Genomic DNA, 112,256 nt, shown 5'->3' on the forward strand with positions numbered 1-112,256 from the left:
CCATAGGGATATAGCCCGAGGTCAGGCCTTTGGCGATGGTCATCATGTCTGGCTTGAGGTCGTAGAAGTCGCTACCAAACCACTCACCGGTACGGCCAAAACCGCAGATCACTTCGTCGGCCACGAACAGGATGTCGTACTTGGCGAGGATTTCCTTGATGCGCGGCCAGTAGGTGGCGGGCGGGACGATCACACCACCGGCACCCTGGATCGGTTCGGCAATAAAGGCACCGACGGTGTCCACGCCCAGTTCGAGGATCTTCTCTTCCAGCTGGTTGGCGGCCCAGATCCCGAATTCCTCAGGGCTCATGTCGCCGCCTTCGCCAAACCAGTACGGCTGGGCGATGTGGGTGATGCCCGGGATCGGCAAGTCGCCCTGTTCGTGCATATACGTCATGCCGCCAAGGCTGGCGCCAGCCACGGTTGAGCCGTGGTAGCCATTCTTGCGGCTGATGATGGTTTTCTTGTTCGGCTGGCCCTTGATCGCCCAGTAATGGCGGACCATGCGCAACATGGTGTCGTTGCCTTCGGAGCCGGACCCGGTGAAGAACACGTGGTTCATGCCGGCAGGCGCGATGTCGGAAATGGCCTTGGCCAGCTCCAGCACCGGCGGGTGAGCAGTCTGGAAGAACAGGTTGTAGTACGGCAGTTCTTTCATTTGTTTGGCGGCGGCGTCGGCCAGTTCATCGCGACCGTAACCGATCGCCACGCACCACAGGCCGGCCATGCCGTCGAGGATCTTGTTGCCTTCGCTGTCCCACAAATACACGCCGTGGGCTTTGGTGATGATCCGTGGGCCTTTCTCTTTCAATTGCTTGAAGTCGCTGAACGGCGCCAGGTGGTGATCGTTGCTCAAGGCTTGCCATTCACGGGTTTGCGGGTTGTTGCTGGACATACCAATCTCCTGAAATTTCAGTGAAGGGCGCACGGCGCGAGCCGCGCGCCCGGCGCATCAGACGGCGAAGAGCAGGAATTCCCGCTCCCACGAACTGATCACGCGCTTGAAGTTTTCATGCTCGGCCCGCTTGACCGCGACGTAGCCTGTGATGAATTTCTGACCCAGGTATTTCTCGATGGTCTTGCTGTTTTCCATGCGTTCCAGGGCGTCTTCAATGGTCAACGGCAAACGCAGGTTGCGCCGCTCGTAACCACGACCCACCACCGGCGCGCTCGGGTTATGGCCTTCAACCATGCCGATGTAGCCGCACAGCAGACTGGCGGCAATCGCCAGGTACGGGTTGGCGTCGGCGCCCGGCAGGCGGTTTTCCACACGACGGTTCTGCGGGCCGGCATCCGGTACGCGCAAGCCGACGGTGCGGTTTTCTTCGCCCCACTCCACGTTGACCGGCGCCGAGGTGTCGGGCAGGAAGCGGCGGAACGAGTTCACGTTAGGGGCAAACAGTGGCAGCAATTCGGGGATGAATTTCTGCAGGCCGCCAATGTGGTTGAGGAACAGCTGGCTCATGCTCCCGTCTTCATTGGAGAAGACGTTCTTGCCGGTGGCGATGTCGATGATGCTCTGGTGCAGGTGCATCGCGCTGCCGGGCTCGCCGGTCATCGGCTTGGCCATGAAGGTGGCCGCCACGTTGTGCTTGAGCGCGGCTTCGCGCATGGTGCGCTTGAACACCAGGATCTGGTCGGCCAGGGACAGCGCGTCGCCGTGACGGAAGTTGATTTCCATCTGCGCGGTGCCGTCTTCGTGGATCAGGGTGTCGAGGTCCAGCTCCTGCAGTTCGCACCAGTCGTAGACGTCTTCGAACAGTGGATCGAATTCGTTGGCCGCTTCTATAGAGAAGGATTGGCGACCGGTCTCGGGGCGCCCGGAACGACCGATCGGCGGTTGCAACGGGAAGTCCGGGTCTTCGCAGCGTTTGGTCAGGTAGAACTCCATCTCCGGCGCCACGATGGGCTGCCAGCCTTTGTCGGCGTAGAGCTGGAGGACTTTCTTGAGCACGTTGCGCGGCGACAGCTCGATCGGGTTGCCTTGCTTGTCGTAGGTGTCGTGGATCACCTGGGCGGTCGGCTCGATGGCCCACGGCACCAGGAACACCGCGTTCTGGTCGGGGCGGCAGATCATGTCGATATCGGCCGGGTCGAGCAATTCGTAATAGATGTCGTCTTCGACATAGTCGCCGGTCACGGTCTGCAACAGAACGCTCTCGGGCAGGCGCATGCCTTTTTCGGCGATGAACTTGTTGGTCGGCGAGATCTTGCCCCGGGTGATGCCGGTGAGGTCGCCAATCATGCATTCGACTTCTGTGATCTTGTGGTCTTTCAACCAATCGGTGAGCTGGTCGAGGTTGTTACTCATAAATGCCTCTGGGCTGGGTTTCCTGGCATCCATTAAAGGCCAGGCGTTGGTTGACGCAGCATCCGCGTCGTTTGTTCATTCAGGGTAGGAGCTTACCTGCCATTTGCTGCAGCGTTGCATTCCTCACGCCAAAGTCGTGCACAATCTTGATCGGTTCCTTGAAAAGGCGCCGGTCAGGGGCAGTTGAGGGGGCAAAGAAAAGGTCGGACGGGCCGTCAAGAATATTGGCCGGTGCCGGGGCATTCACGCGGGGCGAACGGACTGCGGACAACGCCTGGCAGAAGCAGGCATAGACGCCGAGTGGCGGCAGGTGAAACATGAAGCACCCCGGTATTATTGCTGTTATGGGTTTGAATCGAGCTTAGCCTTGTTCATTTTTTTACACAACACCCCCGTAAAAAATACAACACGGCCCGCTCAAGCCTGCGATTCCCAAGCCGGTCAAATGCAAAAAACCGCCCCAAAAAGCCCCAAAAAAGGCTTCGCGGCGCTTTTTTAGGGCAAAAAAGGCCTCGCTTGACTTCGGCATGCCGTTCGGGTTGACTGAAACCAGAAAAGATCAATGATTGATATTTTTAACAACAAAGGTGTTGCATCATGTCGGTACCCCCGCGTGCCGTTCAGCTTAACGAAGCGAACGCGTTCCTTAAGGATCATCCTGAGGTTCTGTACGTAGACCTTCTAATTGCGGATATGAATGGTGTGGTGCGCGGCAAGCGCATCGAACGCACCAGCCTCCACAAGGTTTACGAGAAGGGCATTAACCTGCCTGCCTCTTTATTTGCCCTGGATATCAATGGCTCGACGGTGGAAAGCACCGGCCTGGGTCTGGACATCGGTGATGCTGACCGAATCTGTTATCCAATCCCCGATACCCTGTGCAATGAGCCTTGGCAAAAGCGCCCTACCGCGCAACTGCTGATGACCATGCACGAACTTGAAGGTGAACCTTTCTTCGCCGATCCCCGCGAAGTGCTCCGCCAGGTTGTAAGCAAATTTGACGACCTCGGTCTGACCATCTGCGCTGCCTTCGAGCTTGAGTTCTACCTGATCGACCAGGAGAACGTGAACGGCCGCCCACAACCGCCCCGCTCGCCGATCTCCGGCAAACGCCCGCACTCGACACAGGTCTACCTGATCGACGACCTCGACGAATACGTCGACTGCCTCCAGGACATTCTGGAAGGTGCCAAAGAGCAAGGCATCCCGGCCGACGCCATCGTCAAGGAAAGTGCCCCGGCGCAGTTCGAAGTGAACCTGCACCATGTCGCCGACCCGATCAAAGCGTGCGATTACGCGGTACTGCTCAAGCGCCTGATCAAGAACATCGCCTACGACCATGAGATGGACACCACCTTCATGGCCAAGCCTTACCCAGGCCAGGCAGGCAACGGGCTGCACGTTCACATTTCGATCCTGGACAAAGACGGCAAGAACATCTTTGCCAGCGAGGATCCCGAGCAGAACGCCGCATTGCGTCATGCGATCGGCGGTGTGCTGGAGACCCTGCCCGCCCAAATGGCGTTCCTGTGCCCCAACGTCAACTCCTACCGTCGTTTCGGCGCACAGTTCTACGTGCCGAACTCGCCGTGCTGGGGCCTGGACAACCGCACCGTGGCGATTCGCGTACCGACCGGCTCGTCCGACGCCGTACGTATCGAACACCGTGTGGCCGGCGCCGACGCCAACCCTTACCTGCTGATGGCTTCGGTCCTGGCAGGCGTGCACCACGGTCTGACCAACAAGATCGAGCCTGGCGCACCCGTGGAAGGCAACAGCTACGAGCAGAACGAGCAAAGCCTGCCGAACAACCTGCGTGATGCCCTGCGCGAGTTGGACGACAGCGAGGTGATGGCCAAGTACATCGATCCTAAATACATCGATATCTTCGTCGCCTGTAAGGAAAGTGAGCTGGAAGAGTTTGAACACTCCATCTCCGACCTAGAGTACAACTGGTATCTGCATACCGTGTAAGCGGTTGTTGCATTAAAAAAACGCCACAGGCCTTTGGTCTGTGGCGTTTTTTTATGGGTTTGTTCCGGGGGACCGAGTCGGCCTTATCGGGGGCAAGCCCCCTCCCACACTTTGAGTGTGTTCACAGATCAAAATGTGGGAGGGGGCTTGCCCCCGATGGCGGTCTGGCAGACAACCCACCTCAGGGCTCATACAATGCCCGCTGCCTTGTAGGAGACTTTCATGACCACCCGCCCCGCCACCCCGCGTAAACCCCGTGCCCGCAGCCAGGCCCGGATCGACGCGATCCTCGACGCCGCCCGCACCCTGCTGGCCGCCGAAGGCGTGGCCAGTTTGTCGATCTACAGCGTGGCCGAACGTGCACAGATTCCGCCGTCGTCGGTGTACCACTTTTTCGCCAGCGTACCGGCGTTGCTGCAAGCGTTGACGGCCGATGTGCACGCGGCGTTCCGGGCAGCCATTGAGGCGCCTATCGAGCATGAGCCGCTCAAGCACTGGCGCGACCTGTCCTCCGTGATCGAGCAGCGCATGCTCACCATCTACAGCAACGACGCCGCCGCTCGGCAGTTGATCCTGGCCCAGCACGGATTGACCGAAGTGACCCAGGCAGATCGCCAGCACGATCTGGAGTTGGGGGATTTGATGTTGGCGGTGTTCAGCCGTCACTTCGAAGTGCCGACCCTGCCCACCGATGTGGATGTGTTCGCGCTGGCGTTGGAATTGAGTGATCGCGTGTATGCGCGCTCGGTGCATCAGCATGGGCTGATTACGCCGCGCATGGCGGAGGAAGGAATGCGTGTGTTTGATGCTTACGTGGGGCTGTATTTGCCGGCGTACCTGCCCAAGCGTTGAGTCTTGTATTGGCCGATCTGGCCTCATCGGGGGCAAGCCCCCTCCCACATTTTGAGTGTGTTCACAGTTCAACATGTGGGAGGGGGCTTGCCCCCGATGGCGGCCTCAAGACCAATCACAACTTCGCGATCGACACCTCAGTCGACTTCACAAACGCAATCACTTCACTGCCGATCACCAGCTCCAACTCTTTGACCGAGCGCGTGGTGATCACTGAAGTGACGATCCCGGAGGCGGTCTGCACGTCGATTTCCGACAGCACGTCGCCGACTACGATTTCCTTGATGGTGCCTTTGAACTGGTTACGCACGTTGATGGCTTTGATAGTCATGGTGTTTTTCCTTCGCGGGACAAGTGAGTTATTGAGCCCAACGCAATTGCGTAGGCAGCGGTGAAACAGGTTCGGGTTCCGGCGGCGTGCCGGGCAACGACAGCACACGGTTGAGCACTTCGGCTTCCAACGCGGCCAGGCGGTGTGAACCACGGGCACGCGGACGTGGCAGGTCGACGATCAAATCGAGGCCGATTTCGCCGTCTTCGATCAGGATCACCCGGTCGGCAATCGCCACGGCTTCGCTGACGTCGTGGGTCACCAGCAACACGGTGAAACCGTGCTTCTGCCAGAGGTTTTCGATCAGTTGCTGCATCTCGATGCGGGTCAGGGCATCCAGCGCCCCCAATGGCTCATCGAGCAGCAGCAGGCGCGGTTGATGGATCAGCGCACGCGCCAGGGCAACACGTTGTTTCTGGCCCCCGGACAGCGCTGCTGGCCACTCATTGGCACGCTCGGCCAGGCCGACCGCTTCCAGTGCTTCGAGCGCTTTGGGGCGCCAGTTGCCAGTGAGACCCAGGCCCACGTTGTCGATGATCTTTTTCCACGGCAGCAAACGTGCTTCCTGGAACATCAACCGCGTGTCTTCAATCGCTTCGCTCAGCGGCGCGGAGCCGGCCAGCAGCTCGCCGCCACTGGCTTTGTCCAAGCCGGCCAGCAGGCGCAGCAAGGTACTTTTGCCGCACCCGCTGCGGCCGACCACAGCCACGAACTGGCCCGCCGGAATGTGCAGGTCAATCTCTTTGAGCACTTCCCGTGCGCCGAACGATTTGCGCAATTTGCGCACCGCCAGGGGTATCCCCTTGAGCAGGCGCGGAGGTTGTTGAGCCGTCATGCCGCACCTCCTTTATTCACTTGATACGCCGGATGCCAGCGCAACCACACCCGCTCCAGACCGCGCGCCGCCAGGTCGGCCAGTTTGCCGAGGATCGCGTACATCACGATGGCCAGCACCACCACGTCGGTTTGCAGGAATTCACGGGCGTTCATTGCCAGGTAGCCGATGCCCGAGCTGGCAGAGATGGTTTCCGCCACGATCAGCGTCAACCACATAAAGCCCAGGGCAAAACGCACACCCACCAAAATCGAAGGCAGCGCGCCCGGCAGGATCACTTGCCAGAACAGGCTGAAACCGGACAAACCGTAACTGCGCGACATTTCCACCAGCGCCGGGTCGACGTTGCGGATGCCGTGATAGGTGTTCAGGTAAATCGGGAACAATGTGCCGAGGGCGACCAGGAAAATCTTCGCGGTCTCGTCAATCCCGAACCACAGGATCACCAGCGGAATCAGCGCCAGGTGCGGCACGTTGCGGATCATCTGCACCGAGCTGTCCAGCAGGCGTTCGCCCCACTTTGACAGGCCGGTGATAAACCCCAGCGCCAGGCCGATGCTGCCGCCGATCACAAAGCCCAGGCCGGCGCGCCAGCCACTGATGGCCAGGTGCGTCCAGATTTCGCCACTGGCAACCAAGTGGACACCGGCTTCAATCACCGCACTGGGCGCCGGCAGAATACGCGTCGACAACCAACCCGCCGACACCGACAACTGCCACACCGCCAGCAATAGAATCGGCAGCACCCAGGGCGCTACGCGATGGCTCAATTTTTCAAGGTTCATAACGCCGCCTCAGCTCTGTGACGCAGCTTTGGGAAGGATGTCGTTGGCGACCATTTCGCCGAACGGGCTCACGTAACCGGCGCTTTTCGGCAGCTCGGGACGTTCGATGTCCAGGTGCGGAAACAGCAGTTCAGCCACGCGATACGACTCTTCCAGGTGTGGGTAGCCGGAGAAGATAAAGGTATCGATGCCCAGCGCGGCGTACTCCTTGACCCGCGCCGCAACCGTTGGGCCATCGCCCACCAAAGCAGTGCCCGCACCACCGCGTACCAGGCCGACACCGGCCCACAGGTTGGGGCTGACTTCGAGGTTGTCGCGGTTGCCGCCATGCAAGGCGGCCATGCGTTGCTGGCCGACCGAATCGAAGCGCGCCAGGGAAGCCTGGGCGCGGGCGATGGTGTCGTCATCCAGATGGGAGATCAGCTTGTCGGCGGCTTTCCAGGCTTCATCGTTGGTTTCGCGCACGATCACATGCAGGCGAATGCCGAAGCGCACGGTGCGCCCGAGTTTCGCGGCCTTGGCGCGTACTTGTTCAATCTTTTCTGCGACGGCGGCCGGGGGCTCGCCCCAGGTCAGCACCATTTCCACCTGTTCGGCGGCGAGGTCCTGGGCGGCTTCGGAAGAACCGCCGAAGTACAGCGGCGGACGCGGTTGCTGGATCGGCGGATAGAGCAATTTGGCGCCTTTGACGCTGATGTGCTCGCCGTCGTAATCCACGGTTTCGCCTTCCAGCACACGGCGCCAGATGCGGGTGAACTCCACCGACGCCTGGTAGCGTTCCTCGTGAGTGAGAAACAAGCCATCGCCGGCCAATTCTTCCGGATCACCACCGGTGACCAGGTTGAACAACGCACGGCCGCCGGACAGGCGATCCAGGGTCGCAGCCTGACGCGCCGCCACCGTCGGGGAAATGATCCCGGGGCGCAGGGCAACAAGGAATTTCAGACGCTGGGTCACCGGGATCAGCGAGGCGGCCACCAGCCACGAGTCTTCGCAGGAGCGTCCGGTGGGGATCAACACCCCGCCGAAGCCCAGGCGATCAGCGGCCTGGGCCACTTGCTGCAAATAACCGTGGTCGACGGCGCGAGCGCCTTCGGCGGTGCCAAGGTAATGGCCGTCGCCGTGGGTAGGCAGGAACCAGAAAATATTGAGGCTCATGGAGTTGTCTCCTGAAGAAGTCGAATTACGGCGCTTTGGCCACAGCGGCGGGTGGCGTCCAGATCACGTCCTTGATGCTCAAGGGCTTGGGGATCAATTTGAGTTGGTAGAAGGTATCGGCGATTTTCTGCTGGGCGGCGACCACCTCAGGGGTCAGAAACAGCGCGCCGTAGCCTTGGCGTTTCACCGAGGTCAGGGTGATGTCCGCCGGCAGGCCAAGCAGGGGCGCAACTTGTTCAGTCACTTCCTGTGGGTTGGCCTTGGACCATTCGCCCACGGCACGCACTTCTTCAATCAGCGCCTTGACCACTTCAGGGTGCTGCTCGGCGTAGGGTTTGGTCGCCAGGTAGAACTGATGGTTGTCGGCGATGCCGCTGCCGTCGCGCAGGGTGCGGGCTTGCAGTTGTTTCTCGGCGGCGGCCTGGTATGGGTCCCAGATCACCCAGGCATCTACGCTGCCACGTTCGAATGCGGCGCGGGCATCGGCGGGCGGCAGGAACACCGTCTGCACGTCGGTGTATTTGAGGCCGGCGTCTTCCAGTGCACGAACCAGCAGGTAGTGCACGTTGGAGCCTTTGTTGAGCACGATTTTCTTGCCCTTGAGCTCAGCCACCGATTTGATCGTCGAGTCTTTCGGCACCAGGATCGCTTCACTGGTCGGCGCTGGCGGCTCGTAGGCCACGTAGAGCAGATCGGCACCTGCCGCCTGGGCGAACACCGGTGGGGTTTCGCCGGTAACGCCGAAGTCGATGGAGCCGACGTTCAGGCCCTCAAGCAATTGCGGGCCGCCCGGAAACTCGGTCCATTGCACCTGCACGCCTTGGGCGGCCAGGCGTTTTTCCAGGGTGCCCTTGGCCTTGAGCAGCACCAGGGTGCCGTACTTCTGATAACCGATCCGCAGGGTCTCGGCGGCTTGAGCTTGAACAATGGCGCCGAAGGACACAGCCGCAGCAAACAGTGCGACCAGACCACGACGCAAGATGACAGTGCGCATGGCGCTCTCTCCAAATATGCGATTAGGGTTTTGGCTGCACCTGCTTGGCCGTTGGCGGCTGAGTAAGGTGAGTGTTTCTTAAAGGGGTAAGGCTCAGATGCTCCAGCGAGCAGTCAACAAACGGTCATTCAACACATGGGGGTCCAGCGGTTTCGGGCGACGGGCCATGGCGCTGTAGAGCTGCTCCAGCGACTCATGCAAACGGTGTTCGAGCACAGGCACCAGTTGCGCCTGAGCGCTGCCTTCGGCGTAGGCGATCTGGCTGTCTTCGGCAAAAATGCCGTGGAGCAATTCCTGGGCTTTCAACGCCGACAGCACCGGTTTGAGCGCGTAGTCCACGGCCAGCATATGGGCGATGCTGCCACCGGTGGCCATCGGCAACACGATCTTGTGGGCCAGGGCGCGTTCAGGCAGCAGGTCGAGCACGGTTTTCAATGCACCCGAGAACGACGCCTTGTACACCGGCGTGGCGATCACCAGGCCATCCGCATTAGCCACCTGTTGCAGCAGGTCGATGACCTTGGGGCTGTCGAAGCGCGCATGCAGCAAGTCTTCGGCCGGGAAGTCCCGTACCTGGTAACTCACCACTTCAACGCCTTTGTCTTGCAACCATTGACGGGTTTTTTCCAGCAAGACCCCGGAGCGGGAACGCTGGCTGGGACTGCCTCCAAGTGTTACGACCAACATGCAGGAATTCCTTGAGCTAGTGCCGGCGGTTCGCTGTGTGGCGATGGCGCCAATATGTGACAGACCTTATCAGCAGATTTATATATCTATAAATCTTATTTTTTCATTTGTTTATTCTTTAAATGCATATGCGAGTTATAAACCGCCAGGCGAAAAAAAAGGCCGTCGAAACGGCCTGAAAACCCCTGCTGTGATTCACTTTCAAAGGTGTTGCATTGACCGACACCATCGGGGGCAAGCCCCCTCCCACAGGAGAACGCGGTCAACTGTGGGAGGGGGCTTGCCCCCGATGGCTATATCCGCTTCAACGATTGGGTTGCGGGGTGAGCCGCAGGTACGGCTTCACAGCGCGATAGCCCTTGGGAAAGCGCTTCTTGATCTCTTCCTCATCCTTGAGCGACGGCACAATCACCACTTCATCACCGTCCTGCCAGTTGGCGGGGGTGGCGACCTTGTGGTTGTCGGTCAGCTGCAGCGAGTCGATGACCCGCAGGATTTCGTGGAAGTTACGCCCGGTGCTGGCCGGGTATGTGATGGTCAGGCGAATCTTTTTGTTCGGGTCGATCACGAACAAGGAGCGCACGGTGAGGGTGTCACTGGCGTTCGGGTGGATCAGGTCGTAGAGGTCCGAGACCTTGCGGTCGGCGTCGGCCAGGATCGGGAAGTTGACGATAGTGTTCTGGGTTTCGTTGATGTCTTCGATCCACTTGTGGTGCGAATCCACCGGGTCGACCGACAGGGCGATGGCCTTGACGCCGCGCTGGGCGAACTCGTCCTTGAGCTTGGCGGTAAAACCCAGCTCGGTGGTGCACACCGGGGTGAAGTCCGCCGGATGGGAAAACAACACACCCCAGCTATCGCCCAACCATTCGTGGAAACGAATCTTGCCGGCGCTGGAATCCTGTTCGAAGTCGGGGGCGATATCGCCCAGTCTTAGGCTCATGGTGTGACTCCTGGTGAGTGCTTATGGAGCCCACTGTGCATGGATTGTGGATGATTTAAAAAGAATAAATATCGATTTATCTAGACGATATAGGAATATTAAAAAAGGGTTCATTGGACGCGGCAAAGAGTGAGGCGCACCATCGGCTCCAAGGTTCGAGAAGGCCTTGAGACGCTGTACAAAGAGGGGTTCAGGAAGGGCTTGCGGGGGTTTAGCCCGACTTGAAAGCAAGACACCTTGCCCGGCGTTGCGCCGGGCAAGGTTTTTACAGTCTTACAACAACTTCACGCTACTAGAACAGTGGCAGCGAGTAGCTGACGATCAGGCGGTTTTCGTCCTGGGAACGGGTGTTCGCCAGGTCGGTGCGCCACATAGCGTTTTTCCAGGCGACGCCCAGGTTTTTCAGCGGGCCTTCCGGGATTACGTAGGCAACAGTGATGTCGCGTTCCCACTCGGACTGGCCGGTAGTTTCGGCACGACCGTTGTTGTTGGCGATAGTGTCGATGTCGCTACCTTTCAGGTAAACAACACCAGCTGTCAGGCCAGGTACGCCAACTTTGGCGAAGTCATAAGCGTAGCGAGCTTGCCAGGTACGCTCGCCGGCGCGGGCGAACTTCTGGATCTGCATGTCGGTAGTCAGGTAAGCCGACGAGCCGTCACCTTGGTTCAACCAAGGGAAGTCGCTGCTGCCGTTGCTGACCTGATAACCACCACCGAAGGTGTGACCGGCAACGGTGTACAGGAACAGACCGCTGTACAGGTTGTTGTCGACTTTACCTTTGCCGGCGTTGAAGCCGTTGTAGTTACCGTTGGTGTAGTAGCTGGAGGTGTTGCCGTTCAGACCGTCATCGGTGCTGTTGAAGTAACGCAGGTCCGACTTCAATACGCCCGGGCCGATCGACCAGTTGTGGGTCAGACCGAGGAAGTGCTGCTTGTAGAAATCTTCCAGGTTGCCGTAGTAGTACTGGGCAGTCAGGTCCTTGGTGAGTTTGTAGTCACCACCCGCATAGTAGAACTTGTTGACGAACTTGCCGGTGCGGTAGTTAGAGCTACCGTTGGCACCACCCAGCGACAAGCCTTCGTTGTTGCTGGAGTTACGGCCCTTGGCATGCTCAATCTGACCGGCAACCAGGGTCAGATCCTTGATGTCGTTGGTGGTGATCTGGCCACCTTGGAAGGTTTGCGGCAGCAGACGGCCATCGTTTGTCACGATAACTGGCAGCTTCGGCTGCAGAGTGCCCAGTTTCAGCTCGGTTTGAGAGACCTTGACCTTGCCGGTCACGCCCAGGCTGGCGTAATCGTTGACAGCCTTATTGCCGTCACTTGGGAACACAGTGCCGCCAGAAGCAGTGCCGCTGTAGTTACCATGGTTAGCACGGCTGGAGTCCAAGCGCACACCGTACAGGCCAATTGCATCAACGCCGAACTGGACAGTGCCCTGGGTGTAACCCGAGATGAAACGCAGATCGAAGCCTTGGCCCCACTCAGCGTTCTTGCTGCGAGTGGTGGTGCCTGGAGCGCCATCACGGTTATCAGTATTGATATAGAAGTTACGCAGCCCCAGTGTGGCCTTGCTGTCTTCGATAAAACCGGCAGCGCCTGCTTGCTGGGCGATCGCGCCCAAAGCTACAGCCAAAGCCAAGGTGGACTTATTCATGTACCGCTCCTCTCATTTCTAATTTTTGTATTTCTTCGGTCTCGGGTCTGACGCCCTCGATCCACAGATGCGCGATTACCACCGGATAGTGACTGACAAGTCAATCGTAACCTTGTGTGTCTACTACCTTCGTCTAATCGCAGTTGATTTGGTCCCTGCAGGGTAATGAGTTTTTCATACACCCAAAAAGAATTATTTCATTCTTTTTCATACGATCCAGGAATAAGCCTTCGCATGACTCGGACAGGTCAGGGTAGACCAACCGCTTCACAAGCTAATTCCTAAAGGGTATTTGTTAGCGCTTTTTTAGATCGATTAGTGTGATCGCTCTGTTGCATACGTCACCCACGATCAAAAAGGCGACGCCATCATGGCCAAACGCATATCCTCCCGTCAATTTGTTACAGTTTTTGTGTCACTAATAATTTCTTGTGCTGTCCAAGCCGCCGATTTGACCATCGGCAACCTCGGTTCCAGCCCGCTGGCAGCAGCTGACTCGCGCAATCTCCCCATCGTCGCGTTCATCGTATCGGCGCAAATCAATATATTCGGCCTTCGTGACCGACAAATTCGCCAAGGAATAAATGCGCTCAAACATGTGGGAGGGGGCTTGCCCCCGATGGCGGTGTATCAGTCGCTCATTAGTTGACTGACACTCCCTCATCGGGGGCAAGCCCCCTCCCACATTTGGATCCTCAGCGCGTTGAAGATCAGGCTTACAGCGCCTTTTCGAAGATCTTCGAGTTACGCTGGTAGTTGTACAGCGACGCCCGCGCCGACGGCAGCCGGTCGACGGTGCTCGGTACAAAACCACGCTCACGGAACCAGTGAGCGGTACGGGTGGTGAGGACGAACAAGGTTTTCAAGCCTTGGGCCCGGGCACGGGTTTCAATGCGTTCGAGCAACTCATCACCACGCCCGCCATGGCGATACTCCGGGTTCACCGCCAGGCACGCCAACTCACCCGCATCCGAATCGGCAATCTGATACAGCGCCGCACAGGCGATGATCATGCCTTCGCGCTCGACCACGCTGAACTGCTCGATCTCACGCTCCAGCACTTCCCGCGAACGGCGTACCAGGATGCCTTGTTCTTCCAGCGGGCTGATCAGGTCGAGCAAACCACCGACGTCTTCAATCGCCGCCTCGCGCACCAGTTCGAATTGCTCCTGGGCCACCAAGGTGCCGCCGCCATCGCGGGTAAACAGCTCGGTGAGCAGCGCGCCATCTTCGGCGTAACTGACGATATGGCTGCGCCCTACCCCGCCCCGGCAAGCCTCGGCCGCCGCGTCAAGCAGCTCGGCCTGGTAGTTGCTGCTACCCAGGCGTTGCAGGTGAGCCGGCACTTGTTGCGGACGCAGTTCGCGCACCAACCGGCCATTTTCATCGATCAGGCCCAGGTCGGCGCCGAACAGCAGCAGTTTGTCGGCACCCAGGTCGATGGCGGCGCGGGTGGCGACGTCTTCGCAGGCCAGGTTGAAGATCTCACCGGTGGGCGAGTAACCCAATGGCGATAGCAGCACGATGGATCGCTCGTCCAGCAAGCGGTTGATGCCCTTGCGGTCGACCCGACGCACTTCGCCGGTGTGGTGGTAATCCACGCCTTCGAGCACGCCGATCGGACGCGCCGTGACGAGGTTGCCGCTGGCCACCCGCAGGCGCGAACCCTGCATCGGCGATGAGGCCATGTCCATCGACAAGCGCGCTTCAATAGCGATACGCAAGTGGCCGACCGCGTCAATCACACACTCCAGCGTCGGCGCGTCGGTGATGCGCATGCCTTCGTGATAAGCCGGGACCAGGCCACGTGCTTCAAGGCGCGCTTCGATTTGTGGGCGCGAGCCATGAACCAGCACCAGCCGCACGCCCAGGCTGTGGAGCAGCACCAGGTCGTGGACGATATTGCCGAAGTTGGGATGGTCCACACCGTCGCCAGGCAGCATGACTACAAAGGTGCAGTCGCGGTGGGCGTTGATGTAGGGCGAAGCGTGACGAAGCCAATTGACGTATTCGGGCATAACACCTGGGCCTGTAATAAAAAGCAGCCAAAAAAGGAAGGATCGTGAAAACGCACAGCGGGCTGATGGTTATCGTCGGAACAGGCTTGGCGACACGCTCGCTCTCCTTCTATGTACGAACAGGCAGGGGTTAATTTATGCAGGTTTCAGGCAGTAATGTTCGATCAGTTCTCGCAATAGACGCACTGTAGGCGTCAAGCGTGACATTTCGAGGTATTCGCCCGGCTGGTGGGCGCAGGCGATATCGCCGGGGCCGAGCACCAGGGTTTCACAACCAAGGCGCTGAAGATAAGGCGCTTCGGTGCCGAACGCCACTGCTTCGGCAAGATGACCGGTCAATCGTTGCGCAACCCGCACCAGCTCGGCATCTTCCGGTTGTTCAAACGGCGGCACTTCGGGGAACAGCGGCGCGTAGTCAATCTTGACCTGATGCCGTTCGGCCAGGGGTTCGAGCTTCTGCCGGATGGCGGCGCGCAACACCTCGGGATCCATACCCGGCAAGGGCCGCAGGTCAAACTCCAGGGAGCACTGGCCGCAAATGCGGTTGGGGTTGTCGCCGCCGTGGATACAACCGAAGTTCATGGTCGGTTGCGGCACGCTGAACTGCGGGTTGCGGTACTCGCGCTGCCAGAGCAGACGCAGGCCACGCAGTTCGCCGATGGCATCGTGCATGGCTTCGAGGGCGCTGTGGCCCAGGCTGGGGTCCGACGAATGGCCACTACGCCCAAGAATGTCGATGCGCTCCATCATCACGCCTTTGTGCAGGCGGATCGGCTTGAGCCCCGTGGGCTCGCCGATCACCGCCGCGCGGCCCAACGGGCGCCCCGCTTCGGCCAGCGCACGGGCGCCGGACATGGAGCTTTCTTCATCGCAGGTGGCGAGGATCAGCAACGGTTGCTTGAAGGGTTGGTCCAGCAGCGGCAACACCGCCTCGATGGCCAGGGCGAAAAAGCCCTTCATGTCACAACTGCCCAATCCTACCCAGCGGCCGTCGACTTCCGTCAGTTTGAGCGGATCGGTTTTCCACAGCGCGGCGTCATAAGGGACCGTGTCGCTATGACCGGCCAGCACCAGCCCACCAGGGCCACTGCCGAAGCTGGCCAGCAAGTTGAACTTGCCGGGGCTGACTTGCTGGATGTCGATGGCGAAACCCAGGTCCCCCAGCCAACTGGCGAGCAAATCGATCACCGGGCGGTTGGTCTGGTCGAGAGACGCTTGGGTGCAACTGACCGAGGGCGCGGCAATCAAGGCGGCGAACTGCTCTTTCATGGACGGTAACGGCATGCGCGGTCTCTCAACTTCCCGGATGAGCCCCACTATAGAGCCATCTGCACGACACAATAAACCGTTGCGGCACGTTGCCGGGCTCAGTCCTGTACACTGCACGACCTTGGCAGCCACACTTTTCCCCGGCTGCGCTCCCGATCCTGGATTTTCCGGCCATGCAGAAAGAAACCGAAATCAAGCTCCGCGTCAGCCGCGAAACACTCGCCGCGCTGCGTGAGCACCCGTTACTGAAAAAACGCAACAAAAGTGGCTGGGAACGCCGTGAGTTGATGAACCAGTACTTTGACACCCCCGAGCGCGACCTGGCCCAGGCCAAAGTCGCCCTGCGCCTGCGCAAGGACGGTGACGAGATCATCCAGACCCTCAAGACCCGTGGCCAGAGCATCGCCGGCTTGTCGGAACGCAACGAGTACAACTGGGACCTGCCCAAAGCCAAGCTCGACGTGAAGAAGCTCGACGGCGAATGCTGGCCCGAGCAACTGGCCGAGCTGGACAAAAAGACCCTCAAGCCGATCTTCACCACCGACTTCGTGCGTGAACGCGCCGAAATCGCCTGGGGTCGGGGCAAGGCCAAAGTTGTGATCGAAGCCGCCCTGGACCTGGGCCACGTGGTGGTCGGCAAGCAGAAAGAAGAAATCTGCGAGCTGGAACTGGAACTGCGCGAAGGCGAACCGGCGGCCCTGCTGGAGCTGGCCGCCGAGCTGGCCGCGACCCTGGCCCTGATGCCCTGCGATATCAGCAAGGCCGAGCGCGGCTACCGTCTTTATGACGCCAGCAGCTACTCCCTGAGCCTGCCGGCGCCGCAGATCCACGCCGAAATGCCGCTGGACGATGCCTTCGCCGCGATCATGTGGCACCTGCTGGGCAGCAGCCAGCGCCTGGCTGAGCAATACCGTTTCAATGGCCACTGGCGCCTGCTGCAAGACTGGGTCGACAACCTCGGCGAACTGCGCGCCCTGATCGGCAGCCTCGGCCAGGCCGCACCGCGTCAATCTACCAGCGAACTGCGCAGCGTACTCGATGCGTTGCTGGAAGACTGGCGCCCGCTGGTCCAGGCCGGTGACGACGATGAAGACATCCGCAAAGCTGCGCCGGAGCAGTTCGTCGAAGAATTGGACGACGTGCGCTGGGGCCTGTTCTCACTGAACCTGTCGCGCTGGCTGCTGGCTCGCACCTGGACTGCCGACCGCAACGTGCGTGGCAACCGCCAGGGCGCCGCGCAGATCACCAACTGGCTGCCGCGCCTGCTGGCCGAGGACGCCGTCGCCCTGCAACTGCCACGCTACCAGCAGCAGCCGGAAGACCTGGCCGAGCAACTGCCGCGTATCGAACGCATCCAGGCGTGGCTGCACCATGCACGCCAGGTGGTGGACATTCCGGAGCTGGACCGCTTGTACGGCGAGCTGAACAAGTTGGCGCAACTGGCCAACCAGCCGATTACCGATGAGTCGCTGGATGCGCGGATGCACCAGGCAATTGCGGTGTATCAGAATCGGGCCTGGAAGACCCTGCTGCGTCTGTAAGATCGCTATCGCGGCAAGCCCGCTCCCACGATGGAGTGCATTCTCCTGTGGGAGCCGGGCTTGCCCGCGATGAGGCCTTCCCTGTCAGCGCAATACTGGCAGGCTGGTGGTGGACTTGATCTCCGACAACGCCACAATCGAGTTGACCTCCTGAATCCCCGGCACCATCGACAACTTCTCAAAGAAAAACCGCTCGTACGCCTCGATGTCCGACGTCACGATGCGCAGCAGAAAATCCACCGCCCCCATCAGCACATAACACTCCAATACTTCTGGAAAGCCGCGAATCGCGTCGGTGAACTCAGTGAAGTTGGATCGGCCGTGGGCGTTGAGTTTGACCTCGGCAAAAATCTGCGTGTTGAGGCCAATCTTCTTGCGATCCAACAGCGTCACCTGGCCGCGGATAACGCCCTCCTCCTTGAGCCGCTGAATACGCCGCCAGCATGGCGATTGGGACAATCCCACCTGTTCGGCGATCTGTGCGCTGGAGAGCGAAGCGTCCTCTTGCAACAGGGCCAGGATGCGACGGTCGTAGACGTCCAACTCGCTGTGCATAAAAATACCTTTCACTTTCGTAATATTGAATTGATCTATTCGATTTCGCGCATATAAAGCCCATCTTAGATAAGAAATCTCCGTTGGCGAATGTAAAAATTCCTCCAGTCGAATCTGGAGAGTCAGCATGCACGCCGTCGAAACCACTCACCCTGCTGCCCGCGTCGATGCGTGGGCTGTCACCAGCGCTCATTGCGAGGCGCATTACCAGATCGTCGCCGAGGCGGAGCCCGATGTGTTGTGCCGGGTACTCAACTACTTTGCGCTGCAATTCCTGACCCCTCGGCACGTCAGCGTGAACCGGGAAGACGACCTGCTGAGCATCGATATCGTGATCGATGGCTTGAGCTGGCATCGGGCCCAGGTCATCGGTGAAAAGATTCGAAACCTGATCAGCGTGTGCGCGCTGGACCTGTGGCCGGCTGATTGCGTGGGGCCTGCGGCGATGGTTGCAGCCGCTCAGTAAAGACCTGCAACACACGCTGGGAGGAGAAAATCCAGGGACTGGCTAGCCTGAAATTTCATCCAAAGCTACCCAGGATTCCCTACATGGCTGTTGATCAGCGATTGGAACTGCATGCGTTGCTGCCGGACTTGGTAGCGAACGGTTTGATAACCCCCGACACCGCGCAGCGGTTATCGGCGATGCCGGCCAGCGACGCCCAGCACCCGTTAGAGTGCATCGCCGCCCATGGGCCGTCCCTGGAAACCCTGACCCAATGGCTGGCCCGGCATGTCGGGCAACCTTACCTGCGTATCGACCCGCTGAAGATCGATGTCGCAACGGTGGTGCCGCTGATGTCCCACGCGTTCGCCCAGCGCCACGCCATTCTGGCCGTGGCTGTGGATACGCACACCGTCACCGTCGCCAGTGCCCAGCCCCACGTCAGCAGTTGGGAGTCCGGGCTGGCGCAAGTGCTCAAGCGGTCGATCAAGCGCGTGGTTGCCAACCCCCAGGACATTCAGCGGTGTATCAGCGAGTTTTACCGGTTGGCGAAGTCCGTCAGCGGTGCGGATCAAAAGGTCGCAGTGCCTGGGAATTTCGAGTTGCTCAACCTGGGCGCCAGCGAACAGGAGCCGGACGCCAATGACGCGCATATCGTCAATATCGTCGACTGGCTGTTGCAATACGCCTTCGCCCAAAGGGCCAGTGATATTCATATCGAGCCTGGCAGTGAGCAGGGCCGGGTGCGTTTTCGCATTGATGGGCTGCTGCACGACGTCTACCAATTTCCACCCCAGGTGACGATGGCAGTGGTCAGCCGCCTGAAAAGCCTGGGCCGGATGAACGTGGCAGAAAAGCGCAAACCCCAGGACGGCCGGGTCAAAACCAAAAGCCCGGCCGGTGCCGAAGTTGAGTTGCGTCTGTCGACGTTGCCGACGGCCTTCGGCGAAAAACTGGTGATGCGGATTTTCGACCCCCAAGTGCTGCTCAAGGATTTTGACCGGCTGGGTTTGTCCACCGAGGACCAGCAGCGCTGGCACGCCATGACGAGCCAGAGCAACGGCATCATCCTGGTCACCGGCCCTACCGGCTCAGGCAAAACCAGCACCCTCTACACCACGCTCAAGCAACTGGCGACACGGGAACTCAACCTGTGCACGGTGGAAGACCCGATCGAGATGGTCGAGCCGGCGTTCAACCAGATGCAGGTGCAGCACAACATCGACCTGACCTTCGCCAGCGGTATCCGCGCCCTGCTGCGCCAGGACCCGGACATCATCATGATCGGCGAGATTCGCGACCAGGAAACCGCAGAAATGGCGATCCAGGCCGCGCTTACCGGGCACTTGGTGCTATCGACGCTGCACACCAACGATGCGCCCAGCGCTATCAGCCGCTTGCAGGAACTGGGTATCGCTCATTATTTGATCAAGGCCACCCTGTTGGGCGTCATGGCGCAGCGCTTGGTGCGAGTGCTGTGTCCTCATTGCAAGCGCTCGACGGGCGATGCCCACGAGGCCATTGGGTGTGGGGAATGCCGCAACAGCGGGTATCGGGGACGCGCAGGGGTCTACGAAGTCATGGTATTGGATGAGTCGATCAAAGCACTGATCACTCCCGGCGCCGACGTGCAGACCCTGCGCCGGGCAGCTGTTGCGCAGGGCATGCGCAGCCTGCGCATGGCCGGAGTGAGCAAGGCGCAAGCGGGGCTGACCACAATGGCCGAAGTGTTGCGAGTAACGCCTGGGGACTCGGTAACAAATCCTTTGATTACAGCTCGCTGAAAGCGTTCTTATCGGTGACAACCCCGTTACAATCGGCCGAACGCCGTTTAACTGACATCATCAGATAGGGAATCGCTATGCAGATCGGAACCGTACTGCTTCTTTTCGTAGGTTTGGCCGCCGCCATATTATTCATGGGCTTCAAGGTGGTACCTCAGGGCTACCAATGGACGGTCGAGCGTTTCGGCCGTTATACCAACACCCTCAAGCCCGGCCTGAACATCATCATCCCGGTCATGGACCGCATCGGTCGCAAGATCAACGTGATGGAAAGCGTGCTGGATATTCCACCCCAGGAAGTCATCACCGCCGACAACGCCACCGTGCAGATCGACGCTGTGTGCTTCTTCCAGGTGGTCAATACCGCCCAGGCCGCCTACGAGGTCAACAACCTCGAACACGCCATCCGCAACCTGCTGCAAACCAATATCCGTACCGTCCTGGGCTCCATGGAGCTGGATGCCATGCTCAGCCAGCGTGACGGCATCAACGAAAAACTGCTGCGAACCGTGGATGAAGCCACTGCTCCGTGGGGCATCAAGATCACCCGTATCGAGATCAAGGACATCAGCCCGCCCGCCGACCTGATGGCTGCCATGTCCGGCCAGATGAAAGCCGAGCGGATCAAACGTGCACAAATCCTTGAGGCCGAGGGCCTGCGGGCGTCGGCGATCCTGACTGCCGAAGGCAAGAAGCAGGCACAGATTCTTGAAGCTGAAGGTGGACGCCAAGCCGCGTTCCTGGAGTCTGAAGCCCGTGAGCGTCAAGCAGAGGCTGAGGCCCGTGCGACACAGGTTGTTTCCGAGGCCATCGCTACCGGTAACGTGCAGGCCATCAACTACTTCGTTGCGCAAAAATACATCGACGCCCTCGGCAAACTGGCCTCGGCCAATAACAGCAAGGTCATCCTGATGCCGCTTGAAGCCAGCCAGGTGATCGGCGCGGTCGGCGGCATCGGCGAGATCGTCAAGGCCACATTCGATAACAAGAAAGGCTGAGGCACTCGCCATGTGGGATTTCCTGCAGCACCTTTCATTCTGGGATTGGCTGGCGCTGGGTACAGTGCTGTTGATTCTTGAGGTATTCGGCGCCGGTGGTTACCTGCTGTGGATGGGTATCGCAGCGGCTGCGGTGGGCGTGATCAAGTTCCTGGTGCCACCACTGGGGCTGGAGTGGCAACTGCTGCTGTTCGCCGTGTTGTCGATATTGACGGCGGTGTACTGGTGGAAACGCCAGCGCAGCAGCGCCAAGGCCAGCGACCAACCAGGGCTCAACGAGCGCGGCTCGGAGCTGGTCGGCCGCGTATTCGTGGTGCATGAGGCGATCGTGGGCGGTCGGGGCAAGGTAAGGATCGGTGATGGTGTATGGATGGTGACCGGGCCTGACAGCCCTGTAGGCGCTCAAGTCCGGGTGGTTGGCCTGGATGGCGTGATTTTGAAGGTAGAAACTGTTTAGTCAGTGATGGAACTCGGTTGGGCTAACTACAATCAAACGGTACAGATCACCCACCCGGAGTCACTCATCATGCGTCTCAAATATGCTGTCGCTACCCTCGCTGTGCTTTCCCTTCCTGTCGGTTCAGCCATGGCCGACAGTTTCTGGCGCAATGTCATCTCGTCGGGCGCCACCACCGGCTCGACGTACCTGACCTTCAAGGACCACAAGCTGGTCGTTGCCGCACAAGACGACGCCGGCAGCTTTGTTGCCAGCGACGGCGGCATCCGCGGCCCGTACCTGGAAGCCGCCATGCAGAAAGTCCGCGCCGACAACCCTGGCCTGCAGGCCACGGATATGGAGCTGGCTAACGCCATCCTCGCTAAAAACGCTGTCACCGAGTGATATCCACACTCTGAAAAATGCCGCTTTCGAAGCGGCATTTTTTTGCCCGCTGCATGACGATTCATTCACAGGCGACAGGCTATATTCAGTCAGGCCGTGCAACCATGCCGGTACTGATACCTCCTGTACTCATCGCCAACCTGAAACGGATGCCTTCGTCGTTATGAGCCAACTGCCCTTTCTGCCGTTCTCCAAACCCACCATTGATGAAGCCACCATTTCGGCGGTGGGCGATGTATTGCGTTCGGGCTGGATCACCAGCGGGCCAAAAGTGCAGGCGTTCGAGGCGCAATTGTCGGAATACTTTGGCGGGCGCCCCGTGCGCACCTTCAACTCGGGCACCTGCACCATGGAAATTGCCTTGCGCATCGCGGGTATAGGGCCAGGGGATGAAGTCATCACCACACCGATCTCCTGGGTGGCGACCGCCAACGTGATTTTGGAAGTGGGGGCCACGCCGGTGTTCGCCGATATCGACCCCATCACCCGCAATATCGACCTGGGCCAGGTGGAAGCCGCGATCACCCCGCGCACCAAGGCCATCATCCCCGTGTACCTGGCCGGGCTGCCGTTGGATATGCCGATGCTGTACGCGCTGGCCAACAAGTACAACCTGCGCATCGTCGAAGACGCCGCCCAGGCGCTGGGCTCCAGCTGGGACGGCGAGCGCATCGGCGCCACCGGGGACTTCGTGTCGTTCAGCTTCCAGGCCAACAAGAACATCACCTCGTCCGAGGGCGGTTGCCTGGTATTGAATAATGCCGAAGAAGCACGCCTGGCAGAGAAATACCGCCTGCAGGGCGTCACCCGTACCGGCTTCGACGGCTTGGATGTAGATGTACTGGGCGGCAAGTTCAATATGACCGATATCGCTGCGGCCATCGGCCTGGGGCAGTTTGCCAATATTGAGAAGATCACTGCCCACCGCCAAAACCTGGCGCGGCACTACTTCAAGTGTTTCGGCAGTGACTTTGAAGAGCAATACGGCGCACAACTGCCACCCGCCGACTTCGAAAACAGCAACTGGCACCTGTTCCAACTGGTATTGCCGGAGCGTCAGGACGGCCTGCCGGCCCGCGCAACCTTCATGGAGCAAATGCAGACTCATGGTGTCGGCATTGGCTATCACTACCCACCGATTCACCTGCTGAGCCTGTATCGGGCGCAGGGTTTCAAGGAAGGCATGTTCCCGGTGGCGGAGAAAGTCGGGCGTTTGATCGTGTCGCTGCCGATGTTTACGGCAATGACAGAGGCCGATGTGGAGCGGTCGGTGGCGGCGGTAAAAGCAGTCCTGAGAGCAAACTGAACAATCACGGCTGACCTTGTTTGAATGTGGGAGGAAGCAAGCCCCTCCCACATAGGTCTTGCGTTTACTCGCCGATGGCAGCTTTGTAGCCGGCGGCATCCAGCAGTTTATCCAGATCAGCCTTGTCGTTTGGCTTGAGCTTGAAGATCCAGGCGCCGTAAGGGTCGGAGTTCAGCAGCTCAGGGCTGTCACCCAGCTCTTCGTTGACCGCAATCACTTCACCGGCAATCGGCGAGTAGATGTCTGAAGCGGCCTTGACCGACTCCACTACACCCGCTTGATCTTCAGCGTCAAACACCTTGCCCACTTCGGTTAGCTCAACAAACACCACATCCCCCAACGCTTCCTGGGCATGGTCGGAGATCCCGACGGTCACGGTGCCGTCAGCTTCCAGACGGGCCCATTCATGACTCTCGGCAAAACGCAGGTCGGCCGGGATATTGCTCATAGTCTGTGTCCTCAGAAGTAGTGTCAGCGGCCATCGGCCTGCCGGAAATAGTTAGATCAAGGTTTTGCCATGGCGCACGAAGGTCGGTTTGACCACTCGAACCGGGTACCACTTGCCGCGGATTTCCACTTCGGCCCGATCGGCCGTCGCCGTCGGTACACGCGCCAAGGCAATGGATTTGCTCAGCGTAGGGGAGAAACTACCACTGGTGATCTCTCCTTCGCCAACATTGGCGATACGAACCACCTGGTGAGCGCGTAAAACTCCGCGTTCTTCCAGCACCAGCCCCACCAGTTTGAACTGCACACCTTCAGCCAACTCGGCCTCCAGCGCCGCACGGCCGATGAAATCACGCCCGGCCGGTTCCCAGGCGATGCTCCAGGCCATGTTGGCCGCCAGAGGTGAAACGTCCAGGTGGATATCCTGGCCGTACAGGTTCATACCGGCTTCCAGGCGCAGGGTATCCCGTGCGCCGAGGCCGATAGGCGAGATACCGGCCCCTACCAGATCGTTGAAAAATCCCGGTGCCTGATCGGCAGGCAGGACAATCTCCAGACCGTCTTCGCCGGTATAACCCGTGCGGGCAATAAACCAATCGCCGTCGGCCTGGCCTTCAAAAGGCTTGAGCTGGTGAATCAGGGTGCTGCGGGACTGGGTAACCAACTCGGCAATCTTCTGCCGGGCATGGGGGCCTTGAATGGCTAGCATGGCCAACTCGGGCCGCTCGGCCAATTGCACTTGATGGCTTCCCACTTGCGCCTGCATCCAGGCCATGTCCTGGTCACGCGTGGCGGCGTTGACCACCAGTCGGTACCCGGCTTCAATGCGATAGACGATCATGTCGTCCACCACGCCACCCTGCTCGTTGAGCATGGCGCTGTACAACGCACGGCCACAGCCATGCAATCGTTCGACATCATTGGCCAGCAGGTACTGGAGCCATTCCTTGGCCTGGGGGCCGGTGACGTCGATCACGGTCATATGAGATACATCGAACACCCCGCAGTCGCGTCGCACCTGATGGTGTTCTTCAACTTGCGAGCCGTAATGCAAAGGCATATCCCAACCGCCAAAATCGACCATTTTCGCGCCGAGGGCGAGATGCAGGTCATACAGAGGCGTACGCTGTCCCATGGGTTTCTCCTTCCGGGCTTGGCGAAGGTGCGCAGCGTTGCTATTCGTGCTGAAGACCTTGAATTACAAGGGCTTCAGCCACGTACAGCGACCCGATCCGAAAGGCGGAGCGCACCGAATGCCGCGCATTGTAGCCTCAAGCCGTAGGACTGACACCTAGCCGATTGGTCGGGCGGAGCGTCGGATCAACCCGATCACTGGCAACAGGCCCACCAGCACCAATGTCAATGCCGGCAGCGAAGCCCGTGCCCACTCGCCTTCGCTGGTCATTTCAAAGATCCGTACCGCCAGGGTGTCCCAGCCGAACGGGCGCATCAGCAGAGTCGCGGGCATTTCCTTGAGCACATCCACAAACACCAGCAGCGCGGCACTCAGGGTGCCGGGCAGCAACAGCGGCAGATACACTTTGCAAAACAGTCGCGGCCCACTCACGCCCAAACTACGCGCCGCTTCCGGCAATGAAGGCCGGATCCGCGCCAGGCTGTTTTCCAGCGGCCCATAGGCCACCGCCAGAAAACGCACCAGATACGCCAACACCAGCGCAGACAGGCTGCCCAGCAGCAACGGCTTGCCGGCAAGCGGGACTACCAGTTCGCGGTCCAGATAGCTGAACGCCAGCATGATGGACACCGCCAGCACCGAACCCGGCAACGCATAGCCAACATTGGCCAGGCTGATACCGGAGCGAATCACCCGAGTTGGCGCCAGGCGGTTGGCGAAGGCCAACACCAACGCCACGCTGACCGTGATCAGTGCCGCGATGCCTCCGAGATAAAGCGTATGGACGATCAGGCCCGAATAACGCTCATCCAGGTCGAACCGGCCGCGCTGCCAGAACCAGACGATCAACTGCAGCACCGGAATGACAAAGGCACACGCAAACACCAGCCCGCACCACGCGCTGGCGGCAGCGGCCTTAAACCCGCGCAAGTGGTAGAGCGCCTTGCTCCGAGGCCGCTCATTACCGGAACGACTCGCGCCACGGGCGCGCCGCTCGCCGTACAGCACCAGCATCACCACCAGCAGCAACAGACTGGCCAGTTGGGCCGCGCTGGAAAGACTGAAAAAGCCGTACCAGGTTTTATAGATCGCAGTGGTGAACGTGTCGAAGTTGAACACCGAAACCGCACCGAAATCCGCCAGGGTTTCCATCAGCGCCAGAGCCACACCCGCGCCAATCGCCGGCCGCGCCATCGGCAGTGCCACGCGCCAGAACGCTTGCCACGGTGATTGCCCAAGTACACGCGCCGCTTCCATCAAGCCTTTGCCCTGAGCCAGGAACGCCGTGCGCGCCAGCAAGTAGACGTAAGGGTAGAACACCAGCACCAACACGATGATCACGCCACTCGTGGAGCGCACGCGAGGCAGGCGCAGGCCTGTGCCAAACCATTCCCGCAACAGGGTCTGCACGGGGCCTGCGAAATCCAGCAGGCCGACAAACACGAACGCCAGCACATAGGCGGGAATGGCAAACGGCAGCATCAGCGCCCAGTCGAGCCAGCGCCGTCCGGGGAATTCGCAGAGGCTGGTAAGCCAGGCGAGGCTGACGCCCAGCAGGGTTACGCCGACGCCGACGCCCAGTACCAGCGTCAGGGTATTGCCCAGCAGGCGGGGCATCTGGGTTTCCCAGAGGTGGGACCAGATCTGCTGGTCGATGCTTTGCCAGGACAGCAACAGCACGCTCAGCGGCAGCAGCACCAAAGCGGCGACGCTGAAGACCGGCAGGTACCAGCGGCGTTGGGCGGGGTGGGCCAAAGGTCAGCTCTCGTCAGATGAATAACTTGAAAACAGCACATGCCAATGTGGGAGGGGGCTTGCCCCGATAGCGGTGGACCAGTCAATGATGAGTAGACTGACACTTCGCCATCGGGGGCAAGCCCCCTCCCACATTTTGATCTACGGCGTCCTACAAATTGTACTTAGTTCCAGCCGGCGCGATCCATCAGGCGAATGGCTTCTGCCTGACGCTTGCCCGCCACTTCCACCGGCAAGGTGTCGGCCACGAACTTGCCCCAGGTAGCGACTTCAGCCGACGGCGGCACTGCCGGGTTGGCCGGGAATTCCTGGTTCACATCGGCAAAGATCTTCTGTGCTTCAGGCGTGGTCATCCACTCCACCAGTGCCTTGGCGGCTTCCGGGTGCGGCGCGTGCTTGGTCAAGCCAATGCCCGACAGGTTCACATGCACGCCACGGTCGCCCTGGTTCGGCCAGAACAGCTTCACCGCCAGGTCCGGCTTCTGCTTGTGCAGGCGGCCGTAGTAGTAGGTGTTGACGATGCCCACGTCGCACTGGCCGGCATTAATGGCTTCCAGCACCGCGATATCATCGGAGAACACATCGGTAGACAGGTTATTCACCCAGCCCTTGACGATTTCTTCGGTCTTGGCCGCGCCGTGGGTTTCGATCAGGGTTGCGGTCAGCGACTGGTTGTAGACCTTTTTCGCCGTGCGCAGGCACAGGCGGCCTTCCCACTGCTTGTCGGCCAAGGCTTCGTACGTGGTCAAGTCGCCCGGTTTTACCCGGTCAGTGGAATAGGCGATGGTCCGCGCACGCAGGCTCAAGCCGGTCCAGGCGTGGGTGGACGAGCGGTATTGCAGAGGAATGTTCTTGTCGATCACCTTTGAGGTGAAGGGTTGCAGGATGCCCATTTGCTCGGCCTGCCAGAGGTTGCCGGCATCCACGGTGAGCAACAGGTCGGCGGTGGCGTTTTCGCCCTCGGCCTTGATGCGCTGCATCAGCGGGGCTTCCTTGTCGGTGATGAACTTGACCTGGACGCCGGTCTTTTGGGTGTAGGCGTCGAACACCGGCTTGATCAGTTCGTCGATGCGCGAGGAGTAGACCACCACTTCGTCGGCTGCCTGCACGGTGGTGCTGCCGATCAGGGTGAGTGCCAGGGCAGTCAGGAGGCGCTTGGGTGCCAACATGGGTGCGGTCTCTCATTTGCAAAGTGAGCGCAAATGATAGGGACTGGCATTTGGTAACGCTCGGCGGAGGCGTTACCAGATGTTGCATGGCTGGAATTTGAGTTGGGCTGGACGGCCTCATCGGGGGCAAGTCGAGTCGTCGCACCGCCCCTCCCACAGGTGGGCGTATTTCAATTCAAGGTTTGGCGAGGTCTGGGAGGTCGCCGGTCAGGCCAAGGGCTTGGCGCACAAATACCGCCTTGGCTTCGGGCATCTGGTCGACCAGCTTCAAACCGGCATTGCGCAGCCAGCGCAGTGGCAGCTGGTCGGCCTGGAACAAACGCTCAAACCCTTCCATCGCCGCCATCAACGCCAGGTTGTGGGGCATGCGCCGACGCTCGTAACGGCTCAGCACTTTCACATCCGCCAGACGCTCACCGCGTTCAGTCGCCGACAACAACACGTCGGCCAGCACCGCCGCATCCAGGAAACCCAGGTTTACGCCCTGCCCGGCCAGCGGATGGATCACGTGGGCTGCATCGCCGATCAACGCCAGGCCTTCGGCCACGTAGCGCTTGGTGTGACGCTGACGCAACGGCACGCAAACCCGTGGATCGGCGCTGACTACCGTGCCCAGGCGTCCTTCAAACGCGCGCTCCAGTTCACGGCAGAAGCTTTCATCATCCAACGCCATCAGGCGTTCGGATTCAGTCGGCGTGGTCGACCAGACGATCGAACACCAGTCCTCCTGCCCATCGCGCACCAGCGGCAAGAACGCCAACGGGCCGGTATCGGTAAAGCGTTGCCAGGCCGTGCGCTGGTGCGGCTGGCTGCTGCGCACGCTGGTGACGATGGCGTTGTGCAGGTAATCCCATTCACGGGTGGCGGTGCCGGTCAGGCGACGCACCGCAGAGTTGGCACCGTCGGCGGCCACCACCAGCGGCGCACGCAAGGTGCGGCCATCGGCCAGGGTCAGCAGCCAGTCATCGCCGGAGCGGCGCATCTGCTCCAGGCGCGCATTGGCCAGCAGGCCCAGGTCGCAGTCGTGCAGGCGATCAAGCAAGGCATCCTGCACCACGCGGTTTTCGACGATGTGCCCGAGCACTTCGGCGTGCACGCTGGCGGCCGAAAAGTGGATCTGCCCGGTGCCGCTGCCGTCCCACACTTGCATCTCGCCGTAAGGGCTGGCGCGGCGCGACACAATGCCGTCCCACACGCCCAGGCGCTCAAGGATGCGCTGGCTGGCGGCCGACAAGGCGCTCACGCGGGGTTCGAAGGCCGCGTCACGGTCGAACGGCTTGACGCTCAGCGGGCTGCCATCGAGCAGCAGCACTTGCAGGCCACTGCCCTGCAACGCCAGCGCCAAGGCGCTTCCGACCATTCCGGCCCCGACAATCAGCACATCTGCGCGCATGTCCATGCTTTAAGCCTGTCTCGCTGGCGGCTTGCGCCGCACGTAAAGGGTTTTGTCGACCCGCGCCACCAGGGTGCCGGAGCCGTCATGAATCTCGACCGTGAGGTGAGGCAGGTATTTCTCGCCGCCAGCGGTCTGTCGACGCACCTCGTCCAACAAGGCCTCGTCGATGAAAAATTCGGCATACACCGGGCCTTTGCCCGGCGAAATGAAGTCGATGCTCGCGGCCTTGTCCCAGACAATGTAATTGCGGCCCAGGTTCTCCATCAACATCAGCATGTAGAACGGGTCGACCATCGAATACAGGCTACCGCCGAACTGCGTGCCGACGTAATTACGGTTGTACCAGCCCAGGCCCATGCGCACTTTGACGTGGCGAAAATCCGCGCTCATGTGCTGCACGCTGACGCCAGCGCCCAGGTATGGCGGATACAGGGTCATGACCCAACGCAGCAAGCGTGCCTTGCCCAGCCGCGCCACCAGCCACTTACGCATCGGGACGCGTGCCCAGGCCCATGGCCTGACGGGCGAACCAGCGCTTGGCCGGCGGCAACAGATCCAGGCCCAGCAGGCCCATGTTGCGGCCCAGCGCCACCAACGGTTGTGCACTGCCAAACAGGCGCGTGACCTGATCGGAGAAACCCACGGTCAGCTTCTGGTCCATACGCTGGCGCTCGCGGTAGGCCTGCAAGGTCGCCAGGTCGCCCGGCACCGCAGGTCCGGCCAGCAAGGCCTCGGCCAAGGCGCTCGCATCGCGCAGGGACAGGTTGAAGCCCTGCCCGGCAATCGGGTGCAGGCTGTGGGCGGCGTTGCCGAGGATCGCCAGGTGGGAACGCACCTGTTCTTCGGCTTCCACCAGGGTCAGCGGATACAGATGGCGTGCGCCAACCTGCTTCAAGGTGCCCAGGCGATAGCCGAACACGCCCTGCAACTCACTCAGGAAACTGCGCTCGTCGAGTGCCGCCAGGCGCTGGGCGTCCATGCCGATGCGGGTCCAGACCAGCGCGCAGCGGTTGTCCGGCAGCGGCAGCAAGGCCATCGGGCCATCGTCGGTGAAGCGCTCGAAGGCTTCGCCGTTGTGGGCTTCGCTGGGCGTGATGTTGGCGATGAGCGCGCTCTGGTTATACGGACGGGTCTTCACGCCGATGCCCAATTGCTCGCGCAACCCGGAACGGCCGCCATCGGCGAGCACGGCGAGGTCGCATTCCAACACGGTTTCATCGTTGAGGGTCAGGCGATAGCCGTCGGGCAGCGGCTCCATGCGCGTGACTTCCGCCGGGCAGCGCCAGCTGACCACGTCTTTGTCCAGGCCTTGCCACAGGCATTGGCCGAGCCAGGCGTTTTCCACCACATAGCCGAGGGCCGGCACGCCCTCTTCCATGGCGGACAAGCGTGCGGTAGAGAACCGGCCACGGTCAGACACGTGGATCTGCTTGATCGGCTCGGCGCGGCGGGAGATGTCCTGCCAGATGCCCAACCGCTGATAAATCTGCCGCGCGCCAAACGACAGCGCCGACGACCGCGCATCGTAGCTTGGCTGGTAGCTGTCGCCCGGTGCGAAAGGTTCGATCAGCACGATCTTCCAGCCCCGCGCCTTGGCCCCGGCCTGCAACGCCAGCGCCAGGCTGGCGCCCACCAGGCCACCGCCGATAATCGCCAGGTTGACCCGGCTCATCGGGCGGCCGCCATCAACGCTTCGATCTCGGCGACGGTCTTGGGCACGCCGCCGGTCAGGATTTCACAGCCTTGCTTGGTCACTACCACGTCGTCCTCGATGCGCACGCCAATGCCACGCCATTTCTTCGCCACGGTCTGGTTGTCCGGCGAAATATAGATCCCCGGCTCCACGGTCAACGCCATGCCGACTTCCAGCACCCGCCATTCACCGCCCACCTTGTACTCGCCCACATCATGCACATCCATGCCCAGCCAGTGGCCGGCGCGGTGCATATAGAAAGGCTTGTAGGCTTCGCTGGCGATCAGTTCACCAACCTCACCTTGCAGCAATCCCAGCTTCACCAGCCCGGCGGTGATGACCTGCACGGTGGCCTCATGGGCCTGGTTCCAGTGTTTGTTCGGCGCGATCTCGGCAAAGGCGGCTTCCTGGGAGGCCAGCACAATCTCGTAGATCGCTTTTTGCTCGGGTGAAAACCTGCCGTTGACCGGCCAGGTGCGGGTGATGTCGCTGGCGTAGCAATCGATCTCGCAACCGGCGTCGATCAATACCAGGTCGCCGTCCTTGAGCAGCGCGTCATTCTGCTGGTAATGCAGGATGCAGCTGTTGCGCCCGGCGGCGACGATGGAGCCGTAGGCGGGCATTTTCGCGCCGCCTTTGCGGAACTCGTAATCCAGCTCGGCTTCAAGGCTGAACTCATGCAAACCGGCGCGGCTGGCCTGCATCGCCTTGACGTGGGCGGCGCAGGAAATCCGCGCAGCCTCGCGCATCACCTTCACTTCTGCCGCCGATTTATACAGGCGCATGTCGTGGAGCAGATGATCCAGGGCAACAAATTCGTTCGGCGGCTGGGCGCCCAGGTGCGCTTTAGAGCGGATCACGTTGATCCACTCCATCACGTGCCGGTCGAACTCAGCATTGCTGCCCATCGCTGAATAGACCCGGTCGCGGCCTTCGATCAGGCCGGGCAGGATGTCGTCGATATCGGTGATGGGAAACGCATCGTCAGCGCCAAATTCGCGAATTGCGCCTTCGGTGCCGGCGCGCAGGCCGTCCCACAGTTCGCGCTCGGCGTTGCGTTCGCGGCAGAACAGCACGTATTCGCCATGCTGGCGACCGGGCATCAGCACGATCACCGCTTCCGGTTCGGGGAAGCCGCTCAGGTACTGAAAGTCGCTGTCCTGGCGGTAGACGTGCTCGACATCACGGTTGCGGATGGCCACGGCGGCGGCCGGCAGGATCGCAATGCTGTTGGGTTCCATCTGCGCCATGAGCGCCTTGCGGCGGCGGGTGTATTCCGCTTTGGGGATATGGATCATGGGCAGATGGACTTCCTTTCTTAGTGCGGCGAAGGCCTTAGTGCAACGACGGTTTAAGAGCGGCGGGTTCAGCGGACTTTCGGGTCTCGGTGAACAGCAGCAATGGCGCGACGCGCAGGTATTCCATGACTTCCATGTAGTCGCCTTCGCCGTCTTCGGATTCTTCCAGCGCGTCTTGCACTTGGGAGATCGCGGCGAGGTCCTGCAGCACTTCCTTGGCGTCGGTGCTCAGCTCCAGGCCGCCGGCGTTGACGCCGAAACCGTGGAGGAAGCCCTGGCACCATTGGCCCAGTGCGGCGGCGCGTTCGGTGAGCGGCGCGTCGTCGGTCGGCAGCAGCAGGACCACGGTGACGTCATCACCGGTCAGCTCGCCCTTGACCATCTCTTGCAGGCCGATCAGCGCGTTGCGCACGTTGTCGGTCGGTTCGGTTTCCAGCAGCTCGGCCACGTCAGCCAGCCAGTTGTCGGCATCAAAGCCAACGCCAGTGCAGCTGCGGCCCAACAATACGCCGTGCAGTTCGGCAGGCGAGCAAGGGTGGCCGCTGGTGCTCAACAGTGTGGAAAAAGCGTCGTACGGGGAGTTCTTAATGGGCATGGTGAGCTAGGCGCCAGACGGCGCAATGTCTAGAATGGAGCGCTGTATCCTAGCACCGGCAGACGTACCAAGACTATCAAGGGCGTCAGATCGTTTATCCTGCAGTTGCCATTCATCAGACAAAATCCAGTGGAACCCAATGGAAGACACCGACCTGCAAGCGCTGATGGCCAGACTCGAATTGCTAATTACTCGGGTCGAGCAACTTAAGAGTCAAAACGGACTCCTATTAGCTCAGGAAAAGACCTGGCGCGAGGAACGCGCTCACCTCATTGAAAAAAACGAAATCGCCCGGCGTAAGGTCGAATCGATGATTTCGCGCCTGAAGGCCCTGGAGCAAGACTCATGAGTTCAAGCAATAGCGTCACCGTGCAGATCCTCGACAAAGAATATTCGATCATCTGCCCCCAGGAAGAGCGCAATAACCTGGTGAGCGCCGCCCGCTACCTGGATGGCAAGATGCGTGAAATCCGCAGCAGCGGCAAAGTGATCGGCGCCGATCGTATCGCCGTGATGGCCGCGCTGAACATTACCCACGATCTGCTGCATAAGCAGGAACGCCCTGACGTACAGGCCAGCGGCTCGACCCGCGAGCAGGTGCGTGACCTGCTTGAACGTGTCGACCTGGTGCTTTCCAGCGACACAGAGCAACCCAAGGGCTGATCCCCGCGACTGTTTAAGGTATACTCGCCCCACTCCCTGGCGTGCTTGCCAGTCGGCGATGTCCCGGAGCCGATTCGCACTACCCTGGAAGTTGCACGTTGGGCTGGTGTGCATGTCCGCTAGACGGAAAGCCTTAAAGCCTACTGCTTCTTCCACCTTGAACTTTCGGGTTCAAGGGCTTAGTCGACAGCGGTTCTGTCGGGGAGCCTGAATTCCCAAACTCAATGCCAGTCCCCGGACTGGCATTGTTTTATGAGCCGAAAACCCATGACCGAACCTGCGCCGCTTTCCCGTCCGCAACTTCGACGCATGTTGCGCAAAGCCCGCCGCGCCCTGACGCCGAGCGAGCAGCGCCAAGCCGCCCACGGCCTGTATCGGCAACTGGCACAGCACCCGCTGTTTCGCCGAGCCAAACATATTTCCTTATATCTACCGACGGACGGTGAAATCGATCCGCGCCTGCTGCTGCGTGCCGCTCAGCGCCGGGGCAAGGCCACTTACCTGCCGGTGCTCAGCGCCTGGCCGCGCACCAAGATGGTGTTCCAGCGCGTGAAGCCTGGGGAAAAGCTGCGGCCCAACCGCTTTCGGATCCTGGAGCCACGAGTCAACGCCAAGCGCCAGCGCAAGGTGTGGGCGCTGGACCTGGTGTTGCTGCCGTTGGTGGGGTTCGATGACGCCGGCGGTCGCCTGGGCATGGGCGGCGGTTTCTACGACCGCAGCCTGGCGTATCTGGCGCGCCGCCAAAACTGGCGCAAGCCGACGCTGCTGGGCCTGGCCCATGAATGTCAGAAGGTTGATCGATTGGCACAAGCCAGTTGGGATGTGCCATTGGCTGGCACCGTCACGGATAAGCAGTGGTATGTCGCAAAAACGCCGCTTGAAGCAGCGGCGTCTTGAAGAAGGGTTAACGCTTGAACGGTTGCGGCTGCTGTTGAGCCAGTTCAACGGGAGCATCGGTCTTGTTCGACCACAAGCTTTGGGCATACCCGGTGGTCACGACGCCCAGACCAAACAAAATCACCAAAATCCATAGTAAATCCGGTTTACGTTGCATCGATTGCCCCCCTTCAGGCACCTCGTACACGATGACAACAACGTTCCAAAGTAGTCCGTTGCAGCGGCGTCAAGCTTAAAGGCCGGCATTTTGCGGTAACGTGAACCAACACGCAAACCTTGGCGCCAACCGACTGTCGGTTTGTCATCAAATTGCCTGACAACTTGCCCACTGCCTTTTTCAGGAGCCCAAAAATGGCCTACTGGCTGATGAAATCCGAGCCCGACGAACTGTCCATCAAAGGCCTGGAAAAGCTCGGCGAAACGCGCTGGGACGGCGTGCGCAATTACCAGGCGCGCAATTTCCTGCGCGCCATGGCCGTCGGCGATGAGTTTTTCTTCTACCACTCCAGTTGCCCCGAGCCAGGCATCGCCGGTATCGGCAAGATTGTCGAGGCGGCCTATCCGGACCCGACCGCGCTGGAGCCGGACAGCCACTATTTCGACGCCAAGGCCACCCCGGAGAAAAACCCGTGGACGGCGATCAACGTCGCGCACGTCCGGACTTTTCCAAAGGTGCTGGGCCTGGGCTACCTGAAACAGCAGACCGCCCTCGCCGAGTTGCCGCTGGTGCAAAAGGGCAGCCGGTTGTCGGTGATGCCAGTCACCGCTGAACAATGGGCCGCGGTACTGGCACTGCACTGAAACTTCGAAACAAGCGCAGACACACCTGTCCGAACGGCTAGTCGTCGCGGGGCCTTGGGTTTGGCAAAATCGTCGATCCCTTTTATCAAGGAGGAAGGCCTCGTGACTCGCGCCCCCTACCTGCCTGCTATCGACGGCCTGCGTGCCATCGCCGTGCTCAGCGTGATCATCTACCACACGGATTACATCGACCTGCTGCCGGGTGGTTTCACCGGCGTGGACATGTTTTTCGTGATTTCCGGGTACGTGATCAGCCAGTCGCTGTGGGACCGTCGCGAACTGGGCCTGGGCGCCTACCTGAAAGATTTCTACCGACGCCGCTTGCTGCGCATCCTGCCCGCGCTGCTGGTAATGCTCAGTGTGAGCGTGGTGCTGTCGGCGATGTTCATGCCACAGTTCTGGCTCAGCGAAATGATCAACAGCACGGGGCTGGCGGCTTTTTTTGGCTTGAGCAACTTCGTGCTGGCGTGGAGCACCGACACCTACTTTTCACCCGGCGCCGAACTCAACCCCTACCTGCACACCTGGTCATTGGGGGTAGAAGAACAGTTCTACGTGATCTTTCCCGTGCTGCTCTTTATATGGCTGCGCTGCCGGCAAGGCGTAGCAATCATTCGGGGGCTGCTGCCGCTGATGGCCGTTGCGTCGCTGATTATCGGCGCCTACCAGGTGAATACCGAGCCGCTGTCAGCGTTTTACCTGCTGCCAGGGCGCTTCTGGGAGCTTGCCGCCGGAGCAATCCTGTTCCAACTGATAGGCACGGTGCCTCGCGTGAATCAATGGGCGCCGGCCATGCTCACGGTTGGCATGGGGCTGCTCATCAGTGGTTTTGTGTTCGCCAACCCGAATCAATTCCCCTTTCCCTGGGCGATAGTGACTGTGGCCGGTTCATTGCTCATGATCGCCGGCATCGTGTTACAGGCCGATCAACCAGCCGGCGCGCTGCAACGCCTGTTGCAAAGCGGGTTAGCGACTTACATCGGTCGACTGTCTTATTCGCTTTACCTGTGGCATTGGCCGCTCCTCGTGTTCCTGCGCTGGACCGTCGGGCTTGAGCTGTCAGCGGTTCAACTGCTTTACCCCGTGTTGGTACTCGCACTCGCGGCCGCCTCTTACCACTGTATCGAAGCACCGATCCGCAGCGGCCGCTGCGCGCTGCAACGCAAGGCCTGGCTCACGTTTACCGGCGGGGCGGCCGTCACCGGGCTGCTGTGGCTCGGCGCGCAATGGGTGTCGTTGAACCCGTCGACCCTGTCACTCAGCCAGACTCGCGATACCTACACCTGGTATGCCTACAAACATTACCCCCAGGAAGACTTTGAAACCGTCGACGACCCGCGCCTGAAGGGACGTACGTTGTTTGTTATCGGAGATTCCCATACGGCGGCGTACCGCACCCTGTTGAAGCTGGTCTCGCTCAAGCTCGGCGTCACGGTGGTTGAATATGAAATGGGCGGTTGCGGTGTCGTCAGCCTTATCGGCCCCGACCCTGCGCACTGTTCAGCTTCGCGCGAAGCCCAACTCCAGCAGATCGAAGCACGCGCCAAGCCGGGAGACGTGGTGTTCCTGGCCTCGCTGCGCATGCCGGAACTCACCGGACGTGAGTGGCGCGAGGGTGAAACAAAACTGGTCGATGACGCATTGAGCGAACTGAGCGCCGAGAACATCGACGCCGCACGAGCGTCCGCCGACAAGGTGCTGAGCCGATTGCAGGCGGCACGGCTCACTGTGCTGATTGACGCCCCCAAACCGCTGTTCAAAGCCGCGCCCAACCGTTGCTCGGACTGGTTCAACCGCATGAACCCGGTGTGCGCGCCAGGCCTGACCATGCAGCGCGAGCAACTGGAACGCCTGCGTGCACCGCAAATGAAGCTCCTCAAGCAACTGACGGCGGCCTATCCGGGCCTGAGGGTGTGGGACCCACTGCCGCCGCTATGCCCAGGCTCCACCTGCTCAGCCTATGACGACGATGCCAAGCCGCTGTTTTTCGACTCCAACCACCTCAGCGGGCACGGCAACCGTGTCCTGGAACCCGCATTCACTGAAGCCCTGCTGAAGCTGTGGGAAGTGCCGCCTACTGAATGATCAGGTTGTTGAACAACAGGTCTTCGACCACCGGTTTGCCGGTCTCGTCGTTCATCACTTGCTGGGTTTGTTTCAGGGCCTCCTGGCGCAGTTTCTCCTTGCCCTCAACGGTGCTCATGGTCTCGTTGGTCTGCTGGGTAAACAGCGCCACCAACTGGTTACGAATCAACGCGTCGTTGGCTTTGACCGCTGCGGCGGCTTCGGTGCCGGTCACGCGCAGGGCGATATCAGCCTTGAACACCTTGAGCTTCGCCGTACCGTCCAGGCCGTAGTTACCCACGAACGGCGGGCTCAGGCTGATATAGCTGACCTTCGGCGCCTCGCCTTCTTTGGCTTCTTCGGCCTGGGCTGCCATGGGCAAGGTCAGGGCCAGCATCAACAGGATCCACGCTTTCACAGTTCATTCCTCAAATTCGGTGCCGAGTAGCATAACGCTAGTAAGGCTGAGCACAAGCTTATGGCGACTTATCAGGGCCGGGCATGCTCGTTGACCCACGGGCCTACCCTCCTACACTTATCGGCCACGACACCAAAAGGAATAGCCCGATGAAAGCTGTGCTGTGCAAAGCCTTCGGCCCCGCCGAAACCCTGGTGCTGGAAGAAATCGCCAGCCCGGCGATCAAGAAGAACGAAATCCTGTTGGAGGTGCATGCGGCGGGGGTGAATTTCCCGGACACCTTGATCATCGAGGGCAAGTACCAGTTCAAGCCGCCCTTTCCGTTTTCGCCGGGTGGCGAGGCGGCCGGCGTGGTCAGCGAAGTGGGTGACAAAGTCAGCCATTTGAAAGTCGGCGACCGGGTCATGGCCCTCACCGGCTGGGGCAGCTTTGCCGAGCAGGTCGCGGTGCCGGGCTATAACGTGCTGCCGATCCCGCCAAGCATGGACTTCAACACCGCCGCCGCCTTCAGCATGACCTACGGCACCTCGATGCATGCGCTTAAACAACGCGCCAATATGCAACCTGGCGAAACCTTGCTGGTGCTCGGCGCGTCCGGCGGTGTAGGCCTGGCCGCCGTGGAAATCGGCAAGGCCATGGGCGCCCGCGTAATCGCCGCCGCCAGCAGTGCCGACAAACTTGCCGTGGCCAAGGCCGCCGGCGCCGATGAGCTGATCAACTACAGCGAAACCAGCCTGAAAGATGAGATCAAGCGCCTCACCGACGGCAACGGCGCCGATGTGATCTACGACCCGGTGGGCGGCGACCTGTTTGACCAAGCCATCCGCGCGATCGCCTGGAACGGCCGCTTGCTGGTGGTGGGTTTTGCCAGCGGACGCATTCCAGAGCTGCCGGTGAACCTGGCGCTGCTCAAGGGCGCGGCAGTAGTCGGGGTATTCTGGGGCTCTTTTGCCCAGCGCCAACCGCAGGATAATGCGGCGAACTTCCAGCAATTGTTCATCTGGTATGGCGAGGGCAAGCTCAAGCCACTGGTGTCGCAGGTGTATCCGCTCGAACAGGCCGCCCAGGCGATCAATGACCTGGGACAGCGCCGGGCGGTAGGCAAGGTCGTCGTCCAGACCCGCTGACCGACCTGCAATGCAATCAAATGTGGGAGGGGACTTGCCCCCGATTGCAGTGGATCAGTTGACACATCTGTTGACTGAATCACCGCCATCGGGGGCAAGCCCCCTCCCACATTTGGATCTCCACCCGCCTCAGAAACTGTTTGCGACCACCACTTATCTATTCGCGACATGTTCGTAAGAGAACATGCACTTGCGCTCATTTCCCGTGTTTGCCGCGAAGAGGCGATGCTATTTTCGGTAACGAAACTGTAACATTCGCATCCGCAGTCAAAACAAGAAATTTGGAGCTCTTGAATGTTTGCTTTCTTTCGTCCTGCCGCGCACCAGGCACCCCTGCCTGAAGAAAAAATAGACAGTACCTACCGACGACTGCGCTGGCAGATCTTCGCCGGTATTTTCTTTGGTTACGCCGGTTATTACCTGCTGCGTAAAAACTTCTCCCTGGCCATGCCTTATCTGATCGACGAGGGTTACACCCGCGGTCAACTGGGCCTGGCAATGTCGGCCATTGCGATTGCCTACGGCCTGTCCAAGTTCCTCATGGGCCTGGTGTCCGACCGTTCCAACCCTCGCTACTTCCTGCCTTTCGGTCTACTGGTGTCGGCAGGCGTGATGTTCATTTTCGGTTTCGCGCCCTGGGCAACGTCCAGCGTGACCATGATGTTCATTCTGCTGTTCATCAACGGCTGGGCCCAGGGCATGGGCTGGCCGCCAAGTGGGCGGACCATGGTGCACTGGTGGTCGCAGAAAGAACGCGGCGGCGTGGTTTCGGTGTGGAACGTGGCGCACAACGTCGGCGGCGGCCTGATCGGCCCGTTGTTCCTGCTGGGCATGGCCTTGTTCAACGACTGGCACGCGGCCTTCTACGTGCCGGCCACTGTGGCCTTGGCGGTAGCGGCCTTTGCCTTCATCACCATGCGCGATACCCCGCAATCGGTCGGACTGCCGCCCATCGAGAAGTACAAGAACGACTACCCGGAAGGCTACGACGCCAGCCATGAAGAAGAATTCAGCGCCAAGGAAATCTTCGTCAAATACGTGCTGCGCAACAAAATGCTGTGGTACATCGCCTTCGCCAACGTGTTCGTTTACCTGCTGCGCTACGGCGTGCTGGACTGGGCGCCAACCTACCTGAAGGAAGCCAAGCACTTCGACGTGGATAAAACGTCCTGGGCGTACTTCTTCTACGAGTGGGCAGGCATTCCAGGCACGCTGTTATGCGGCTGGATGTCGGACAAGATCTTCCGTGGCAACCGCGGCCTGACGGGCGTGGTGTTCATGGCACTGGTGACCGTGGCAACCCTGGTTTACTGGCTCAATCCGCCGGGCAACCCGATGGTCGACATGATTGCGCTGTTCTCCATCGGCTTCCTGATCTATGGCCCGGTGATGCTGATCGGCCTGCAGGCGCTGGAACTGGCCCCGAAGAAAGCCGCCGGTACGGCTGCGGGCTTCACCGGTCTGTTCGGTTACCTGGGTGGTTCGGTGGCCGCGAGTGCGGCGATGGGCTACACCGTGGACCACTTCGGCTGGGACGGTGGTTTCGTACTGCTGATCGGCGCGTGCCTGCTGGCGATCGCATTCCTGATCCCAACGCTGTGGCACACCAACAGCGTCAGCTCGGCGCGTTAATCGCCTGAGCAACCCTTTGCACACCGCTTGAGCCGCGCCTCCAGATTCTTATCTGGCATGGCGTGGCTACGCAGGGCGTTCACGGTCTGCTCGACATAATCGCGCGTAGTGCCGTAACGCCCGCAAGCGCTTTGCAACACGTGATTAAGGATGACGTCGGGTAAATTGCCTGCGTAACTGGGCAAATGCCGTTCCAACACAAACCCCAATGCCTGCACCTGACTGCCATCTTCCAGACGGCAGCTGAGCCAGTGTGGCCGGTACGACGGGTATGGCATCTCGCGCTGCCACAAGGCGTAAAGCGAGGCCTCCAGCTGATCCTCCGGCAAGCGGTAGGCGAACCCGCTGCACGAGCCACCGCGATCCAGCCCGAACACCAACCCCGGCGTTTCCGGCGTACCCCGATGCTCGTGGGACCACAGATACAGGCCCCGGTGATAACCGTGGACCCGTGCCCGCAGCCGCTCGGCGGACGAGCACTCAGGACGCCAGATCAGCGAACCGTACGCAAATAACCAGACCGGCCCACCCTTGTGCCGGCCCATGGTGGCCTGCATCGAGCTCATCAACTGTTCGTGAGTGAGTTGCGGCCCCAGATCGAGCCGCGGAGGGTAAGCCAATTGCTGAAGATCGGTTTCAATGGCGGTCATGGCGAAAAGCGGTACGCCTCCTGTGTGTTACCAGTTGTAAGCAACTTTACCGTAATAAAACGCGCCGCTGTAACCGTACGGCGAAAAAGTGCTATAGGCCAAATTGCCACCGCTGCTGGCGAAGGCGTTGACCTTCTCCGGGTATTTATCGGTGACGTTGTCGCCGCCCAGGGTGAAGGTCCAGTTCTTCAACTTGTAGTCGGCCGACAAATCCAGCACCCAGGCTGCCTTGAAGGTCTGGTCGTTGACCTTGTCCGCCTGGTAGCTGGTGAATTCACCATAGCGCACCAGATTGCTGTGCAGTGCCCAATTACCGAACGTGAAGTCGTTACCCAGACTCAGCTTGTGCTGGGGCGTGGTATCGCCGAGCAAACCGATGCGCTCGCGGCGGTCCACACGCACCAGGTTCGCACCAAGGCTGTCGAGGATGGCCGGGTTGGGTTTCACATCGGTCACTTTGGTGTGGTTGTAGTTGTAGCCTACGGTGCTGTTCCAGCGCACGCCGCTGTCGAACAGGTAGCGATAGTTGGCCACCAGGTCCACGCCATCGGTGCTGGTGTCGGTGGCGTTGGTGAAGTAGCGGGCGGTGGTGTAGTCGATATTGCCCACGCCGTTGGCCTGCAGATAGGCCCGCGTCGCCGCGTTTATGCCAAGGTTGGAGGACAGGCTGATACGGTCACGGATGTCGATGCGGTACACATCCACCGTCACCGTCAGGTCATCGGCCGGCTCAAGCACCAGGCCCAGGCTGTAGTTGCGCGACTTCTCGGCCTTGAGGTCCTCGGCGCCGAGCAAGCGCGCCACCTGGCTGTTGGCCGGGAAGGTGCCGGCTTCCTGGATGGCACTGCCGATCAACTGCGACGAGGTGTAGGCAAAGTTCTGCTGCGCCAGGGAGGGCGCGCGGAAACCGTTGGAAACACTGCCGCGCAAGGCCACTTGCGGGGTGAAGTCATAGCGGGCTGACAGCGAGCCGCTGACATTGGAGCCGAAATCACTGTAATCCTCATGACGCACGGCGGCCGAGGCGCTGAGTTTTTCGGTGAAGTTGGTTTCCAGGTCCAGGTACTGGGCCCAATTGTGACGCGAGCTGGTGCCGGCATCGGCATCCCGGAAACCGCCCAGCCCGGAGCTGCCGGTCTGGAAGTAGGATGCCGGCTCGCCGGCTTCGATTTCATAGCCCTGATGCAGGTATTCGCCACCAAACGCCACGGACACCGGGTACGGAAGCCAACCCACATCAAACTCACGGGACAGGTCCAGGCTGACTTGTTTCTGGTCGTTGCTCAGGGTGCCGTTGTCGAACTTGCGCGGCGTGGCCAGGCCCAGGGAGGTGTTGATGGTTTCGGTGCTGAGTGCGTACTGGTTCTTGCCGTAGTTGGCCGACAAGTCGTAATGCCAGTCGTAGGCCAGCAAGCCGCGCAAGCCCACCACCAGCGAGGTGTCTTCGAGGTTGCCCTTGATCAACGGCAGGTAACCGTTGGGGTTGAGCGCAGGGATATTGTTGGCCGCATTGCTCGCCCGGTAGAACGCCGCTGTCTCGCCGCGCCGCTTGCTGTAGCCGCCGAAGGTGTAGAACTCGGCCGAGTCGTTGAAGGAATATTCGGAGTTGAACTGGAACTTGCCTTCATTGGTAGCCGGCTCGCCCTGACGGAAAACACGCTGGCCGTAGGTGGTAGAACCGACACTGCCCGCACGGTAGTCATCGCCGGCGCGGTTGGTGTAATCGTTGTCGGCGCCTTCGGCAGAGAGGTTGATAAAGCCGTTGTCGCCCAATGCCAGGCCGGTGTTGCCGCTGACGTTACGCTGGATACCGTCGCCCTTCTTGTATTCGCCGAACTTGGTGGAGATCGAGCCGCCGTGGTCGGCGTGCTTGAGGATCACGTTGATCACCCCGGCAATCGCATCCGAGCCGTAGCGCGCCGAGGCACCGTCGCGCAGCACTTCGATATGGTCCACCGCCGACAGCGGGATCGCATTCAGGTCCGCCGGCGCCGAGCCACGCCCCACCGCACCGCCCAGATTGACGAAGGCACTGGTGTGGCGGCGCTTGCCGTTGACCAGCACCAGCACCTGATCGGGTGACAGGCCACGCAATTGCGCAGGTCGCACCAGCTCGGCGCCATCCACCAGGCTTGGGCGCGGGAAATTGATGGATGGAATCAGGCGCGCCAGCACCGCGCCCAGCTCATCGGAGCCGGTGCTGCGCAGGCTTTCGCCGGAGATCACATCAATGGGTGACAGCGACGCACTGGCCGTGCGCTCCTGAGCACGGGTGCCGGTGACGATTACCGTGTCGAGTCTGGGTGCATCGGTGGCGGACGTTTCGGCCGCAAAGACTGGATTGAAACCCACAGCGGTCAGCAAATTGGCCGACAAAATCGCCATGTACAGCGCGTGTTTGTTGTAGCTCCCCATACCGCTCCCCTTGGAATCAAGACCCGGCGCTTCAATGCGCTGAGTGCATACGATCGATCCGGCTGGCGGGCGGTGGCGGTCAGTTGTTGGTTATTGGCAGAAAATCGGTAGTCCGTTGCGATATAGCTTAAAGATATTCATGTAACAAATTAAATACCTTTAAAGAATAAGCGAATGCATAAGCCCGGCACCCTTTCATCAGGATTATGTGCAGCAATCCCGCTAGTTTCAGCCCCGGTTCAGCCTGGGCTCGCGTCAAACCGTCAAAATAGTGCGCACATCACGACCCACTTAGCCGCCCATCAAACCGACTACCGAGGTCGCACCCATGAAAAGATTCCGACTGCCTGGCCTGTTATTGCTGGCCCAGGCCACCACCGCGCTGGCCAGCGAAGCGCCCGTTACCGAAGACGATAAAGGCTTCTGGTACGCGCAGACCAGCGTCTATACCCGCCACTTCGCGCCGGATAAGGACCACAACAACAACCAGGACCTGATTGGCCTGGAGCGCAATGAGGCATCAGGGTGGGTGTATGGCGGGGCGACCTTTCGCAACTCGTTCAGCCAGCGCTCGTACTACGCTTACGCGGGCAAGCGCTATGACATGAACGACTATCCGGTGTACCTGAAGGTTACGGGCGGGGCGATCCAGGGCTATCGCGGCAAGTACCGCGACAAGATCCCCTTGAACCGTTTCGGCGTGGCGCCGGTGATCATTCCGTCAGTAGGCACCTATTACGGGCCGGTGGCGGCGGAGTTGGTGTTGCTGGGGTTCAATGCGGCGATGGTGACGACCGGCGTGCGCTTTTAAGGGCGCGGCGCGTAGGCGAATACGTCGGCGCGCATCTGGTGCGCATCCATGCCAGCGTCGACCAGCGCATCCAAGGTGCCGTAGATCATCGCCGGTGAACCGCTGGCGTAGACGTGTACAGCCTTGAGGTCGACGATGTCCTCGCACACGGCTTCATGGAGCAAACCGCAGCGCCCTTCCCAGCCGCACAAATCGCTGACGACTTTGTGCAGGAACAGGTTAGGCAATTGCAGCCACTGGTCCCAGTGCTCGATATCGTAAAAGTCTTCCGGGCGACGCACGCCCCAGTACAGGTGCACCGGGTGCTTGAAGCCGGAGGCGCGGCAATGTTCGATCAGGCTGTGCATCTGCGCCATGCCGGTACCGGCGGCGATCAACACCAGCGGACCGTCCGGCAACTCGGCCAGGTGAGTGTCACCAAACGGCAGTTCTACGCGGGCCATCCGGTTACGTTGCAGTTGTTCCAGCAGGCTGCGCGCACTGTCCTCGCGGGCCAGCACATGCAGTTCCAGCTCGCGTCCGGCGTGAGGCGCCGATGCCAGGGAAAAGGCTGATTTCTCGCCATTTTCCCGTTCGATCATCAGGTACTGCCCGGCGTGGTAACGCACCGTCTTGCCGGCCGGAGCCAGCAGGCGCACGCGCCACACATCACCACCGACCTCTACGCATTCACTCAATTGACACGGCAACTTGCGCAACGGCAACTCTCCCGGCGCCAGCACGCCATCCCACAACACAATGCAATCTTCCAGCGGTTCGGCGATACAGGTGTAGAACTCACCGTGATCGCGTACCTCACCGGCTTGCTGCACCCGACCTTCCACCAGCAGCGCGGCACACACATGGCACACGCCGTTGCGACAGGCCTGGGGGCATTCGTAGCCCAGGCGGCGCGCGCCTTCGAGGATTCGCTCGCCGGGGACCAGCTCCAGCACAGCGCCGGAAGGTTGCAGGGTTACACGCATCAATCTATTCCCAATTCTTTCCACATCGCATCGACGCGCGCGGTCACGGCTTCATCCTTGACGATCACCCGACCCCATTCGCGAGTGGTTTCACCCGGCCATTTGTGGGTGGCATCCAGGCCCATCTTGGAGCCAAGGCCAGATACCGGCGACGCGAAGTCGAGGTAGTCGATCGGCGTGTTGTCGATCATCACCGTATCGCGCTTGGGGTCCATGCGCGTGGTGATGGCCCAGATCACGTCGTTCCAGTCGCGGGCGTTGATGTCGTCATCGGTGACAATAACGAACTTGGTGTACATGAACTGTCGCAAAAACGACCACACACCCAGCATGACGCGCTTGGCATGGCCCGGATACGACTTCTTCATGGTCACGATGGCCATGCGATACGAACAGCCTTCCGGCGGCAGGTAGAAGTCGGTGATTTCCGGGAATTGCTTTTGCAGGATCGGCACGAACACTTCGTTGAGTGCCACGCCGAGAATCGCCGGCTCATCCGGTGGACGGCCGGTGTAGGTGCTGTGGTAGATCGGCTTGATCCGGTGGGTGATGCGCTCGACGGTGAACACCGGGAAGCTGTCGACTTCGTTGTAGTAGCCGGTGTGGTCGCCGTAAGGGCCTTCGTCGGCCATCTCGCCAGGGTGGATCACGCCTTCGAGGATGATTTCAGCAGTGGCCGGCACTTGCAGGTCGTTGCCACGGCACTTCACCAGCTCGGTGCGGTTGCCGCGCAGCAGACCGGCGAAGGCGTATTCGGACAGGCTGTCCGGCACCGGGGTCACGGCGCCGAGGATGGTGGCCGGGTCGGCGCCCAGGGCCACGGAGACCGGGAACGGCTGGCCAGGGTGTTTTTCGCACCACTCACGGAAGTCCAGCGCGCCGCCACGGTGGCTCAGCCAACGCATGATCACCTTGTTGCGGCCGATCACTTGCTGACGGTAGATGCCGAGGTTCTGACGGTCCTTGTTCGGGCCTTTGGTGACAGTCAGGCCCCAGGTGATCAGCGGGCCGACGTCGCCAGGCCAGCAGGTTTGCACCGGGAGCATGGCCAGGTCGACGTCATCGCCCTCAATGACCACTTCCTGGCACACCGCGTCCTTGACCACCTTGGGCGCCATGGCAATGATCTTGCGGAAGATCGGCAACTTCGACCAGGCGTCCTTCAAGCCCTTGGGCGGCTCGGGCTCCTTGAGGAAGGCCAGCAGCTTGCCGATCTCGCGCAGTTCGCTGACCGACTCGGCGCCCATGCCGAACGCCACGCGGTCGGGCGTGCCGAACAGGTTGCCGAGCACCGGAATATCAAAGCCGGTCGGGTTTTCGAACAGCAGCGCCGGGCCCTTGTTACGCAGGGTGCGGTCGCAAATCTCAGTCATTTCCAGCACCGGGGACACCGGCACCTGGATACGTTTCAACTCTCCGCGCTGCTCAAGTTGCTGCACGAAATCCCGAAGATCCTTGAATTTCATTAACCATGCCACCCGTAAAATAGGCGTACATCCTACCTGCTCTGAGGCTGGCTGGCAGCCTATCGCGGTGCTTTTGGGTGCCAACGGTGCTTAAAAAGCAGGCGAAAAAAAATGGCGCCCCTGAGGGCGCCATTTTTTCGGACCTGAAACGTCGTATTACTTACGCTTCATCGACAGGAAGAACTCGTCGTTGGTCTTGGTGGTTTTCAGCTTGTCGATCAGGAACTCGATGGCTGCAACTTCATCCATCGGGTGCAGCAGCTTGCGCAGGATCCACATGCGCTGCAGTTCGTCGTCGGCTGTCAGCAACTCTTCGCGGCGGGTGCCGGAACGGTTGATGTTGATCGCCGGGAACACGCGCTTTTCTGCGATGCGACGGTCCAAAGGCAGTTCCATGTTGCCGGTACCCTTGAACTCTTCGTAGATCACTTCGTCCATCTTCGAACCGGTTTCAACCAGTGCGGTGGCGATGATGGTCAGCGAGCCGCCTTCTTCGATGTTCCGCGCAGCGCCGAAGAAACGCTTCGGTTTCTCCAGGGCGTGGGCATCGACACCACCGGTCAATACCTTGCCGGAGCTCGGGATCACGGTGTTGTAGGCACGGGCCAGACGGGTGATGGAATCGAGCAGGATCACTACGTCCTTCTTGTGTTCGACCAGGCGCTTGGCCTTCTCGATCACCATTTCGGCAACCTGCACGTGGCGGGTTGGCGGCTCATCGAACGTCGAGGCAACCACTTCGCCGCGCACGGTGCGCTGCATTTCGGTTACTTCTTCCGGACGCTCATCGATCAGCAATACGATCAGGTGAACTTCAGGGTTGTTACGGGCGATGTTCGCTGCAATGTTCTGCAGCATGATCGTTTTACCGGCTTTCGGCGGTGCGACGATCAGGCCACGCTGGCCTTTGCCGATCGGGGCGCACAGGTCGATTACACGACCGGTCAAGTCTTCGGTGGAACCGTTACCGGCTTCCATCTTCATGCGCACGGTCGGGAACAGCGGGGTCAGGTTCTCGAAGAGAATCTTGTTTTTCGCGTTCTCTGGACGATCGAAGTTGATCGTATCGACCTTGAGCAGGGCGAAGTAACGCTCGCCTTCCTTCGGAGGGCGGATCTTGCCAACGATGGTGTCACCGGTGCGCAAGTTGAAGCGACGGATCTGGCTCGGCGAGACGTAGATATCGTCTGGGCCGGCGAGATAGGAGGCGTCTGCAGAGCGGAGGAAGCCGAAGCCGTCCTGGAGAATCTCCAGCACGCCATCACCGGAGATTTCCTCGCCGCTTTTCGCGTGCTTCTTGAGCAGGGAGAAAATCACGTCCTGCTTGCGCGAACGGGCCATATTTTCTATGCCCATTTCTTCGGCCAGTTGGAGCAGGTCGGTAATCGGCTTTTGCTTGAGTTCAGTCAGATTCATATAGGAATGACGTAATCATTTATGGAGGGGGGGAAATTAAGCTTTTGGCTTAATGAGGCCGCGCCGCAGAGAAGGCGACAGGATCGCGTACTAATCGAAAAGGAATGCGTCGGCGACGGCTTGCAGGGGGCAGTGGAGAAACCAGTGCGGGGCCGAATGTACCACCTGAATTTCGGAGCGTCTAGCCCTGTTTAACGAAAAAGCCCCGCGATTTGCGGGGCCTTTTTGACGACGCTTAGATGTTGGCGTCGAGGAAAGCTTGCAGCTGGGACTTCGACAGCGCACCCACTTTAGTGGCTTCGACGTTGCCGTTCTTGAACAGCATCAGCGTAGGAATACCGCGCACGCCGTGCTTGGCCGGGGTTTCCTGGTTATCGTCGATGTTCAGCTTGGCAATGGTCAGCTTGCCTTCGTAAGTGGTTGCAATGTCGTCCAGGACCGGAGCGATCATTTTGCAAGGGCCGCACCATTCAGCCCAGTAGTCAACCAGCACCGGGCCGTCAGCCTTGAGGACTTCGGCTTCAAAGGTCTCGTCGGTGACGTGCTTGATAAGATCGCTGCTCATGGATGTCTCCGGATTGTAAGCAAAAAAAACGTTGCCCATCATAGCCGCCCTTCCCCCGTTCAGGAAGCCGCCTCTGATTGAGTCTTGCTATGGCGGTGCATGAGTTTGGGTATGGCCCGACTCACGGCGTGACAGGCGTCACGAAGGCAATGCCCGTACGCAACGCCGCGTTCCGTACGTGCTCCTGCATGGTTTTCTGTGCCGCCGCACTGGCGCGGCGGGCCAGTGCGCGCAGTATCTTGCGATGTTCCTGCCAGGTTTCCATGGCCCGCTCTGGCCGGATGAACGGTAGTTTCTGGCTCTCCAGGAACACCTCGGCGCTGGCACTCAGGATACTCACCATTGCCTGGTTGCCGCTGGCCAGCAGGATGCGCTGGTGAAATTCGAAGTCCAATCGCGCCGCCGCTTCGAAGTCGCCGGCCTTGAGCACCTTGCGCATCGCCTCGACGTTATCCTCAAGACTGTCCAATTCATCAATGGTCAGCGTCACCGCCGCCAGCCCCGCCGCAAAGCCCTCCAGGGCATAGCGCAGCTGGAAGATATCCAGCGGCGTGGCCTGAGCCGCGAACGGCCAGGCAAATCCCGGCGCCTCTTCAGCCGCCTGCACGAATACACCTTTGCCCGGCTGCACGCTGACCAAGCCCAAAGCACTCAAGGACGACAATGCCTCGCGCAACGACGCCCGACTCACGCCCAGCTGCACCGCCAGGTCGCGCTGGGACGGCAATACGTCGCCCGGCACAAAACCCTGTTCCTTGATCAGTTTGCGGATGGCCTGCAGGGCCGCTTCCGGTACGGCTTGGGCGATGGAATTCATAAAAAACTCAAGGTTCCAGACAACTGAGTGGCTAGTTGTAAAGCTAATCGCGGCCGGCGGCAAGCCACGCCCCAAAGGGGCTCGCGGGGTTTTATCGGCGCTCGAAAAGAGTGCGAAAAACTCACTCACTGTTCAGACCAGTAAGACCACAGCACCTCAACAAATCCCAGCGCTGCACGCCATTCCCAGCGTGCTGGCATGGGCTGTGCACTGAGCAAATTCAGAAAATTCCTTCGCCCTTCTCGGAGAGTTGCCATGACCAAGCGCTACAGCGCCCTGCTCACTGCCCTGTTTGCCAGCCTGATGCTCATCCAGGCACCCGCCCAGGCCAACGGTCTGGACGATATTGTCGCCCGTGGCACCCTCAAGGTCGCCGTGCCCCAGGACTTCCCGCCATTCGGCTCGGTCGGCCCGGACATGAAGCCACGCGGCCTGGATATCGACACCGCCAAGCTGCTGGCCGACCAACTCAAGGTCAAACTGGAGCTGACCCCGGTCAACAGCACCAACCGCATCCCGTTCCTCACCACCGGCAAGGTCGACCTGGTGATCTCAAGCCTGGGCAAGAACCCTGAGCGGGAAAAGGTCATCGACTTCTCCAAGGCTTACGCGCCGTTCTACCTGGCGGTTTTCGGCCCACCGGATGCCGCCATCAGCAGCCTCGACGACCTCAAGGGCAAGACCATCAGCGTGACCCGTGGCGCCATCGAAGACATCGAGCTGACCGCCGTAGCGCCCAAGGAAGCCACCATCAAGCGCTTCGAAGACAACAACTCGACCATCGCCGCCTACCTGGCCGGCCAAGTTGACCTGATCGCCAGCGGCAACGTGGTGATGGTCGCGATCAGCGAACGCAACCCAAAACGCGTGCCGGCGCTGAAGGTAAAACTCAAGGACTCGCCGGTGTACGTCGGCGTGAACAAAAACGAGCCGGCGCTGCTGGAGAAGGTCAACCAGATCCTGGTCGCGGGCAAGGCTGACGGCAGCCTGCAAAAGAACGCGATGCAGTGGCTCAAAGAGCCGCTGCCTGCTGATCTCTGATACGACGGAGCTGACTTCATGGCGTATCAATTTGACTTTGTACCCGTGCTGGCCAATACCGACCTGCTGCTGCGCGGCGCGCTGTTCACCCTTGAGCTGACGGCCATCGGCGCGATCCTCGGCGTGGCCCTGGGTACCGTCGGCGCGGTGGTGCGGGCATGGAAGATCCAGCCGTTTGCCTGGTTCTTCGGCGTCTATGTCGAGTTGATCCGCAACACGCCGTTCCTGGTGCAACTGTTCTTCATCTTCTTCGGCCTGCCGTCCCTGGGGCTGAAGATTACCGAATGGCAGGCGGCCGTATTGGCGATGGTAATCAACCTGGGGGCCTACTCCACGGAGATTATCCGCGCCGGCATCCAGGCCATTCCCCGTGGGCAACTGGAAGCTGCAGCAGCGTTGGCGATGACGCGCTTCGAGGCGTTCCGCCACGTGGTGCTGCTACCGGCGCTGGGCAAGGTGTGGCCGGCCCTGAGCAGCCAGATCATCATCGTGATGCTCGGCTCAGCGGTGTGCTCGCAAATCGCCACCGAAGAGCTGAGCTTCGCCGCCAACTTTATCCAATCGCGCAATTTCCGCGCATTTGAAACCTATGCCCTGACCACCCTGGTGTACCTGTGCATGGCGCTGATGATTCGCCAGTTGCTCAATTGGATCGGCCGCCGCTTTGTGATGAGGAACAGCCGATGAGTGATTTTTCCTTCTGGGACATCGTGCGCAATCTGCTGACCGGCTTGCAGTGGACACTGTTGCTGTCGCTGGTGGCGTTTATCGGCGGCGGCCTGATCGGCTTGCTGGTGATGACCATGCGCATCAGCAACAAGGCGTTCGCGCGCAATGTTGCGCGCACCTATATCGAACTGTTCCAGGGCACGCCGCTGCTGATGCAACTGTTCCTGGTGTTCTTCGGCATCGCCTTGCTGGGAATTGATATTTCGCCCTGGCTGGCGGCAGCGATTGCCCTCACTTTATTTACCAGCGCCTACCTCGCCGAAATCTGGCGCGGCTGCGTCGACTCCATAGCCCACGGGCAGTGGGAAGCCTCGGCCAGCCTGGCGCTTAATCCGCTGGAGCAACTGCGCTATGTGATCCTGCCCCAGGCGCTGCGCATTGCCGTCGCGCCAACGGTGGGGTTCTCGGTGCAGGTGGTCAAAGGCACCGCAGTCACCTCGATCATCGGCTTCACCGAATTGACCAAGACCGGCGGCATGCTCGCCAACGCTACCTTCGAGCCCTTCATGGTCTACGGCCTGGTAGCCCTCGGTTACTTCCTGCTCTGCTACCCCTTGTCCCTCAGTGCGCGCTATCTGGAAAGGAGACTGCATGCCTCTGCTTAGAATTTCCGCCCTGCATAAGTATTACGGCGATCACCACGTCCTCAAAGGCATCGACCTGACCGTTGAAGAAGGCCAGGTGGTAGCGATCATCGGCCGCAGTGGCTCGGGCAAGTCCACCTTGCTGCGCACCCTCAACGGCCTGGAATCGATCAACGACGGCGTGATCGAAGTCGACGGCGAATACCTCGACGCCGCCCGCGCCGACCTGCGCAGCCTGCGGCAGAAAGTCGGTATGGTATTCCAGCAGTTCAACCTGTTCCCGCACCTTACGGTGGGCGAAAACGTGATGCTCGCCCCACAAGTGGTGCAGAAAGTGCCCAAGGCCAAGGCCGCGCAACTGGCAAGACAAATGCTTGAGCGCGTGGGACTGGGCGAGAAGTTCGACGCCTTTCCTGATCGCCTGTCCGGCGGCCAGCAACAGCGCGTCGCCATTGCCCGCGCCCTGGCCATGTCACCCAAAGTGCTGCTGTGCGACGAGATCACCTCGGCCCTGGACCCGGAGCTGGTCAATGAGGTACTCAGCGTCGTCCGTCAGTTGGCCAAGGACGGCATGACCTTGATCATGGTGACCCACGAGATGCGTTTCGCCCGAGAGGTTGGCGACAAGCTGGTGTTCATGCACCAGGGCAAGGTGCATGAAGTTGGCGACCCCAGAATACTGTTCGCCAACCCGCAAACCCCAGAGCTCGCCAACTTCATCGGTTCAGTGGAGCAGCCGGGCTGACCAGTTCGAAATGACCCTGCCCTTCCAGCAAGGTCTGGCTGCGCACCTGCAAAACGTCGGAGGGCAGCTCGGTGTCGATGTCGACCTGGGCGGTCAGTCGCTTTCCGGCCACCGGTGCCACAAGGACCTGGCCCGGCAATAACTGCCCGTTGACAGCTTCACCGGGCAGATGTGCCACCCCCCACGTGACGGGCTGCCCATCCACCTGGGCATGCTTGAGGGTCAGACGAAAGCGCCCCTCACGACCAAAGCGAAAACCTTGCCCATCGGCCGCCCCGACAAACCGCAATGCCATTGCCGAAGGCTCTGCACAGAGTACGCTCAGGTGCACCGTGCGCGTTCCCAGCGGGAAGGATGCGCTTGGGGCCAGTGTCTCCTTGCGAATAACGCCATAGTCGATACGGGGCTGACTGACGGACACCCGGCAATTTTCAGCCCGTACACCCTGGACCATCAACAACGTGCACATCAGTGCAAAGCCCATACCTTTGCGATCAGCGGCCATGGCACACCGCCGATGCTGTCTCGTAGAAAGTGTCATTGTCACGCGGGGTCTCGGTGGCGAGATTCAGCAGGCAGGTAGAAGAGTCCGGCAATGAAACCCGCAGGCTTTGCTCGTTATTGGCGTCGTTCAGGAAAATCATACCCTCGCCCACCACGCTGGTCAGGAAGCGATTGTTGTTGTCGAACACCGAAGCGCCCTGAGGCAGCGGCCGACCCTGTTGATCAACGGCGGAGAGCAACATGCGGCGCACTGTCACCACATCAAACGCCACGCTGTTGACCGACCCTCGGCCCGCGGCGAGCACCTGGGTGCCGTTCTTCAGGTCAACACGCTTGGGCAGGGACTGGGTTTGCACTTCGATGCGACTATTGGTGTAGGCCGGCAAGCCGGGGATCACGGCTTGCCCACTGAAGTCGGTCCATACCGGTCCGTGCGGGGTGTCGATTTTCGCGGCGCTGAGCTTGCCCACCGATGCGATGCCAAACGTGTCCTGCACGGCATACGGCGAGAACGTCAACCCACCTTCGTGAGCCACCATGCCGCCTTGCAACTGCCCGGTATAGCTTGTACCCAGCGGGTCCCGATTGACCCCCAGGCCGACGCGGGTGTATCGCGGCATCAGGTCCACCTGACCCCGAACCGATTGCTCCCTGGCACTGAGGTCACGTTCGATACCCACGTCGTAATTCACATACTCATTGACCCGTTCACTGAGCGCGACGCCTGCACGGGCCTGCTTTCCACGATGACTGGTATAGCTGTTCAGGCGACGATCACTGCCCAAGGGCACGCTGACCTGCAAACGCACGGACAGGTCATCGTCCTGGGCGGTGTCGCGCCGCCGGCCTCCACTCGCAGCATCACGGCGTACCTGGCTACCGCCCACTTGCGAGTCGGCGATCAACGCGACATCGGCGTGGCGAAACGACTTGTTCCATGAAGCGAACACATGGTCTGTAGCGTGCCCGTCAACCTGCGCGCTGCGGGTGTAGCCCAGGGAAAATGCCCCCAGCGTGTTATCGACCCAGCTCAGGCCTGCCGTGTACTGATGACTGAAGCGCGACCCCAGTTCGTCGGCGTTACTCGGGCGACCCGCTTCCAGCACCTCGCGATACCCACGGGTCTGGGTGGTTGCGCTGAGACTGAGGTCGAGATTGCCGTACACCGGGCTGCTCACCGACACACTGCTGCGAGACCCGGATACCGCGTTGCGACTGTCCCGGGACACGTTATGACGTGCGCCCACGGAAACCCGCTGGAAAAACACGCTGCTGAGGGTGCCGCCTGCCGACCAGTATTCGTCGGTATTCAACAGGCCAACGCCGGCCGAGGAGTCGCGGCCCAGGCCCCACGTGCCGCTGGCCATGGCGACTACCGGCGACGGGGCCTGCTCTTGCTCGTTTTCACGCACCTTGCCAAGGGAGAAGTAAAAGCCCGGTGCCGCTGGCGCAGCTCCTGCGAAAGAGGCGGCAGGCACCACGAAACTGCGTCTGGCGCCCCGTACATCGATGACGCTGACCTCCAGGTCGCTGGTGCCATTGAGCAAGGGCAGGCCCGTCAGCCTGAAAGGGCCTTCAGGCACCAGCGTGCTGTGAATCAGCACGCCTGCCTGGCGTACTTCAATGCGTGATTGGCTTTGGGCCAACCCTTCTACCACGGCATTGTTGCTGCCCGCCGGCGCCCGCGACTGGCCATCGGGGGAAAACTGCACACCGGACAATTGAATCCCACTGAACAACGGGTTGTTACTGGCGAGTTGGCCTACCTGGAAAGTCGACTGCAACGCAGCGAGGTCTCGCTGGGCATAGGCATACAGGTGCTCGGTATGGGCCATACCATTGTCAGATACATAGAATTGACGACTGCGAACAATCCAGTCACCCACGTTGAAGCCCGCCTCGGTATGGGCCGAGACGAACCGGCTGGGCCCACTGCGCGAATGGCTGTCGAAACCCTGCACGTCATAGTTGAACAACGCCGCCGTACCGCCTCGGGCAAATTGTCCGGCCTCCCATTGCGGCGCACGCAGTGATCCGGTCGGTACCACCAGCGCCACCTCGTCGCTGCCGGGGCGCAGTCGCACCATCGTCGTCGGGAAAGCGCCGAGGAAGTCATGGCAGGCCTGGTCCGCATCAGTCCCCTTGCCAAGCATGCCGCTGGGCGTTACCAACCCGGCTTTCTCCAGCAGCCCAGGGGTAAAACACAGCTGCCCGTTTGAATCGAACCGTGCATCCACCAAGCCCAGGGGGTTCCCGTTAACCCGCAGCCCCACCACCTGAACACCCTCGCGAAAACGCGCCGCACTACGGAAGTAGTCAGACACTTTCGGATCAATGCCATGGGTGGTGAGCGCCGCCAGATCGAACCCCTCGCCCAGCTCCAGCGCGGGAGCAAGGCCAGGCAAACTCCATAACGTCGCAAATCCCATAAGCAGCGTGGGTCGGCGGGGCCACAACGACGTCATACGTTTGTTACTCGACAGGTTTGTCATGGAACGATCAATCCCCATTGGCATTGATCGGGGCGCGGTAGTTGTCCGCCGCAAACCCGTAGACCGTGGCCGGCTGGATATTGACGGCAGTCACACCCGCCAACGGCCCATCAACGCTCAACGCCAGCGCTTCCCCCGGCAATAGATAGGTGCGCGGCAGCGTTGCAACGATTTGTTGAGGCAGCAACTGCACCTCCGGCGCCAGGCGCACCACGTAAGCGCTGTCGTTATGCACCGTTAGGCGCTCCCCCACCTGCTTCCACTTCAGCAGCTCCCAAGGGGTGTGATGCAGAGGTAAACCTCGTGGGTGCAGGATCAGCGGCAAGTTCTGTCGCAGGGTGATGCCGATGGTCGTACCGCCAGGGGCTTTAGCCTGGGGAATGCCCTCGAAGGAAACGCGTTTCAACCGCTGGGTCTTCAAGGGCTCTTTCAACGTGCTGATGAAACGCACCAACTGGGTTTCACCTGCCTCTACGCGCGTAATGGGCGGCGTCACAATCAGCAGCGGCTCCACGTCCTCGGGCACGTTCTCGACGACAGAATGAAGCAGCGCCGGTGCCGCATCGGTATTCTTGATGTTTATGGTGGCTTCGCCCTGCTCTTCATAGAGCACAACCAGGGTAGTTTCCGGCAACATGCCGTCCGCCATTGCAAAACTTGCGAAATACAAACACACACTTGCACACAGCAACCGCACATTACTTATTGCTGAAAAACTAAGCACTCAGTACTCCCCGCAACATTTAAGTTGACGATTGACGCCCACATAAAAACAGCCGACAAGAAACATAGGGTTTCAGGCCGGCTGTAGTTCAGTCGCTTAGATGTAATTCAACTCAAGCGTTGCACGCCCATCAAGGGTAATGTCACGGCTCAGGTCCAGATCCTGACCTTTGTTGATCACCGCCCTCACAGCAATAGTTCCGGTCAACTGAGTGATCATGGCGGGAACCGCGGTTGTACTGCTGCGCCACGAATGTTGACTAGGCGACTGGGCAACTTTGCCGTCGCTGTTCTGCCACGCGCCGGTGCTCACACGTACGATGGGACTGAGCACTGTGGACGACGACCGGAGGTCCTTGAGGGTAACCGCAAAGCCGCCGGTCCTGCGGCCAGAGGCGCTCCCCAAGCCGTAGTTATGAGCCTCGGTATAACCTGCCCCCAGTGCATTGAGGATGCCTGGCACTTTGCTGCCAGCCTGCAGGTCGACAAACTTCAGCCCGAACTGAGCAGCCGTGGTGCCACAGTTGATACTCAGGGGAGTGGTCATTTCCGCGAGCGGGTTGAACGCCGTCGGAAGCAGTTTGCCCGAGGGGATGGTGCCGTAGTTGATAATGCCGCCACCGGTCATGCTGAGGTTGCAGGCGGCAGGTTTGATCGTACCCCTGACGATCAGTTCTGCACTGGTGGATGCCTGAGCGTTAAAGGCCGCAGCCAGATAAGCAATACCAAGAGTCAATCCAACAATTTTCTTCATATTCGACCTGTCACTGAAAGTTTTCAGGCGTATTTATTTTTGCCTTGAATTCAAACCATAAATAAATAACACCACGGCAAAATTGCCGAGTGACAGTCTGTCTCTTTGGCACTTACCTAAAGAATAAGACAACCCTTTAATTGGTGTCGGAGCGATAAAAATAAACTGTCGTCCGTGCCTGCCCCATCAGTAGGCTTGAGCAAAATAATGAATAGAACTCTGACTCACAGGCTGTAGGCCAAATCAAAGCTAAGCGTAAAAGGCCCCTAAGTTAAAATCCCCTACAGTGGCTCGCGCACTTGCGAGCAGCAGCTTAAGACGACAGCCTACACTTCCTACAAACAACACCTACAGACGTCGCCGGCGACATTCCCGAAGCACAACGCGTTGGCGTCAGCGGTCGATCGTGGCACGATGGTCAGGTTATCGACCGAGACCCCCAAACCATGCCGCAATCCCAAGCCAAGAATCTGTCCCTGATCGCCGCCATCGACCTGGGCTCGAACAGCTTTCACATGGTCGTGGCCAAGGCCCAGAACGGCGAAATCCGCATCCTTGAGCGGCTCGGAGAGAAAGTGCAACTGGCTGCCGGGATCGACGACGCGCGCCAGCTCAATGAAGAATCCATGCAACGCGGGCTCGATTGCCTCAAGCGTTTTGCCCAACTGATCAACGGCATGCCCCTGGGCGCGGTGCGGATCGTCGGCACCAACGCCCTGCGCGAAGCGCGCAACCGTGGCGAATTCATCCGCCGCGCCGAGGAAATCCTCGGGCACCCGGTAGAAGTCATCTCCGGTCGTGAAGAGGCGCGCCTGATCTACCTCGGCGTGTCCCACACCCTGGCCGACACCCCCGGCAAGCGCCTGGTGGCGGACATCGGCGGCGGCAGCACCGAGTTCATCATCGGCCAGCGTTTCGAACCACTGCTGCGCGAAAGCCTGCAGATGGGTTGCGTCAGCTATACCCAGCGCTATTTCAAGGACGGCAAGATCACCCCGGCGCGCTACGCCCAGGCCTACACCGCAGCGCGGCTGGAGATCATGAGCATCGAGCACGCCCTGCACCGCCTGACCTGGGATGAAGCCATCGGCTCATCCGGCACCATCCGGGCCATCGGCCTGGCCCTCAAGGCCGGTGGCCATGGCACGGGCGAGGTCAACGCCGAAGGCCTGGCCTGGCTCAAGCGCAAGCTGTTCAAACTCGGGGATGCGGAGAAAATCGACTTCGACGGCATCAAGCCCGACCGCCGCACCATTTTCCCGGCCGGCCTGGCGATTCTCGAAGCCATCTTCGACGCCCTTGAACTGCAACGCATGGACCACTGCGACGGTGCCCTGCGTGAAGGCGTGCTCTACGACCTGCTGGGCCGCCATCACCACGAAGACGTGCGTGAACGCACCCTCAGCTCGCTGATGGAGCGCTATCACGTTGACCTGGAACAAGCGGCACGTGTAGAGCGCAAAGCCCTGCATGCCTTCGACCAAGTGGCCGAGGATTGGGACCTGGAAGACGGTGTATGGCGTGAGCTGCTGGGCTGGGCCGCCAAGGTGCATGAAGTGGGCCTGGATATCGCCCACTACCATTACCACAAGCACGGCGCCTACCTGATCGAGCACTCCGACCTGGCCGGTTTTTCCCGGGAAGACCAGCAGATGCTTGCGCTGCTGGTACGCGGCCATCGCCGAAACATCCCCAAGGATAAATTCGCCGAGTTCGGTGATGAAGGCATCAAGCTGATCCGCCTGTGCGTGCTGCTGCGCTTCGCGATCCTGTTCCACCACATCCGTGGCACCCAGGAAATGCCCCAGGTCAAACTGCGTGCCGATGGCGACAGCCTGGAAGTGATGTTCCCCAAAGGCTGGCTGGATGAAAACCAGCTGACCCAGGCGGACTTTGCCCAGGAAGCGGAGTGGCTGACGCGGGTGGGGTTCAGCCTGAACCTGCGCTGACTCGATCCAAAGAACACCGCAAAAACAAATGTGGGAGGGGGCAAGTCGAATCGTCGCACCGCCCCTCCCACATTTTCAGACCTTATTGCGTGTCAGTTCACCGCAAGAATCGGGCTGCCCAACTTCTCCAGCAACGTCGCCTGCGCGCTGCGCGGGTTCTGGTTGCCGGTTGGCGTGTTGCGCACGTAACGCCCGTCCGACTGCAGGCTCCAGCTGTGGGTATTGTCGGTCAGGTAGCTTTCCAGCTCCTTCTTCACTCGCATGATTAGCTTCTTGCCTTCCACCGGGAAGCAGGTCTCAACACGCTTGTCGAGGTTGCGCTCCATCCAGTCGGCACTGGAGAGGAACATCTGCTCTTCGCCGCCGTTGAGGAAGTAGAAGACCCTCGTGTGCTCCAGGAAGCGGCCGATGATCGAGCGCACATGGATGTTGTGCGACACCCCGACAATACCCGGACGCAGGCAGCACATGCCACGCACCACCAGGTCGATGCGCACGCCGGACTGGCTGGCCTTGTACAGCGCGCGGATGATCTTCGGATCGGTCAGCGAGTTGAACTTGGCAATGATGTGCGCCGGTTTGCCATCGAGGGCGAACTGGGTCTCGCGGGCAATCATGTCGAGCATGCCCTTCTTGAGGGTGAACGGCGCGTGCAGCAGCTTCTTCATGCGCAATGTCTTGCCCATGCCGATCAACTGGCTGAACAACTTGCCGACGTCTTCACACAAGGCGTCGTCGGAGGTCAGCAGGCTGTAGTCGGTGTAGAGCTTGGCGTTGCCGGCGTGGTAGTTGCCGGTGCCCAAGTGGGCGTAACGCACAATTTCGCCGGCTTCGCGGCGCAGGATCAGCATCATCTTGGCGTGGGTCTTGAAGCCCACTACGCCGTAGATCACCACCGCGCCGGCCGCTTGCAGACGGCTGGCCAGTTGCAGGTTGGATTCTTCGTCAAACCGCGCACGCAATTCGATCACCGCCGTGACTTCCTTGCCGTTACGCGCGGCGTCCACCAGCGCATCGACGATTTCCGAGTTGGCACCCGAGCGATACAGGGTCTGGCGTACGGCCAGGACGTGTGGGTCCTTGGCGGCCTGGCGCAGCAGGTCGACCACCGGGGTGAAGGACTCGAACGGGTGCAGCAGCAGGATGTCCTGCTTGCTCACGACGCTGAAGATGTTCTCGCTGTTTTGCAGCAGTTTCGGAATCTGCGGAGTGAACGGCGTGTATTGCAGCTCCGGATGGCTGTCCAGGCCAGTGATGCTGAACAGGCGCGTCAGGTTCACCGGGCCGTTGACCTGGTACAACTCGGTCTCGCTGAGGTTGAACTGCTTGAGCAGGTAGTCCGACAGGTGTTTGGGGCAGGTGTCGGCCACTTCCAGGCGCACTGCATCGCCGTAGCGCCGCGAGAACAGCTCACCGCGCAGGGCACGGGCCAAGTCTTCGACGTCTTCGGAGTCCAGCGCCAGGTCGGCGTTACGGGTCAGGCGGAACTGGTAGCAGCCCTTGACCTTCATGCCTTGGAACAGGTCATCGGCGTGGGCGTGGATCATCGACGAGAGGAATACATAGTTGTCGCCAGCGCCCCCCACCTCTTCCGGTACCTTGATGATCCGTGGCAACAGGCGCGGGGCCGGGATGATCGCCAGGCCGGAATCGCGACCGAAGGCGTCGATACCTTCCAGCTCGACGATAAAGTTGAGGCTTTTGTTCACCAGCAACGGGAACGGGTGCGTCGGGTCGAGGCCGATAGGAGTGATGATCGGCGCGATCTCGTCGCGGAAATAGCGGCGCACCCACGTCTTGATCTTGGTGGTCCAGTGACGGCGGCGGATGAAGCGAACCTGATGTTTTTCCAGCTCCGGCAGCAAAATATCGTTGAGGATCGCGTATTGGCGGTCCACATGGCCGTGCACCAGCTCGCTGATGCGCGCCAGTGCCTGGTGCGGTTGCAGTCCGTCGGCACCGGCTTGTTCACGGGCGAAAGTGATCTGCTTTTTGAGGCCGGCGACGCGGATCTCGAAGAACTCGTCCAGGTTGCTGGAGAAAATCAGCAGGAATTTCAGGCGCTCCAGCAACGGGTAGGACTCATCCAGCACCTGTTCCAGCACGCGGATGTTGAATTGCAGTTGCGACAGCTCGCGATGGATATACAGGCTGCTGTCATCCAGGTTGGTCACCAGGGGCACCGGCGCCGGCGCTGGCACTTCGGCCACCACGGCAGGCGGGGCCGGCTCCAGCTCGGGAGGTGTCTCGGTGACTTGTTCAACCACCGGGTGAGCGTCTTTTACTGCAACTTCGGAGAGTCCTTCGGTATTCATCGAATGTTCCTGTGAGGGCTATTGTTGCTCTCTAAGCAATTGGGCGGCGCGGGCGGCAAAGTAGGTCAGAATGCCATCAGCCCCCGCGCGTTTAAAGGCCGTCAGGGATTCCAGAATCACCCCTTCACTCAACCATCCGTTCTGTATTGCAGCCATGTGCATCGCGTATTCGCCGCTGACCTGATAGACAAAGGTCGGCACCTTGAATTCATCTTTGACCCGCCAAAGGATGTCCAGGTACGGCATCCCCGGCTTGACCATCACCATGTCGGCGCCTTCGGCCAGATCGGCCGCCACTTCGTGCAAGGCTTCATGGCTGTTGGCCGGGTCCATCTGGTACGAGGCCTTATTGGCCTTGCCCAGATTCAGCGCCGAGCCCACCGCATCGCGGAACGGGCCGTAGTAGGCGCTTGCGTACTTGGCCGAGTACGCCATGATTCGCACATTGACGTGGCCGGCCAGCTCCAGGGCTTCGCGAATCGCCTGGATACGTCCGTCCATCATGTCCGACGGTGCAACCACCTGGGCGCCTGCCGCAGCGTGGGACAAGGCCTGCTTGACCAACGCATCGACGGTGATGTCGTTCTGAACATAACCCTCTTCGTCCAGAATGCCATCCTGGCCGTGGGTGGTGAACGGGTCCAACGCCACGTCGGTGATCACGCCCAGCTCGGGGAAACGCTCGCGCAGGGCGCGGGTAGCGCGCTGGGCAATCCCGTCCGGGTTCCAGGCTTCGGCAGCGTCGAGGGACTTGAGTTCGGCCGGCGTGACCGGGAACAGCGCCAACGCCGGAATCCCCAATTCGACCCAACCCGCCGCCTCTTCAAGCAACAGGTCAATAGTCAGGCGCTCCACCCCCGGCATCGACGCCACCGCTTCCCGACGATTTTCGCCGTCGAGCACAAACACCGGCAGGATCAGATCATTCGTCGTCAGGACGTTTTCACGAACCAGACGGCGTGAAAAATCATCACGGCGATTGCGACGCAGACGAGTGGCGGGGAACAGGCGATTGGCAGGGGTAAAGCTCACGACAGACTCCTGAGCCCGGGTTTACGGGCGAGCGTTGCAGTTATAAGCGGCCATTATGACGAAGGTATGACAGTTGTGCTTATCGATGCGACCTGTAGTCGCATTCGTCGTTTATGTAGGAATTGTTCACTTCGTGACACATCTCGATACTTTCATGAATGTTCACGAAGGCGTAGGCTGCGCGTTCATTTCGCCAGCACCCAGACCATGCTTCAACAATTTCTGCATGACTTCGGCTACTTTGCCCTCTTCCTCGGGACCTTCTTTGAAGGCGAGACCATTCTGGTGCTCGCAGGCTTCCTGGCGTTCCGTGGCTACATGGATATCAACCTGGTGGTGGTCGTTGCCTTCTTTGGCAGCTACGCCGGCGACCAGCTCTGGTATTACATGGGGCGCAAGCACGGCCGCAAGCTGCTGGCACGCAAACCGCGCTGGCAATTGATGGGCGACAAGGCGCTGGAACATATCCGCAAACACCCGGATATCTGGGTGCTGAGCTTTCGCTTCGTCTATGGATTGCGCACAGTGATGCCGGTGGCGATTGGCCTGTCAGGCTACCCGCCACTGCGCTACCTGATCCTCAACGGGATTGGTGCTGCCATCTGGGCCGCGGCCTTGGGTGCGGCGGCTTACCACTTCGGCGCGGTGCTGGAAGGCATGCTCGGCAGCGTCAAAAAGTACGAATTGTGGGTCCTCGGCGCATTGTTGCTGCTGGGCTTTGCCCTGTGGCTGCGCCGCCGCTTCAAGAACGCCCGCATTGCCCGCCAGGCCTGTGCCGACGCCAAGGCCAGGCTCGCAGCCGAGCCGGCCTCGGTCGAAGCGCCTAAGACACCAGTCGAGTAAGCCGGCTTCTACAGCAGTAGAGGCCGATCACGCTGAGCAGGCTGTAACTCAACAGCCCCAGCCAGCCAAGGTGGCTGGCCGGCCACAGCCCGACCTGCGGCGCCAGCCACACCAGCGGCACATTCAGCGCCAGGCGCGCCAGCTCGGCCTTCAAGGCCCACGGGCGATTCTCCAGGGCCACGCCCAAAGTAAACAACCCCAGCGCCATCCCACTCCAGCCCAAGACCAACGCTGCCGTGGGCAAACCCTCGCCGACATTCATCAAATAGCTGCCAAACCCCACATATGCCGCAAACTGCAGGGCGATGTACACCTGTTGGCGCACGTCCAGCGGCACTTCGAATTTTCGGAACTGGCTCAAGTCGGGCTTGGCCAGGGGGTATTTGGCCTGCACGTCCGCCGGACGCCAGCCGGTGCGCATGAACCAGATGCGCAGCTTGTCCCACTTGCTCTCGGTACGCCGTGCATCGCTCCACAGCTGCGCATAGAACTGCAGGTTGGCCCACAGCGGGTTCCAACTGGCCAGGGGCGTGGTCACGCCGAAAACCACCGGTTCGTTGTCGTCTTCTTGCTGGAAGGTGCCGAACAGCCGGTCCCAAAAAATGAACACCCCGCCATAGTTGCGATCCATGTAGAGAGCGTTCTGTGCATGGTGGGCCCGATGATTGGACGGCGTGACGAAGCACCACTCGAACCAGCCGAGCTTGGGCACATGGCGGGTGTGCACCCAGAATTGATAGAGCAGGTTGAGGGACGCCACGCTGATGAACACTACCAGCGGCACGCCGAGCACGGCCAGAGGCAGGTAGAAGACCCAGCTCAACAGGAAACCCGTGCTGGTCTGGCGCAGGGCGGTGCTGAGGTTGTAGTCCTCGCTCTGGTGGTGCACCGAGTGCGCGGCCCACAGGATATTGCGCTCGTGGCCCATGCGATGCAGCCAGTAGTAGCAGAAGTCGTAGAGCACAAAGGCGAAGACCCAGGTCCAGACGCTCTGGGTCGGCAGCTCGATCACGGCCAGGTGCTTGAGGGCGAATGCGTAGGTCAACAGCCCTACGCCCTTGGTCAACAGCCCGGTAGTGGTGGACAGCACGCCGGTGCTGAGGCTGTTGATGGCGTCCGCCACCCGGTAGTTGCGCTGACCGCGCCAACGGTCGGCGAGCAGCTCCACTACGATCAAGGCAATGAAAAACGGTACCGCGTAAGGCACGAAGTCCATGGGCTAGTCCGGTCTATTTTTGTTACATCAAGATTAGGTGCAGAGGCGTGAGATCCCATTGGCAACAGGTTACAAATTAGTAGACATTTAACGCCAGGACTCCAGGAGAAATGCCCATGAGCAAAAAGATTGCAGTGATCCTTTCCGGCTGCGGCGTGTATGACGGCGCAGAGATCCAAGAAAGCGTGATCACCTTGCTGCGCCTGGACCAGCGCGGCGCTCAGGTCCAATGCTTTGCCCCCGACATGCCACAGTTGCACGTGATCAACCACCTCACCGGCGAAGAAATACCCGAGTCGCGCAATGTGCTGGTGGAATCGGCGCGCATTGCCCGAGGCGAGGTGAAAGACATCAAAGAGGCCAATGCCGAAGACTTCGATGCGCTGATCGTGCCCGGCGGGTTTGGCGCGGCCAAGAACCTGTCGGATTTTGCGGTGAAAGGCGCCGAGTGCAGCGTCAATCCACAGGTGTTGGCACTGGCCGAAGCCTTTGCCGAGGCCGGCAAGCCGGTGGGGCTGATCTGTATTTCACCGGCCCTGGCTGCCAAGATCTACGGCCCCGGAGTGACCTGCACCATTGGCAACTGTGCCGACACTGCCGCCGCACTGGACAAGATGGGCGCCATCCACAAGGAGTGCGCGGTTGAAGACATCGTCGAAGACAAGGCGCGCAAGCTGGTGAGCACGCCGGCTTACATGCTCGGCAAGAGCATCAGTGAAGTGGCCTCGGGCATCAACAAACTGGTGGATCGGGTGCTGGAGCTGACCCACGAAAACGACTGACCCGCTCACAAAGCACTCAATTGTGGTGAGCGGGCTTTCCCGCGCGAGGCAAGCTCGCTCACCATAGGAGTCAGGCCGGGCGCATCAACTTAGTGAGGATGCGGTCCAGGGCATTGGCGAACGCCTGCTTATCCTTCTCACTATGGGCCGGTGGCCCGCCGCCCATCTGGCCTTGCTCACGCAGATCGGTGAACAGGTTACGCACCGCCAGGCGCTCACTCATGTTCGCGGGGCTGAACTCCTTGCCCCGTGGGTCAAGCGCCGTGACGCCCTTCTTGACCAGGCGATCGGCCAACGGCACATCGCTGCAGATCACCAGTTCGCCGGGCACGGCGTGTTCCACCAGGTAATCATCCGCCGCGTCCGGGCCGCTGGGCACCACAATCAGCTTCACACAGGCAAAGCTCGGCTTGATCTGACTCTGCCCGGCCACCAGCACCACCTCGAACTGGCGCTTGAGGGCAAACTTGACCACCTGGTCCTTGGCCGCCCGAGGGCAGGCGTCGGCGTCGATCCATACCCGCATGATCAAGCCGCCACGCGGCGTTTTTCGGCCAAACGGCTGCGGCCATACAGCACCACAATCGCCAGGATCGCCAACGCCTGCGCGCTCAACGAATAGGCGTCGGCGTGGATGCCCAGCCAGTCGAAGTCAAAGAACGCCACCGGCCGCGTGCCGAAGATGCCGGCTTCCTGCAACGCCTTGACGCCATGCCCGGCGAAGACCACCGACAGTGCGCACAACAGCGCTGCGTTGATGCCGAAGAACAGCGCCAGCGGCAACCTTGCCGAACCGCGCAGGATCACCCAGGCCAGGCCCACCAGCAGCACCAGCGCCGTGGCACCGCCCGCCAGCACAGCGTTGTGCCCGGCCGGCCCGGCTTGCAGCCACAGGGTTTCGTAGAACAGGATCACTTCGAACAACTCGCGGTATACCGAGAAAAACGCCAGCACGGCGAAACCGAAACGCCCACCACCGCCCACCAGGCTGCTCTTGATGTAGTCCTGCCACGCCGCTGCATGGCGGCGGTCGTGCATCCACACGCCCAGCCACAGCACCATGACACTGGCGAACAGGGCCGTGCAGCCTTCAAGCAATTCGCGCTGGGCGCCGCTCACATCAATCACGTACGCCGCCAAGGCCCAGGTGGCCAAGCCCGCCAGCAGCGCCAGGCCCCAGCCGACGTTAACGCTGCGCACCGCCGATTGCTGGCCGGTGTTACGCAGGAAGGCGAGGATCGCCGCCAGCACCAGAATCGCTTCCAGGCCTTCGCGCAGCAGAATCAGCAGACCCGAGATGTAGCTCAACGACCAACTCAAGCCGTCGCTGCCCAACAACCCGGCGGATTCGGTGAGTTTGCCTTTGGCGACGTCCAGGCGCTGCTGCACCTGCTCAAGCGGCAAGCCGTCCTGCAGCGACTGCCGATAGGCCATCAGGGCCTTCTCGGTGTCCTTGCGCACGTTGGCGTCGACGTTGTCCAGGGAGCTTTCCACCAGCTCGAAGCCTTCCAGATAAGCCGCTACGGACAGGTCGTAGGCTTGTTCGTGGTCGCCATTACGGAATGCGGCGAGGCTCTTGTCCAACGTCGTCGCGGTGTAGTCGAGCAACTGCGCCGGGCCACGCTTGACCTGCGGCGGCTGCGCCCGCTGGGCGCGGAAGGTGGCGGCAGCGGCCGGGCCGTTGGCGGCCAACACTTCGTTGGGGGTTTGGCGTGCCAGATCGGCGAGGTTGAAGGGCTGCTCACTTTTTGCCGCCGTGGGGTCAGCGGTGAAGCCGGCGATGTAAGTGGCCAGGTCCCAGCGCTGACGGTCGTCCAACTGGTCGGCGAAGGACGGCATATCGGTGCCTTCGACGCCCAGGCCCAGGGTGTTGTAAATCGCGTAGAGGCTCAGGCGATCCAGCCGCGTGGCATCCCTCAGGTTGGCAGGCGGCGGCGTCATGCCCACGCTCGCCGGGCCATCACCCGCGCCGGCCGTGCCGTGGCATACCGAGCAATGCTGGGCATAGAGCGGTGCGCCGCGTGTCGGGTCCGGCGTGATGACCGGGGCCTGGCTGACTTCATACGCCACAGCCAGCTTCGCGCCCAACTGACGGGCCTGACGAGCGACAATCGCGCCGTCCTCGTGCGCTTTGACGGCTGACAGTAACTCATCAACACCCTTGACCAACTCGGCGCGCTCAGGCTTTTGCGGCAAGTCCGCCACCAGCCCCTGCAACACCCCGAGAAACTCCACCTGCTCGCGGTATTCCGAATCATCCACCACCTTGCCCGCCTCCACCGTCGGCGGGTAGTCAGCGCCAATGTAGTCCAGTAAATGCAGGGCTTGTGGCGCGCCTTCGGCAGTCGCGGCCAACAGGTTAAAGCTGCACGACATCAACGCCGGCAACAACAGCCAGGCGAGAAAACGGAAGGGGGCAGTCATGAATGAATCTCAAAGGGAAATACGAAGTAACACATTGTTAGGGCTTCAGGGGTTTGACTCAAGCCGTAAGTGATCTGGCGTGGTTAAGCACGACGACTTTAACGCGAAGTGGTGGCATTTTTGTGGGTGGCATCACGGCAAAAAGCCATTGTTTTGCCAGTAACGGCGCCTATAATGCCGCGCCCTGTTAGTGCGAAAGGGAATTTCATTCCTCGCTTTTATGAGGAATTACCACACCGGCTGACTACTTTCAGGGAAGAAGTTGCATGGCACTTCGCGCCTTACCTCCGCTCGCGCTCGTGGCGGTCACCTTGCTCTCCGGCTGTTCGATGTTCCGCAGCTACGACTCCGAGCTGCAAGCCACCAACCAGCAACTGGCCAGTGGCAATGTCGACAGCGCCTTGACCCTGCTGGAAAAGAACAACACTGGCGAAGACAAGGACCTTCTGTATTACTTCGAGAAAGGCGAGTTGCTGCGAGCCAAGGGCGACCTGACCGGTAGCCAGACCGCCTGGCGCAGGGCCGACCTGCAAGTCTACACGTGGGAAGAGTCGGTCAAGTTCGACAGCGCACGGTACCTTTCCCAGTTCGGCAGCTTGCTGGCCAACGACAAAGTGCGTCGCTACGAAGGCTACGATTACGAAAAAGTCATGCTGACCACCCAGATGGCCCTGAACCTGCTGGCCCTGAATGACTTCGACGGTGCGCGCACCGAAATCAAGAAAACCCACGAACGCGAAGCCGTGATCGCCGACCTGCGCGACAAGCAATACCTCAAGCGCGAGGATGATGCCGAGCGCGAAGGTGTGACCACCCAGATGAAAGACCTGAGCGGTTACCCGGTGGAAGCCCTCAACGCGCCGGAAGTGGTCGGCCTGAAAAACAGCTACCAGAGCGCCTTCAGCCATTACCTGGCCGGTTTCGTCTACGAAGCCCTGGGTGAAAAAGACCTGGCCGCGCCTGGTTATCGCAAGGCTGCGGAGCTGCGCCCTGACACCCCGCTGCTGGAAAAGGCCCTGCTGGATCTCGACAAGTCCAAGGTCGGCGCCGATGAAACCGACGTGCTGATCGTGGTCCAGAGCGGCCTGGCGCCGGCCCGCGATTCGATCCGCCTGCCGCTGCCAATCCCGATCAACGGCAACCTGGTGATCACCCCGCTGTCTTTCCCGGTGATCAAGGCCGACCGCTCCACCGCGACCTTCACCCAGATTGGCGTCGACGGCCAGCAACAGAACCTCACGGCCCTCAATAGCACCACAGCCATGTCGCGCCGAGCCCTGCGCGATGACATGCCCGGCATCATCCTGCGCACCACCGTACGTGCGGTCACCCGTGGCGTGGCACAAAACAACCTGAACAGGACCAATCCCATGGCGGGCCTGGTGCTGGGCATCGCCTCGGCCGTGACCGAAGGCGCCGACACCCGCACCTGGCGCACCCTGCCGGACATGACCCAAGTCACCCGCCTGCGCCTCAAGCACGGCGAGCATCAGGTCAGCCTGCCCAACGCCCTGGGCGGCACGCGAGTGATGGTCAAGGCCGACCAGCGCTACCAGGTCATCACCCTGCGCGTGGTCGGTAACCAGGTGTTTGCCGGCGGTCTTGCGGCGCATGTGGTACCGAGCACGCCGCCCCAGGCCATCGCCACCCTCAAACAACCTTAAGGAGCACGCTATGCGTCGTTTCATCCTCGGCGCCCTGGCGCTGATCCTGCTCGCCGGCTGCGCCACCCCGCCGCCGCCGGAACCCGGCAGTGCCGCGAGCAAAATCGTGGTGATGGGCAAGTTCAAGGGCATCGCCGTCGGCGCCATTCGCGTCGCCCGCGAGAACGGCTTTCTCACCGCCAAGGTGCAGTTGAGCAATATCACCAGCAGTAACCAGACCCTGTATTACCGCTTCGCCTGGCTGGGTGCCGACGGTTTCCCAGTGGGCGATGAAGACACTTGGAAGGTGCTGAACCTTTACGCCAATCAGGCCACCTTCCTGCCGGCCATCGCCAATCTGCCCCAGGCAGCGGACTTTCGCCTCGAAGTCAAAACCCCTTGAGCCGTCCACCCTTCTTGAGAGATTTTTCCATGTTTGCACGCGTTTCGATGCTCGCCGTGGTGGCCGTCCTGGCCAGCGGTTGCTCCAATACTTCGCCCGTGTTGGGTAGCAAGAACATCAACTACGGCGATACCAAGGCCGTGGAAACGGTCACCAACGAGTTCGGTTCCACCGACCTGCAGATGATCGCCGAAAGCATGACCCGCTCCCTGGCCCAGTCCGGCATCCTGCAAGGCCGCCCGGTGGTGCAGGTGTATGACGTGAAGAACAAGACCAGCGAGTACATCGACACCCGCGAGATCACCACGTCGATCAAGACCCAACTGATGAAGACCGGTACCGCGCGCTTCGCCAGCGACAACACCGACATGCAAAGCCAGGTCGACCAGCTGAAACTGCAGAACCAGAGCGGCCTGTACAAGAAGTCCACCGTGAGCAAGACCGGCAACATGATCGCGGCCAAGTACCGGCTGGAAGGCTCCATCAGTTCCATCGTCAAGCGCAGCGCGGACTACAAAGACGTGTTCTACAAGTTCAGCCTGCAACTGATCGACGTCGAGAGTGGTCTGGCCGAATGGATGGACGAAAAAGAAATCCGCAAGACCACGGAGCGCTAAGCAATGCGTGCATGGATCGGTTTGATCGGCCTGCTGTGCGCCTTCGGCGCGTCGGCCGCGCCGAAGATCGCGGTGACCGACCTGGCCTACGAGGCGCGGGTTGAGGAGTACATCCACCAGGTCTCGGCCAGTAACAATTTCCAAGCCAGCAGCTACCAGGCCAGCGGCGCGGCGAGCTACAGCGAGTACGAAAGCCGCAACAGCTACATCGAGCAGACCGAGCTGCGCAAATTCAGTGGCGACATCAAAGGCGAGATCCTCAAGTCCCGCCAGTTTCAACTGGTGCAGGGCACGCCTTACACCGCCGATGCCAAGGGCGACGTCTACGACGTGATCAAGCGCATCAAGGCCGGCCACTTCAAGGGCGCGGACTACGTGCTGTTCGGCACGCTGTCAGACATCGACTTCACCCAAGACATCAACGCGCTGGACCACACCAACAGCTACTCGGCGGTGCTGGGCCTGACGCTGGTGGCGGATTTCAGCCTGATCAACACGCGCACCTTTGAAATCACCTCGGCGTTTACCGCCATGGGCGAAGGCCAGGACACCAAACTGGTGAGCAGCCGTGACCAACGCATAAGCCTGAACCGGCCACGGGTGGTGAAGGAAGTGTCGAAGACGTTGGGTGAGGATGTGGCGCGGCAGTTGGCGGAGCAGTTGGGTGGCGGCTATCAAGCGCCTGGCCAGCCGGTGTTGCGTAATAACCTGCCAAGGGATGAAGCGCCGAAAATACTGCGCTGAGCCCAAGCTTCACAACCAACCACAAAATCAATGTGGGCGGGGGCTTGCCTCCTCCCACACTTTGATTGCGCTTCGTCAGCTCAAGCCGTTGCGCGATGCAGGCTGGCGAGGAAGCCCGCTGCCCCCACAAACAACCCCGCAAACGTGCGGTTCACACGCTTCTGCTGCTTCGGCGTGCGCAACAGGCGCAACACCTTGGACGCCAGCCCCGTGTACCCCGCCATCACAATCATATCGACGCTGATCATCGTCGCACCCAGGATCAGGTACTGGATCAGCAACGGTGCCTGCGGGTTCACGAACTGCGGCAGTACCGCCAGCATGAACACCAGGGCTTTCGGGTTGCTGGCGTTGACCAGAAAACCGCGGAACATCATCGCCATCGGTTTGCCGATCGCGCGTGGCGCGGCGTCATCGCTCATGTCCATTGGCAAGGCGCGCCATTGCTTGACGGCCAAGTACACCAGGTAGGCCACGCCGAACCATTTGATCGCATAAAACGCGGTGGACGACGCCGCCAGAATTGCACCCAGACCACCCGCCACCACGGCAATCTGCATCGCCAGGCCCAGTTGCAGGCCAATGGCGTTCCAGTAACCGCGCACAAAACCATATTGCAGGCCGCTGGACATCGAGGCGATGGCACCGGCGCCAGGGGAAAGGGAGATGATCCAACTGGCCAGGAAAAAGGCCAGCCACGTATCGAGTGCCATTGCACACCTCGGGAAGGAATTAGCGATTGTGTCTTAAGCTAACTCCGCAGGCCGAAGGCTGGCTATAGATTTTTACAAGATGTGAGTACTAGCGGTCGCCCGGAAACACATGGGTGCCTGGCCAGCGCCGCACGGAACGTTGGAAGAACAGGCTGTTGGGCACTTGCACCATCGCGCTGTCAGTCCCGGCCTCTGCGACCTCGACCAACGTGGTGTAGAGCAGGTTGATTGCTACCACACGGCCTTTCACACCCGGCTTGTCGACGGTATCCACCAGCTCGACGATGTCACCAATGCGGAACGGCCCGACGGTGAAGATCAAGATCGCGCACAGCAGGTTCGACAACACCGACCACATCGCGAAGAACGCCACGGCGGCAACCGCAACAAACCCCGACAACGCGGTCCACAGCACGGTGGCCGACACGCCCAGGCGACCCAGCACGAAGATCAGCGCACTGCCCATGATCAGCCAGCGCAGGCCGCCGCGCAGTGGCATCAACAGTTGCGGCGGGAACGGGTAGCGCTCACCCAGGCGAGTCAGGCCTTTGGCAACGAAACGCTGGGCGAGGTAAGCGCCCAGCAGGATCAGCAGGATTTGCACACCGATCCACACGGGCTCGACCCATTGCGTCGGAATCGGCAATTGCAACGCTTCCATCAGGACAGCGCCTCCAGCTCCGCTTGCAGGGTTTCGAGCAGTTCTAGGGCTTCCATCCAGGTTTCCTCCAATTGCCCTTCACGCACCTTGAGCTTGGCCTGTTCGGCCAGCAGGTCGCGCAACTCATCCTTGCGCGCAGCCTCGTACACCGCACTGTCGCCCAGGCTGGCTTCGATCTTGGCCAGGCGCTCGTGCAGCTTGCCCAGCTCGGCTTCCAGCTTGTCGGCTTCGCGCTTGTGCGGTGCCAACTGTTGGCGCAAGGCTGCAGCAGCCTGACGTTGAGCCTTCTTGTCGGTTTTGTCCGGGTTGATCGGCGTGTTGCTGACCGGTGCGTTGCGCAGACGGTAATCCGTCAGCCAGCGTGCGTAGTCATCCAGGTCGCCGTCGAACTCTTCGACTTTGCCATCGGCCACCAGCAGGAAGTTGTCGGTGGTGCTCTTGAGCAAGTGGCGATCGTGAGACACCACCAGTACCGCACCACTGAATTCCTGCAGGGCCATGGTCAGCGCCAGGCGCATTTCCAGGTCAAGGTGGTTGGTGGGCTCATCGAGCAGCAGCAGGTTCGGACGGTCCCAGGCGATCAGCGCCAGCGCCAGGCGCGCCTTTTCACCACCGGAGAAGTTCAGCACCGGCTCATCGATGCGCGCGCCACGGAAGTCGAAACCACCGAGGAAATCCCGCAGGGTCTGCTCGCGCTCGGTCGGTGCCAGGCGTTGCAGGTGCAGCAGCGGGCTGGCTTTGGAGTCCAGGGAGTCCAACTGATGCTGGGCGAAGTAGCCCACCACCAGGTTCTCACCACGGGTCAGGCGGCCGGCCAGGGGTTGCAGCTCACCTGAAAGGTTCTTGATCAGCGTCGACTTGCCCGCACCGTTAGGGCCGAGCAAACCGATGCGCGCACCTGGCGTGAGCTGCAGCTTGACCTTCTCCAGGATGGTTTTGTCGCCATAACCCAGGCGGGCATCCGAGAGGTCCAACAGGGGGCTGGAGATCTTCACCGATTCGCGGAATACGAAGTCGAACGGCGAATCGACGTGGGCCGCCGACAGTTCTTCCATGCGCTCCAGGGCTTTGATCCGGCTCTGGGCCTGACGGGCCTTGGTGGCCTGGGCCTTGAACCGGGCGATGTAGCTTTCCATGTGCGCACGTTGCGCTTGCTGCTTCTCGAACGCCTGCTGTTGCTGGGCCAGGCGCTCGGCACGGGCACGCTCGAACGCAGTGTAGCCGCCCCGGTAGAGGGTGATTTTCTTCTGTTCGACGTGAGCGATGTTGTCGACCACGGCGTCGAGGAAGTCCCGGTCGTGGGAAATCAGCAGCAAGGTGCCCTGGTAGCTCTTGAGGAAATCTTCCAGCCACAGGATCGCATCAAGGTCCAAGTGGTTGGTCGGCTCGTCGAGCAGCAACAGGTCCGAGGGGCACATCAGCGCCTGGGCCAGATTGAGGCGCATGCGCCAGCCGCCGGAGAAGTCGGCGACCGGGCGGTCCATTTGCTCGTTGGTAAAGCCAAGGCCGGCAAGCATCTTGCGGGCGCGGGCATCGGCGGTGTAGCCGTCGGCGCTGTCGAGTTCCGAGTGCAGGCGGGCCTGGGCGGCGCCGTCCTGGGCTTTCTCGGCCTCGGCCAGGTCGTGTTGCACCTGGCGCAGACGCAGGTCGCCATCGAGCACGTAGTCGATCGCGATGCGGTCCAGGGTGTCGATCTCCTGGCGCATATGGGCGATGCGCCAGTCGGCCGGCAGCAGGCAATCCCCGGAATCCGGGGTCAGCTCACCCAGCAACAGGGCAAACAACGTGGATTTGCCGGCGCCGTTGGCACCGATCAGGCCGGCTTTGTGACCGGCGTGCAGGGTCAGCTCGGCGTCTTCGAGAAGACGTTGCGGGCCACGCTGTAATGTTAGGCTTTGAAGTCGGATCATAATGGCGGCGGAGTCTACCAGCTTCGTTGGCCAATGGCTTGGGTGTGAATATGTGTGCTGACCTGTGGAGCTTTGCCCTCTCGACTTACGCCCGTCCGGGTGTGGAGGCCGCGTGCCTGCGTTTGCAGGAACAAGGAGCGGATGTGTGCCTGCTGCTGTGTGGGGCGTGGCTGGAACATCGCGGGGCGGCGCTGACCTGCGAGCGCGTGCAGGCATTGAAACAGATCGCCGTACCCTGGCAGGCACACGTCATCGAACCGTTGCGAAAGGTGCGCGTGCAATGGCGGGTGTTGGCGCAGCAGGATGAACAGCTGTCGGCGTTACGGGAGCGGGTCAAGGCCCTGGAGTTGGAGGCGGAACGCGAGCTGCTGTCACGCCTGGGAGCGCTGGCAAAGACATGGTCGAGCTCAGAAGTGATGGAGCATCAGAAATGGTTGGAAGGACTGGTGGCTGAAGCTGCCACCAACCTTGACCACGACGCGCTGCAACACTTGCGCGTCGTGGCCACCGGCACTTAGGAAGCGCTGGTTGGAGTGGTGCTTGGTGCTGCCGGTGCAGGGGTGCTGCTGGCCGGGGCGCTTGGAGCGGTGGAGGCAGCCGAAGTAGCCGCAGGTGCTGCTGGCTTGGCGGGTGCTGGCTTGGCGGCTGGTTTGGCAGCGACGGTTTTGGCAGCTGGCTTGACGGCTGGTTTTGCAGCAGCAGTTTTAGCAGCAGTTTTAGCAGCTGGCTTGGCGGCTGGTTTTGCAGCAGCGGTTTTAGCAGCTGGCTTGGCGGCTGGTTTCGCAGCAGCAGTTTTAGCAGCTGGCTTGGCGGCCGGTTTTGCAGCAGCGGTTTTAGCAGCTGGCTTGGCGGCCGGTTTTGCAGCAGCAGTCTTGGCAACTGGCTTGGCGGCTGGTTTTGCAGCAGCAGTCTTGGCAGCTGGCTTGGCGGCCGGTTTTGCAACAGCAGTTTTAGCAGCCGGTTTGGCGGCCGGTTTTGCAGCGGCAGTCTTGGCAACTGGCTTGGCGGCTGGCTTTGCAGCAGCGGTTTTAGTAGTTGGCTTGGCGATCGCTTTAGCAGGTGCGCGCGCGCCCAGTGCCTTCGCTACAGCTTCTTTCACACGACCGACGCCCTGGGCCAGTTTCAGGCTTTCCTGAGCATCTTTCTTGAGTTGGGAAATGTAGGCGCGGGTTTCAGCCTGGCGATCCTTGAGGGCGTCCAGCAGGTCCTCAAGTTCTTTGACAGCGTCTTTGGCTTTGGCTTGTGCCTTGGCCTTGCCGGCAGTAGCGGCGCCCTGCAGTTTGGTGCGGGATTTGTGCAGTTTTTCTTGCGCCTTACCGCGTTGTTTTTCCAATTTGGCGAGCAGTTTTTCTGCATCGGCCAACGCTTGGGAGCACGCGCTTTCCAGATGTTCGAGCAGGCTGCTCGACAGTTGTTGGAGTAAGTGCAACGGGGTATTAACAGGCTTCTGTTTGGCCGACATGGTTTACCTCCTGGCTGACGTGGGTGCGGCTCATACTAGCCCTCTGCTCTTACCGCCGCTAGGGCATGTTGACAGTATCGTTTGCCATGCGTTGCACGGTACGAAAATTCTTATTGATATAACGAAAATACGCGGCACTTTTTACCCATTCACACTGGCATAATCCGTCGCACTTCAGGCGGGAGAATGCCCATGTCGCGTTACCTTTTTCTTGTGCTGGGCTTGGCAATTTCCGTGGCCAATGCGAGCGAGCAATCACCTGCCAAAACGGCAGACCAAGACCAGCACGACCTTGCCTACAGCCTTGGCGCCAGCCTCGGTGAACGCCTGCGTCAGGAAGTACCGGACCTGCAGATCCAGGCCTTGATCGACGGCCTCAAGCAAGCCTATCAAGGCAAGCCGCTGGCGCTGGATAATGCACGCATCGAACAGATTCTTGCCCTGCATGAAGCGCAGGCCGAAGCCGACGCTCACGCCCCCAAAAGCGAAAAAGCCCTTGCCGCTGAACAGCAGTTTCTGGCCAAGGAAAAAACCGCGAAAGGGGTGCGCGAATTGGCCGATGGAATCCTGCTCACCGAACTGGCACCTGGCAGCGGTAGCAAGCCCGGCGCGAATGATCAGGTTCAAGTGAAATACGTGGGCCGCTTGCCCGATGGCACGGTCTTCGATCAGAGCACACAGCCCCAGTGGTTTCGCCTGGACAGCGTGATCGACGGCTGGAGCAGCGCGTTGCAACAGATGCCCGTGGGAGCGAAATGGCGCCTGGTGATTCCATCCGCCCAAGCCTATGGCGCCGACGGTGCAGGTGAGTTGATCCCGCCTTACACGCCATTGGTATTCGAGATCGAATTGCTCGGCACTCGCCACTGACCCAATAAAAAACGGTGCGCCATGCGCACCGTTTTTCCAACTGCCGTTGAGGATCAAGCCTGAGTGGCTGACTCTTCCTTGTGGGCGTTGTGCAGCACTTCGATCAGGCAGTCTTCCAGTTCGAAACGCTCGTGAAGCAGACCACCAAGCTCCTTGAACTTTTCAGCAACACACTTGCCTTCATCGCACAGATCGTTGAAGGCCAGCAGCTTCTCGGTGATCACATCAATACGCGGGTAAATGGTCTCGGCCAACTCCAAGCCACGCTTGTTGTTGAAGGCTTTCGCTTCGCCGGTCAGTTGCTCGTAGATCTCAAAATGGCCTGCTGAAACGTAGTCCACCAAAGTCCCACAGAACTCTCGCAATGATTTGTGATTTTCTGCCAGAGCCTCAGGCTTGGCGCCAAGCGCATCAAAGGAGCGAACCAGTTCGTGACGTGCCTTCAGCCAGCTGTCGATCAGCTTGTGCACCCCACCCCAGCGTTCCTGAGCATTCTGACAACTTTCCAGCATGATGATCTCTCTTCCCTATAGGGGCGCTGCCGCCTGATGCCCACGCAAAACTTCAAGGATCAAGCTGCAGCGGGACAAAGCCGCATCTGACAAACAAACGGTTTTGATAACGCGTGCGGGCCAGATTATGCCCGCACGACTATGGCTTCAAGGTACGCAGGAGAGAAAGTTCATACAAGTGTTTAATCCCGTCCTACAAACCACGACCTCCATTCAGCGCTCTACCTGATGCAATGGACGGCTCAAAAACAGCCGAGAAAACTGTATGGCCCCAAGGGTCAACATGCCCAGGAAGAACAGCAGGCTCCACTCGGGAACGCTCAAGTCAAACAGCGTCCAGCTGATTTCCACACAATCGGCAGTGCCTTCAACCACCAATTTCAATGCCTGCCACATGGACAGATCTTGGACCATATGGCTCAGGCTGGGCCAGCAATGGGTCGCCTGATCCGGTGCGGCATTTTGCAGCAGCACCTGGCGCACTGCGGTGATGGCGCCCAACAACGCACACACCATGCTCGCCAGCCCATACAGGTAATAAGTGGAACGCCTGGGGTTGTGGACAACCGCGACCAGATTGACGAGCAGGAATGCGGCCAGAAATACCCGTTGTATCTGGCACAGGAAGCACGGACGCAACGATGCACCGAACTCAAGATAGAAGGACGCGCCCAACGTCAGTGCGCCTGCGATGAACGCAATAAAAAACAAGGAGCGTGAAGGGGCCAAAGACATGCTTTATCCGCACCGCGAGAGATAGGTGGTTACGGTAGAGGAAAGGCCTGACCGCTTTCAATACGCGACAGAGCAGACAATTCTGTGAGGGCCTAGGGACATCCCGCAAAAGGATGGAAGACTTCGAGCATCCAGGCGTAGGAGTTTGCAATAAAGCGCTCCAGAGCCTACATCCGCAGGACATGAAGGGTTAGCTCTCAGACGAATCCGAGCCAACCCTCTCTCCTTTCCTACATCAAACGCGGGCGGCAACTGGCAGTGGAGACGCCAGCAAGCGGTTATCCAACAAGCCCAGACCTTCCTGAAACAGTTGATTGCTGCGCTCGGTATCACCCAGCTGGGCCAACAACCGCGCCAGCTCGGCACACGCCTCAGGATTGCGCTGCACGTGCAGGCTGCTTTCCAGATAGTCCCGCGCCTTGCCCCAAAGGCTGTTTTGCAGGCACAGACGCCCCAATGTCAGCAGAAGGCTGGCATCACCTGGGTAATCCTTGAGCCACCCCTCGGCAAACTTCAATTGCCGGGCCGGATCACTGCCACGCAGCAGGCCGTAGAGACGAATCAGGTGGCTGTCGTAATCACGCTTGATAGCACTGCGCAACGCCTCCTCCGCCTTGGCATCGGCGCCCAGCTGGCGCAGTTGCTCGGCGTAGGCCAGAACCAACTGCGGCTCCTGGCGCTGGGCCGAAGTGAGTTGTTGCCAGGCCCGCTCAAGGGACTGCAAACCCGCTTCGCCCTGTTCTTCGCGCTGGGCTGCCAGACTCAGGTCCTCACCCCAGGCACGGCGCTCCAGCTCGGCCAGTTCGCTGGCAGGCAGCACTTTGTCCTTGCGCAGTTCCGGCAACAGTCGGATTACCGACGACCAGTCGCCTCGTTGCTGGTGCAGGCGCTGCAATTGGCGCAGCACCTGGGCGTTATGGGGATGACGCTCGTGCATGGCCTGCAAAGTGATCAGCGCACCATCAGTGTCACCACGGTCCAATTGCAATTGCGCATGGCTCAAAGCGACCGCCAGTTCTGCTTGGGGCTGACGCTCAAGCGCACGCTCCAGCAACCCGTCGGACTCTTCATAACGCCCCAGCTCATTCGCCGCCCGGGCAGCGCCAAGGTAGTAAAGCAGCGGTTGGCGCTCAGCTTCGGCGGCACGGTGCAGGTGCCGCTCAGCACTGGCCCAGCGGCCTTCGGCAAGGTCCATCTGGCCCTGCTCGATAGCGATCTGCACGCGGCGACTGCGGTTACGCCGAGACCACGGGTTGACCACGCCACCGGAGGTGGTCACCAGGCTCAGCAACACGCGGATCAGGTAGATGGCGAGGCCGATGGCAAACACGGCCACCACGGTCGCCCATAGGCTCGACTCGTAATGCAGCACATGAGGGTAGGTAATCAGCACGTAGCCGGTGTGTTTCGAAATGCCCACAGCGAGTGCCAGGGCGATCGCAATCGCCAGCACCAGGATCACATAGAAACGCTTCATCGGGTCTACTCCTGCTTCGCCGACGAGGCCGCCGGGTTGCCAGCCGCCGCCTTGGCTTCATCAGCAGACAGATGACGACGTTCGAGGTACGCCTGCACTGCGGCCAGGCTCGCCGCCAGATCCGGTGTCACCACCGACACGGCTTTGGGCTCAAGTTCGGCGATACGCGCCAGCATCGCTTTGCTTTGCGGGTTGTCCTGGTTGAAGTTGTCCTGCAACACGCTGCGCGCTTCGCCAAGCGATCGGCTGTACACCGCCGACTCGCCATTGAGCGCCGCCCATTGGGCTTGCTCCAACGCCAGGCTCAGGGCCAGGCGAACTTGGTTCAAGCCCTGGCCGGCAAGCAGCGGCCGGATGTTGTCGTCGGGGTTGAAGTCGATGCGGAAGTAGCGGGAAATCTGTTCCCACCACTGGCTCCAGCGGTTATCCGTATCCGTGCTTGGACGCCCCTGGGAAGCGGGCTCGGTGAGCTGATATTCGGGGGCAATGGCCGCCAGCTGAACAACCTGGTCACGCAAGGCTGCCAATTGCAGGTACAACCCGGTACGGTCCGGCTGCTCGGTACTGCGCAACGCGGCCAGGCTCTTGGCTAATTGTTCACGGGCGGCGTAGGAACCTGGATCGCTCTGCTCGCGAAGAATCTCATCGGCGCCCTGGACCAGCGCTTGGGCACTGTTGATATCTTGCAGGGCGGACAACCGCAGGCTCGCCAGACGGATCAAGTGCTCGGCCTCGGCGAGGCGCCAGTCCTTGCGGCTCGCCCCGAGCACGGTTTCCAGGCGCTGGTTCAGGCGCTGCTGATCACCTTGCAGCTGGGCGACCAGACGGCGGCGCTCTTCCAGTTCGTCCGCACCCGGCAACTGGGCAAGACGTGCAGCCAGTTGCTGCTGGCTTTGCTTGAGGGATTGGGATTGGTCGTCCAGGGTCTGCACCTGACCCAACTGCTGCTGGCTGCTGGCTTGCAGGGCGCGGACCTGCCAGATCCCCCAGCCGCCGGCGGCAACGCCAGCGGCGCCAAGTAGCAGCGCGACAACTGCCAGGCCATTGCCACGGCGCGGCGTGGTGACCGGTGACTCAACCGGCGCATCGAGTGCGGGCTGGGTTTCATCTTTAGGCAAGGCTGTTTCGCTCACGTATCCGTCCTTTGCGTATCAGAGAGTGGGAACGGCATGACTCCGTAACGCCACTAACAAAGCCGCGGCACTCGCGCCGCGACAATCCACAACTTTTTCTGCGCCCGCAGCCCGCGCCATCTCGGCGACGCGTGGGCTGGGCACGAACAACGGCAGCTGTGCCACCTGTGGCCAATCGGAGCCGGCCAAGGCTTGCAGGTGCAAAAAACCCTGCCCACTGCTGACCACCAGCCCGTTCAAGCGTTCCAACTGGATACGTTGCACCAGCACACCGGCGTCATAGTCTGGAAGAAAACGGCGGTACAACTCCAGATAGTCGACACTAGCACCTTGCTCGCGCAAACGCTCCGCCAGCAGCTCTCGTCCGCCCTCGCCCCGCAGGATCAACACCCGCGAACCAGGGCGTGCAGCAGCCTCGCGCAACGCCGGCAGCTGAAGCAAGGCCTCGCTGTCGTCGCCGGTTTGGGGATAGTGAACGTTCAGGCCATGATCGGCCAGTACCTGCGCTGTTGCCGCGCCGACGCTGAACCAAGGCATTGGCGGCGCGGGACGAAAAGCCAATTGCTGCACGGCTAGGCGCGCAGCGGGCTTACTCACCACGATCACTGCGCAATAGCGGTCCAGGTCGCGCCATACAGCCAACTGTCCGGGCGTGATGGGTAAAGGCTCAGTGTCGAGCAAGGGCAAGCTGCTGCTGAAAATGCAGGCTTCAGACAACGACGCCGCCAGGGCTGTCGACTCCTCGGCAGGCCGCGTCAGCAGCACTCGCCATCCGCTCACTGCGGGCCGGCCTCACCGTAGACTTTTTGCAGGATGGCACCGGCGCCTTTATCCAGCAGTTCTTCGGCGACCTGGATGCCCAGGGCCGTCGCATCACGCTGCGGCCCGCGCACCTCTGCCGTCAGCAGGGTGCCGCCGTCGGGGTCGCCGACCAGGCCACGCAGCCACAGGTTTTCACCTTCAAGCACGGCGTAGCAGGCGATGGGCACCTGGCAGCCGCCATTGAGGTGTTTGTTCAGGGCACGCTCGGCCGTGACGCGCACTTCGGTATCGTGGTGATCGAGAGGCTTGAGCAGCGCGTGGATTTCACGGTCGGCGGTGCGGCATTCGATGCCCACGGCGCCCTGCCCGCCAGCAGGCAAGCTGTCTTCGACGCTGATGGCCGAGGTGATACGGTCTTCGAAGCCCAGGCGGATCAGACCGGCAGCGGCGAGGATGATCGCGTCATATTCGCCGGCATCCAGCTTGGCCAGACGGGTGTTGACGTTGCCGCGCAAAAAACGGATCTGCAGGTCCGGGCGACGGGTCAGCAACTGGGCCTGGCGACGCAAGCTGGAGGTGCCGACGATGCTACCCAGCGGCAGCTCATCCAGGGACGCATAGGTGTTGGAAACGAAGGCATCACGCGGGTCTTCGCGCTCGCAGATACAAAAAAGGCCCAGGCCTTCGGGGAAGTCCATGGGCACGTCTTTCATCGAATGCACTGCGATGTCGGCTTCGTTTTCCAGCAGCGCCGTCTCCAGCTCCTTGACGAATAGGCCCTTGCCACCGATCTTCGACAGCGGCGAGTCGAGCAGCTTGTCGCCGCGACTGACCATGGGCACCAGGGACACCGTGAGGCCGGGATGGGCCTGCTCAAGGCGTGCTTTGACGTATTCGGCCTGCCATAGGGCCAGGGCACTTTTACGGGTGGCGATGCGGATTTCGCGAGAGGACATGGATCAATCCGTACTGGGTAGATACGGCAGATAATAACAGCTCAGGCAAACGCGCTTTGATTTGAATCAGCAAGTGCGGGGCCTCCCTGGCCACGTCGCACCGGGATAAGGAATGCAGACCTCGGTGGAGCCCTCGGACTAAAGCTGCTGCATCATTTTGCGCACGCCGGCGACATGGCGTCGGCTGACAATCAACGCATCGCCGTTAAGCCCTTTGAGAAACAACTGGAAGTGCCCAAGGGGTGTGCGTTGCAGGCGCTCGATGCGCTCGCGGGCCACCAGTGCGTTGCGGTGGATACGCACGAAGCGGTCACCGAACTCATCCTCAAGGGCCTTGAGCGGCTCATCGAGCAACACTTCGCCGGCCTCATGTCGCAGGGTCACGTACTTGTGGTCGGCAATGAAGTAAACCACCTGGCTCAGCGGAATCAGCTCAATGCCTTTGCGTGTACGTGCGCTGATGTGGCTGCGCGGCCCGTTACCACTTTGGGCGGCAGGCTGGGTCAAGGCGGCCAGTTGAGCGCGGTTGGGGCGCTCGGCTTTCTTCAGGGCCTTGAGCAAGGCGTCGCCAGTCACTGGCTTGATCACAAAGCTGACGCCACTGGCTTCCAGTGTCTGTTCGGCAAACTCTTCCTGCGCGGCGCACAACACCACGGCAGGCGGCGATTCCCGCTCGCTCAGCCGGGCGGCAACTTGCAGGCCATCAAGGCCCGGCATGCGGATATCGAGCAACACCAGGTCCGGCTTGAGGCTGTCGATCAGCGTCAACGCCTCCTCCCCGTTGGAGGCACTCGGCTCAAGGACTGTATAACCCTCAAGCTCACTGACCAAGCGGGTCAGTCGCTCGCGGGCTTGGGGTTCGTCATCAACGATCAGGACATTCATATAGCGCTGGATTCCTGCGTGAGTCTCGCACAAGGATAGCGTAGACAGGTGCGGTGACTTGCGTCACAGCGATCCACGCTAAGACTAGCGCGAGCGGCAAAAAGTGCCCCGACAGCGGCACCCATATTTACCCGGACCTGTTCAATAGCGCCCAAAACCTGCTGCCATCGGGCATCGTCGTAGGGTTTGCTGATACACAATCCGAATACCCCCCTTTTAAATGGATAGTCAGGCTCTGACCGCAATACCCGACTTTGGTGCATTCACACACTATCAGTCCAACTGTAGACGCTCACTGGAACGATATTGCTCAATCGTCAAATATCGTTTCAATAAACACCTGCCTCCAGTCTCTTCCCGGACGCGGTCGGCGGCAAGGCACTTAGCCATCCTTTGCACAAATAAAAATGCCGACGACCCGCAGCACCGCCTCCACGGGCAACCCTGTTATTATCGCCGGCAGACTTCCACGCCTCTTTATTAAGCAGACCACGAGCGAATCCATGAGCACCGACAAGACCAACCAGTCCTGGGGCGGCCGCTTCAGTGAACCCGTCGACGCCTTCGTCGCCCGCTTCACCGCCTCCGTCACCTTCGACCAGCGCCTGTACCGCCACGACATCATGGGCTCCATCGCCCACGCGACGATGCTGGCCAAAGTCGGCGTACTGACCGACGCCGAACGCGACAGCATCATCGACGGCCTGACCACCATCCGCGGTGAGATCGAGGCCGGTACGTTCGACTGGCGCGTCGACCTGGAAGACGTGCACATGAATATCGAGGCCCGCCTCACCGACCGTATCGGTGTGACCGGCAAGAAGCTGCACACCGGTCGTAGCCGTAACGACCAGGTGGCCACGGATATCCGCCTGTGGCTGCGCGACGAAATCGATCTGATCCTGTCCGAAATCACTCGCCTGCAAAAAGGTCTGCTGGAGCAGGCCGAGCGCGAGTCGGACACCATCATGCCCGGCTTCACTCACCTGCAAACCGCCCAGCCTGTGACGTTCGGCCACCACCTGCTGGCCTGGTTCGAAATGCTCAGCCGCGACTACGAGCGCCTGGTGGATTGCCGCAAGCGCGCCAACCGCATGCCGTTGGGCAGCGCCGCGCTGGCCGGCACCACTTACCCGATCGACCGTGAGTACACCGCGCAATTGCTGGGCTTCGACGCCGTAGGGGGCAACTCCCTGGATGGCGTGTCGGACCGTGACTTCGCCATCGAATTCTGCGCCGCCGCCAGCATCGCGATGATGCATCTGTCGCGCTTCTCCGAAGAGCTGGTGCTGTGGACCAGCGCGCAATTTCAGTTCATCGACCTGCCGGACCGTTTCTGCACCGGCAGTTCGATCATGCCGCAAAAGAAAAACCCCGACGTGCCAGAGCTGGTACGTGGCAAGAGCGGCCGTGTGTTCGGCGCGCTGATGGGCTTGCTGACCCTGATGAAAGGCCAGCCGCTGGCCTATAACAAAGACAACCAGGAAGACAAGGAACCGCTGTTCGACGCCGCCGACACCCTGCGCGACTCGCTGCGTGCCTTTGCCGACATGATCCCGGCGATCAAGCCAAAACACGCGATCATGCGCGAAGCGGCCTTGCGTGGGTTCTCCACCGCGACTGACCTGGCGGACTACCTGGTGCGCCGTGGCCTGCCGTTCCGTGACTGCCACGAAATCGTCGGCCATGCCGTGAAATACGGCGTGGACACCGGCAAGGACCTGGCGGAAATGAGCCTGGAAGAACTGCGCACATTCAGCGACCAGATCGAACAGGACGTGTTTGCCGTGCTGACTCTGGAAGGCTCGGTGAATGCCCGTAACCACGTCGGCGGCACTGCGCCGGCGCAGGTGAAGGCAGCTGTGTTGCGCGGCCAGGAATTGCTCGCCAGCCGCTAAAAGCATCGCAGGCAAGCCAGCTCCCACAGGAAATCGCATTCCAATGTGGGAGCCGGGCTTGCCCGCGATAGCGTCCTGCCAGACGCCAAAATCTATTTCTTGGCCGCGATCATCGCCATAAACGCCGGCATCGCCGCCTCTCTGTCCGCCGCCACTTTCTGAGCGTTGGGCATGGCGTGCAACCTCTCCAGCAACGCCTTGGCCGCCGGCATTTCAGCCAGCAGATCCAGGCCAAACAGCTTCTCGCCCACCGCGCAGGCGAGGTTCACGCTGTACATGAAATACAAATCGGCAATCGTAAAGCTCTCCCCCGCCACATACGGCGCGAACTTGCCGTGCCTGCCCAATGAACCAAAACCCAACAACAACTCGGCCTTGGACTTCTCCTTGATCGCCTCCGGCACCGGCATGCCGAAGAACGCTTCGGCAAAACACGCGCGGGCAGGCAGCTCGATGTACAGCTCGATTTCACGGCACAGCGCAAGCACCTGGGCGCGCTGGAATGGCTCGGCTGGCAACAGCGACGGACCTTCCTGGGTTTGCTCGATGTATTCGAGGATCACACTGGTTTCGTTGATAAACCCCTGCTTCACGCCCAGCGCCGGCACCTTGCCACGCGGGCTGATTTCCAAGGCTTGCGGGGTCTGGCCAGCGTAGAAAGGCACCTCTTCAAATAGCAGCCCTTTCTCCAGCAGCGCCAGTTTCACCATGTTGTAGTAGTTACTGACCGAAAATCCGTAAAGCTTGAGCATCGCAAAGCCTCCAGGCCGTGTGCGGGGTTGGCTGCAGGAGTTATAGATCCTGGGGCGCGGCCTGACCAGCAGCATCACCTGCCTGAATGGGGGTAGACTGGCGCCCTTTCCTTGAGGAGCCTGCCATGAGCGAGCCGACCGATATCGACAACGACGAAGAAGAATTCACCGAAAGCACGCTGATCGAAGCAATCGAGAACCAGATCGAAAGCGACAACCCGCCTGCCGCCAAAGCTACCTTCAACAAGTTGACGTTGGTGGGTTATGAGCGTGAAGAGATCCTGAATCTCATGGCCCACGTGCTCGCATTCGAGATTGACGCAATGCTGGAAGAAGACCGCGCCTTCAATACCGAGTGGTATGAAACCGCGCTGCGGGCGTTGCCTGAGTTGCCGCCGGAAAAGGAATAACCCCGGCACACCGCAACACGCTGGACAGTTCGGCAAAGTGCGTTCACCTTATGGTCTGCTAGCCTCTAATAAATTTTAGAAAGTCTGGAGTCCTTATGTCGTATACCCCTGAGTTGGTTGCCGAACTGGAAATCCTTGTACTCTTTCCCTTGGACAGCACCAAGGAAGGTCTGAAAGTCCACCAGACCGCCGCTGCCACTGCTATCGCCGCTGCCAAGCGACTCCATGCAAAAGGACTGATCGACCAGCCGGACGGAGGCTACCTCACCAGCCTTGGCCGGGACGCTGCGGAGCAGGCCCAAACCCTGCTGACCATTTTGACCACTGCCAACACCAAAGAAGCCGCCTGATACCGACTACCGCCCATGGAGTCCGCCCATTGCGGATTCCGAGGGCTTTGCTGTGCACGTGAGAATATTCTGGCATCAAACGCTGCTTTCCCTCTAAAACTCCTACGCCACTGACTGTAAACTCCTACACGGCCGCCCACGTCGGGCTCTGCGAGCCACGAGTTCGACATGACCCGCACCCATGAAATCCGCCCGGACCTGGACGAAGGCATCGACCGCAAGGTGCTGGCCCAACTGCGCGCGCGCTTCATGGCCCTCAACGAAGGCCGCATGGCCCGTGCCGTTGAGGGACTGACGCCGCGCCAACAAAGCGTGTTGACCCTGCTGCCGCTGTTTTTCCACGTCAATCATCCGCTGTTGCCCGGCTATGTATCGGGCAGCACGCCGGCCGGGCTGTCGAACTTCGAACCTGACGCCCAGGCCCTGGCCGAAGCCCAACGCCTGACCCGCTCGTTCTCTTACAAGCCGCGGCCGGTCAATCAGCCCAAGCCGATCCATGGCCTGTTCCTGATGGGCAGCCTTGGCACCCTGGCCCAGGCGGATCAGAGCGACATGGACGTGTGGGTCTGCCACGCTCCCGACCTGAGCGAAAACGAGCAGGCCGAACTGCGCAAGAAATGCCAGATGCTGGAAGCCTGGGCCCTGACCATGGGCGCCGAGGCGCACTTCTTTCTGATCGAGCCGACGCGCTTTGTGCTCGGTGAACGCGACACCCAGCTGAGCTCCGACGACTGCGGCACCACCCAGCATTATCTGCTGCTGGACGAGTTTTACCGCACCGCCATCTGGCTGGCCGGGCGCACGCCGATCTGGTGGCTGGTGCCGGTATACGAAGAAACCCGTTACGCCGAATTCACCCATACGCTGCTTTCCAAGCGGTTTATTCGCGCCGATGAAACCCTCGACCTGGGCCACCTCGCCCATATTCCCCCCGGCGAATTCATTGGCGCGGGGCTGTGGCAACTGTTCAAAGGCATCGAGTCGCCTTACAAATCGGTGCTCAAGCTGCTGCTGACTGAGGTCTACGCGAGCGAGCACCCGAACGTGCACTGCCTGAGCCTGCGCTTCAAGCGCGCGGTGTTCGCCAACCAGATGGACCTGGATGAGCTGGACCCGTACATCGTGGTGTACCGCCGCATCGAGGAATACCTCCAGGCCCGCAACGAGCCGGAACGCCTGGAGCTGGTGCGCCGTGCGCTGTACCTGAAGGTCAATCGCAAACTCACCGCCGGCCAACGCAGCACCAGTTGGCAGCGACTGTTGCTGGAGCGCCTCGCCCACGAGTGGGGCTGGGACCAGCGTCAACTGGCCCTGCTGGACAGCCGCAGCCAATGGAAAGTGCGCCAGGTGGCGTCAGAGCGACGTGCGCTGGTCAGCGAGCTGAACTACAGCTATCGCTTCCTGACCCAGTTTGCCCGTACCGAACAGACCGTCAGCCTGATCAACAAGCGCGATCTCAATGTGCTGGGCCGGCGTCTGTACGCCGCCTTCGAGCGCAAGGCCGGCAAGGTCGAGTTCATCAACCCCGGCATCGCCCCGGACCTGGCCGAAGACACCCTGACCCTGGTGCAGTCGCCCAACCGCAAGGAACCGGGCCAGCACCATTGGGGCCTGTACAACGGCAACCTCACCGCGCTGGAATGGGAGCACTTCGCGCCGATCAAGCGCAGCCGCGACCTGCTGGAGATGCTCACCTGGTGCCATCGCAATGGCGTGATCGACAGCAGCACGCGCCTGGCGCTGCACCCCGGCACCAGCGACATGACCGAATTCGAGCTGTTCAACCTGCTGGGCAGCCTGCAGCAGACCGTCGCCTTGCCCCTGACCAGCGTCGATGAAATCAGCCTGCTGCGCTCGGCGGTGCCCGAGGAGGTGTTGCTGCTGATCAACGTCGGCGTCGACCCGCTCAAGCATCACCGCGACCTGAATATCCTGATGACCACCGAGCGCACCGATTCCCTGAGCTATGCCGGGGTGCGCGATAACCTGGTGCTGACCCTGGACCAGGTCACGCTCAACAGCTGGAACGAGGTAATGGTCAGCCGTTACGACGGCCCGCACGCCTTGCTCGACTGCCTGCGCGACTACCTCAACCAACTGCCGACGGACCACCTGCCACGGCTGCGGGTGCGCTGCTTCTGTCACAACCGTGCGCAATTCATTGCCCAGCGCGTGGAAGAAATCTTCGACACCGCGCAGAACCTGCTGCTGGGTCAGTCCAATCACCGGTACTTGCTGCAAGTCCAGCAGCACTACCACGTGATGGAGTTGACGCCGGGCCAGGCCACCCACGTGTCACTGGCAACCCAGGACGCGCTGATCGCCTACCTCAGTGAAGAGCTGGCCAGCTACAGCCCATTGCATCTGGACTCCATGGCGCTGGAAGACCACGACTTGGCGCTGCTGTTGCCCATGGGCATGGCCGATTGCGTGCAGGTGTTCTACCGGGTCAATGAAGGTTTCGCCGAGCTGTATGTGCTGGATGAGTTCAACGCACTGTGGCAACAGCGCCTGCCGTTTCATGATGAGCAGAGCCTGTTGGCGCCGTTGCAGCGCTTCCTGCAATCAATCATCTATCGTCGCGAGGCGTTGTCGCCGCTGGACACGCAACAGCCGCTGGGCGCGGCGCAGACCTTGTATTACCAATTGTTGCCGTCAGGCAACGGCCGCGCACGCGGCATCGAGCCCCGCCCGACGCCGCACAACCCGACGAACAAACCGTTTTACGACGTGCAGGCGATTATCGGCAAGGCAGCACCCGGCCAAGTGGGCATCACGCTGTACTGTAATCAACGGGAGTTTTGCGAATTGGAGTTCGGCGACCAGCTATTTGCCGTGGTCGCCCAGGAGATCGTCGGGCAGCGCCGGGAAACCGAACGCTACCGCTGCTACATCACCGACCTTGATCTATCGGGCCTGCTCGGCGATGTGCAGAGCCCGAGCAACCTTTACCTGCGTTACAAGGCCGAGCTGGAGCTGTCGCTAAATGCGGCGCTGAGCCAGATTTAAAGCGGGAACGCTCCGCCATCCTTGGGTTGGCCTTCAACGCTGAGCAATTCAAGCTTCAGCGTCTTGCCGCCCGGTGCAGGCCAGTCGATGTGCTGGCCCACTTGCAGGCCGAGCAATGCGCTGCCCACTGGCGCCAGGACCGAGATTTTGCCTTCATCGGCATTGGCGTCTTTCGGGTAGACCAGGGTCAGGTGGTAGTCCTTGCCGCTGCCTTGCTCACGGCAATGCACGCTGGAGTTCATGGTCACGACACCCGCAGGCACTTCATCGTGACCGACCACGTCTTCGGCGCGGTCGAGTTCGGCTTGCAACGCTTCGACGCCGGGAGTTGCGTCGCCCAAGCGGTCGATCAATTGCTCCAGACGCTGCACGTCAAGACGGGTGAGGATGATGGACGGTGCGGTGGTCATGATTCAGGCAGACTCCTTTTTTCTGCACAAAAAAGCAAAACCCCGCCAAAAAAAGGCGGGGTTCTCACGGGCCTCGGTGAGTTGAGGCGTACCCGGACACTACCACAGCGTCACAAATAAACAAGACAGCCTCAGGTGTTCGCCCTGCGCTGCTCGGCCTCGGCACAGATCACCCGGCGCCGCGCATCGTCGGCGGAGCGCCATTCGCGGATGTCTTCGACGTGGCGAAAGCAGCCGAGGCAGACTTTTTGCTCGTCCAGGCGACACAAACTGATACAAGGTGACGGCACCGCAGGGCTCACATTGCTGAACAGCGGCTTGGGCGGGCGGACAGGTACAGGCTGGGTCACAGTCAAATCTCGTCGAAATCCAGCTCTTCGCCGGTATATTCCTGGACCAGGCGCGTGAGCATCTCGCCCAGCAGCTCTTCACTCTTGTCGCATTGCCATTTGCCGCTTTCTTCGTCGTAGTCGAAGTGAACGCCACCGGAACGCGCCGCCAACCACAACTGACGCAGCGGCTCCTGGCGGCTGAAGATCAACTGTTGGCCGCTGTCGAACTTGACGGTCAGCACGCCGGCCGAGTTTTCCAGGTCCACGTCCAGGCCGCTGTCGTCGAAAATATCTTCCAGCGCCTGCTGCGTGGCATCCACCAGGTCGTGAAAACGGGCTTCGGTCAAACTCATTGTGGCAACCTCAAAAGTGTCTGGTTTTGCTCAAGCGCCGCACGATACGGGCGAGCTTCGCCGATTGCAAAGGATACCGATTTCGCTACCGATGACGGTACGAAATATCCTCTGCCAGCGTAGCCTGCTTCCCCTTCATGTCGGCAAACCCCCGCCGGACGGGTATTTCAGCGCATAGGCAAGCTGGCGGGTGGTCGGTATACTCGGGCGCAATTAATGCATATTCAAGGATTTCGCCATGAAGCGCCTGATCTCTTCCCTTGCTGCGCTCGTCGCGGTCGCTTGCCTCGTTAGTGCCTGTGGTCAAAAAGGCCCGCTGTACCTGCCCGATGACAGCAAAGACCCGAATGAACAGGCGCAATCGTCGCAAAAGCCATCCAAAGCGCATAAGCACGACACCTACGAATAAGGGAACTCCATGGACGCTTTTAACTACCGGGACGGCGAGCTGTTCGCGGAAGGCGTGGCGCTGTCCGCGATTGCCCAGCGCTTTGGCACCCCGACGTACGTGTACTCCCGCGCTCACATCGAAGCGCAATACCGCTCCTTCACCGACGCACTGAACGGCGTACCGCACCTGGTGTGCTACGCAGTCAAGGCCAACTCCAACCTGGGTGTACTGAATGTCCTGGCGCGTCTGGGCGCTGGTTTTGACATCGTGTCCCGTGGTGAGCTGGAGCGAGTACTGGCGGCTGGCGGTCAAGCTGACAAGATCGTGTTCTCCGGCGTCGGCAAGAGCCGCGAAGACATGCGCCGCGCCCTCGAAGTCGGTGTGCATTGCTTCAATATCGAATCCACCGACGAGCTGGAGCGCCTGCAAGTCGTAGCCGCCGAGATGGGCGTTCGTGCGCCGATCTCCCTGCGCGTCAACCCGGACGTCGATGCCGGCACCCACCCGTACATTTCCACCGGTCTCAAAGAGAACAAGTTCGGCATCGCCATTGCCGACGCCGAAGATGTGTACATCCGCGCCGCCCAACTGCCAAACCTGGAAGTGCTGGGTGTCGACTGCCATATCGGCTCGCAACTGACCAGCCTCCCGCCGTTCCTTGATGCCCTCGACCGCTTGCTGGCGTTGATCGACCGCCTCGGCGAGTGCGGCATCTACCTGCACCATATCGACCTCGGTGGTGGCGTGGGCGTGCGCTATCGCGATGAAGAGCCACCGCTGATCGCCGACTATATCCAGGCCGTGCGTAAGCGCATTGAAGGCCGCGACCTGACACTGATGTTCGAGCCAGGCCGCTATATCGTCGCCAACGCCGGCGTGCTGCTGACCCAGGTCGAGTACCTCAAGCACACCGAACACAAGGATTTCGCCATCGTCGACGCGGCGATGAACGACCTGATCCGCCCGGCGCTGTATCAGGCCTGGATGAATGTCACCGCAGTGACGCCTCGCGACAGCGAAGCCCGCGCCTATGACATCGTCGGCCCGATCTGCGAAACCGGTGACTTCCTGGCCAAGGATCGTCAGTTGGCCCTGGAAGAAGGCGATCTGCTGGCCGTGCATTCGGCCGGTGCCTACGGGTTTGTCATGAGTTCCAACTACAACACCCGCGGCCGTGCCGCCGAGGTGCTGGTGGACGGTGATCAAGCGTTTGAAGTGCGTCGCCGCGAGACGGTAGCCGAGTTGTATGCTGGCGAAAGCCTGCTGCCGGAGTAAGCCATGCTGCTGCGTTTTACCAAGATGCACGGGTTGGGCAATGATTTCATGGTCCTGGACCTGGTCAGCCAGCACGCGCACATCCTGCCCAAGCACGCTAAACAGTGGGGCGACCGGCATACCGGGATTGGTTTCGACCAATTGCTGCTTGTCGAAGCGCCGAGCAACCCGGAGGTGGATTTCCGCTATCGGATCTTCAACTCCGACGGCTCCGAAGTGGAGCAGTGTGGCAACGGTGCGCGCTGCTTCGCGCGTTTCGTGCTGGACAAGCGCCTGACTGCCAAGCGCCAGATCCGCGTCGAGACCAAGAGCGGCGTGATCGAACTGGATATCCGCAGCGACGGCCAGATCAGCGTCAACATGGGCGCGCCACGCCTGGTGCCGGCGGATATTCCGTTCCAGGCCACCGAGCAGGCCGTCAGCTACGCGCTGGATGTGGACGGCCAGTCGGTGGACATCGCCGCCGTGTCCATGGGCAACCCCCATGCCGTACTGCGGGTCAACGACATCAACAATGCCCCCGTGCACGAATTGGGGCCGAAGATCGAACACCACCCGCGCTTTCCGGCGCGGGTCAACGTGGGTTTCCTGCAGGTGATCGACCGTTCCCGCGCGCAATTGCGTGTATGGGAACGCGGCGCCGGCGAAACCCAGGCATGCGGCACCGGTGCTTGCGCCGCTGCCGTCGCCGCGATCAGCCAGGGGTGGATGGATTCGCCGCTGCTGATCGACCTGCCCGGTGGACGCCTGTCCATCGAATGGGCAGGCCCTGGCCACCCGGTGCTGATGACCGGGCCGGCCTCGCGTGTATACGAAGGACAGGTCCGTCTATGAGTGAGCCCAGCTAATGACCGATAAGCCTCAAGTACCCGCACCCGCAACCCCGAGCGAAAGTCTGGAGGCCGCTGCTGTCGCGGCGTACCTTGAGGCGAACCCGGATTTCTTCGTCGAGCACGAAGAACTGCTGCCGGCGTTGCGCATCCCCCACCAGCGTGGCGACACCGTGTCGCTGGTGGAACGACAGATGAAGATCCTGCGCGAGCGCAACATCGAGATGCGTCACAAGCTCTCGCACCTGATGGACGTCGCCCGCGACAACGACCGCCTGTTCGACAAGACCCGTCGCCTGATTCTTGCCCTGATGGACGCCACCAGCCTGGAAGAAACCGTGATCGCGGTAGAAGACAGCCTGCGCCAGGACTTCCAGGTGCCATTTGTCAGCCTGATCCTCTTCAGCGACAACCCGATGCCCGTGGGCCGTTGGGTCAGCGGCAGCGACGCGCAGACCGCGATTGGCGGCCTGTTGTCCGAGGGCAAGAGCATCAGCGGCACCCTGCGCGAGCATGAGCTGGACTTTCTGTTTGGCGCCGAACAGCGCAAGGAGATCGGTTCCACTGCAGTGGTCGCCCTCAGCCATCAAGGTTTGCATGGCGTGCTGGCCATCGCGAGCCGTGATCCCGCGCACTACAAAAGCTCGGTGGGCACGCTGTTCCTGACCTATATCGCCGAAGTGCTGGGCCGCGTTCTGCCGCGTTTCACCACCGCCCTGCGCGCGGTGCGCTAGCCATGGAACGGCAACTGGACGCTTACTGCGCTCACCTGCGCAACGAGCGTCAGGTGTCGCCCCACACGCTGGAAGCCTACCGACGGGACTTGAACAAGGTCCTGGCCTACTGCGAAAAACAGCAGGTCACCAGTTGGAAGGCCCTGGATATCCAGAACCTGCGCAGCCTGATCGCACGCCTGCACCACGCCGGCCAGTCCTCGCGCAGCCTGGCGCGCCTGCTGTCGGCTGTACGCGGGCTCTATCACTACCTCAACCGCGAAGGCCTGTGCGATCACGACCCGGCCAACGGCCTGTCTGCGCCCAAGGGCGAACGGCGCCTGCCCAAGACCCTGGACACCGACCGCGCCCTGCAATTGCTCGACGGCGCCGTGGAAGACGACTTCCTCGCCCACCGCGACCAGGCGATCCTGGAGCTGTTCTATTCCTCGGGCCTGCGCCTGTCGGAACTGACCGGCCTGAACCTGGACCAGTTGGACCTGGCGGACGGACTGGTGCAAGTCCTCGGCAAGGGCAGCAAAACCCGCGTGCTGCCAGTGGGCAGAAAGGCCCGCGAAGCCCTGCAACTGTGGCTGCCGCTGCGGGCGCTGGCCAACCCGGCGGACGACGCCGTGTTTATCAGCCAGCAAGGCCGGCGCCTGGGGCCACGGGCGATTCAGGTGCGGGTCAAGGCCGCCGGCGAGCGCGAACTGGGGCAGAACCTGCACCCGCATATGCTGCGGCACTCCTTTGCCAGCCATATGCTGGAGTCATCCCAGGACCTGCGCGCCGTGCAGGAGCTGCTCGGCCACTCCGACATCAAGACCACGCAGATCTACACCCATCTGGACTTCCAACACCTGGCAACGGTGTACGACAGCGCCCATCCACGGGCCAAACGCATCAAGGGCGGCGACTCATGAGTATCAAGCTGATCACCTTCGACCTGGACGACACGCTCTGGGACAACGTACCCGTCATCATCAGCGCCGAAGCGTCGATGCGCGAATGGCTGGCCGTGCATGCCTCCAAGGTCGGTGATCTGCCGCTGGAGCATTTCGCCAGCCTGCGCCAACAGGTATTGCAACGTCATCCGGAGCTCAAGCACCGCATCAGCGTGTTGCGCCACCGGGTGCTGATGCACGCCTTCGAGGAGGCCGGATATCCACAGCCGCAAGCCACGGAGATGGCCGATGTTTGCTTCGAAGCGTTCATTCACGCCCGCCACCAGATCAGCGTGTTTCCGGAAGCCGAGCCGATGCTCAAGGCCCTGCGCCAGCACTTCCTGCTCGGCGTGATCACCAACGGCAATGCCGATGTGCAGCGCGTTGGCCTGGCGGATTATTTCCATTTCGCCCTGCGCGCTGAAGATATCGGGATTGCCAAACCGGATGCGCGATTGTTTCAAGAGGCGTTGCAGCGTGGTGGCGTGGACGCCAGTGCGGCGGTGCATGTTGGCGACCATCCGGGCGATGACATCGCCGGGGCGCAGCAGGCTGGGTTGCGGGCGGTGTGGTTCAACCCGACAGGCAAGGTGTGGGAAGGCGATAAGCACCCGGATGCGCAGATTCGCAGCCTGACCGAATTGCCAGCACTGCTACGCAGCTGGCAATAACACTGGAGATCCAAATGTGGGAGGGGGCAAAACCCCTCCCACATTTGGATGATCACAAAGCTCACAGGCATGAAAAAGCCCGCAGCGACGGCGGGCTTTTTCTTACAAGCAGGTGACTGACCTCAGATAGGTCGGCTGCCGTACTTGTTATCCGGCTTCTTGGGTGGGTCTGCCACCACGTTAGCCTCGACTTCCTGCACTCTGCCGCCTTTAGCGAGGAATTCTTCCATCGCACGGGCCAGGGCATCGCGCTCTTTGTTCTTGGCCTCAACGCTCGGCAATTCATCTACCGAAACAGCTGCCTTGGCTTTGCCTTTGGCCGCCGGGGCAGGTGCATCATCGCCACCGTCGTCGTCCGCAACGTCTTCCGCTGCAGCTTCAAGACCTTCTTCGGTGTCGTCTTCGTCACCTACTTCGAGTTCGTCGTTTTCCAGATCATCGTCGCTCATGTTCTACCTCATGACTTGCGAAAAGCAGATTAGTTATAGCCCAGCTTCGCCCTCTGTCGAGGTCGCCGGGGAAAAATCAACATCCACTGGATAACCAGTGGCTTATGCCCCATCACCGTGCAAGGTGGCGAGGACTTTACGAGCACCGCCATGATCACGGTGCTCGCCCAGATAAACACCTTGCCAGGTCCCCATCGCCAAGCGGCCGGCATTGACCGGCAAACTCAGCTGGCAGCCCAGGAGACTGGCCTTGAAGTGCGCCGGCAGGTCATCCGGACCTTCGTCGTTGTGTTCGAACCCGGCACGGCCTTGCGGCACCAGCGCGTTGAAAAAACGTTCGAAGTCACGGCGAACCGCCGGGTCGGCATTCTCGTTGACGGTCAACGAGGCCGAGGTGTGCTGCAACCACAGGTGCAACAGGCCCACACGACACGCCTTCAATTCAGGCAAGCCGGCGAGCAACTCATCGGTCACCAGGTGAAAGCCCCGGGGCTTGGCCCGCAGGGTAATCAGGGTCTGTTGCCACATACAGTTCTCCGCCCATCGGCGCGCATTCTAGCGCGCTCAGGGAAAAAACAAAGTGTCGAATACGCCTACATGCCTGTAAGACATTCGCACGGTGAAAAGTGCCGTGCGCGCCCGATCACAAAGTCAGCGCAAAAAACCGCACAGCCTCTTACGACTGACAAACGCCAGGCAAAAAAATGCCCGGCAAGCCGGGCATCTTTTTAACGCGTACTTACAAGTTGTAGCCGCGTTCGTTGTGTTGCGCCAGGTCGAGGCCGACAGCCTCTTCCTCTTCGGTAACACGCAGGCCCATGACCATGTCGAGTACCTTGAGGATGACGTAGGTGACGATAGCCGTGTAGATCACGGTGAAGCCGACACCTTTGCACTGGATCCAGACTTGAGCCGCGATGTCAGTCACGGTGCCGAAGCCGCCCAATGCAGGGGCTGCGAACACACCGGTGAGGATCGCACCGACGATACCGCCGATACCGTGCACGCCGAATGCGTCCAGAGAGTCATCGTAGCCGAGCTTGCGCTTGAGGCTGGTCGCGCAGAAGAAGCAGACCACGCCCGCCACCAGGCCGATCACCAGGGCGCCCATTGGGCCAACGGTGCCAGCGGCCGGTGTAACGGCCACCAAGCCAGCCACCACGCCCGAGGCAATGCCCAGTGCGCTTGGCTTACCGTGAGTGATCCACTCGGCGAACATCCAGCCCAGCGCCGCAGCAGCGGTAGCGATCTGAGTCACCAGCATCGCCATGCCGGCGGTGCCGTTGGCGGCAGCAGCAGAACCGGCGTTGAAGCCGAACCAGCCGATCCACAGCATTGCCGCGCCCACCAGGGTGTAACCCAGGTTGTGCGGTGCCATTGGGGTGGTCGGGAAGCCTTTACGCTTGCCGAGCACGATGCACGCCACCAGACCAGCCACACCAGCGTTGATGTGCACCACGGTGCCGCCGGCGAAGTCCAGCACGCCCCAGTCCCACATCAGGCCGCCGTTGCCGCTCCAGACCATGTGCGCGATGGGCGCATAGACCAGGGTGAACCAGATGCCCATGAAGATCAGCATCGCGGAGAACTTCATGCGCTCAGCAAAGGCACCCACGATCAGCGCCGGGGTGATGATGGCGAAGGTCATCTGGAAGGTGATGAACACTGCTTCCGGGAACAACGCCGCAGGCCCGGTGATGCTGGCCGGGGTCACGCCCGCCAGGAACGCCTTGCCCATGCCGCCGAAGAAGGAATTGAAATTGACCACACCCTGTTCCATACCGGTGGTATCGAACGCAATGCTGTAGCCGTAGACGACCCACAGGATGCTGATCAGGCCAGTGATGGCGAAGCACTGCATCATCACCGACAGAATATTTTTGGAGCGGACCATGCCGCCGTAGAACAGCGCCAGGCCGGGGATGGTCATGAACAGCACCAGTGCGGTGGCGGTCAGCATCCAGGCGGTGTCGCCGGAGTTGAGGACTGGAGCAGCCACTTCGTCTGCCGCCATGGCCAGGCTTGGCATTACGATGGACAACAGGGCTCCGAGCCCTGCGAATTTACGCAGAGTCATATTGTTTTCTCCTGGGGCGTTGGGGTTTGGCGGCTTAGATTGCGTCGGTATCGGTTTCGCCGGTACGGATGCGAATAGCCTGTTCCAGATTGACCACGAAGATCTTGCCGTCACCAATCTTGCCGGTGTTGGCGGCCTTGGTTATCGCCTCGATAACCCGGTCAAGATCCTTGTCGTCAATGGCGACATCAATCTTCACCTTCGGCAGGAAATCGACTACGTATTCCGCGCCGCGATACAGCTCGGTGTGACCCTTCTGCCGACCGAAGCCCTTGACCTCAGTAACGGTAATGCCCTGCACGCCGATCTCGGACAACGACTCGCGTACATCGTCCAACTTGAACGGCTTGATGATGGCAGTGACTAGCTTCATGAAAACTCTCTCCCGAATTGGTGGACTTGCCCCAGGAAAACAAACCCGTCTCAAGTCTAAGCGCAGTGCCTGGCTTTGTAACGCATCGTCGCAAGGGCAGTTGCCATTGGGACGCCAGCGAACCACTGGTGACGAAACCTGTACCCCTGATCCGTCGGCGCACTGCATTCGTCACAGCGACTGCATCAGTGCATGGGTCATGATCGTCTAAGCAGAAACCTTGCCATCTCCGTAAAAATCACTGAAATCAGTCCCTTGCCCGCTTAACCCCACCCACGGGGCTACTTGGCGGCTGCAATGCGCACGAAAACAGTGCGACGCCGCCCGGCCCGATGCGCGAAAAGCGTGCGCCGCAGGCCGTGAAAAAGACTATAGACGCTGCGTGATACACTGCCCGCCAACAGTTTTCCGGAATATTTCCCATGCTCGCGCCCAAAGACCTCCTCGACGCCCTGAGCGGCCACGCCTCTCGCCTGTTCAGCGGCGAAACCCCGCTGCCCCGCAATGAAATCGAAAGTCAGTTCAAGGCTTTGCTGCAAAGTGGTTTCAGCAAGCTTGATCTGGTCAGCCGGGAAGAATTTGACAGCCAGATGGTGGTGCTCGCCCGCACCCGTGCGCGACTGGAGAGTCTGGAGGCCAAAGTCGCAGAGCTGGAAGCGCGGTTGACACCTGCGGCTGAATAAATGCGATCAGTGTGGGATGGGGCCAGTCCTCTCCCACCTTTGCTCTGGATACGTTCTGTAAAACCTCCCCGCCTCGCCCTTCTCCACCTCGTCTACCCTTGAAAAACCGCAGGAAGCGGCCTCTCATTTCAAGGAACGAGCATGTCCCTCGCCATCGTCCACAGCCGCGCCCAGGTCGGCGTAGAAGCCCCTGCCGTCACCGTCGAGGTGCACATGGCCAATGGTTTGCCGTCCTTGACCCTGGTGGGTTTACCCGAAACCGCCGTCAAGGAAAGCAAGGACCGCGTTCGCAGCGCCATTCTCAACTGCGCCCTGCAATACCCCTCGCGCCGTATCACCCTCAACCTCGCGCCCGCCGACCTGCCCAAGGACGGCGGGCGTTTTGATTTGGCGATTGCATTGGGGATCCTCGCCGCCAGTGTGCAAGTGCCGGCGTTGATGCTCGATGACGTTGAATGCTTGGGTGAGTTGGCGTTGTCCGGTGAAGTGCGCGCAGTCAAAGGTGTGTTGCCAGCGGCTTTAGCCGCGCGCAAGGCCGGGCGCACGGTGATAGTGCCGCGGGCGAACGCGGAGGAAGCGTGCCTGGCGTCGGGTTTGAAAGTGATTGCAGTGGATCACCTCCTGCAGGTGGTGGCGCACCTCAATGGGCATGTGCCGATTGAGCCCTACAAGTCCGATGGCTTGCAGTACCTGAACAAGCCGTACCCTGATTTGAGCGAAGTGCAGGGTCAGCTGGCCGCCAAGCGGGCATTGCTGATTGCCGCAGCGGGCGCACATAACCTGCTGTTCAGTGGGCCACCGGGTACCGGCAAGACCTTGCTCGCCAGCCGCCTGCCCGGTTTGCTGCCACCGCTGAGCGAACAGGAGGCCCTCGAAGTGGCGGCCATTCAGTCGGTGGTCAGTCTCGCCCCACTGAGCCACTGGCCGCACCGGCCGTTCCGCCAGCCGCACCACTCGGCGTCAGGGCCGGCATTGGTGGGCGGTGGGTCGAAACCGCAGCCAGGGGAAATCACCCTGGCGCACCATGGCGTGCTCTTCCTGGACGAATTGCCGGAGTTTGATCGCAAGGTGCTGGAAGTTCTGCGCGAGCCATTGGAGTCGGGCCATATCGTGATTTCCCGCGCCCGCGACCGCGTGAGTTTCCCGGCGCGCTTTCAGCTGGTAGCGGCGATGAACCCCTGCCCATGCGGCTACATGGGTGAGCCCACTGGGCGTTGTCGCTGCACGCCGGAACATATCCAGCGGTATCGCAACAAGCTGTCTGGCCCCTTGCTGGATCGGATCGACCTGCACCTTACCGTGGCGCGTGAAACCACTGCGCTCAATCCCACCCAGCAGGCTGGAGAGACCACGGCAACGGCCTCAGCCCTGGTGGCCGATGCGCGGGAGCGTCAGCAACAGCGCCAGGGCTGCGCCAACGCCTTTCTTGATCTGCCAAGGCTGCGTGAGCACTGCCAGTTGGCGAAAGCCGATGAAAGCTGGCTGGAGAGCGCCTGCGAGCGACTGACATTGTCGCTGCGGGCGGCTCATCGGTTGCTCAAAGTAGCGCGCACCCTGGCGGATCTGGATCAAGTGGACAATATCAGCCGGGACCATCTGAAGGAGGCGCTGCAATACCGCCCGGCTGCGATCAATTGAGCCTGGCGCCTCCCACATTTTTGTACCGCAATGGCTTCAGCGAAAGCGATCCACTTCATGCCGCAAGCCAGCCGCCAACGTCTCCAGTTCCTTGGCTGTAATCGCCAGGTTCGACACCACTTCCCGCTGCTCGCTGTTGGCCAGCGCGATGCTCTGCAAGTTGCTGCTGAGCAACGTCGCGGTGCTGCTTTGCTCTTGCGTTGCCGTGGTAATCGCCGCGAACTGCTGACCGGCCGAACGGCTCTGCTCGTCGATACGCGCCAGGGCCGAGGCTACGTCGGCGTTGCGCGACAGGCCTTCCTGCATCAGCGTGTTGCCGTGCTCCATGGTGCTGATGGCGTTACCGGTCTCCCGCTGGATGCTCTGGATCATCCCGGAAATTTCATCGGTGGCTTCGCGGGTACGCGAGGCCAGGTTACGTACTTCGTCAGCCACCACGGCAAACCCACGACCTTGCTCACCGGCGCGAGCCGCCTCGATGGCGGCGTTGAGCGCCAGCAGGTTGGTCTGCTCGGCGATGGAGGTGATCACACCGACGATGCCGCCGATTTCCTGGGAGCGCTGGCCGAGGGTATTGATCACCGTGGCCGTGCTGTTCAGCGCGGTCGCGATATGCTCCAGCGACGACGACGCCTCTTGCATCGAGGTGCGGCCGATACGGGTTTGCTGGGCATTCTCTTGGGCCAGACGCTCGGTGTTGCCCATGTTGTCGGCGATATTCAGCGACGTTGCACTGAACTCTTCCACCGCGCCAGCCATGCTGGTGATTTCGCCGGACTGCTGCTCCATGCCGTCATAAGCCCCGCCGGACAACCCGGACAGCGCCTGGGCACGGCTGTTGACCTCTTCGGCCGCCTTGCGGATGTGGGAAACCATGGTCGACAGCGCTTCACCCATCTGATTGAAGCTGCGGGCCAGTTGGCCGATTTCATCATGGCTGGACACGTTGAGACGCGCACTCAAGTCGCCCGCGCCCAAGGCTTCGGCCTGACGCACCAGGTCGCTCAACGGTTGCAGTTTGCTGCGCAGCAGCCACACCGTAGCGCCTACCGCCAACAGCATCGCCAGCACGCTGCCGATCACCAGGCGAATGCCTACTGCCCAGGTCACCGCGCGGATTTCAGCCTTCGGCATGCTCGCGACCACGGCCCATGGACCGCCATCGAAGGGCACCGAAACGCTGTAGAAGTCTTCGTTCTTGTCGCTCCAGAAGCGGCCTTTGCCTGGGGTCTTGGCCAAGTCCAACATCACAGGAACCGCTTGATCCAACGCCTGCACACCGGCTGGCGGCACCAGCCAGCGCTTCTGCTCGTCGAGCAACGCCAGGGAACCGGTATGGCCGATGCGGAAGCGCTTGAGGTTCTCGAACTGCGCGGCCTGGGCGTCGGTGTAGTCAAAACCGATGAACAGCACGGCGATCACTTTGCCGCTGGTGTCGCGCACGGGGCTGTACTGAGTCATGTAGGAGCGGTCGAACAACACCGCGCGGCCGATATACGCCTGCCCACCGAGCACACGCTGGTAAGCAGGGCCCTGGCGGTCAAGCACAGTGCCAATGGCGCGGCTGCCGTCCTGCTTGGTCAGGGAGGTGCTGACGCGGACAAAGTCGTCGCCGCTGCGCACGAACACGGTGGCCACGCCGCCGGACATCTGCTTGAACTCATCCACTTCAGTGAAGTTGTTGTTGAGCACTTCGCTGCCCAGCAACAAGCTCGGCGTCTGGACCCCGGCCACCGCGACCATCTGGTCTGCCTGCACCCGCAACCCGGCGCTGAAGCGCTTCTCAAACAGTCCGGTCAGACGCTGGGTGCTCTCGCGCAACGTGCTGTGGAACGTATTGAGTTGGTCGGCGAGCAATCGCGCTTCGCTGGCCAGGTGCTCTTCGCGGGTATCGAGGTTGGCGGAATCAAGGGAACGCAAGGCGAACACGGTACTGCCGCCGATGGCGACAGCCAGAATCACGGCTAATGCGAGGCCTAACTGCGAGGCGATCCGGGCGCGGGGTTGAGACATGACAGCTCCTGGCCGAGGCCAGGATCATCCTGATCTCATAGCGCTGCTCGGCAAATTATCTGGTGGGAAACGTTGGAGCACGATGGTTCCAACACACCTACTTCGGCTGCGCCTGGCAATACTTGAGCGAATCGCAGGGGTATCACGCAAACGGTTGCGTGATGAAGCACGAACCCTTCAATTGAGGCGTTTGACGGCAGGTAAAACCATGGAATGCACCTCGCTCTGGAGGAAATCCGCCAGGCGCCGCAAGCGTTCACCACCCGGACGGGTTTTCGGCCACACCAGATAGTAACTTTCCCCACTCGCAACCGCCGTCGGCCACGGCAGACTCAAGCGTCCCTGCGCGACATCTTCGGCCACCATCAGCAGATCGCCCATGGACACGCCATAACCACGAGCGGCAGCAATCATGCCCAGTTCAAGCGTATCGAACACCTGCCCGCCCTTGAGCGATACCTGGTTCGACAGCCCCATGCGCTCCAGCCATTTGCGCCAATCCCTGCGGTCGGGCGTGGGGTGCAGCAACTCGGTAGCGGCCAGGCGATTTACGTCCCAAGGGCCATCGTTCAACAGGTTCGGCGCGCCCACGGGTATTAACAACTCAGGAAACAAGTAGCTGGCCTCCCAGTCCGCCGGAAAGTGCCCATAGCTCAACAGCACCGCGCAGTCGAAAGGCTCTTGATTGAAATCCACTTCATCCACATTCATCCAGGCGCTGGTCAGTTGCACTTCATTGCCCGGTTGTAACGCCCGAAAGCGGCTGAGCCGCGCCAACAACCAGCGCATGGTCAGGGTGGACGGCGCCTTCATGCGCAGGATGTCATCTTCGGCGTTCAGGGTATGGCAGGCCCGTTCCAGCGCCGCGAACCCCTCGCGCACACCGGGCAACAGCAGGCGCGCTGATTCGGTGAGCTGAAGGTTACGGCCACTTCGCTGGAACAGGCGGCAGGCGAAATGCTCTTCCAGCGTGCGGATATGTCGGCTCACCGCACTCTGGGTAATCGACAGTTCTTCGGCGGCACGGGTAAAGGAGTTATGCCGGGAGGCTGCTTCAAATGCCCGTAACGCATAAAGAGGAGGAAGACGACGCGACATAAGGAAAGCTCCGACAGCAGGACGCCTAAACCCTACCAGAATCAATCTGGCATGAGTTTTAATCATGCGAATGATCGCTTTTATCCCTTTGTGCAATGGGCTGAGAGGGCCGAGAATCGAACCCTCCCGACCCTCCGACTTTCTGAGTGTGATGATCATGCAGCATCCGGCACGTACCGAACTCTGGGCCATCCTGCGGCTGTCAGGGCCGTTGATTGCTTCCCAGTTGGCGCACATGCTGATGGTGCTGACCGACACCCTGATGATGGCGCGCCTGAGCCCCGAAGCCTTGGCCGGTGGAGGCCTGGGGGCGGCTAGCTATTCGTTCGTGTCGATCTTCTGCATTGGGGTAATCGCCGCCGTAGGCACCTTGGTGGCGATCCGTCACGGCGCCGGCGACATCGAAGGTGCTACCCGCCTGACCCAGGCCGGGCTGTGGCTCGCCTGGCTGATGGCCCTGGCCGCGGCGCTGCTGCTGTGGAACCTCAAGCCGGTGCTGCTGATGTTTGGCCAGACCGACACCAACGTGCAGTCGGCGGGGCAATTTCTGACCATGCTGCCATTTGCCCTGCCCGGCTACCTGAGTTTCATGGCTTTGCGCGGCTTCACCAGCGCCATCGGCAAGGCCACCCCGGTGATGGTGATCAGCCTCGGCGGCACGGTGCTGAACTACCTGCTCAATCACGCGTTGATCGAAGGCATGTTCGGCCTGCCGAAACTCGGCTTGATGGGTATTGGCCTGGTCACCGCCATCGTCGCCAATGGCATGGCCCTGACATTGATGTGGTACATCCGCAGCAACCGCGCTTACGCCGCCTACCCGCTAAGCGCCGGCCTGCTGCGCCTCAATACCCAATACCTGCGTGAATTGTGGCGCCTGGGCCTGCCGATTGGCGGCACCTACGCGGTCGAAGTCGGGCTGTTTGCCTTTGCCGCGCTGTGCATGGGCACCATGGGCAGTACGCAACTGGCGGCGCATCAGATCGCCCTGCAGATCGTCTCGGTGGCATTCATGGTCCCTGCGGGTATGTCCTACGCGGTGACCATGCGCATCGGCCAGCACTATGGAGCCGGGCAATTGTTGCAGGCGCGCATGGCCGGTCGCGTCGGCATCAGCTTTGGGGCGACGATAATGTTGGGATTTGCCGTGGTCTTGTGGCTGTTTTCCGACCCGCTGATCGGCCTGTTCCTCGACCATGACGACCCGGCGTTCCACGAGGTGATCGTGCTCGCCGTCAGCCTGCTGGCCGTCGCGGCCTGGTTCGAGTTGTTCGACGGCGTGCAAACCATCGCCATGGGCTGCATCCGGGGGCTCAAGGACGCCAAGACCACCTTCCTGGTGGGGCTGGGCTGCTACTGGTTGATCGGCGCGCCTTCAGCGTGGTTGATGGCGTTCACGCTGGGCTGGGGGCCAACCGGTGTATGGTGGGGTTTGGCACTCGGCCTGGCCTGTGCGGCGGTAAGCCTGACCTGGGCGTTCGAGGCGAAGATGAAGCGGATGATTCGCCAGGAGCCTGAGGTTCAAGCCTCGTTTCAGGCTGCACAAACAGAGTAAAACCCTACCCTTCCACCGTTGATTGGGTTTGCAGGTCAGCAGCCCAACAGCGCCTGCTGGCCCTTGCCGAATGTGAGGTAATCCACCAACTCCGGTAACGGCAACGGCTTGCTGATCAGATAGCCCTGGGCTTGGTCACAGCCAAACAATCGCAAAAGCGCCAGCTGCTCCGGGGTTTCCACGCCCTCGGCCACCACTTCCAGGTTGAGGTTGTGGGCCAGGTTGATCATCGCGTGCACCAGCTTGCGGTTCTCTTCGCGCTCTTCCATGCCGCCGACAAAACTCTTGTCGATCTTCAACAAGGCAATCGGCAGGCTGTTGAGGTGCACGAACGAGGAGAAACCGGTGCCGAAGTCGTCCAGGGAAAACCGCACACCGAGCCGGCCGAGGGCGTCCATGGTCTGCTTGACCAGATCGCTACGGCGCATTACGGCGGTTTCGGTCAGTTCGAACTCCAGCCATTGCGCCTCTACGCCGCGCTCAGCGATCAATCGGCTGAGGGTCGAGAGCAACTGGCTGTCCTGGAACTGGCGGAACGAAAGGTTGACCGCCATGTGCAACGGCGGCAGGCCGCGCTCACGCAGGTCTTGCATGTCGCGCAGGGCGCGGGAGATTACCCAGTAGCCCAACGGTACGATCAGGCCGCTCTGTTCGGCCAAAGGCACGAACTCGCTGGGCGGCAACAGGCCGCGCTCGCCGTGGCGCCAGCGCACCAGGGCTTCGAGGCCGACGATGTGGCCGTCATCCAGGTCCAGGCGCGGCTGGTAGTGCAGCTCCAGTTCATCGCGGCGCAAGGCGCGGCGCAGTTCACTTTCCAGATCGGCGAGGCTGCGCGCGTTGCGGTTGATGCGTTCGTTGAAGATATGGAAGGTACAGCCTTGGGTGCTCTTGGCTTGCTGCATGGCGATATGGGCGTGCCACATCAATGGGTCGGCGCCAGCGCGGGCGCGGGCATGGGCCACGCCCAGGCTGCAACCGATCAGCAGGCTTTCGCCATCCACCCAGTACGGCTCGGCCATGGCTTCGGTGATGCGCTCGGCCATCCACTCTGCGCGTTGCGGTGCGCGACGGGTGTCAATCAGCAAGGCGAACTCGTCGCTGCCCAGGCGTGCCAGTTGGTCGCCGATTTCAAGTTGGCTCTTGAGCCGCGAAACCACCTGCAGGATCAAGCGGTCGCCAGCCTGGTGGCCGAGGGCATCGTTGGCGTGGCGGAAGTTGTCGAGGTCCAGATGACCGAGGGCCAGACCGCGGCCTTCGTTCTCGGCCAGCCGCGCCGCAAGGAGGGTCTGGAAGCCCTGGCGGTTGGCGATACCGGTGAGCGGGTCTTGCTCGGCCAGGCGTTGCAGGGTGTTTTCCAGCACGCCGCGCTCACGCACATGACGCAGGCAGCGGCGCAGTATGTCGGCGTCCAGTGCATCACGGATCAGCCAGTCACTGACGCCAAGCGGCGAAACCAGCGGCTCCTGCTCCAACAGCAACACGCACGGCAAGCTGCACTGGCCAGGGCCGGGTTGCAGGCTGGACGTGGTCAACAGCACGGCGCTGGCGTCATCGTCGAACAGACGACTCACCGAGTCCCAGTTTGGCGCGCTGATCAGCACAGCCCCATCGCCCATCGGCGCCAGGCACTCGCGCAACAACGCTGCCCACTCAGGCGTATCGGCCAGTAGCAGCAAACGCAAGGGTTCGACAGGCGTAGACAAGCTAGCTCCCTAGACTCTGCAAAATTTCGTTGGCGGCGGGCATTATGACGTGCGGCCTGATAATCACCAATGATAGGGGTTATCAAATGCGCAGGTGTAAGCATTTGTCGCTGTTTTAAGCGTAAAAAGCCTCGACATCCTGCGGCAAAGTAGCAAAACCGGCAAATTTAGATCGAGTGGTACGTCACACCGTCGATCCAGGGCAGCAGAATCTTGCCAGCCTGTTAAAATGCACGCCCTTTTGAACAACGACTCCCGAAATTCTGTATGTCCCGACTCAATCCCCGGCAGCAAGAAGCCGTGAACTACGTCGGCGGCCCTCTATTGGTGCTCGCCGGTGCCGGTTCCGGCAAGACCAGCGTGATCACCCGCAAGATCGCGCACCTGATCCAGAGCTGTGGCATCCGCGCCCAGTACATCGTCGCCATGACTTTTACCAACAAGGCCGCGCGTGAGATGAAGGAGCGGGTCGGCACCCTGCTCAAGGGTGGCGAAGGCCGTGGCCTCACGGTGTGTACCTTCCATAACCTGGGGCTGAACATCATCCGCAAGGAGCATGCGCGGCTGGGCTACAAGCCGGGCTTCTCGATCTTTGACGAGACCGACGTCAAGGCCTTGATGACCGACATCATGCAGAAGGAATACGCGGGCGACGACGGCGTCGACGAGATCAAGAACATGATCGGCGCCTGGAAAAACGACCTCATCCTGCCGCCCGAAGCCCTGGAAAACGCGCGCAACCCCAAGGAACAGACCGCCGCCATCGTCTACACCCACTATCAGCGCACGCTCAAGGCGTTCAACGCGGTGGATTTCGACGACTTGATCCTGCAGCCGGTCAAGCTGTTCCAGGAACACGCCGACATCCTCGAAAAGTGGCAGAACAAGGTGCGCTACCTGCTGGTGGACGAATACCAGGACACCAACGCCAGCCAGTACTTGCTGGTGAAGTTGCTGATTGGCAAGCGCAACCAGTTCACCGTGGTGGGTGACGATGACCAGTCGATCTATGCCTGGCGCGGCGCCCGTCCGGAAAACCTGATGCTGCTCAAGGTCGATTACCCGTCCTTGAAAGTGGTCATGCTGGAGCAGAACTACCGCTCCACCAGCCGCATCCTGCGCTGCGCCAACGTGCTGATCTCGAACAACCCCCACGAGTTTGAAAAACAGCTGTGGAGTGAGATGGGCCACGGCGACGAAATCCGCGTGATCCGCTGTCGCAATGAAGATGCCGAAGCCGAGCGCGTGGCCGTCGAGTTGCTCACCTTGCACCTGCGTACCGATCGGCCCTACAGCGACTTTGCGATTCTGTATCGCGGCAACTACCAGGCCAAACTGATCGAGTTGAAGTTGCAGCACCACCAGATTCCGTATCGCCTGTCGGGGGGCAACAGCTTTTTCGGACGCCAGGAAGTAAAAGACCTGATGGCCTACTTCCGCCTTATCGTGAACCCGGACGACGACAACGCCTTCCTGCGCGTGATCAACGTGCCGCGCCGGGAAATCGGCTCGACGACTCTGGAAAAGCTCGGCAACTACGCCACCGAACGCAAGATTTCGATGTACGCCGCCACCGACGAGATCGGCCTGGGCGAGCACCTGGACACGCGTTTTACCGATCGCCTGGCGCGCTTCAAGCGCTTCATGGACAAGGTGCGCGAGCAATGCGCCGGCGAAGACCCGATCAGCGCCCTGCGCAGCATGGTCATGGACATCGACTATGAAAACTGGCTGCGCACCAACAGTTCCAGCGACAAGGCCGCGGATTACCGCATGGGCAACGTCTGGTTCCTGATCGAAGCGCTGAAGAACACCCTGGAAAAAGACGAAGACGGCGAGATGACCGTCGAAGACGCCATCGGCAAGCTGGTGCTGCGCGACATGCTCGAACGTCAGCAGGAAGAGGAAGACGGCGCCGAAGGTGTACAGATGATGACCTTGCATGCCTCCAAGGGCCTGGAATTTCCCTACGTGTTCATCATGGGTATGGAAGAGGAAATCCTCCCGCACCGCTCCAGCATCGAAGCCGACACCATCGAGGAAGAACGGCGCCTGGCCTACGTCGGCATTACCCGCGCGCGTCAGACCCTGGCCTTCACCTTTGCTGCCAAGCGCAAGCAATACGGCGAGATCATCGATTGCGCCCCCAGCCGGTTTCTGGATGAACTGCCGCCGGATGACCTGGCCTGGGAAGGCAATGACGACACCCCGACCGAGGTAAAGGCCGTGCGCGGCAACACCGCCCTGGCGGACATACGCGCGATGTTAAAGCGCTAGAATCGACTACTTTTCAATCTACTTTCGGCGCAGATCGCGCCATTAGAGGAAGCTTTCCGTGGAAGCACTGCACAAGAAAATTCGCGAAGAAGGCATCGTGCTTTCCGATCAGGTACTCAAGGTCGACGCCTTTTTGAACCACCAGATCGACCCGGCGCTGATGAAACTGATCGGTGATGAATTCGCCGCGTTGTTCAAGGACTCGGGCATCACCAAGATCGTCACCATCGAAGCCTCGGGTATTGCACCGGCGATCATGACCGGGCTGAACCTCGGTGTGCCGGTGATCTTCGCCCGCAAGCACCAGTCCCTGACCCTGACTGAAAACCTGCTGTCGGCGACCGTTTACTCGTTCACCAAGCAAACCGAAAGCACCGTGGCCATCTCGCCGCGCCACCTCACCAGCAGCGACCGCGTGTTGGTGATCGACGACTTCCTGGCCAATGGCAAAGCGTCCCAGGCGCTGATTTCGATCATCAAGCAGGCCGGTGCAACCGTTGCCGGCCTGGGGATCGTGATCGAGAAATCGTTCCAGGGTGGCCGTGCGGAACTGGATGCGCAGGGTTATCGGGTTGAGTCGCTGGCGCGGGTGAAGTCGTTGGCCGGTGGCGTAGTTACGTTCATCGAGTAACCTCGATTCAAAATGTGGGAGGGGGCTTGCCCCCTCCCATATTTGCCTTGTGTTGCTTGTTAGTGCGCGGTGGCTTGGAGGCCGGCCAGTAGCAGGCGCTGGTATAAGTCTTCTTTCAGCCCCTCCGGCTTCTCCAACCGCATCCGCTTCAAATGCTCGGGAAACGCTTGCGGCTCCGGTGCATCCAGCGCCGCCTTACCCAACTCCAGAATTTCCGTCAGCTTGAATTTGCTCTTGAGCCAGTTCAATGCGCGCAACAGATCCCGCTCTTCATCCGTGAAATCGCTGCCCAGCGGGTACTCCGGAAACAAACGCCGATGCCGCGCCTGAATCCCCTTGAGCCGCTCCGGTGTGTTGTCGATAAATCGCGGATCGAGCTGGAAATCCTTGGGCAACTTGCCCGCCTTTTGCGCCTCTTCGATCAGGTCATCCTGGAACCTGGAGTCGGTGATATTGAGTAACGCCTCAATCACCTTGGCATCCGTCTGACCGCGCAGATCGGCGATTCCATACTCGGTGATGACGATATCCCGCAGGTGCCGAGGAATAGTGCAGTGCCCATAATCCCAGACGATATTGGAGCTGACCTCTCCGCCCGATTCGCGCCAGCTGCGCAAAATCAGGATCGACCGCGCACCTTCCAGCGCATGGCCTTGGGCCACAAAGTTGTACTGCCCGCCTACGCCGCTGAGCACGCGGCCGTCTTCCAACTGGTCCGCCACACCCGCGCCGAGCAACGTCACCATGATCGCGCTGTTGATAAACCGAGCATCCAGGCGCTGCAAACGCTTGAGTTCTTCCTGGCCGTACAGCTCGTTGATGTAGCTGATGCGGGTCATGTTGAATTCAAGGCGCTTGGCGTGGGTCATTTCCTGCAAGCGCTGGTAAAAACTGCGTGGCCCGAGGAAGAAACCACCGTGGATGGACACACCGTCAGGCTGCGCCGCATCGTCTAGCAAGCCAGCATTGGCCTGTTCCTGGGTCGCGATATCCGGGTATACCTTGCGCCGCACAATTCCCGCATCCGCCAGTACCAACAGGCCGTTGACGAACATTTCGCTGCACCCGTAAAGGCCACGGGCGAAGGGGTCGACACCGCCTTCGTGGCTGATCAGCGGTGCCCATTGGTACACATCCAGGTCAGTCAGCAGCAGGCGGTATGCTTCATTATCGGCCTGGCGCGCCAGTAAGGCGGCGGTCAGCGCATCGCCCATGGAACCGATACCAATCTGCAAGGTGCCGCCATCGCGCACCAGCGTGCTGGCATGCAGGCCGATGAAATGGTCCTGGAACCCCACCGGCATGTTCGGTGTGGAGAACAGCGTGGTGCTGTCCTTTGCATCGATCAGGTAGTCGAACGCATCCATGCCCAACTCGGAATCGCCCGGCATGTAGGGCAAATCGGTGTGAACCTGGCCGACGATCAGGATGGTTTCCCCCGCGTCACGGCGCTTGGCGATCATCTGTAACAGGTCGAGGGTGATATCTGGGTTGCAGCTCAGGCTCAGGCGGTCTGGGTGCTCGGCGCTGCTCGCGACCAACTGCGCCACCAGGTTCAGGCCTGCGGCATTGATATCGCGGGCGGCGTGGCTGTAGTTGCTGCTGACGTAATCCTGTTGGGCAGACGTACTGTGCAGCAGACTGCCGGGCTGCATGAAGAACTGCTGCACGTGGATGTTCTTCGGCAGGCTGTCTGAATGCAGGGCAGCGAGAAACTCCAACTCGGGGTAATCCCCAAACACCCGCTCGATAAAGGGTTCGAGAAAGCGCTTCTGCAAGCCATCGCCCATCGTTGGCCGGCCCAGGCTCAGCGCGGTGTAAATCGTCAGCGCCCGCTCCGGCAGCTTGGCGACACGCCGGTACAGCGCATTGACGAACAGATTGGGCTTGCCCAGGCCCAGCGGCATGCCCATGTGGATATGCGCCGGCAAACGCGCCAGTACGTCGTCAACTGCTTGCTCGATTGAACACAACTGCACCATCCGACCCTCCTGAACATTCCATGATTAGGGGTTGGACCGAGCTTGCCGGGTCTTTGCTGCAATCACCAGCCCGAAACCTAAATCACAGGCACAAAAAAGCCGCTCGTAAGCGGCTTTTTTGGCGAAGATCGGCTAATTACAGGCCGGACATCTTCTTGATCGCCCCTTTAAGCTCTTCATCCGAGCAATCCGCACATGTGCCTTTAGGCGGCATGGCGTTGATGCCGGTGATGGCCTTGGCCAGGATGCCATCAAGGCCGCCCTGGTGGTCGGCGCGTTCTTTCCAGGCGGCGGTGTCGCCGATTTTCGGCGCGTTCAGCAGGCCGGTGCCGTGGCACGCGTTG

Annotated in this window: 110 protein-coding genes, 1 other RNA gene and 2 pseudogenes (2 of these 113 cut by a window edge); 47 read left to right on the forward strand and 66 right to left on the reverse strand. The window is 60.7% G+C overall.

The genetic code is table 11. From position 1 onward, the window contains the following. The 3 genes from NDJ82_RS04075 to NDJ82_RS04085 all read right to left on the reverse strand — a co-directional run. On the reverse strand, window positions 1-895 hold the 5' portion of the coding sequence (locus tag NDJ82_RS04075) for an aspartate aminotransferase family protein (protein ID WP_099585909.1). It extends 470 nt beyond the left edge of the window; 895 of the gene's 1,365 nt are visible here — the first part of the coding sequence; its start codon is at window positions 893-895; its stop codon lies off the left edge, out of view. A gap of 57 nt (window positions 896-952) precedes the next feature. After that, entirely contained in the window at window positions 953-2,311 is a 1,359-nt protein-coding gene (locus tag NDJ82_RS04080; RefSeq protein WP_099585910.1) for a glutamine synthetase family protein, read from the reverse strand. A gap of 79 nt (window positions 2,312-2,390) precedes the next feature. After that, on the reverse strand, window positions 2,391-2,630 hold the full coding sequence (locus NDJ82_RS04085) for a hypothetical protein (RefSeq protein WP_099585911.1): 240 nt from the start codon (window positions 2,628-2,630) through the stop codon (window positions 2,391-2,393). 278 nt (window positions 2,631-2,908) lie between these two features. Here NDJ82_RS04085 and NDJ82_RS04090 point away from each other — a divergent pair, with 278 nt between their 5' ends. Together NDJ82_RS04090 and NDJ82_RS04095 are read left to right on the forward strand one after the other, a co-directional pair. Beyond that, window positions 2,909-4,285: a glutamine synthetase family protein gene (locus tag NDJ82_RS04090; RefSeq protein WP_003213894.1), complete on the forward strand. Its 1,377-nt coding sequence runs from the start codon at window positions 2,909-2,911 to the stop codon at window positions 4,283-4,285. Between the two features lie 222 nt (window positions 4,286-4,507). Further along, window positions 4,508-5,137 (forward strand): TetR/AcrR family transcriptional regulator, encoded by a 630-nt coding sequence (locus tag NDJ82_RS04095; protein WP_099585912.1) that lies wholly within the window; start codon window positions 4,508-4,510, stop codon window positions 5,135-5,137. A 115-nt stretch (window positions 5,138-5,252) separates the two neighbouring features. On the opposite strand, the gene NDJ82_RS04100 is transcribed toward NDJ82_RS04095, so the two are convergent. The 8 genes from NDJ82_RS04100 to NDJ82_RS04135 all read right to left on the reverse strand — a co-directional run bounded on the left by NDJ82_RS04100 (window position 5,253) and on the right by NDJ82_RS04135 (window position 12,527). Beyond that, window positions 5,253-5,468, reverse strand: coding sequence for a TOBE domain-containing protein (locus NDJ82_RS04100; protein WP_003176783.1), 216 nt, complete (start codon window positions 5,466-5,468; stop codon window positions 5,253-5,255). 28 nt (window positions 5,469-5,496) lie between these two features. Next, on the reverse strand, window positions 5,497-6,303 hold the full coding sequence (ssuB, locus tag NDJ82_RS04105; protein ID WP_032884247.1) for an aliphatic sulfonates ABC transporter ATP-binding protein: 807 nt from the start codon (window positions 6,301-6,303) through the stop codon (window positions 5,497-5,499). Beyond that, window positions 6,300-7,088 (reverse strand): aliphatic sulfonate ABC transporter permease SsuC, encoded by a 789-nt coding sequence (ssuC, locus tag NDJ82_RS04110; protein WP_112192704.1) that lies wholly within the window; start codon window positions 7,086-7,088, stop codon window positions 6,300-6,302. The genes ssuB and ssuC overlap by 4 nt, the downstream gene beginning before the upstream one ends. Before the next feature lie 9 nt (window positions 7,089-7,097). Then, window positions 7,098-8,246 carry an FMNH2-dependent alkanesulfonate monooxygenase gene (gene ssuD / locus NDJ82_RS04115; protein WP_099585914.1) on the reverse strand — a complete coding sequence of 383 codons (1,149 nt, stop codon included), beginning with the start codon at window positions 8,244-8,246 and terminating at the stop codon, window positions 7,098-7,100. 25 nt (window positions 8,247-8,271) lie between these two features. After that, entirely contained in the window at window positions 8,272-9,240 is a 969-nt protein-coding gene (locus NDJ82_RS04120) for a sulfonate ABC transporter substrate-binding protein (protein ID WP_099585915.1), read from the reverse strand. Between the two features lie 93 nt (window positions 9,241-9,333). Continuing rightward, window positions 9,334-9,927 carry an NADPH-dependent FMN reductase gene (ssuE, locus tag NDJ82_RS04125; protein WP_250924980.1) on the reverse strand — a complete coding sequence of 198 codons (594 nt, stop codon included), beginning with the start codon at window positions 9,925-9,927 and terminating at the stop codon, window positions 9,334-9,336. Between the two features lie 304 nt (window positions 9,928-10,231). Next, on the reverse strand, window positions 10,232-10,870 hold the full coding sequence (locus NDJ82_RS04130) for a peroxiredoxin (RefSeq protein ID WP_016978988.1): 639 nt from the start codon (window positions 10,868-10,870) through the stop codon (window positions 10,232-10,234). Window positions 10,871-11,162: 292 nt separating this feature from the next. Continuing rightward, entirely contained in the window at window positions 11,163-12,527 is a 1,365-nt protein-coding gene (locus tag NDJ82_RS04135; protein WP_191946741.1) for an OprD family porin, read from the reverse strand. Window positions 12,528-12,897: 370 nt separating this feature from the next. Here NDJ82_RS04135 and tauA point away from each other — a divergent pair. Next, window positions 12,898-13,071: pseudogene (gene tauA / locus NDJ82_RS04140) on the forward strand (taurine ABC transporter substrate-binding protein); the annotation flags it as partial. Window positions 13,072-13,243: 172 nt separating this feature from the next. On the opposite strand, the gene argA reads toward tauA, so the two are convergent. Both argA and argE read right to left on the reverse strand, forming a co-directional pair. Then, a complete protein-coding gene (gene argA / locus NDJ82_RS04145; RefSeq protein ID WP_099585918.1) occupies window positions 13,244-14,545 on the reverse strand; it encodes an amino-acid N-acetyltransferase in 1,302 nt (433 codons plus the stop codon). A 135-nt stretch (window positions 14,546-14,680) separates the two neighbouring features. Further along, window positions 14,681-15,829: an acetylornithine deacetylase gene (argE, locus tag NDJ82_RS04150; protein WP_099585919.1), complete on the reverse strand. Its 1,149-nt coding sequence runs from the start codon at window positions 15,827-15,829 to the stop codon at window positions 14,681-14,683. A 158-nt stretch (window positions 15,830-15,987) separates the two neighbouring features. Here argE and NDJ82_RS04155 point away from each other — a divergent pair, with 158 nt between their 5' ends. After that, window positions 15,988-17,355 carry a CYTH domain-containing protein gene (locus NDJ82_RS04155; RefSeq protein WP_191946740.1) on the forward strand — a complete coding sequence of 456 codons (1,368 nt, stop codon included), beginning with the start codon at window positions 15,988-15,990 and terminating at the stop codon, window positions 17,353-17,355. Between the two features lie 84 nt (window positions 17,356-17,439). Here NDJ82_RS04155 and NDJ82_RS04160 read toward each other — a convergent pair whose 3' ends face one another. Beyond that, window positions 17,440-17,910 (reverse strand): Lrp/AsnC family transcriptional regulator, encoded by a 471-nt coding sequence (locus NDJ82_RS04160; protein WP_033897555.1) that lies wholly within the window; start codon window positions 17,908-17,910, stop codon window positions 17,440-17,442. Window positions 17,911-18,037: 127 nt separating this feature from the next. On the opposite strand from NDJ82_RS04160, the gene NDJ82_RS04165 reads away from it, so the two are divergent. From NDJ82_RS04165 to NDJ82_RS04190, 6 genes are all read left to right on the forward strand, one after another. Beyond that, the gene (locus NDJ82_RS04165) at window positions 18,038-18,376 is read left to right on the forward strand and encodes an ACT-like domain-containing protein (RefSeq protein ID WP_099585921.1); all 339 of its coding nucleotides are present in this window, start codon (window positions 18,038-18,040) and stop codon (window positions 18,374-18,376) included. Window positions 18,377-18,459: 83 nt separating this feature from the next. Next, the gene (locus NDJ82_RS04170) at window positions 18,460-20,139 is read left to right on the forward strand and encodes a GspE/PulE family protein (protein ID WP_250924981.1); all 1,680 of its coding nucleotides are present in this window, start codon (window positions 18,460-18,462) and stop codon (window positions 20,137-20,139) included. A gap of 77 nt (window positions 20,140-20,216) precedes the next feature. After that, on the forward strand, window positions 20,217-21,137 hold the full coding sequence (locus NDJ82_RS04175) for an SPFH domain-containing protein (protein ID WP_032884271.1): 921 nt from the start codon (window positions 20,217-20,219) through the stop codon (window positions 21,135-21,137). A 10-nt stretch (window positions 21,138-21,147) separates the two neighbouring features. After that, entirely contained in the window at window positions 21,148-21,594 is a 447-nt protein-coding gene (locus NDJ82_RS04180; protein WP_099585923.1) for an NfeD family protein, read from the forward strand. Window positions 21,595-21,663: 69 nt separating this feature from the next. Further along, window positions 21,664-21,978, forward strand: coding sequence for a DUF2388 domain-containing protein (locus NDJ82_RS04185; RefSeq protein WP_003176799.1), 315 nt, complete (start codon window positions 21,664-21,666; stop codon window positions 21,976-21,978). 163 nt (window positions 21,979-22,141) lie between these two features. Then, on the forward strand, window positions 22,142-23,284 hold the full coding sequence (locus tag NDJ82_RS04190; RefSeq protein ID WP_250924982.1) for a DegT/DnrJ/EryC1/StrS family aminotransferase: 1,143 nt from the start codon (window positions 22,142-22,144) through the stop codon (window positions 23,282-23,284). A gap of 64 nt (window positions 23,285-23,348) precedes the next feature. Here NDJ82_RS04190 and gcvH read toward each other — a convergent pair whose 3' ends face one another. From gcvH to NDJ82_RS04235, 9 genes are all read right to left on the reverse strand, one after another. Beyond that, complete coding sequence (gcvH, locus tag NDJ82_RS04195; protein WP_250924983.1) at window positions 23,349-23,732, reverse strand: glycine cleavage system protein GcvH; 384 nt, start codon at window positions 23,730-23,732, stop codon at window positions 23,349-23,351. Window positions 23,733-23,783: 51 nt separating this feature from the next. Continuing rightward, on the reverse strand, window positions 23,784-24,866 hold the full coding sequence (gene gcvT / locus NDJ82_RS04200) for a glycine cleavage system aminomethyltransferase GcvT (protein ID WP_112192711.1): 1,083 nt from the start codon (window positions 24,864-24,866) through the stop codon (window positions 23,784-23,786). Window positions 24,867-25,022: 156 nt separating this feature from the next. After that, window positions 25,023-26,621: an ABC transporter permease gene (locus tag NDJ82_RS04205; protein WP_099585927.1), complete on the reverse strand. Its 1,599-nt coding sequence runs from the start codon at window positions 26,619-26,621 to the stop codon at window positions 25,023-25,025. A gap of 164 nt (window positions 26,622-26,785) precedes the next feature. Continuing rightward, window positions 26,786-27,790, reverse strand: coding sequence for an extracellular solute-binding protein (locus NDJ82_RS04210; protein ID WP_158879195.1), 1,005 nt, complete (start codon window positions 27,788-27,790; stop codon window positions 26,786-26,788). Between the two features lie 175 nt (window positions 27,791-27,965). Further along, window positions 27,966-29,183 carry a 2-octaprenyl-3-methyl-6-methoxy-1,4-benzoquinol hydroxylase gene (locus tag NDJ82_RS04215; protein WP_250925092.1) on the reverse strand — a complete coding sequence of 406 codons (1,218 nt, stop codon included), beginning with the start codon at window positions 29,181-29,183 and terminating at the stop codon, window positions 27,966-27,968. Window positions 29,184-29,192: 9 nt separating this feature from the next. Continuing rightward, complete coding sequence (locus NDJ82_RS04220; protein ID WP_250924984.1) at window positions 29,193-29,678, reverse strand: DUF4442 domain-containing protein; 486 nt, start codon at window positions 29,676-29,678, stop codon at window positions 29,193-29,195. Continuing rightward, entirely contained in the window at window positions 29,671-30,858 is a 1,188-nt protein-coding gene (gene ubiH / locus NDJ82_RS04225; RefSeq protein WP_191958842.1) for a 2-octaprenyl-6-methoxyphenyl hydroxylase, read from the reverse strand. The genes NDJ82_RS04220 and ubiH overlap by 8 nt, the downstream gene beginning before the upstream one ends. Beyond that, window positions 30,855-32,177: a Xaa-Pro aminopeptidase gene (pepP, locus tag NDJ82_RS04230; RefSeq protein WP_099585932.1), complete on the reverse strand. Its 1,323-nt coding sequence runs from the start codon at window positions 32,175-32,177 to the stop codon at window positions 30,855-30,857. Before pepP ends, ubiH begins: the two co-directional genes overlap by 4 nt. 37 nt (window positions 32,178-32,214) lie before the next feature. Then, the gene (locus NDJ82_RS04235) at window positions 32,215-32,772 is read right to left on the reverse strand and encodes a YecA/YgfB family protein (RefSeq protein ID WP_112192715.1); all 558 of its coding nucleotides are present in this window, start codon (window positions 32,770-32,772) and stop codon (window positions 32,215-32,217) included. Window positions 32,773-32,911: 139 nt separating this feature from the next. On the opposite strand from NDJ82_RS04235, the gene NDJ82_RS04240 reads away from it, so the two are divergent. From NDJ82_RS04240 to NDJ82_RS04255, 4 genes are all read left to right on the forward strand, one after another. After that, window positions 32,912-33,121: a TIGR02449 family protein gene (locus NDJ82_RS04240; RefSeq protein WP_007982902.1), complete on the forward strand. Its 210-nt coding sequence runs from the start codon at window positions 32,912-32,914 to the stop codon at window positions 33,119-33,121. Further along, entirely contained in the window at window positions 33,118-33,435 is a 318-nt protein-coding gene (locus tag NDJ82_RS04245) for a cell division protein ZapA (RefSeq protein WP_027608375.1), read from the forward strand. Before NDJ82_RS04240 ends, NDJ82_RS04245 begins: the two co-directional genes overlap by 4 nt. Window positions 33,436-33,465: 30 nt before the next feature. Next, a non-coding RNA gene (gene ssrS / locus NDJ82_RS04250) (6S RNA) lies at window positions 33,466-33,644 on the forward strand. Between the two features lie 58 nt (window positions 33,645-33,702). Next, entirely contained in the window at window positions 33,703-34,332 is a 630-nt protein-coding gene (locus NDJ82_RS04255) for a 5-formyltetrahydrofolate cyclo-ligase (RefSeq protein WP_112192716.1), read from the forward strand. A 7-nt stretch (window positions 34,333-34,339) separates the two neighbouring features. On the opposite strand, the gene NDJ82_RS04260 is transcribed toward NDJ82_RS04255, so the two are convergent. After that, complete coding sequence (locus NDJ82_RS04260) at window positions 34,340-34,489, reverse strand: hypothetical protein (protein ID WP_010207387.1); 150 nt, start codon at window positions 34,487-34,489, stop codon at window positions 34,340-34,342. Between the two features lie 194 nt (window positions 34,490-34,683). Here NDJ82_RS04260 and NDJ82_RS04265 point away from each other — a divergent pair, with 194 nt between their 5' ends. Next, complete coding sequence (locus NDJ82_RS04265) at window positions 34,684-35,133, forward strand: EVE domain-containing protein (protein WP_250924985.1); 450 nt, start codon at window positions 34,684-34,686, stop codon at window positions 35,131-35,133. 102 nt (window positions 35,134-35,235) lie between these two features. Beyond that, complete coding sequence (locus NDJ82_RS04270) at window positions 35,236-37,218, forward strand: acyltransferase family protein (RefSeq protein ID WP_250924986.1); 1,983 nt, start codon at window positions 35,236-35,238, stop codon at window positions 37,216-37,218. Here the strand turns inward: NDJ82_RS04270 and NDJ82_RS04275 are convergent. After that, a complete protein-coding gene (locus NDJ82_RS04275) occupies window positions 37,208-37,615 on the reverse strand; it encodes a flagellar basal body-associated protein FliL (RefSeq protein WP_099585937.1) in 408 nt (135 codons plus the stop codon). The two genes, NDJ82_RS04270 and NDJ82_RS04275, sit on opposite strands and share 11 nt — an antisense overlap. 149 nt (window positions 37,616-37,764) lie before the next feature. On the opposite strand from NDJ82_RS04275, the gene NDJ82_RS04280 reads away from it, so the two are divergent. After that, window positions 37,765-38,742, forward strand: coding sequence for an NADPH:quinone oxidoreductase family protein (locus NDJ82_RS04280; protein WP_250924987.1), 978 nt, complete (start codon window positions 37,765-37,767; stop codon window positions 38,740-38,742). Window positions 38,743-39,036: 294 nt separating this feature from the next. Next, window positions 39,037-40,374 (forward strand): glycerol-3-phosphate transporter, encoded by a 1,338-nt coding sequence (gene glpT / locus NDJ82_RS04285; protein ID WP_191946732.1) that lies wholly within the window; start codon window positions 39,037-39,039, stop codon window positions 40,372-40,374. On the opposite strand, the gene NDJ82_RS04290 is transcribed toward glpT, so the two are convergent. Beyond that, window positions 40,371-41,024: a gamma-glutamylcyclotransferase gene (locus tag NDJ82_RS04290; RefSeq protein WP_099585940.1), complete on the reverse strand. Its 654-nt coding sequence runs from the start codon at window positions 41,022-41,024 to the stop codon at window positions 40,371-40,373. The two genes, glpT and NDJ82_RS04290, sit on opposite strands and share 4 nt — an antisense overlap. Window positions 41,025-41,051: 27 nt before the next feature. After that, a complete protein-coding gene (locus tag NDJ82_RS04295; RefSeq protein WP_250924988.1) occupies window positions 41,052-43,439 on the reverse strand; it encodes a TonB-dependent receptor plug domain-containing protein in 2,388 nt (795 codons plus the stop codon). A gap of 328 nt (window positions 43,440-43,767) precedes the next feature. On the opposite strand from NDJ82_RS04295, the gene NDJ82_RS04300 reads away from it, so the two are divergent. Further along, complete coding sequence (locus NDJ82_RS04300) at window positions 43,768-44,250, forward strand: sn-glycerol-3-phosphate transporter (protein ID WP_099585942.1); 483 nt, start codon at window positions 43,768-43,770, stop codon at window positions 44,248-44,250. Here NDJ82_RS04300 and NDJ82_RS04305 read toward each other — a convergent pair. The 5 genes from NDJ82_RS04305 to NDJ82_RS04325 form a co-directional block, all read right to left on the reverse strand. After that, window positions 44,247-45,215: a CDP-6-deoxy-delta-3,4-glucoseen reductase gene (locus NDJ82_RS04305; protein ID WP_250924989.1), complete on the reverse strand. Its 969-nt coding sequence runs from the start codon at window positions 45,213-45,215 to the stop codon at window positions 44,247-44,249. The genes NDJ82_RS04300 and NDJ82_RS04305 overlap by 4 nt on opposite strands. After that, window positions 45,215-46,681: a 4-hydroxy-3-polyprenylbenzoate decarboxylase gene (gene ubiD / locus NDJ82_RS04310; protein WP_038444369.1), complete on the reverse strand. Its 1,467-nt coding sequence runs from the start codon at window positions 46,679-46,681 to the stop codon at window positions 45,215-45,217. Before ubiD ends, NDJ82_RS04305 begins: the two co-directional genes overlap by 1 nt. 156 nt (window positions 46,682-46,837) lie before the next feature. Further along, window positions 46,838-48,097 (reverse strand): transcription termination factor Rho, encoded by a 1,260-nt coding sequence (gene rho, locus NDJ82_RS04315; RefSeq protein WP_003176825.1) that lies wholly within the window; start codon window positions 48,095-48,097, stop codon window positions 46,838-46,840. Between the two features lie 235 nt (window positions 48,098-48,332). Further along, entirely contained in the window at window positions 48,333-48,662 is a 330-nt protein-coding gene (gene trxA, locus NDJ82_RS04320) for a thioredoxin TrxA (protein ID WP_191946729.1), read from the reverse strand. 121 nt (window positions 48,663-48,783) lie between these two features. Beyond that, window positions 48,784-49,479, reverse strand: a complete 696-nt coding sequence (locus tag NDJ82_RS04325; RefSeq protein WP_250924990.1) for a FadR/GntR family transcriptional regulator — start codon at window positions 49,477-49,479, stop codon at window positions 48,784-48,786. Between the two features lie 255 nt (window positions 49,480-49,734). Here NDJ82_RS04325 and NDJ82_RS04330 point away from each other — a divergent pair, with 255 nt between their 5' ends. From NDJ82_RS04330 to NDJ82_RS04345, 4 genes are read left to right on the forward strand one after another with little or no spacing between them, the layout of a single operon-like run. Further along, window positions 49,735-50,520, forward strand: coding sequence for a transporter substrate-binding domain-containing protein (locus NDJ82_RS04330; RefSeq protein ID WP_099585946.1), 786 nt, complete (start codon window positions 49,735-49,737; stop codon window positions 50,518-50,520). An 18-nt stretch (window positions 50,521-50,538) separates the two neighbouring features. Then, window positions 50,539-51,207: an amino acid ABC transporter permease gene (locus tag NDJ82_RS04335; RefSeq protein WP_017736949.1), complete on the forward strand. Its 669-nt coding sequence runs from the start codon at window positions 50,539-50,541 to the stop codon at window positions 51,205-51,207. Continuing rightward, on the forward strand, window positions 51,204-51,854 hold the full coding sequence (locus NDJ82_RS04340; protein WP_099585947.1) for an amino acid ABC transporter permease: 651 nt from the start codon (window positions 51,204-51,206) through the stop codon (window positions 51,852-51,854). Before NDJ82_RS04335 ends, NDJ82_RS04340 begins: the two co-directional genes overlap by 4 nt. After that, the gene (locus tag NDJ82_RS04345; RefSeq protein ID WP_099585948.1) at window positions 51,841-52,578 is read left to right on the forward strand and encodes an amino acid ABC transporter ATP-binding protein; all 738 of its coding nucleotides are present in this window, start codon (window positions 51,841-51,843) and stop codon (window positions 52,576-52,578) included. The genes NDJ82_RS04340 and NDJ82_RS04345 overlap by 14 nt, the downstream gene beginning before the upstream one ends. Here the strand turns inward: NDJ82_RS04345 and NDJ82_RS04350 are convergent. The 4 genes from NDJ82_RS04350 to NDJ82_RS04365 all read right to left on the reverse strand — a co-directional run bounded on the left by NDJ82_RS04350 (window position 52,550) and on the right by NDJ82_RS04365 (window position 57,051). Continuing rightward, window positions 52,550-53,083: a DUF1120 domain-containing protein gene (locus NDJ82_RS04350; RefSeq protein WP_250924991.1), complete on the reverse strand. Its 534-nt coding sequence runs from the start codon at window positions 53,081-53,083 to the stop codon at window positions 52,550-52,552. The two genes, NDJ82_RS04345 and NDJ82_RS04350, sit on opposite strands and share 29 nt — an antisense overlap. Beyond that, complete coding sequence (locus NDJ82_RS04355) at window positions 53,073-55,574, reverse strand: fimbria/pilus outer membrane usher protein (RefSeq protein WP_284738542.1); 2,502 nt, start codon at window positions 55,572-55,574, stop codon at window positions 53,073-53,075. Before NDJ82_RS04355 ends, NDJ82_RS04350 begins: the two co-directional genes overlap by 11 nt. 7 nt (window positions 55,575-55,581) lie before the next feature. Then, window positions 55,582-56,271: a fimbria/pilus chaperone family protein gene (locus NDJ82_RS04360; protein ID WP_256674407.1), complete on the reverse strand. Its 690-nt coding sequence runs from the start codon at window positions 56,269-56,271 to the stop codon at window positions 55,582-55,584. A 123-nt stretch (window positions 56,272-56,394) separates the two neighbouring features. Further along, window positions 56,395-57,051: a DUF1120 domain-containing protein gene (locus tag NDJ82_RS04365; RefSeq protein ID WP_099585952.1), complete on the reverse strand. Its 657-nt coding sequence runs from the start codon at window positions 57,049-57,051 to the stop codon at window positions 56,395-56,397. Window positions 57,052-57,497: 446 nt separating this feature from the next. Between NDJ82_RS04365 and ppx the strand changes: the two genes are divergently transcribed. Continuing rightward, the gene (ppx, locus tag NDJ82_RS04370) at window positions 57,498-59,000 is read left to right on the forward strand and encodes an exopolyphosphatase (protein WP_160385030.1); all 1,503 of its coding nucleotides are present in this window, start codon (window positions 57,498-57,500) and stop codon (window positions 58,998-59,000) included. A 92-nt stretch (window positions 59,001-59,092) separates the two neighbouring features. Here ppx and ppk1 read toward each other — a convergent pair whose 3' ends face one another. Beyond that, window positions 59,093-61,315, reverse strand: a complete 2,223-nt coding sequence (gene ppk1, locus NDJ82_RS04375; protein WP_250924992.1) for a polyphosphate kinase 1 — start codon at window positions 61,313-61,315, stop codon at window positions 59,093-59,095. An 18-nt stretch (window positions 61,316-61,333) separates the two neighbouring features. Continuing rightward, a complete protein-coding gene (gene hemB, locus NDJ82_RS04380; protein WP_099585955.1) occupies window positions 61,334-62,347 on the reverse strand; it encodes a porphobilinogen synthase in 1,014 nt (337 codons plus the stop codon). A 207-nt stretch (window positions 62,348-62,554) separates the two neighbouring features. Here hemB and NDJ82_RS04385 point away from each other — a divergent pair, with 207 nt between their 5' ends. After that, entirely contained in the window at window positions 62,555-63,190 is a 636-nt protein-coding gene (locus NDJ82_RS04385; protein WP_099585956.1) for a DedA family protein, read from the forward strand. Here NDJ82_RS04385 and NDJ82_RS04390 read toward each other — a convergent pair. Next, window positions 63,171-64,406 (reverse strand): sterol desaturase family protein, encoded by a 1,236-nt coding sequence (locus NDJ82_RS04390; protein ID WP_250924993.1) that lies wholly within the window; start codon window positions 64,404-64,406, stop codon window positions 63,171-63,173. The two genes, NDJ82_RS04385 and NDJ82_RS04390, sit on opposite strands and share 20 nt — an antisense overlap. Before the next feature lie 116 nt (window positions 64,407-64,522). Here NDJ82_RS04390 and elbB point away from each other — a divergent pair, with 116 nt between their 5' ends. Further along, window positions 64,523-65,188 carry an isoprenoid biosynthesis glyoxalase ElbB gene (gene elbB / locus NDJ82_RS04395; protein WP_250924994.1) on the forward strand — a complete coding sequence of 222 codons (666 nt, stop codon included), beginning with the start codon at window positions 64,523-64,525 and terminating at the stop codon, window positions 65,186-65,188. A 70-nt stretch (window positions 65,189-65,258) separates the two neighbouring features. On the opposite strand, the gene NDJ82_RS04400 is transcribed toward elbB, so the two are convergent. Further along, complete coding sequence (locus tag NDJ82_RS04400; RefSeq protein ID WP_099585959.1) at window positions 65,259-65,714, reverse strand: YaiI/YqxD family protein; 456 nt, start codon at window positions 65,712-65,714, stop codon at window positions 65,259-65,261. Window positions 65,715-65,716: 2 nt separating this feature from the next. Then, window positions 65,717-67,612: an FTR1 family protein gene (locus NDJ82_RS04405; RefSeq protein ID WP_250924995.1), complete on the reverse strand. Its 1,896-nt coding sequence runs from the start codon at window positions 67,610-67,612 to the stop codon at window positions 65,717-65,719. A gap of 266 nt (window positions 67,613-67,878) precedes the next feature. Between NDJ82_RS04405 and NDJ82_RS04410 the strand changes: the two genes are divergently transcribed. The 4 genes from NDJ82_RS04410 to NDJ82_RS04425 are packed head-to-tail and all read left to right on the forward strand — an operon-like array spanning window position 67,879 to window position 71,019. Beyond that, complete coding sequence (locus NDJ82_RS04410; RefSeq protein WP_250924996.1) at window positions 67,879-69,276, forward strand: COG3014 family protein; 1,398 nt, start codon at window positions 67,879-67,881, stop codon at window positions 69,274-69,276. A 10-nt stretch (window positions 69,277-69,286) separates the two neighbouring features. Next, complete coding sequence (locus tag NDJ82_RS04415) at window positions 69,287-69,658, forward strand: YcfL family putative periplasmic lipoprotein (RefSeq protein WP_191958826.1); 372 nt, start codon at window positions 69,287-69,289, stop codon at window positions 69,656-69,658. A gap of 29 nt (window positions 69,659-69,687) precedes the next feature. Beyond that, window positions 69,688-70,275: a penicillin-binding protein activator LpoB gene (gene lpoB / locus NDJ82_RS04420; RefSeq protein WP_099585963.1), complete on the forward strand. Its 588-nt coding sequence runs from the start codon at window positions 69,688-69,690 to the stop codon at window positions 70,273-70,275. A gap of 3 nt (window positions 70,276-70,278) precedes the next feature. Continuing rightward, on the forward strand, window positions 70,279-71,019 hold the full coding sequence (locus NDJ82_RS04425; RefSeq protein ID WP_099585964.1) for a penicillin-binding protein activator LpoB: 741 nt from the start codon (window positions 70,279-70,281) through the stop codon (window positions 71,017-71,019). 80 nt (window positions 71,020-71,099) lie between these two features. On the opposite strand, the gene NDJ82_RS04430 is transcribed toward NDJ82_RS04425, so the two are convergent. From NDJ82_RS04430 to NDJ82_RS04440, 3 genes are all read right to left on the reverse strand, one after another. Further along, a complete protein-coding gene (locus NDJ82_RS04430) occupies window positions 71,100-71,732 on the reverse strand; it encodes a LysE family transporter (RefSeq protein WP_099585965.1) in 633 nt (210 codons plus the stop codon). Window positions 71,733-71,820: 88 nt separating this feature from the next. After that, complete coding sequence (locus NDJ82_RS04435) at window positions 71,821-72,393, reverse strand: mechanosensitive ion channel family protein (protein WP_099585966.1); 573 nt, start codon at window positions 72,391-72,393, stop codon at window positions 71,821-71,823. Further along, window positions 72,393-74,303, reverse strand: a complete 1,911-nt coding sequence (locus NDJ82_RS04440; RefSeq protein WP_099585967.1) for an ATP-binding cassette domain-containing protein — start codon at window positions 74,301-74,303, stop codon at window positions 72,393-72,395. Before NDJ82_RS04440 ends, NDJ82_RS04435 begins: the two co-directional genes overlap by 1 nt. A 50-nt stretch (window positions 74,304-74,353) precedes the next feature. Between NDJ82_RS04440 and NDJ82_RS04445 the strand changes: the two genes are divergently transcribed. Continuing rightward, complete coding sequence (locus NDJ82_RS04445; protein WP_250924997.1) at window positions 74,354-74,821, forward strand: TIGR02444 family protein; 468 nt, start codon at window positions 74,354-74,356, stop codon at window positions 74,819-74,821. Here the strand turns inward: NDJ82_RS04445 and NDJ82_RS04450 are convergent. Next, complete coding sequence (locus tag NDJ82_RS04450) at window positions 74,818-75,765, reverse strand: AlgP family protein (protein ID WP_250924998.1); 948 nt, start codon at window positions 75,763-75,765, stop codon at window positions 74,818-74,820. The genes NDJ82_RS04445 and NDJ82_RS04450 overlap by 4 nt on opposite strands. Before the next feature lie 192 nt (window positions 75,766-75,957). On the opposite strand from NDJ82_RS04450, the gene NDJ82_RS04455 reads away from it, so the two are divergent. Further along, the gene (locus tag NDJ82_RS04455; RefSeq protein WP_158879216.1) at window positions 75,958-76,635 is read left to right on the forward strand and encodes an FKBP-type peptidyl-prolyl cis-trans isomerase; all 678 of its coding nucleotides are present in this window, start codon (window positions 75,958-75,960) and stop codon (window positions 76,633-76,635) included. A 53-nt stretch (window positions 76,636-76,688) separates the two neighbouring features. Here NDJ82_RS04455 and rsd read toward each other — a convergent pair whose 3' ends face one another. From rsd to NDJ82_RS27590, 8 genes and pseudogenes are all read right to left on the reverse strand, one after another. Continuing rightward, the gene (gene rsd, locus NDJ82_RS04460; protein ID WP_112192738.1) at window positions 76,689-77,147 is read right to left on the reverse strand and encodes a sigma D regulator; all 459 of its coding nucleotides are present in this window, start codon (window positions 77,145-77,147) and stop codon (window positions 76,689-76,691) included. A gap of 213 nt (window positions 77,148-77,360) precedes the next feature. Then, window positions 77,361-77,882: a disulfide bond formation protein B gene (locus NDJ82_RS04465; protein ID WP_099585972.1), complete on the reverse strand. Its 522-nt coding sequence runs from the start codon at window positions 77,880-77,882 to the stop codon at window positions 77,361-77,363. Window positions 77,883-78,117: 235 nt separating this feature from the next. After that, window positions 78,118-79,359 carry a heme biosynthesis protein HemY gene (locus NDJ82_RS04470; RefSeq protein ID WP_250924999.1) on the reverse strand — a complete coding sequence of 414 codons (1,242 nt, stop codon included), beginning with the start codon at window positions 79,357-79,359 and terminating at the stop codon, window positions 78,118-78,120. A gap of 5 nt (window positions 79,360-79,364) precedes the next feature. Beyond that, window positions 79,365-80,492: a uroporphyrinogen-III C-methyltransferase gene (locus NDJ82_RS04475; RefSeq protein WP_160385029.1), complete on the reverse strand. Its 1,128-nt coding sequence runs from the start codon at window positions 80,490-80,492 to the stop codon at window positions 79,365-79,367. A gap of 18 nt (window positions 80,493-80,510) precedes the next feature. After that, window positions 80,511-81,272 (reverse strand): uroporphyrinogen-III synthase, encoded by a 762-nt coding sequence (locus NDJ82_RS04480; protein ID WP_250925000.1) that lies wholly within the window; start codon window positions 81,270-81,272, stop codon window positions 80,511-80,513. Continuing rightward, complete coding sequence (hemC, locus tag NDJ82_RS04485; protein WP_099585974.1) at window positions 81,269-82,210, reverse strand: hydroxymethylbilane synthase; 942 nt, start codon at window positions 82,208-82,210, stop codon at window positions 81,269-81,271. Before hemC ends, NDJ82_RS04480 begins: the two co-directional genes overlap by 4 nt. 138 nt (window positions 82,211-82,348) lie before the next feature. Beyond that, a complete protein-coding gene (locus NDJ82_RS04490; protein ID WP_099585975.1) occupies window positions 82,349-83,095 on the reverse strand; it encodes a LytR/AlgR family response regulator transcription factor in 747 nt (248 codons plus the stop codon). Next, window positions 83,092-83,208: pseudogene (locus tag NDJ82_RS27590) on the reverse strand (sensor histidine kinase); the annotation flags it as partial. The gene NDJ82_RS04490 and the pseudogene NDJ82_RS27590, both read right to left, overlap by 4 nt. Window positions 83,209-83,598: 390 nt before the next feature. On the opposite strand from NDJ82_RS27590, the gene argH reads away from it, so the two are divergent. Continuing rightward, window positions 83,599-84,993: an argininosuccinate lyase gene (argH, locus tag NDJ82_RS04495; RefSeq protein ID WP_112192741.1), complete on the forward strand. Its 1,395-nt coding sequence runs from the start codon at window positions 83,599-83,601 to the stop codon at window positions 84,991-84,993. Between the two features lie 92 nt (window positions 84,994-85,085). Here argH and NDJ82_RS04500 read toward each other — a convergent pair whose 3' ends face one another. Further along, entirely contained in the window at window positions 85,086-85,745 is a 660-nt protein-coding gene (locus NDJ82_RS04500; protein WP_158879221.1) for a glutathione S-transferase family protein, read from the reverse strand. 125 nt (window positions 85,746-85,870) lie between these two features. Here NDJ82_RS04500 and NDJ82_RS04505 point away from each other — a divergent pair, with 125 nt between their 5' ends. The 3 genes from NDJ82_RS04505 (at window position 85,871) to NDJ82_RS04515 (ending at window position 89,514) form a co-directional block, all read left to right on the forward strand. Beyond that, window positions 85,871-86,155: a hypothetical protein gene (locus NDJ82_RS04505; protein ID WP_250925001.1), complete on the forward strand. Its 285-nt coding sequence runs from the start codon at window positions 85,871-85,873 to the stop codon at window positions 86,153-86,155. Window positions 86,156-86,250: 95 nt separating this feature from the next. Further along, window positions 86,251-86,505: a TIGR02647 family protein gene (locus NDJ82_RS04510; RefSeq protein WP_099585979.1), complete on the forward strand. Its 255-nt coding sequence runs from the start codon at window positions 86,251-86,253 to the stop codon at window positions 86,503-86,505. A gap of 168 nt (window positions 86,506-86,673) precedes the next feature. Continuing rightward, window positions 86,674-89,514: a class I adenylate cyclase gene (locus tag NDJ82_RS04515; protein WP_250925002.1), complete on the forward strand. Its 2,841-nt coding sequence runs from the start codon at window positions 86,674-86,676 to the stop codon at window positions 89,512-89,514. Here NDJ82_RS04515 and rnk read toward each other — a convergent pair. From rnk to cyaY, 3 genes are all read right to left on the reverse strand, one after another. Next, a complete protein-coding gene (gene rnk / locus NDJ82_RS04520) occupies window positions 89,511-89,924 on the reverse strand; it encodes a nucleoside diphosphate kinase regulator (protein ID WP_099585981.1) in 414 nt (137 codons plus the stop codon). The two genes, NDJ82_RS04515 and rnk, sit on opposite strands and share 4 nt — an antisense overlap. A 131-nt stretch (window positions 89,925-90,055) precedes the next feature. After that, window positions 90,056-90,274, reverse strand: coding sequence for a DUF1289 domain-containing protein (locus NDJ82_RS04525; RefSeq protein WP_099586240.1), 219 nt, complete (start codon window positions 90,272-90,274; stop codon window positions 90,056-90,058). Window positions 90,275-90,276: 2 nt separating this feature from the next. Further along, on the reverse strand, window positions 90,277-90,609 hold the full coding sequence (gene cyaY, locus NDJ82_RS04530; RefSeq protein WP_112192742.1) for an iron donor protein CyaY: 333 nt from the start codon (window positions 90,607-90,609) through the stop codon (window positions 90,277-90,279). A 238-nt stretch (window positions 90,610-90,847) separates the two neighbouring features. Between cyaY and lptM the strand changes: the two genes are divergently transcribed. The 6 genes from lptM to NDJ82_RS04560 are packed head-to-tail and all read left to right on the forward strand — an operon-like array spanning window position 90,848 to window position 95,433. Next, window positions 90,848-91,018: an LPS translocon maturation chaperone LptM gene (gene lptM / locus NDJ82_RS04535; protein WP_010207449.1), complete on the forward strand. Its 171-nt coding sequence runs from the start codon at window positions 90,848-90,850 to the stop codon at window positions 91,016-91,018. A gap of 9 nt (window positions 91,019-91,027) precedes the next feature. Next, window positions 91,028-92,275: a diaminopimelate decarboxylase gene (lysA, locus tag NDJ82_RS04540; protein ID WP_250925003.1), complete on the forward strand. Its 1,248-nt coding sequence runs from the start codon at window positions 91,028-91,030 to the stop codon at window positions 92,273-92,275. A gap of 3 nt (window positions 92,276-92,278) precedes the next feature. Next, window positions 92,279-93,109, forward strand: a complete 831-nt coding sequence (dapF, locus tag NDJ82_RS04545; protein WP_158879226.1) for a diaminopimelate epimerase — start codon at window positions 92,279-92,281, stop codon at window positions 93,107-93,109. 13 nt (window positions 93,110-93,122) lie between these two features. After that, window positions 93,123-93,839 (forward strand): DUF484 family protein, encoded by a 717-nt coding sequence (locus NDJ82_RS04550; protein WP_099585985.1) that lies wholly within the window; start codon window positions 93,123-93,125, stop codon window positions 93,837-93,839. 2 nt (window positions 93,840-93,841) lie between these two features. Next, window positions 93,842-94,741, forward strand: a complete 900-nt coding sequence (gene xerC / locus NDJ82_RS04555) for a tyrosine recombinase XerC (protein WP_099585986.1) — start codon at window positions 93,842-93,844, stop codon at window positions 94,739-94,741. Further along, window positions 94,738-95,433 carry an HAD family hydrolase gene (locus NDJ82_RS04560; RefSeq protein WP_122305523.1) on the forward strand — a complete coding sequence of 232 codons (696 nt, stop codon included), beginning with the start codon at window positions 94,738-94,740 and terminating at the stop codon, window positions 95,431-95,433. The genes xerC and NDJ82_RS04560 overlap by 4 nt, the downstream gene beginning before the upstream one ends. Before the next feature lie 122 nt (window positions 95,434-95,555). On the opposite strand, the gene sutA is transcribed toward NDJ82_RS04560, so the two are convergent. From sutA to glnK, 4 genes are all read right to left on the reverse strand, one after another. After that, complete coding sequence (sutA, locus tag NDJ82_RS04565) at window positions 95,556-95,882, reverse strand: dormancy-specific transcriptional regulator SutA (RefSeq protein ID WP_032884367.1); 327 nt, start codon at window positions 95,880-95,882, stop codon at window positions 95,556-95,558. A 102-nt stretch (window positions 95,883-95,984) separates the two neighbouring features. Beyond that, complete coding sequence (locus NDJ82_RS04570) at window positions 95,985-96,410, reverse strand: secondary thiamine-phosphate synthase enzyme YjbQ (protein WP_112192746.1); 426 nt, start codon at window positions 96,408-96,410, stop codon at window positions 95,985-95,987. A 211-nt stretch (window positions 96,411-96,621) separates the two neighbouring features. Further along, window positions 96,622-97,959: an ammonium transporter gene (locus NDJ82_RS04575; RefSeq protein ID WP_112192747.1), complete on the reverse strand. Its 1,338-nt coding sequence runs from the start codon at window positions 97,957-97,959 to the stop codon at window positions 96,622-96,624. A 34-nt stretch (window positions 97,960-97,993) separates the two neighbouring features. Further along, window positions 97,994-98,332 (reverse strand): P-II family nitrogen regulator, encoded by a 339-nt coding sequence (gene glnK / locus NDJ82_RS04580; RefSeq protein ID WP_002555808.1) that lies wholly within the window; start codon window positions 98,330-98,332, stop codon window positions 97,994-97,996. Window positions 98,333-98,754: 422 nt separating this feature from the next. On the opposite strand from glnK, the gene NDJ82_RS04585 reads away from it, so the two are divergent. Both NDJ82_RS04585 and NDJ82_RS04590 read left to right on the forward strand, forming a co-directional pair. Continuing rightward, entirely contained in the window at window positions 98,755-99,015 is a 261-nt protein-coding gene (locus NDJ82_RS04585; RefSeq protein ID WP_099585989.1) for an accessory factor UbiK family protein, read from the forward strand. 141 nt (window positions 99,016-99,156) lie between these two features. Then, window positions 99,157-100,653, forward strand: coding sequence for a YifB family Mg chelatase-like AAA ATPase (locus tag NDJ82_RS04590; protein WP_250925004.1), 1,497 nt, complete (start codon window positions 99,157-99,159; stop codon window positions 100,651-100,653). 36 nt (window positions 100,654-100,689) lie between these two features. On the opposite strand, the gene NDJ82_RS04595 is transcribed toward NDJ82_RS04590, so the two are convergent. Together NDJ82_RS04595 and NDJ82_RS04600 are read right to left on the reverse strand one after the other, a co-directional pair. Next, a complete protein-coding gene (locus NDJ82_RS04595; RefSeq protein ID WP_112192749.1) occupies window positions 100,690-102,666 on the reverse strand; it encodes a methyl-accepting chemotaxis protein in 1,977 nt (658 codons plus the stop codon). 177 nt (window positions 102,667-102,843) lie between these two features. Next, window positions 102,844-103,764, reverse strand: a complete 921-nt coding sequence (locus tag NDJ82_RS04600) for a LysR substrate-binding domain-containing protein (protein WP_250925005.1) — start codon at window positions 103,762-103,764, stop codon at window positions 102,844-102,846. Window positions 103,765-103,915: 151 nt separating this feature from the next. Between NDJ82_RS04600 and NDJ82_RS04605 the strand changes: the two genes are divergently transcribed. Then, window positions 103,916-105,319, forward strand: coding sequence for a NorM family multidrug efflux MATE transporter (locus NDJ82_RS04605; protein ID WP_112192750.1), 1,404 nt, complete (start codon window positions 103,916-103,918; stop codon window positions 105,317-105,319). A gap of 35 nt (window positions 105,320-105,354) precedes the next feature. Here NDJ82_RS04605 and NDJ82_RS04610 read toward each other — a convergent pair whose 3' ends face one another. Beyond that, on the reverse strand, window positions 105,355-107,022 hold the full coding sequence (locus NDJ82_RS04610; RefSeq protein ID WP_099585999.1) for a putative bifunctional diguanylate cyclase/phosphodiesterase: 1,668 nt from the start codon (window positions 107,020-107,022) through the stop codon (window positions 105,355-105,357). A gap of 267 nt (window positions 107,023-107,289) precedes the next feature. On the opposite strand from NDJ82_RS04610, the gene rep reads away from it, so the two are divergent. Next, window positions 107,290-109,299: a DNA helicase Rep gene (gene rep / locus NDJ82_RS04615; RefSeq protein WP_099586000.1), complete on the forward strand. Its 2,010-nt coding sequence runs from the start codon at window positions 107,290-107,292 to the stop codon at window positions 109,297-109,299. 58 nt (window positions 109,300-109,357) lie between these two features. Then, on the forward strand, window positions 109,358-109,930 hold the full coding sequence (locus NDJ82_RS04620) for a xanthine phosphoribosyltransferase (RefSeq protein ID WP_071485175.1): 573 nt from the start codon (window positions 109,358-109,360) through the stop codon (window positions 109,928-109,930). Between the two features lie 59 nt (window positions 109,931-109,989). Here the strand turns inward: NDJ82_RS04620 and NDJ82_RS04625 are convergent, their stop codons facing one another. Continuing rightward, window positions 109,990-111,912: an acetyl-CoA hydrolase/transferase C-terminal domain-containing protein gene (locus NDJ82_RS04625; RefSeq protein WP_250925006.1), complete on the reverse strand. Its 1,923-nt coding sequence runs from the start codon at window positions 111,910-111,912 to the stop codon at window positions 109,990-109,992. Between the two features lie 136 nt (window positions 111,913-112,048). Next, window positions 112,049-112,256: the 3' portion of a c-type cytochrome gene (locus NDJ82_RS04630; protein WP_112192751.1), read on the reverse strand. It continues 203 nt past the right edge of the window; the window shows 208 of its 411 coding nt (coding positions 204-411); its start codon lies beyond the right edge, outside the window — the gene reads right to left on this strand; it ends in the stop codon at window positions 112,049-112,051.

The organism is Pseudomonas sp. SR18 (assembly GCF_023701505.1).
GTDB classification, from domain to species: domain Bacteria; phylum Pseudomonadota; class Gammaproteobacteria; order Pseudomonadales; family Pseudomonadaceae; genus Aquipseudomonas; species Aquipseudomonas cyclaminis.

Coding starts and splice junctions, on each gene's coding strand:
- NDJ82_RS04445 (WP_250924997.1), top strand. CDS start 74,354: ATGTGTGCTGACCTGTGGAGCTTTGCCCTCTCGACTTACGCCCGTCCG.
- ppx (WP_160385030.1), top strand. CDS start 57,498: ATGCCGCAATCCCAAGCCAAGAATCTGTCCCTGATCGCCGCCATCGAC.
- hemC (WP_099585974.1), bottom strand. CDS start 82,210: ATGTCCTCTCGCGAAATCCGCATCGCCACCCGTAAAAGTGCCCTGGCC.
- NDJ82_RS04405 (WP_250924995.1), bottom strand. CDS start 67,612: ATGACTGCCCCCTTCCGTTTTCTCGCCTGGCTGTTGTTGCCGGCGTTG.
- NDJ82_RS04355 (WP_284738542.1), bottom strand. CDS start 55,574: ATGACAAACCTGTCGAGTAACAAACGTATGACGTCGTTGTGGCCCCGC.
- NDJ82_RS04265 (WP_250924985.1), top strand. CDS start 34,684: ATGGCCTACTGGCTGATGAAATCCGAGCCCGACGAACTGTCCATCAAA.
- NDJ82_RS04190 (WP_250924982.1), top strand. CDS start 22,142: ATGAGCCAACTGCCCTTTCTGCCGTTCTCCAAACCCACCATTGATGAA.
- gcvT (WP_112192711.1), bottom strand. CDS start 24,866: ATGGGACAGCGTACGCCTCTGTATGACCTGCATCTCGCCCTCGGCGCG.
- NDJ82_RS04220 (WP_250924984.1), bottom strand. CDS start 29,678: ATGCGTAAGTGGCTGGTGGCGCGGCTGGGCAAGGCACGCTTGCTGCGT.
- NDJ82_RS04470 (WP_250924999.1), bottom strand. CDS start 79,359: ATGAAGCGTTTCTATGTGATCCTGGTGCTGGCGATTGCGATCGCCCTG.
- NDJ82_RS04235 (WP_112192715.1), bottom strand. CDS start 32,772: ATGCCCATTAAGAACTCCCCGTACGACGCTTTTTCCACACTGTTGAGC.
- NDJ82_RS04260 (WP_010207387.1), bottom strand. CDS start 34,489: ATGCAACGTAAACCGGATTTACTATGGATTTTGGTGATTTTGTTTGGT.
- NDJ82_RS04345 (WP_099585948.1), top strand. CDS start 51,841: ATGCCTCTGCTTAGAATTTCCGCCCTGCATAAGTATTACGGCGATCAC.
- NDJ82_RS04440 (WP_099585967.1), bottom strand. CDS start 74,303: ATGATCCGACTTCAAAGCCTAACATTACAGCGTGGCCCGCAACGTCTT.
- NDJ82_RS04450 (WP_250924998.1), bottom strand. CDS start 75,765: ATGTCGGCCAAACAGAAGCCTGTTAATACCCCGTTGCACTTACTCCAA.
- NDJ82_RS04430 (WP_099585965.1), bottom strand. CDS start 71,732: ATGGCACTCGATACGTGGCTGGCCTTTTTCCTGGCCAGTTGGATCATC.
- trxA (WP_191946729.1), bottom strand. CDS start 48,662: ATGAGCAGCGATCTTATCAAGCACGTCACCGACGAGACCTTTGAAGCC.
- glnK (WP_002555808.1), bottom strand. CDS start 98,332: ATGAAGCTAGTCACTGCCATCATCAAGCCGTTCAAGTTGGACGATGTA.
- NDJ82_RS04410 (WP_250924996.1), top strand. CDS start 67,879: ATGGCACTTCGCGCCTTACCTCCGCTCGCGCTCGTGGCGGTCACCTTG.
- NDJ82_RS04135 (WP_191946741.1), bottom strand. CDS start 12,527: ATGAATAAGTCCACCTTGGCTTTGGCTGTAGCTTTGGGCGCGATCGCC.
- rep (WP_099586000.1), top strand. CDS start 107,290: ATGTCCCGACTCAATCCCCGGCAGCAAGAAGCCGTGAACTACGTCGGC.
- NDJ82_RS04170 (WP_250924981.1), top strand. CDS start 18,460: ATGGCTGTTGATCAGCGATTGGAACTGCATGCGTTGCTGCCGGACTTG.
- xerC (WP_099585986.1), top strand. CDS start 93,842: ATGGAACGGCAACTGGACGCTTACTGCGCTCACCTGCGCAACGAGCGT.
- argE (WP_099585919.1), bottom strand. CDS start 15,829: ATGCCGTTACCGTCCATGAAAGAGCAGTTCGCCGCCTTGATTGCCGCG.
- gcvH (WP_250924983.1), bottom strand. CDS start 23,732: ATGAGCAATATCCCGGCCGACCTGCGTTTTGCCGAGAGTCATGAATGG.
- NDJ82_RS04095 (WP_099585912.1), top strand. CDS start 4,508: ATGACCACCCGCCCCGCCACCCCGCGTAAACCCCGTGCCCGCAGCCAG.
- NDJ82_RS04130 (WP_016978988.1), bottom strand. CDS start 10,870: ATGAGCCTAAGACTGGGCGATATCGCCCCCGACTTCGAACAGGATTCC.
- ubiH (WP_191958842.1), bottom strand. CDS start 30,858: ATGAGCCGGGTCAACCTGGCGATTATCGGCGGTGGCCTGGTGGGCGCC.
- NDJ82_RS04415 (WP_191958826.1), top strand. CDS start 69,287: ATGCGTCGTTTCATCCTCGGCGCCCTGGCGCTGATCCTGCTCGCCGGC.
- argA (WP_099585918.1), bottom strand. CDS start 14,545: ATGCCCGAATACGTCAATTGGCTTCGTCACGCTTCGCCCTACATCAAC.
- NDJ82_RS04300 (WP_099585942.1), top strand. CDS start 43,768: ATGAAAAGATTCCGACTGCCTGGCCTGTTATTGCTGGCCCAGGCCACC.
- NDJ82_RS04365 (WP_099585952.1), bottom strand. CDS start 57,051: ATGAAGAAAATTGTTGGATTGACTCTTGGTATTGCTTATCTGGCTGCG.
- NDJ82_RS04340 (WP_099585947.1), top strand. CDS start 51,204: ATGAGTGATTTTTCCTTCTGGGACATCGTGCGCAATCTGCTGACCGGC.
- sutA (WP_032884367.1), bottom strand. CDS start 95,882: ATGAGCGACGATGATCTGGAAAACGACGAACTCGAAGTAGGTGACGAA.
- lysA (WP_250925003.1), top strand. CDS start 91,028: ATGGACGCTTTTAACTACCGGGACGGCGAGCTGTTCGCGGAAGGCGTG.
- NDJ82_RS04505 (WP_250925001.1), top strand. CDS start 85,871: ATGAGCGAGCCGACCGATATCGACAACGACGAAGAAGAATTCACCGAA.
- NDJ82_RS04595 (WP_112192749.1), bottom strand. CDS start 102,666: ATGTCTCAACCCCGCGCCCGGATCGCCTCGCAGTTAGGCCTCGCATTA.
- NDJ82_RS04180 (WP_099585923.1), top strand. CDS start 21,148: ATGTGGGATTTCCTGCAGCACCTTTCATTCTGGGATTGGCTGGCGCTG.
- NDJ82_RS04280 (WP_250924987.1), top strand. CDS start 37,765: ATGAAAGCTGTGCTGTGCAAAGCCTTCGGCCCCGCCGAAACCCTGGTG.
- ssuD (WP_099585914.1), bottom strand. CDS start 8,246: ATGAGCCTCAATATTTTCTGGTTCCTGCCTACCCACGGCGACGGCCAT.
- NDJ82_RS04155 (WP_191946740.1), top strand. CDS start 15,988: ATGCAGAAAGAAACCGAAATCAAGCTCCGCGTCAGCCGCGAAACACTC.
- NDJ82_RS04240 (WP_007982902.1), top strand. CDS start 32,912: ATGGAAGACACCGACCTGCAAGCGCTGATGGCCAGACTCGAATTGCTA.
- NDJ82_RS04080 (WP_099585910.1), bottom strand. CDS start 2,311: ATGAGTAACAACCTCGACCAGCTCACCGATTGGTTGAAAGACCACAAG.
- NDJ82_RS04120 (WP_099585915.1), bottom strand. CDS start 9,240: ATGCGCACTGTCATCTTGCGTCGTGGTCTGGTCGCACTGTTTGCTGCG.
- NDJ82_RS04590 (WP_250925004.1), top strand. CDS start 99,157: ATGTCCCTCGCCATCGTCCACAGCCGCGCCCAGGTCGGCGTAGAAGCC.
- NDJ82_RS04560 (WP_122305523.1), top strand. CDS start 94,738: ATGAGTATCAAGCTGATCACCTTCGACCTGGACGACACGCTCTGGGAC.
- ssuE (WP_250924980.1), bottom strand. CDS start 9,927: ATGTTGGTCGTAACACTTGGAGGCAGTCCCAGCCAGCGTTCCCGCTCC.
- NDJ82_RS04425 (WP_099585964.1), top strand. CDS start 70,279: ATGCGTGCATGGATCGGTTTGATCGGCCTGCTGTGCGCCTTCGGCGCG.
- NDJ82_RS04295 (WP_250924988.1), bottom strand. CDS start 43,439: ATGGGGAGCTACAACAAACACGCGCTGTACATGGCGATTTTGTCGGCC.
- NDJ82_RS04400 (WP_099585959.1), bottom strand. CDS start 65,714: ATGCGGGTATGGATCGACGCCGACGCCTGCCCTCGGGCGGCCAAGGAC.
- NDJ82_RS04585 (WP_099585989.1), top strand. CDS start 98,755: ATGCTCGCGCCCAAAGACCTCCTCGACGCCCTGAGCGGCCACGCCTCT.
- NDJ82_RS04175 (WP_032884271.1), top strand. CDS start 20,217: ATGCAGATCGGAACCGTACTGCTTCTTTTCGTAGGTTTGGCCGCCGCC.
- NDJ82_RS04550 (WP_099585985.1), top strand. CDS start 93,123: ATGACCGATAAGCCTCAAGTACCCGCACCCGCAACCCCGAGCGAAAGT.
- NDJ82_RS04160 (WP_033897555.1), bottom strand. CDS start 17,910: ATGCACAGCGAGTTGGACGTCTACGACCGTCGCATCCTGGCCCTGTTG.
- NDJ82_RS04185 (WP_003176799.1), top strand. CDS start 21,664: ATGCGTCTCAAATATGCTGTCGCTACCCTCGCTGTGCTTTCCCTTCCT.
- rnk (WP_099585981.1), bottom strand. CDS start 89,924: ATGACCACCGCACCGTCCATCATCCTCACCCGTCTTGACGTGCAGCGT.
- NDJ82_RS04100 (WP_003176783.1), bottom strand. CDS start 5,468: ATGACTATCAAAGCCATCAACGTGCGTAACCAGTTCAAAGGCACCATC.
- NDJ82_RS04510 (WP_099585979.1), top strand. CDS start 86,251: ATGTCGTATACCCCTGAGTTGGTTGCCGAACTGGAAATCCTTGTACTC.
- NDJ82_RS04330 (WP_099585946.1), top strand. CDS start 49,735: ATGACCAAGCGCTACAGCGCCCTGCTCACTGCCCTGTTTGCCAGCCTG.
- cyaY (WP_112192742.1), bottom strand. CDS start 90,609: ATGAGTTTGACCGAAGCCCGTTTTCACGACCTGGTGGATGCCACGCAG.
- rho (WP_003176825.1), bottom strand. CDS start 48,097: ATGAATCTGACTGAACTCAAGCAAAAGCCGATTACCGACCTGCTCCAA.
- NDJ82_RS04575 (WP_112192747.1), bottom strand. CDS start 97,959: ATGACTCTGCGTAAATTCGCAGGGCTCGGAGCCCTGTTGTCCATCGTA.
- argH (WP_112192741.1), top strand. CDS start 83,599: ATGAGCACCGACAAGACCAACCAGTCCTGGGGCGGCCGCTTCAGTGAA.
- NDJ82_RS04500 (WP_158879221.1), bottom strand. CDS start 85,745: ATGCTCAAGCTTTACGGATTTTCGGTCAGTAACTACTACAACATGGTG.
- NDJ82_RS04385 (WP_099585956.1), top strand. CDS start 62,555: ATGCTTCAACAATTTCTGCATGACTTCGGCTACTTTGCCCTCTTCCTC.
- lpoB (WP_099585963.1), top strand. CDS start 69,688: ATGTTTGCACGCGTTTCGATGCTCGCCGTGGTGGCCGTCCTGGCCAGC.
- NDJ82_RS04490 (WP_099585975.1), bottom strand. CDS start 83,095: ATGAATGTCCTGATCGTTGATGACGAACCCCAAGCCCGCGAGCGACTG.
- NDJ82_RS04090 (WP_003213894.1), top strand. CDS start 2,909: ATGTCGGTACCCCCGCGTGCCGTTCAGCTTAACGAAGCGAACGCGTTC.
- NDJ82_RS04165 (WP_099585921.1), top strand. CDS start 18,038: ATGCACGCCGTCGAAACCACTCACCCTGCTGCCCGCGTCGATGCGTGG.
- NDJ82_RS04465 (WP_099585972.1), bottom strand. CDS start 77,882: ATGTCTTTGGCCCCTTCACGCTCCTTGTTTTTTATTGCGTTCATCGCA.
- NDJ82_RS04290 (WP_099585940.1), bottom strand. CDS start 41,024: ATGACCGCCATTGAAACCGATCTTCAGCAATTGGCTTACCCTCCGCGG.
- NDJ82_RS04085 (WP_099585911.1), bottom strand. CDS start 2,630: ATGTTTCACCTGCCGCCACTCGGCGTCTATGCCTGCTTCTGCCAGGCG.
- elbB (WP_250924994.1), top strand. CDS start 64,523: ATGAGCAAAAAGATTGCAGTGATCCTTTCCGGCTGCGGCGTGTATGAC.
- dapF (WP_158879226.1), top strand. CDS start 92,279: ATGCTGCTGCGTTTTACCAAGATGCACGGGTTGGGCAATGATTTCATG.
- NDJ82_RS04305 (WP_250924989.1), bottom strand. CDS start 45,215: ATGCGTGTAACCCTGCAACCTTCCGGCGCTGTGCTGGAGCTGGTCCCC.
- NDJ82_RS04515 (WP_250925002.1), top strand. CDS start 86,674: ATGACCCGCACCCATGAAATCCGCCCGGACCTGGACGAAGGCATCGAC.
- NDJ82_RS04605 (WP_112192750.1), top strand. CDS start 103,916: ATGATCATGCAGCATCCGGCACGTACCGAACTCTGGGCCATCCTGCGG.
- NDJ82_RS04600 (WP_250925005.1), bottom strand. CDS start 103,764: ATGTCGCGTCGTCTTCCTCCTCTTTATGCGTTACGGGCATTTGAAGCA.
- ppk1 (WP_250924992.1), bottom strand. CDS start 61,315: ATGAATACCGAAGGACTCTCCGAAGTTGCAGTAAAAGACGCTCACCCG.
- NDJ82_RS04210 (WP_158879195.1), bottom strand. CDS start 27,790: ATGTTGGCACCCAAGCGCCTCCTGACTGCCCTGGCACTCACCCTGATC.
- NDJ82_RS04390 (WP_250924993.1), bottom strand. CDS start 64,406: ATGGACTTCGTGCCTTACGCGGTACCGTTTTTCATTGCCTTGATCGTA.
- ssuB (WP_032884247.1), bottom strand. CDS start 6,303: ATGACGGCTCAACAACCTCCGCGCCTGCTCAAGGGGATACCCCTGGCG.
- NDJ82_RS04435 (WP_099585966.1), bottom strand. CDS start 72,393: ATGGAAGCGTTGCAATTGCCGATTCCGACGCAATGGGTCGAGCCCGTG.
- NDJ82_RS04455 (WP_158879216.1), top strand. CDS start 75,958: ATGTCGCGTTACCTTTTTCTTGTGCTGGGCTTGGCAATTTCCGTGGCC.
- NDJ82_RS04625 (WP_250925006.1), bottom strand. CDS start 111,912: ATGGTGCAGTTGTGTTCAATCGAGCAAGCAGTTGACGACGTACTGGCG.
- NDJ82_RS04325 (WP_250924990.1), bottom strand. CDS start 49,479: ATGAATTCCATCGCCCAAGCCGTACCGGAAGCGGCCCTGCAGGCCATC.
- pepP (WP_099585932.1), bottom strand. CDS start 32,177: ATGATCCATATCCCCAAAGCGGAATACACCCGCCGCCGCAAGGCGCTC.
- NDJ82_RS04255 (WP_112192716.1), top strand. CDS start 33,703: ATGACCGAACCTGCGCCGCTTTCCCGTCCGCAACTTCGACGCATGTTG.
- rsd (WP_112192738.1), bottom strand. CDS start 77,147: ATGCTGGAAAGTTGTCAGAATGCTCAGGAACGCTGGGGTGGGGTGCAC.
- ubiD (WP_038444369.1), bottom strand. CDS start 46,681: ATGAAATTCAAGGATCTTCGGGATTTCGTGCAGCAACTTGAGCAGCGC.
- NDJ82_RS04570 (WP_112192746.1), bottom strand. CDS start 96,410: ATGTGGCAACAGACCCTGATTACCCTGCGGGCCAAGCCCCGGGGCTTT.
- ssuC (WP_112192704.1), bottom strand. CDS start 7,088: ATGAACCTTGAAAAATTGAGCCATCGCGTAGCGCCCTGGGTGCTGCCG.
- glpT (WP_191946732.1), top strand. CDS start 39,037: ATGTTTGCTTTCTTTCGTCCTGCCGCGCACCAGGCACCCCTGCCTGAA.
- NDJ82_RS04350 (WP_250924991.1), bottom strand. CDS start 53,083: ATGGCCGCTGATCGCAAAGGTATGGGCTTTGCACTGATGTGCACGTTG.
- NDJ82_RS04245 (WP_027608375.1), top strand. CDS start 33,118: ATGAGTTCAAGCAATAGCGTCACCGTGCAGATCCTCGACAAAGAATAT.
- NDJ82_RS04215 (WP_250925092.1), bottom strand. CDS start 29,183: ATGCGCGCAGATGTGCTGATTGTCGGGGCCGGAATGGTCGGAAGCGCC.
- NDJ82_RS04335 (WP_017736949.1), top strand. CDS start 50,539: ATGGCGTATCAATTTGACTTTGTACCCGTGCTGGCCAATACCGACCTG.
- lptM (WP_010207449.1), top strand. CDS start 90,848: ATGAAGCGCCTGATCTCTTCCCTTGCTGCGCTCGTCGCGGTCGCTTGC.